This is a genomic window from Pseudomonas sp. CBS (assembly GCF_024734645.1).
Classification (GTDB): Bacteria; Pseudomonadota; Gammaproteobacteria; order Pseudomonadales; family Pseudomonadaceae; genus Aquipseudomonas.
In genome coordinates, this window is record NZ_CP102929.1 from 6,958,561 (window position 1) to 7,073,903 (window position 115,343).

The window sequence follows — 115,343 nt, forward strand, 5'->3', positions numbered from 1 at the left end:
CGACTGCCGCGTGCCGGCCTCAAAAGTCCTCGGCGAAGTCGGCAAAGGCTGGGAGGTCGCCAACGCCTGGCTGACCGCAGGCCGCGTAATGGTGGCCGCCAACTGCGTCGGCCAGGCCCAGCGTGCGTTGGACGTGTCCCTGCAATGGGCGGCGGATCGCAAGCAGTTCGGCCAGCCCATCGGCACCTATCAAGGCATCTCGTTCAAGCTCGCCGACATGGCCACGCAAATCCGCGCGGCCGAACTGCTGACCTTGAACACCGCCTGGAAAATGGACCAGGGCACCATGACCGACGGCGAGGCCGGCATGGCCAAGCTGTTTGCCAGCGAAGTGCTGGGCAAGGTCGCTGACGAGGCCGTGCAGATTTACGGCGGCATGGGCTTGATGGACGAAGGGCCGGTGGAGCGCATCTGGCGCAACGCGCGGATCGAACGGATCTGGGAAGGCACTTCGGAAATCCAGCGCCACATTATTGCCCGCGAACTGTTGCGGCCGCTGTTGCGCTGATCGGGTGGGAGAACGCTTATGTCCCAGGCTATTCGCGACAATCTCAAGCGCCTGCTGGCGCCCCGTCACCTGGCATTCGTCGGCGGGCGCAGCATGGCCCGCGCCCTCAAGCGCTGTGCCGAAGGTGGTTTTGCCGGCCAGATGTGGCTGGTCAATCCGCAGCATGACAGCCTCGATGGCATTCCCTGCGTACGCCGCGTGGCTGATTTGCCGTGCGGCCCGGACGCGGTGTTTATTGCCACCAACCGCGAGCTGACCCTGACCTGCGTTGCCGAACTGGCGGCCATCGGCACCGGTGGCGCCATCTGCTACGCCTCCGGGTTTGCCGAAACCGGCGCCGAGGGCCAGGCCTTGCAGCAACAACTGCTCGAGGCGGCGGGCGAGATGGCGCTGCTCGGCCCCAATTGCTATGGCCTGCTGGATTACTTGCACAGCTCGGCGCTCTGGCCGGTAGCCCATGGCGGCAAGCCGGTAGAGAAGGGCGTTGCGGTGCTGACCCAGAGCGGCAACTTCGCTTACAACCTGTCCATGAGCGACCGTTCGCTGCCGGTGGCCTATATGGCGTCGGTGGGCAACCAGGCGCAATTGGGGGTTGCCGAGTTGATGGATGTGTTGCTCGACGAGCCGCGCGTCACGGCCATCGGCCTGCACCTGGAAGGCTTGAAGAATGTGCCGGGGTTCGCCCGTGCGGCCCATAAGGCGCTGGAAAAAGGCATTCCGATCATCGCCCTGAAAACCGGCGTGTCGCAGATCGGTGCCGAGTTGGCCTTGAGTCATACCAGTTCGTTGTCGGGTTCAGACGCGTTGTACGACAGCCTGTTTGCGCGCCTGGGCGTGATCCGGGTCAGCGGCCCGGTGAGTTTTGTCGAGACCCTGAAAGCTGCGGCCTGCGGTAACTTGCCGGCGGGCAACAGCCTGATTGCCCTGGCCTGTTCCGGTGGCGATGCCGGGTTGATTGCCGACTACGCCGAGCGCAACGATTTAAGCCTGCCCAAACTCGATGAAGGCCAGCGTTCGGAACTGGCGCAGGTACTGCCGAGCTACGCCAACCTGGTCAACCCGCTGGATTTCACCACGGCCATCTGGGGCAACAGCGAAGCCCTCAATACCATGCTCGATACCGCACTGCGCACCGACGCGGATGCGGCGATGCTGGTGCTCGACTACCCGGCGGAATTTACCGGTGAGCGCAAGGAATGCGACCTGCTGCTGGCGCTGTTTTGCAGTGCGCTGACTCGCCACGGCAAGACCGGCTTTGTCACCTCGGCCTTCCCCGAATTGTTGCCGGCTCACGCTCGCGAGCGCCTGCATGCGCAAGGTGTTGCGGCGTTGCAGGGCGTAGAAGATGCGCTGGCGGCCTGGGGTCGGATTGCCGACTACCAAAACAATCGGCGGGCGCTGCTGGCGCGGGGTGAGTCGGTATTGGTGCCGCTGTGCCCGCAAGCGCTGGAAGCACTCGGACAGTCGCTTAACGAGTGGGACTCCAAGCAGGCGTTGCGGGCTTTCGGTCTGTCCACGCCGGCCGGTGTCTTGAGCACGCCAGCGCGGGCCATCGCCGATGCCAAAGTGCTGGGCTACCCGCTGGTGCTCAAGGCCGTCAGTGCCGATCTACCGCACAAAACCGAAGCCGGCGCCGTGGCGCTCAACCTGCGGGACGGCTTCGCCTTGACTGCGGCCCTGGCCCATATGCGTGAGCGGATTGCTGCCTATGCGCCGGGTGTACCGTTCGATCACCTGCTGTTGGAGTCCATGGCCACGCCGCCGTTGGCCGAGCTGATTGTGGGCATCAAGCGCGAAAATGACTTCGGCCTGGCACTGGTGATCGGTGCCGGTGGAATCCTCGTGGAGTTGCTCAAGGACAGTCGCAGCCTGCTGCTGCCGACCACCGACGATGCGATCCGCAATGCCTTGCTCAGCCTGCGCAGCGCGGCATTGCTGCAAGGCTTTCGCGGGCGGGAAGTGGCCGACATGGAGGCGCTGGTGGCGGCGATTCGTGCGGTGGCCGACTACGCCTGCGCCAACGCCGGGCAGTTGCTGGAACTCGATGTAAACCCATTGCTGGTCAATGCCCAGGGCGCCACGGCGGTCGATGCATTGATCCGTCTCGCCCAGGTGTGAAGGAGATGACGATGCAAAGCAAAACCTTGACGGGCGGCCAGGCCCTGGTGCGATTGCTGGCCAACTATGGCGTCGACACGGTGTTCGGGATTCCCGGCGTGCACACGCTGGAGCTGTATCGCGGTTTGCCCGGCAGTGGCATTCGGCATGTGTTGACCCGCCACGAGCAGGGCGCCGGCTTTATGGCCGACGGTTATGCGCGGGTCAGCGGCAAGCCAGGCGTGTGTTTCATCATCACCGGGCCGGGGGTGACCAACGCCGCCACGGCAATCGGCCAGGCATACGCTGACTCGATTCCGCTGCTGGTGATTTCCAGCGTCAACCACACCGCCAGCCTCGGTAAGGGCTGGGGCTGCCTGCATGAAACCCAGGACCAGCGCGCGATGACCGCGCCCATCACCGCGTTTTCAGCGGTGGCGTTGAGTGCCGAGGATTTGCCGGAATTGATCGCGCGGGCCTATGCGGTGTTCGACAGTGAGCGACCACGGCCGGTGCATATTTCGGTGCCGCTGGATGTGCTGTCGGCGCCGATCAAGCGCGACTGGAGCCATGAGGTGGTGCGCCGTCCCGGGCGAGGTCTGCCATCGGCTGAAAGCCTCGATCAGGCCGTGGCGAAACTGGCGGCGGCCAAGCGGCCAATGATCATTGCCGGTGGCGGCGCACTGTTGGCGGCCGAGGCCTTGCAGCGCTTGAGCACACAACTGGCGGCGCCGTTTTTCAGCAGTGTTGCCGGCAAGGGTTTATTGCCGGTGGAGCATCCGTTGAACGCCGGTTCGACCTTGTGCATCGAGCCCGGCTGGCAGCTTATCGCCGAGGCGGATGTGGTGTTGGCCATCGGCACCGAAATGGCCGATACGGATTTTTGGCGTGAACGCCTGCCGATTAACGGCGAGCTGCTGCGCGTGGATATCGACCCGCGCAAGTTCAACGATTTCTATCCTTGCGCCGTCGCGTTGCACGGTGATGCCCAGCAAACGACGCTGGCTTTGCTGGAACGCTTGCCAGCCACGCCGCGCAGCGCGGATGCCGCCACCGCTGCAGTCGCGACGTTACGCCGGGCAGTCAGCAGCGGCCACGGTCCGTTGCAACGGATTCACCAGGCGATTCTCGACCGCGTCGCCGCCGAGTTGCCCGCCAATGCCTTCATCAGCAGTGACATGACCCAACTGGCCTACACCGGCAACTACGCCTTCCCCAGCAATGCCACCCGCAGTTGGCTGCATCCCACCGGCTACGGCACCTTGGGCTATGGCCTGCCGGCCGGTATCGGCGCCAAGTTCGGTGCGCCTGAACGGCCTGGCCTGGTGCTGGTGGGCGACGGTGGCTTTCTCTACACCGCCCAGGAACTGGCCACGGCGGTGGAAGAGCTGGACAGCCCGCTGGTGGTGTTGCTGTGGAACAACGACGCCCTCGGGCAAATTCGCGACGACATGCTGAACCTGGACATCGAACCCATCGGCGTACTGCCGCGCAACCCGGACTTCGCCGCCCTGGCGCGGGCGTTCGGCTGCACGGTCAGCGAGCCACAGAACCTGGATGAGCTGCAGACGGATTTGCGTAACGGTTTCAAGCGCAACGGCGTGACCCTGATCGAGTTGAAGCATGCCTGTGTGAACCTTTAGAGGAGCAACACCATGAGCGAAAACAACAACAAAATGACTCAAGCGATGCACCGACGAGACTTCCTCAAACACAGCGCTGTAGCCGGTGCCGTGGCCGCCGCGTTTTCCATGGGCCTGCCGCTGCCGGCCTTCGCCGAAGAGGCCACGCCCAAGCCGGGCGGCGTGCTGCGCATGGGGCTGGCTGGCGGCAGCACCACCGACTCCCGCGATCCGGGTTCCTGGGTCGACACCTTTACCTTCGTCGGCTTTTCGGCGGTGTACAACACCCTCACGGAAATCGCGGTGGACGGCAGCGCCATTCCCGAACTGGCCGAAAGCTTTGAGTCGACGCCCGACGCGCGCATCTGGACCTTCAAACTGCGCCAGGGCGTGACCTTCCATAACGGCAAAAGCCTGACCGCCGACGATGTGGTGGCCTCGATCAACCATCACCTGGCAGCCAACTCCACCTCGGCGGCCAAGACGGTAATCGGTGATGTGGCCAGCGTCAGCGCCAAGGGTAATGACGCGGTAGTGTTCGAACTGCACTCGGGCAATGCCGATTTCGCCTATGTGGTCGCCGATTACCATCTGGTGATCATGCCCGCCAAGGACGGTGCCGCCGACTGGCAGGCCGGGATCGGCACCAGCGGCTATCGCCTGAAAAGTTTCGAGCCCGGCGTGCGCATGGACCTGGAGCGCAACCCGGATTACTGGAAGCCAGGCCGGGCGCACTTCGCCAGCGCCGAGCTGTTGGCGATTGCCGACGGCGCAGCGCGGGTCAATGCGCTGGTCACCGGGCAGGTGGATGTGATCAACAAGGTCGACCTGAAAACCGTGGCCCTGCTCAAGCGCAATCCCACGCTGGTCATCGAAGAAACCAAGGGCGCCCAGCACTACACCTTCCCGATGTTATGCGACAGCAACGAGTTCAAGAACAACGATATTCGCATGGCGATGAAGCATGCAATCAACCGCGAAACCCTGCTGGCCTCGGTGCTGCATGGCTATGGCCTGGTGGGCAACGACCATCCGATCCAGCCCGGCAGCCGCTTTATCAACGCGGCGCTGGAGCAGCGTACCTACGACCCGGACAAGTCGCGCTTCTACCTGCGCAAGGCCGGTGTCGAGTCGCTCAAGGTGCGCCTGCAAGCTTCCGATGCCGCCTACACCGGCGCGGTGGATGCTTCGGTGCTGTTCAAGGAGCAGGCACGCCAGGCCGGGATTGATATCGACGTGGTGCGCGAGCCGGCGGATGGGTATTTCTCCAATATCTGGATGAAGCAGCCGTTCACCACCTCGTTCTGGTACAGCAGCCTGACTGCCGACCGCATGTTCAGCATCGGCTACGCCAAGGGTGCGGCGTGGAACGAAACCCATTGGGATAACGACCGCTTCAACCAGTTGCTCAATGCAGCGCGGGGGGAGATGAACGCGCCGCTGCGCCAGGAAATGTACAACGAAATGCAGAGCCTGTGCCGGGACGATGGCGGGGCGATTGTGCCGTTGTTCGCCAGCTCCGTGGCGGCCCGTTCGAACCGCATCAGCCATGGACCGCTGACGGCGCCGTATGGGGAACTGGATGGGTTGCGGCTGATCGAGCGGTGGTGGCAGGCGTGAAGATTTCAGAAACGCCACCAATCAAATGTGGGAGCGGGCTTGCTCGCGAATGCGGTGGATCAGTCTCTATCTGTATTGGCTGATACACCGCTTTCGCGAGCAAGCCCGCTCCCACATCGGTCCTGTGTCGCCTTCGAGCACATGCCCAACTCATGAGAACCGAACATGAATAGCCTATTCAAACTGGTACTCCAACGCCTGGCCCTCGGCCTGCTGTCGTTGTTCGCCGTCTCGGTGATCATCTTCCTGGCCGTGGGCATGCTCCCCGGCGATATCGCCCAGGCCATGCTCGGCCAGTCCGCCACGCCGGAAACCATCGCCGCGTTTCGCGCCCAACTGGGCCTCGACCTGCCGCCCCTGAGCCGGTTCGTGCAATGGCTGCTGCGCCTGCTGCACGGCGACCTCGGCGCGTCCCTGGCCAACCAGCGGCCCATCGCCGAACTGATCGGCGCTCGCCTGGGCAACACCTTGCGCCTGGCGGCATTGGCCGCGCTGGTTTCGGTGCCCCTGGCGCTGGTGCTGGGCATGCTCGCCGCGCTGTACCGCAACAGCTGGTTCGACCGCCTGCTCAACACCTCGGCCCTGAGCGCGGTGTCATTCCCCGAGTTCTTCGTCGCCTACCTGCTGATTCTGGTGTTTTCGGTCAAGCTCGGCTGGTTTCCCAGCCTGTCCAACCTGGCGCCGGACGCGTCGTTCGGCACCATTCTCGAACGCTCGGTGCTGCCGGTGGCCACCCTGAGCCTGGTGGTGATTGCGCAGATGATGCGCATGACCCGCGCCTCGCTGATCAACCTGCTGGCCAGCCCGTATATCGAAATGGCCCGGCTCAAGGGCATCAGCCAGTCGCGGATTATCTGGCGCCATGCGCTGCCCAATGCCTTGGCGCCGATCGTCAACGTGATCGCGCTCAACCTCGCGTACCTGGTGGTGGGTGTGGTGGTGGTCGAGGTGGTGTTTGTCTACCCGGGTCTCGGCCAGTTGCTGGTGGACTCGGTGTCCAAGCGCGATATCCCGGTGGTGCAGGCGTGCAGCCTGATCTTTGCCGCCACCTACATCCTGCTCAACACCGGCGCCGATGTGCTGTCCATCGCCACTAACCCACGCCTGATGCATCCCAAGGGGTAGACCATGAGCCTTCTCACACAACTGGCCAGGGCGCCATTGAGCGCGAAGTTCGGCCTGCTGGTTATCGTGCTGTACGTGCTGGTGGCGTTATTTGCGCCGGTGCTCGCACCTTACGGGGAAACCCAGGTGGTGGGTGACGGGTTTGCGCCCTGGAGCGGCCAGTTCCTGCTGGGCACCGATAACCTTGGGCGGGACATGTTCAGCCGCCTGGTATATGGCGCGCGCAACACCCTGGGCATCGCTTTTTTGACGACGGTGCTGGCGTTTTTACTGGGTGGCTTGAGCGGCTTGATTGCGGCGATCAAGGGCGGCTGGGTCGATCAGGGGTTGTCGCGGGTGGTGGACATCCTGATGGCGATCCCGCAACTGATCTTCGCTTTGCTGATCCTCAGCGTGGTGGGCACCAATGCCACCTCGCTGGTGCTGGTGATTGCATTGCTGGACTCGACCCGGGTGTTTCGCCTGTCCCGGGCCGTGGCGATGACCGTGGTGGTGCAGGATTTTGTTGAAGCCGCGCGCTTGCGCGGGGAAGGGCTGTGGTGGCTGGTCACCCGCGAAGTGCTGCCCAATGCCGCGGCGCCATTGATTGCCGAGTTCGGCCTGCGGTTCTGTTTCGTGTTCCTGTTTATCAGCGCGCTGTCGTTCCTTGGCCTGGGCATTCAACCGCCCACCGCCGATTGGGGCAGCATGGTCCGCGACAATGCGGTGCTGATCACCTTCGGCGACATCAGCCCGTTGCTGCCGGCCCTGGCGGTGGCGTTGATCACCGTCAGCGTGAATTTTGTCGTCGACTGGATGCTGCATAAATCCAGCGGCCTGAAGGAGTGTTGAGGATGGACAAGCCATTGCTGGAAATCCGCAACCTGCAGATTGAAGGGCATTACGACGACGCCTGGCATCCGTTGATCAAGGGTATCGACCTGACGTTGCAACGGGGCGAGGTACTGGGGCTGATTGGTGAGTCTGGCGCGGGTAAATCAACCCTGGGCCTGGCGGCCATGGGCTTTGCCCGCGACGGTTGCCGCATCACCGGTGGCTCGGTGTGCTTTGACGGTACTCAGCTGTTGCAGGCCAAACCCGAAGCCTTGCGCAAGCTTCGAGGACTGCGGATCGCCTACGTAGCGCAATCCGCTGCCGCGTCGTTCAACCCGGCCCATCGGCTGATTGACCAGCATGTGGAAACCGCCGTGATCAACGGTGGCATCAGCCGCGCCCAGGCTGAACGCGAGGCGGTGGAGTTGTACCGCGTGCTGCGCCTGCCCAATCCGGAAACCATCGGCCAGCGTTATCCGCACCAGGTCTCCGGCGGGCAACTGCAACGGGTGATGACCGCCATGGCGATGGCCTGTCACCCGGACCTGATCATCTTCGACGAACCCACCACCGCCCTCGACGTCACCACCCAGATCGAAGTGTTGGCGGCGATTCGCGATGCGGTGAAAACCTTCGGCAGCGCCGCGCTCTATATCAGCCACGACCTGGCGGTGGTCGCACAGATGGCCGACCGCATCATGGTGCTGCGCCACGGCAAGCTGGTGGAGGAGGCCGAGACCCGCACCATGCTCAGCGCCCCGCAGCAGGACTACACCAAATCCCTGTGGGCGGTGCGCAGTTTTCGCACCGAGCCCAAGGCTTGCCCGCAGCAGCAGGTGCCGCTGCTGGAAGTGCGCCAGGTGTGTGCCAGCTACGGGCATCAGCCGGTGCTGCATGACGTGTCGATGAGCTTGCATCGCGGCCAGACGTTGGCGGTGATCGGTGAGTCCGGCAGCGGCAAAAGCTCCACCGCACGCTTGATTACCGGGTTGCTGCCGGCTACGGCGGGGCAGGTGCTGTATGACGGTGAAGCGTTGCCGGCGGACTTTCGTCGGCGCAGCAAGGAGCAGTTGCGACGGATCCAGATGATCTACCAGATCCCCGATACCGCGCTGAACCCGCGCCAGCGCATCGTCGACATCATCGGCCGGCCACTGACCTTCTACCTCGGCCTCAAGGGCAAGGCTATGCGCGCCCGAGTCGCTGAGTTGCTGGAGATGATCGAGCTGGACCCGGCCACCTTCATGGAGCGTCAGCCCCGAGAACTGTCCGGTGGCCAGAAGCAGCGGATTTGCATCGCTCGCGCGCTGGCGGCCGACCCACAACTGATCATTTGTGACGAAGTGACCTCGGCCCTGGACCAGTTAGTGGCCGAGGGTGTGCTGAAACTGCTCAACCGCATCCAGCAGCAGTTGGGCGTGGCCTACCTGTTTATCACCCATGACGTGGCCACGGTGCGCGCCATTGCCGACGAAGTGGTGGTGATGCAGCGGGGCAGGGTGGTGGACCAGGGCAGCCGCAGCGCAATCTTCACCCCGCCGTATCAGGACTACACCGGCCTGCTGTTTTCATCGGAGCCGGAAATGGACCCCGACTGGCTCGACCATTTGCTGGCCGAACGGGCCGCGCTTACTTCTTGAGGAGTTTTTATGAAGGTGTTGATTGTCCATGCCCATCCCGAGCCGCAGTCGTTTACCGCGGCCTTGCGTGACCAGGCCATCGCCACCCTGCAAGCGCAGGGGCACGAGGTGCAGGTCAGTGATTTGTACGCGATGCACTGGAATCCCGTAGCCAGCGCCTCGGACTTCACCTCGCGGGAGAACCCCGACTACCTGGTGTATGCCCTGGAGCAGCGCCTGGGGGTAAAAAGCCAATCCATCGCGGCGGATATCCGGCAGGAGTTGGACAAGCTGCTGTGGGCCGATCTGCTGATCCTCAACTTCCCGATCTTCTGGTTCTCGGCGCCCGCGATGCTTAAGGGCTGGATTGACCGGGTGCTGGTGTCGGGGGTGTGTTACGGCGGCAAGCGGTTTTACGATCAGGGCGGGCTCGCGGGCAAGAAAGCGCTGGTCACGGTGACCCTCGGCGGACGCGAGCATATGTTTGGCGAGGGGGCGATTCATGGGCCGTTGGAGGACATGCTGCGGCCGATTCTGCGTGGCACGCTGGCGTATGTCGGATTTGAAGTGCTCGAGCCGTTTGTGGCGTGGCATGTGCCGTATATCAGCGCCGAGGCTCGGCAGGATTTTCTGCACCGCTACCAGCAGCGATTGGAAGGGCTGGCGGATGACCAGCCGTTGGTATTTCCAAAGCTCGAGCAGTTTGATGAGGCGCTGTACCCACGTTAGTCAAGTAAGTGAAGATCCAGTGTGGGAGCGGGCTTGCTCGCGAAAGCGGTGTGCCAGTTGATGCATATGCTGGCTGAACCACCGCATTCGCGAGCAAGCCCGCTCCCACATTTGATCGTCATTATCAGGCGGGATTGTGTGCCCGCAGCCGCTCGGCAGCGCTGCGCAGCAACTGCTCCGTGCCATCCCAGCCCAGGCAGCCGTCGGTGATCGACACGCCGTATTTCATCGACGGGCTCAACGGCTGGCAGCCTTCGAACAGATGGCTCTCGATCATCATGCCGATCAGCGACGTGTCGCCCTGCAAGCGCTGCTCCAGCACGTCGTTGAACACTGCCGGTTGGCGCAGCGGGTCTTTGCCGCTATTGGCGTGGCTGCAGTCGACCATGATCCGCGGCGCGACTTTGCTCTTGGCCAGGTCGGCGTGTACCTGGGCCACGCTCTGACGATCGTAGTTCGGCCCACGGTGGCCGCCGCGCAATACCAGATGGGTATCGGGGTTGCCCGGGGTCTGGATGATCGCCGGATGGCCCTGGCTGTCGACGCCGAAGTGGCGGTGCGGGTGCGCGGCGGAGCGCATGGCGTCACAGGCGATGGCGACGCCGCCGTCGGTGCCGTTCTTGAAGCCCACGGGCATGCCGAGGCCGCTGGCCATTTCGCGGTGGATCTGCGATTCGGTGGTGCGCGCGCCAATGGCGACCCAGCTCAGCAGGTCATCGAAGTAGCCGGCAGCCATCGGTTGCAGTAGCTCGGTGGCCACCGGCAGGCCCAGGCGCAGCATTTCACGCATCAGTTCCCGGGACAGGGTCAGGCCTGCGGCCATGTCGTCGCTGCCATCCAGGCGTGGGTCGTAGGCCAGGCCTTTCCAACCGATGGTGGTGCGGGGTTTTTCGACGTAGGCACGGATCACCAGCAGCATCTGGTCACTGACTTCATGGGCCAGTTTTTTCAGGTTGCGTGCGTATTCCATGGCCGATTCCGGGTCGTGGATCGAGCACGGGCCGACGATCACCAGCAGGCGTGAGTCTTCGCCCTGGAGAATGGCGCGCACGGCTTGGCGATGGGCGTGGATCTGTTCGTTGAGGAATGGGCTCAGCGGCAGTTGGTGCTTGAGCTCAAGGGCACTGGGCAAACGCTGGGTCAGCGCTTCATTGGCGCAGGACAGGGTTGAAACAGGCAGAGCGGCGATCGAGGCGTTCATATTCGGGCTTCCTGGGCAAGCGGCGGGCTGTTCCCGCACGCTCTGCCCTACTGGGGTGTTCGACAATTGGCCGTATTGGCTACGTGTGTTGGCTTGCCACCAATAGGTGACCGATCGGAGGCGGCAGGCTGTCCCGAACGGAGCTTGCTAAATCGCCAGGCGGTGGAGGTGTCGTAGCGGTAATAGGTGGCGTAGTTCATGTCGTGAGTCCTTTAAGTGTTCGATGTGTGGCAAAAATAATGAAGGGCTGAAAAAACAAAACCCCCGGTCGGGGAGCCGACCGGGGGTTAGATTTCTCTGGTAGGCGACCCCTTGAGTAGTGGGCGCCGATTTCAGGTATCAGGCGCGCCAGTGGCTAAACCAATACCCAAAATAAAAGCTGACCAGTGCGCTCAAACCGCTCACACGGGCAGCCACGACCGAGCGCTGGACGCTGGCAGCAGGGCAAACCTGAATGTGGGTGAGTTGCAACATGGTGTGTCTCCAAATGATGGGGGGAGCTTAACTGAGGCGAGCGGGTGGATTCAATCAGTAATTTCTATTGAGTGTGGGTACTTACGGCTATGACCCAAGTGTCGATATGCTGCACGGACTTCACGATGATTGCCTGGATGCGACCATGACGGCCTTGACGATTGCTGCTGCCCAATCCATTTCCATTGCGGGCGACGTGCCCGGAAATATCGCGCGTCACTTGGCATTCATGCGCACGGCGGCAGAGCATGGTGTGCAATTGCTGGTGTTTCCGGAACTGTCCCTGACCGGCTATGAACCGTCACTGGCTGCCGGGCTGGCGATCGCGCCCGGGGATGATGTAGTGGCGCCGCTGCGGGAGATGGCCCGTGAATTGCGCATTACTGCGGTGGTGGGCATGCCGATTCGCTTGGGGGCCGCCGGTGAGGTGTTGATCGGCGCGCTGGTGCTGGGGCCGGATGGTTCGGTGTCGGTCTATACCAAGCAGCATCTGCATCCCGGTGAAGAAGCGGCCTTTGCTGCGGGGCAGGGCGGGGCCGCCCTTGAATGGGGTAACGACCGGATTGCCCTGGCGGTATGTGCAGACTTCTCCCACCCCAGCCACCCACGGCAGGCAGCCGAAGCCGGGGCGAACATCTACGCAGCGGGTGTGTTGATCAGCGAAGGCGGCTACGCTCCCGATACAACGTTGCTCCAAGGCTACGCCGCCGAACATCAAATGCTGGTGCTGATGGCCAATCACGGTGGCCCGACCGGTGGCTGGACGTGCGCCGGACGCAGTGCCATCTGGGGCGCTGACGGCACTTTGATCGCAGCCGCCCCAGGTGTGGGCGATTTGTTGGTGATTGCACGTCGCAGCAGCGCTGGCCACTGGCACGGGGAACAGGTGGCGATTTAGGAGGCGCAGGCACATGGCGTTTCAACTACAGGCTGCAACCAGTCAGCACCTGGCCTTCGCCCGAACCCTGACCCATCAGGCCATGGGCAACTATTATCGCCAATACGACTTGTCCTGGTCTGATGCGGGTTTCGATACCGCCTGGGCAGGTCGGGAAAATTGGTTGATCTGTCGCGATTCCCAGGTGCTGGGTTTCATCAGCCTTAGTCGTGACCCAAAGGCGTTGTATATCCGCGAATTGCACATCCTTGAGGCGTTTCGTCATCAAGGGGCTGGCGGCTGGGTTATCGAGCAGATGGTGTACAAGGCGCGCGCGGAAGGGCTGGGTCTTTTACGGTTGACCGTTTTCAAGACCAACCCGGCGCGAAGGCTCTATCAACGCAAGGGCCTGGAAATCGTAGATGCGGAGGATTGCTTCTGGCGCATGGAGCGCAATTGCCGGCCGTGATCAGGTGTGAGTACTGCCAATTTTGGGAAAACAGGCACTTGGTTTTAATAAGCGCATACTGGCTTCAAGAAATGACTTCCTGATCTTGCCTTACGGTTTCGTCCTCAACCGGGATGATCCCGTCCTTCATGCCCAATAGGACCGCGACCTTGTGGGCTTCTCCCCGTCGTCCCTTTTTGCGCCCAGCGAGCACTTGATAAGTGGTTGCCGGGTCCACGCCATGTTCCCGGGCGAACGCTTGAACAGACTTACCTTGATGTTCCAGCCAAGCCTTGGCTTGTGCAGCAGTGCGAATACCGGGCATAGTTCAAAACCGTTCAAGTTTGTGTAAAACGAGATGAGTGTGTCACCTCTTGGGGTGTGCCAAATAGGATCATACATCCAAATGAGTGGAATCGGTTTCCGGTTAAGGCAAGAAAGAGAGCGACTTGGCCTGTCGCAGAAAACTTTTGGTGAAATAGGAGGTGTAGAAGCTAACGCACAGGGGAAATACGAAAATGGCGGCCGCGCGCCCAAGGCCGATTACTTGTCCCGCGTGGCAGAAAGAGGTGTCGATATCCTGTACGTGTTGACCGGCACGCCGACGCCGACCCAACTGGAAAACCTGAGCCAAATCGAAGAAAAAGTGCTGGGCAACTACCGTGCGATGTTCAAGGAAGACCAGGATGCAATCCATCGCCTGACTTCTACCCTGGCCGAGCATTCACTCTCCACCAATGGAAAAAACCGGTCATCGGCCCCGGATTCCTGACCTTTTACCCAGGAAATTGAGCCGCCCGCCACTCGGCGGCGGCCCGTTGTGCATTGAAACTCTATATATATGACGCTTGCGGCTAGGTCTGCGCCGTGGTTTTTTGCTAAGGTGTTCAGCAACCTATAAGACCATATCGCGAGGTGTCTGCTTGATTAGGGTGCTAGTAGTCGATGACCATGATCTCGTTCGTACAGGCATTACACGAATGCTGGCTGACATCGATGGCCTGCAAGTAGTCGGCCAGGCCGAGTCAGGGGAGGAATCCCTGATCAAGGCCCGGGAGTTGAAGCCCGATGTGGTTTTGATGGACGTCAAGATGCCCGGGATCGGCGGTCTTGGCGCCACTACGAAGTTGTTGCGCAGCCATCCGGATATCAAAGTCGTGGTAGTGACCGTGTGTGAGGAAGATCCTTTTCCTACACGGTTGCTACAAGCGGGCGCGGCTGGCTATCTGACAAAAGGCGCGGGATTGGCCGAGATGGTCCAGGCTATCCGCCTGGTATTTGCCGGCCAACGCTACATCAGCCCGCAGATTGCCCAGCAATTGGCGATCAAGTCGTTCCAGCCCACCAGCGATTCGCCGTTCGATGCATTGTCGGAGCGGGAAATCCAGATCGCCTTGATGATTGTCGGCTGTCAGAAAGTCCAGTCGATCTCCGACAAGCTCTGCCTGTCGCCGAAAACCGTGAACACCTACCGTTATCGGATTTTCGAAAAGCTTTCCATCAGCAGTGATGTTGAATTGACCCTGCTGGCGGTACGCCACGGCATGGTAGATGCCAGCGCCTGAAATGACAGCTCCTGAAATAAAGGTCCAATTCGATCCGAGTGCGTTCCTTGCAACCTGCAGTGGCCGTCCCGGCGTGTATCGCATGTTCGACAGCGAAGCGCGCCTGCTCTACGTCGGTAAAGCCAAGAACCTGAAGAGCCGCCTGGCGAGTTACTTCCGCAAGACCGGCCTGGCAACGAAGACGGCGGCACTGGTGGCGCGTATCGCCCAGGTGGAAACCACCATCACCGCCAATGAAACCGAGGCGCTGCTGCTTGAGCAGACGCTGATCAAGGAATGGCGGCCGCCCTACAACATCCTGCTGCGTGACGATAAGTCCTACCCGTACGTATTTCTCTCGGACGGCGACTTCCCGCGGCTGAGCATCCATCGCGGTGCCAAGAAGCAGAAGGGCAAGTACTTCGGGCCTTACCCCAGCGCCGGCGCCATTCGCGAAAGCCTGAGCCTGCTGCAAAAGGCGTTTTTCGTTCGCCAGTGCGAAGACAGTTTCTACAAAAACCGCAACCGCCCATGCCTGCAGTACCAGATCAAGCGCTGCAAGGCGCCATGTGTCGGTCTGGTTGAGCCTGCGGAATACGCTGAGGACGTGCGTCACTCGGTGATGTTCCTCGAAGGCCGCAGCAATGCCCTGGCCGATGAGCTGTCCGGCGCCATGGAGCAAGCGGCGAGTACCCTGGATTTCGAGCGTGCCGCCGAACTGCGCGACCAGATCTCCCTGCTGCGCCGCGTGCAGGACCAGCAGAGCATGGAAGGCGGCACCGGCGACGTCGACGTCATCGCCGCCTTCGTCAACCCGGGCGGCGCCTGTGTGCACCTGATCAGCGTGCGCGGCGGCCGGGTGCTGGGCAGCAAGAACTTCTTCCCCCAGACCGGTATAGAAGAGGAGGTCGCCGAAGTCATGGCGGCGTTCCTTGGCCAGTACTACGTCAGCAGCCCCGAGCGCGACCTGCCGAGCGAGCTGATCGTCAACGTGGTGCACGAGGACTTCCCGGCGCTGATCGAGGCGATTCATGAATTGCGCGGTCGCGAGCTGGACATCAGTCACCGCGTACGCGGCACCCGTGCCCGCTGGCAGCAACTGGCCGTGACCAACGCCGAACAGGCCTTGGGTGCACGCTTGGCCAACCGGCAGCACGTCGCCGCGCGGTTTGACGCCTTGGCCGAAGTCCTCAATCTTGACGAGCCGCCCCAGCGCCTCGAGTGCTACGACATCAGCCATTCCAGCGGCGAAGCCACGGTGGCTTCCTGCGTGGTGTTCGGGCCAGAAGGACCGATCAAGTCCGACTACCGGCGCTACAACATCGAAGGCGTCACCCCGGGCGATGACTACGCCGCCATGCACCAGGCCCTGACCCGCCGCTTCAGCAAACTGAAGGAAGGCGAGGGCAAGCTGCCGGACATCCTCTTGGTGGACGGTGGCAAGGGCCAGCTGTCCATGGCCCGCGACGTGCTCAACGAACTGGCAGTGCCCGACCTGATCCTACTCGGCGTGGCCAAGGGGGCCACCCGCAAGGCCGGCTTTGAAACCTTGTACTTGAATGATGCCGCCCATGAGTTCACTTTGAAGGGCGACTCCCCGGCGCTGCATCTTATCCAGCAGATCCGCGACGAAGCCCACCGTTTCGCCATCACCGGCCACCGTGCCCGACGTGGCAAGACCCGGCGTACCTCAACCCTGGAAGGGGTGGCGGGGGTAGGGCCGACACGGCGGCGGGACTTGTTGAAACATTTTGGTGGCTTGCAGGAGCTGTCCCGTGCCAGCATCGAAGAAATAGCCAAAGCTCCCGGTATCAGTAAAAAGCTCGCAGAGTTGATTTATGCAAATCTGCACAGCGAGTAGAATGCCTTCTCACCTCGTAGCCAGTTGTGCCGATGAATATCCCTAATCTGATCACCGTACTACGCGTCCTGCTCATTCCGATTTTCATTTTGCTGTTTTACCTGCCGTACGAATGGAGTTACATGGCATCCAGTTCGGTCTTCGCCTTCGCGGCTGCCACCGACTGGCTGGACGGCTACCTGGCCCGCCGCCTGGAGCAGAGCACGCCGTTTGGCGCGTTCCTGGACCCGGTGGCTGACAAACTGATGGTAGCCGTCGCCCTGGTGCTGCTGGTGCAGGAACACGGCAACCTCTGGCTGACCTTGCCGGCGGCTGTGATCATCGGTCGCGAGATCGTCGTCTCGGCCCTGCGGGAATGGATGGCCGAAATCGGCGCCCGTGCCCATGTGGCCGTGTCCAACATGGGCAAATGGAAAACCGCGGCGCAGATGCTTGCCCTGGTGATCCTGCTGGCCAACCCGTCGGATTTCTCCTTCTGGGTATTGCTGGGCTACGCCTTGCTGCTGATCGCCGCGGGCCTGACCTTGTGGTCCATGCTGCAATATTTGCGCGCCGCCTGGCCGCATCTGCGCACCGAGGTTGAAAAGAAATAAAACTTTTTTGAATCAAGGGGTTGACGGGTGATGAGGATTCTATAGAATGCGCATCACCAAGACGCGGGAATAGCTCAGTTGGTAGAGCACGACCTTGCCAAGGTCGGGGTCGCGAGTTCGAGTCTCGTTTCCCGCTCCAAACACAAAGAAAAAGCCACTCAATAGAGTGGCTTTTTTTTGCCTGTAATTTAAGGAATAGACGCTTCGGCGTCTTTTTTCGTTTCTGCGAAAAACTACTGAAATCCAGGGCGATCCAGTACGTTTAAGTAGGGTTTTGGGTACCTTCTAATGAAGGGGCGCCAGAGCACACTCCTATCCAGGCTTCCAGATCCGCTGCGCTCATAGGTTTTGCTATCAGGTAGCCCTGCGCCTCGGAACACCCCCACTGTATTAAAAGATCCAGGATCTCTTCATTTTCTACGCCTTCGGCAACGACGCGGTAGCCGAGCCCCTTCGCCAGACCTATCAGGGTTTTAACCAGTTGCTTGTCATTTTGATTGGTGCCCAGTCCGCTGATCAGTGATTGATCAAGCTTGACGGTAGTGGCGGGCAGTTCCTTCAAATACGCCCAGTTACTGTAGCCCGTGCCGAAATCATCAACGGCAACCTCTACGCCAAACTTACGAACCCGTTCCAGCTGCCGAATGACTTCTTCAGGATTGGTCATCAGCATGCTTTCGGTAAACTCAAGTTCAAAGCTGGCCGGGTCCAGGCCGTGGGTTTGAATTTCATGAACCATCGCGTCTACGAACTCGGAACTTTCCAGATCGCTGACAGTGATATTCATCGCTATCCGCAGGCGCACACCTTGCGCTTTCCAGACAAGCGTTTGCCGGATGATTGCGTTGAGCACCCATAGTCCAACGGAGGGTATCAGGGCGGTTTTTTCAGCCAAGGGGATGAATTCAGCAGGGCTGATGGGGCCAAGCAACGGATGGGTCCATCGTAGCAATGCCTCTACCGAGTCACACTTTCCCGAGGGCAGTTTGATCTTGGGCTGATACACCAGGCTGAACTGTTGGTCGGAGCTGACCGCTTCCGGCAACGAACTCAACAACATGAACGCGCGTTGTTGAGCCGCATCAAACTGAGGTTCATAAAGAGACCATCCCAGCTTGCGGTCACGTGCCTCATCTGCCGCACTCACCAGCAGGCGCAGCCAGTCTTGCTGCCCTGCGCCTTGAATAGGCAGGACGCCAATTCCCACTTGCATGAGTATGGGGATGCCGTGGCATTCCACCGGTTTTTTGAAGTCCGTCAGAATACTTGCGCAGATGTGCTCGGTGGTTTGTTCCTCCTCAAGGAGGAAGCCAAACCGGGTCGGGCTTATTTTGTAAAGCAGGCACCGCGCGGGTAAGAGTGTTTGCAGGCGAGATTTGATCGCCAGGACCAGGTCTCCCGCAAAGCTATACCCCAGGGCCTTTACGATGTCGTTGAGGAACTTTGGCGAGATAATGTCAACGGCATACACCTGGCACCGGGTTTTAAGCTTCACCGCTTGACGGATATCTTCCTCAAGCCTGAGTCGATTAAATAGCCCCGTGGGTTGGTCTATAAAGTTTCGAGACCGCATGCCCTGTATGCGCATCATCACCAGCTCCGCAAAGCCGTTGAGCATGGCACTGTCACGCTCGTTCATGGGAGGGCGGGAGACGGTGTCAATGATGCAGAGACTTCCCAGTGTGAAACCATCCTCCGTGGTCAACGGCGCGCCCGCGTAATAACGAATATGCGGCGGCCCTGTTACCAGGGGGTTGTGTTTAAAACGGGCATCCAGCGTGGCGTCCAGCACCTCCAACAGGGAATTGTCCAGCGTGGAGTAGGCGCAAAAAGAGACTTCTCGCGGTGTCTGCGTTTCTGTAAGCCCCACGCGTGCCTTGAACCATTGCCGGTGTTTATCGACAATTGAAATCAGTGCGATCGGGGCGTTGAAGTAGGCAGACGCCATCTCGACGATTTTTTCAAAGACATCATCGTGGTCGCTGTCGGGTGGACAAAATTTCGCGACCTCTTTTAGCCGTTCAACTTCATTCGGCGGAATAGGAGCGCCTTCGCCCATGACAATCCTCGGAGTGGCTGTGTTCGTACAATAACGTATCAGACAGTGCCATCATTATGATGTTGTTTTTTCTATTCAACAAATAGCTCAAACGTATGCATCCGGGCGGCCTGTCCCGGAAAACCTGCTCCCGGGGCATCGTGGTGCCAGGCCTTTCCCCCGCGTCTAGTGCACCCGGGGGGCTGCCTTGATGGCCATGTACTCATCCTTGACCGCCTCAAACCCATATTTATCTTCAAGCCGTTTGACGATGAAGTGCCCCCGCGCCATGTCCTGATAGAAGTGGGTGAACAGCGTATTGATGGTCGCCCCGGTAAAGGCGCCCATCACGGGAACGGCCTGCGCCGCGAACTTGCTGGAAATGGTAAAGCCAAACTGGGTCGCGACCTTGTCGATCAGGATCGCCAGCCATTTGCCGGCTTGCCCCGGGGACAAGGTGCTGATGGCCTTGGAACCCTGCTTGGCGGCGATTCCCGCCAGTTCTTTCGACAGTTGCTGCATGGCCTGGGTGGTGAAGCTGCGGGTCATGTAGTAACCCGTTTCCGTTGCATCGTCGACCTGGCTGTTGCCGCCCATGGCAAACACTTCGATGCAGGCCTGCTTTGTCGCAAAGTCCCCCAGGTCAAAACCTTCGCTGCGCGCCACATCGGCGACCGCGCGCATCATGATGGTGGTGGAGATCGGCAGTTCGACAAACAGCGCCGCAAAACCGAAGGCTCCGCCGATAGCGCCCGAGGTCGCCGCGAAGGCCTTGTGCAGCCGGGTCGAGGCTGGCTTTTTCGGGCTGTTCTCCAGGCTCTTCAGCGCCGCGCCGGCGGAGGAGTGCAGCGCCGCCGCCACGGCGCCATTGATCCTTTTTGAAACCACCCCCGGCAATGCCTTCACCGCGCTTTCGATGGGTGAGCCGATCATGCCGGACAGCCTGGCGGTCAAGGAGGGTGACTCAAGCAGGCCGACGGCCCGCTTGAGTTCCTGGTAGTCCTCGGGGTGGTCTTTGATGTTCACAGGTGTCTCCATGGATTTTTTCCGGCTCTCATAAACCAAAGACCCTTGGGGCGGGCCATGGTGCCGTCAGGCTTTGCCCATTCTTTGCCTGCGTACGTGCTTCGTTCGCCAGCAGGTCGTTTAGCGGTCAGCCATCTTGAACTCGGCTTTTTTTGTCAGGCTCGCGCGGGCAGCGATGGATTCGCTACTATGGGGTTCACCCGAACCCCGTCCGCCGTACCCGTTGGAGCCTCGAATGCCAAGCCAGAAGGACATCACCGCCGAGAGCGGCGCACCGATGATTCCTGATCAGCGCCGTGAGCTGATACTGCGTCAATTGCGCAAGCATCAAGTGCTGAGTGTTCATCAGTTGATGGAGATGTTCGACTGCTCCCACATGACCGTGCGGCGCGACATTGCGTTGCTGGAGCAGGAAGGCCGGGCGTATTCGGTCACCGGTGGGGTGCGCATTGCCAGCCAGCTTCACAGCGAGCCGAGCCATCAGCTCAAGGCCGTGGTGGAGTTGCCGCAGAAGCAGGCCATGGCCAAGCTTGCCGCGCGCTTGCTGCGTGCGGACATGACGGTTTACCTGGACGCGGGCACCAGCACGCTGGAGATCGTGCCTTACATCAAGGCACTCGCCGGCATGACGGTGGTGACCAACGACTTCGGCGTTGTGCAGGCACTGATGGATGCCCCGCAAGTGACGGTGATTCACACGGGCGGGCAACTGGATCACTCTAACCATTCGTGTGTGGGCGGGCTTGCGGTGGCCACCCTGCGCCAAGTGGTCACCGACATCGCCTTTATCTCCACCAGCTCCTGGGACCTGCGACGCGGGATAACCACCCCCTCGGCGTTGAAGGTGGAGGTCAAGCAGGTGGCCATGCAGTCGGCGTCGCAAGTGGTGCTGGTGGCCAGCAGTTCCAAGTACGGCACCTTCAGCATGTACAAGATCGCCGGGTTGGAGCAGTTCGATATCGTCATCAGCGACGCCGCGCTGGCCCCCGCCGCGGCGGACGGCATACGCAAGCAAGGGGTCGAACTGATGTTGCCGTCCGACCTCACGCCTGACTAACGGGCCTTTTCGGTCTGCTGCATAAACTGCCCCAATTCTTTCGCATAGAACTTCGCCATGCCGGTGGTGCCATGGCCACGGGTTTCGGCGCTGGCCGGAATCAGCAGCAACCGCGCATCCTTGAGTTCCCGCATGGAGGCTTCCAGGCGCCCGGTTTCCGGTGGGTTGCGCTCGTCGTCAGCCGAGTTGATGACCAGCACCGGCGCCTGGATCTTGTGCAAGCCTGGCATTGCGTTGTAGTCGGCGGACGATTGCCACTGGTAGATAAAGTCATTGGCATCGGCGGTTTGCGGCGCGTTGAGGCGCTCATCCACCAGCTTGTCGGCCAGGGCCCGGGTAGGTGCCGCTGCCTGATAGGCCAGGGTGCCCCCGCTGGTGCCGACGCTGAACAGCGAGTTGGCCAGGCGCAAGGACGGCGGTTGCACGCTGTAGTTGCCGTGGTTCCAGGCCGGGTCCTGCTTGATCGACTCCACCAGCAGCCGGCGCATCATCCAGTTGCGTGACGACATCTCGCTGGGCTGCGAGGCCATGGGCACCAGGGCGTCCATCATCTGTGGCCAGGTCTGGCCCCACATCCAGGTCTGCATGCCGCCCATGGAATTGCCGATGACCAGCCGCAGGTGCTTGACCCCCAGGCCCTCGGTGACCAGCCGGTACTGGGCCTGGACCATGTCCGCGTAGTTGTACTCGGGAAATTTGGCACGCAGGCCGTCCGACGGCTTGCTCGATTGGCCGATACCTATCCCGTCGGTGGAGATGATGTAGTACTTGCTGGCGTCCAGCGGCTGGCCGGGCCCGAACAGTTCGCCACCGAAATCCTTGCTCAATACATCGCTGCCGGGCCGATAGGTGCCGTGCAGGTAGAGGATGGCTGGGTGCTTCGGGTTGCCGAGGGTGAGGTAGTGCAGTTTCAGGTTGGCGAGCTTTTCACCAGTGTGGAAGGTGAACTCGGGGGCGACCCAGTCGCCTTCGGTGGCGGCTGGCAAAGGTGCGGCAGTCACCGTGGAACCGATGACGACCAGGGAAAACAGCAGCCCGATAGCGGGCCGGGAAGCGAAGCGCTGCATGGGCAGTGTCCTGTTGTTTTTGTTCTGGGAGCCCCTGCGCAAACGGCGCGCAGGGGAGGGTAGCGTTGTTTAGCGTGCCTTCCAGTCCCGCAGCCATTGCAGGCCGGCCGAGGTATCGCCCCGCGGTCGGTATTCGCAGCCTATCCAGCCGTCATACCCCAGTTCATCGATCAGCTCGAACAGGTAAGGGTAATTCAGCTCCCCGAGGTCCGGTTCATGCCGATCAGGCACGCCGGCAATCTGGATATGGCCGATGCCGGCCATGTCACGATGCAGCTTGACGGCCAGGTCGCCCTCGACGATCTGGCAGTGATAACAGTCGAACTGGACCTTCAGGTTGCGGGCGCCGACCTCCTTGCAGATGGCCTGTGCCTGGTCCTGGCGGTTGAGGAAAAATCCTGGCATGTCTCGGGTGTTGATCGGCTCCAGCAACACCGTGACGCCGGCCTGCTGCGCCTGGGCGGCAGCGTAGGCGAGGTTTTCCAGGTACACCCCATGGTGCCGCGCGCGGTCGCTTTCCGACGCCAGCAAGCCGGCCATCACATGGATGCGGGTATTGCCCAGCACGGCGGCGTACTCCAGCGCCCGGTCGAAACCGGCGCGAAACTCGTCCTCGCGACCCGGCAAGGTCGCGATGCCGCGCTCGCCCGCCGCCCAATCACCGGGCGGCGCGTTAAACAGGGCTTGCACCAGGCCGTTGTCGTTCAGGCGTTGTCGCAGTTCCTGCGGGCTGTACTCATAGGGAAACAGATACTCCACCGCCTCGAATCCGTCGGCGGCGGCCGCGGCGAAGCGCTCCAGAAACGGGTGTTCGGGGTAGAGCATGCTCAGGTTGGCAGCAAAGCGAGGCATGGGAACTCCTTCAGACAAAAGGCCAGATCAACAGGGTGACAAGGAAACCCAGGGTACCCAGCAGGGTGGTGATCACCGTCCAGGTGCGCAGGCCGTCAGCCACGTTGAGGCCGGCCAGTTTAGTGAAAATCCAGTAGCCGGCATCGTTGATGTGCGACATCGCCAGCCCGCCACCGCCCATGGCCAGGCACAGCAGGGCCATATGGTTGGGCGTCAGGTTGAGCGTGGCAATCAACGGGCTGATGATACCCGCTGTGGTCACCAGCGCCACGGTGGTCGAACCCTGTACCGCGCGCAACAGCATGGTCAGCAAAAAGCCCAGCGCCAGCACTGGCAGCCCGGTGGTGCGCAGCAAGTCGGAGACCACCGCACCGATCCCGGTGTCCACCAGCACCTTGCCGAACACGCCGCCGGCACCGGCGATCAGGATCACCATGGCCACGCCGGGCAATGCCGAGCCGATCACATCGGACACCTGGGTACGGCTCCAGCCGCGACGGGAGCCCAGCAGCCAGGCACACAGCAAGGTGTCGAGCAGCAATGCCACCAACGGAGCGCCGAGGACCGTCATGATCGCCCGCAACGTCGATTCGATGGGCAGCAGCGACGTCGCCAGGGTGCCCAGCAGAATCAGGATGATGGGCAACAGGATCAGGCTGACGATCAGCCCGAAACCCGGTGCCGGCGCGGGCGGCAGCTTGGCAACGATGCTGCTGGTGGACGCTTCGAGGCCGATGTGCGCGACGGCGCCAGCCCCGTGTTCGACGTTCTGGGCGTTGCCGTTATGCCAGGCGCGCAGGTCATCGTTGGTCACGTGGGGGCCGTAGACCTCTGCACGGATATCATCGGACATCGGGTAAAAACGCCGGGTCATGCGTCCGGCCACGCGGTAGCCGATGTAGCACAGGAAGGCCGTGAGCGGCAGCCCGAACATCAGCACCCGGCCCAGGTCGGCGCCCAGTTGGCTGGCGGCCGCGACGGCACCGGGATGCGGAGGCAGGAAGGCGTGCACCGTGAGCAGCGCCGCGCACATTGGCAAGGCAAACATCAGCAGCGGTTTGCGCGCCCGGCGGGCAACGCCATAGGCCAGCGGCATCAGGATGATCACCCCGACTTCGAAGAACACCGGCACACCGATGATGAAGCCGGCCACCGTCAACGCCAGCGGCGTGCGTCGGTTACCGAAGCGTTCGATCAGGGTTTTCGCCAGCGCCTCGGCGCCACCGGACAACTCGATGATGCGACCGATCATGGCGCCCAGGGCGATGATGATTGCGATATGGCCGAGGGTCTTGCCCATCCCGCCTTCGATGGTGGCGACCAGGTCGGCCGGTTTCACCCCGGCGACCAACGCCACCAGGATGCTCACCAGCATCAGCGCCACAAACGGCTGGAATTTGTACTTGAGCACCAGAAACAGCAGGAGTGCGATCCCAAGGCCGGCGGTTGCCATCAGAATAAGCGGGCTCATAGCATCCACCCTGCGCATTGAGCGTGCGAAAGGTGAGTGCCGCTGTAAGGGTCAACACTGCAGTAGGGCTTGATCATGCTGGAATGTCCTGTTGTTTTTATTGTTCAGGCACGTGCTCGCGACAGCGTGGCTGCCTCGTCGCGAAGACGTGCATCAGAGGCGTTGCGGATAAAACCGGAGACCTACCACTGGGCGCCGAACGTCTCCCGCAGTTCGTCCAGTGCGGCCTGGTCCAGTGGCGCCGGGCGCGGGTTGCTCATCAGCCAAAGCCGTGCGGTTTCTTCGAGTTCTTCCAGGGCATAACTGGCCTTGGACACGGAGCTTTCCCAGACCACCGGCCCCAGGCGTTCGAGCATCACACCGCGTACGCGGTTGGCCAGTTGCGCCACTTGTTCGGCGACATTGGGGGCGCCAGGGCGTTGATAGTTGATCAATGGGATATGGCCAACTTTCATCACCTGATACGGCGTCAGCGGCGGCAGAATGTCGTCCTGGCTCCACACCCCGGCCAGGGTCAGAGCCACCAGGTGGGTGGAATGGGTATGCACCACGCCACCCACGCCAGGGTTGCGATCGTAGACCTGGCGATGCAGGGCCAGGGTCTTCGACGGCTTGTCGCCCGACACCCATTTGCCCGCCAGATCGACCTTGGCAATGGCTGTCGGGTCCAGGCGCCCAAGGCAGGCGTCGGTGGGGGTGATCAGCCAGCCATCATCGAGCCGGGCGCTGATGTTGCCGGCGCTGCCCACGGTAAACCCGCGCTGATAAAGGCTGTGACCAACCGTGCAAATTTCCTCGCGCAGTGCGTTTTCGCGGCTCATTGCGCACCTCCGGCCAATTGCTTCAGGGCCTTGTCGAAAAAGTCCCGGCCGCCGAAGTTGCCGGACTTGAGGGCCAGCGCCAGCGGTTCGGCGGTGTTGCTCACGGTGGCCGGCACCCCGGGGTCGATTTGCGCGCCAATCTGCAACAGCTGTACGCCGAGCGCCTTGACCACCGCGCCGGAGGTTTCACCACCGGCGACAACAAAGCGCCGCACGCCGCTGTCGCGAAGGGCCTGGGCGATGGCGCCCAAGGCGTTCTCCACCAGCTCGCCCGCATGCTCGACACCCAGTTGCTGCTGGACCGCCTTGACTTCGTCCGGGGTGCTGGTGGCGTAGATCAAGACGGTGTGTGGCTGGTCGCGTGCAAAAGCCAAAGCGTTTGCCACCACCGGTTCACCGGCTGCCAGGGCCAGTGGGTCGATACGCAGTGCTGGTCGCCCGGCCTCGATCCAGGCGGCAACCTGGCCGTTGGTGGCGATCGACGCGCTGCCGGCCAACACCACTTCGCCGCCTTCCACCGTTGGCAGCGAGGCCGGGTCGAAGTCGCGCAGCTTGCCGGCACGGCGGAAGTTTTCCGGAAGCCCCAGAGCCAGGCCCGAACCCCCCGTCAACAGCGGCAAGTCGGCGCAGGCGCCGCCGAGCGTATAAAGGTCCTGGTCGGACAGCGCATCGGCAATCGCCATGCCCACACCTTGGGCGCGCAGTTCAGCGATTTTCTCGCGAACCTGCGAAACGCCCTGGGCAATGCTGTCGTAGCGCAGCAGCCCAACCTTGCAGGAGGTTTGCGATTGCAGCACACGGACCAGGCTGGCATCGGTCATGGGTGTCAGCGGATGGTGCTGCATGCCCGACTCGTTGAGTAACTGGTCTTGCACGAACAAATGGCCACGGAAGATCGTCCGGCCGTTTTCCGGAAATGCCGGGCAGGCGAGGGTGAAGTCACTGCCCAGCGCCTTGAGCAGCGCTTCGCTGACTTGGCCGATATTGCCGGCAGACGTCGAGTCGAACGTGGAGCAGTACTTGAAGAAAATCTGCTCGCAACCCTGTGCGCGCAGCCATTCCAGGGCGGCAAGGGAGTCGGCGATGGCGTAGGCAACCGGCAGGGTGCGGGATTTCAGGGCAATAACGATTGCATCGGCGTCCAGCCCGGCCGCGACTTCGTCGCTCGGAATGCCAATGCTCTGCACCGTACGCATTCCGCCGCGCACCAGCATATTGGCGAGGTCGGTGGCCCCGGTGAAATCGTCAGCGATGCAGCCCAGCAATGGGCGTGCGGCAGGTCGGTTCATGGCGCGGTCCTTATACGGAGTCAGGCTTGGCGGTCGGCAGTTCGATGCCCGGGAAAATCTTGATCACCGCCGAATCGTCCTCACGCCCGAAACCGGCGCTGGAGGCCTGCATGAACATCTGGTGCGCGGTGGCCGACAGCGGCAGCGGAAACTTGCTGGCCCGTGCGGTATCCAGCACCAGGCCCAGGTCCTTGACGAAAATATCCACGGCGGACAACGGCGTGTAATCGGCCTTGAGAATGTGTGGCACGCGGTTCTCGAACATCCAGGAATTGCCGGCGCTGTGGGTGATCACCTCGTACAAGGCATCGGCGTCGACCCCTTCGCGCAGCCCCAGCGCCATCGCTTCGGCGGAGGCGGCGATGTGCACGCCCGCCAGCAACTGGTTGATGATCTTGACCTTGGAGCCCAGGCCATGCACGTCACCCAGTCGATAAACCTTGCCGGCCATACCCGCGAGCACCGCATCCGCCTTGGCATAGGCTTCGGCCGGGCCGGAAGTCATCATGGTCATTTCGCCAGCCGCGGCCTTGGCGGCACCGCCGGAGATCGGTGCATCCAGGTACAGCAACCCGGCGTCTGCCAGGCGCTTGCCCAGCTCCACGGCATAGGTTGGCGCCACCGTGGCACAGCCAATCACCAGGCTTCCCGGGCGCAATGCGGCGGCCGCCGAGTGTTCACCAAACAGGACGGTCTCGGTCTGTTCGGCATTCACCACCACGGTGATGATCACATCGCATTCACCCGCCATCTGTGCCGGTGAACTGCAGGCTACGCCGCCTTCGCTGGCGAACTGTTGTGTGACGGTTTCACGCACATCACAGGCATGCACATTGAAACCATTGCGCAGCAACGAGCGGGCAATGCCCAGGCCCATCGCGCCAAGTCCAATAACACCGACGTTCTTATTATTCATGGGGGTTCCTGTTTTGTGGTCAGGGGGTGAGACATGTTGGGCTGATAATCCACCAGTGATCGGATTATGTGAAGTTATTTTTTTAAATAACATATTTTAACATTGGCAGTGTAAGCGTCCCGCAGGCCTCGTGGTGCAAGGAAAAGAGCACTAAATTGACGTCAAATAAAAAGCCTGCCGGGCTGTGTTTAGTTCCGCAACTCACAGCCGATAGCGCCTTTAAGAGTCCATTGCTCTGAAGGGGTACGTCATGTTCAATAAAACGTTGAAAACAGAACTGGCAGCCAGGACGGCCGACGTTGCAGGGTACAAAGGATTGATGGCTGCGCTTGAGCGCTCGATGGCCGTGGTCGAGTTCGACTTGAACGGCAAGGTGCTTCGCGCCAACGATAACTTCTTGCAGGCGTTGGGATATCGCCCGGATGAATTGAGTGCAAAGTCACATCGGGACTTTTGCTTGCCTGCATTGACGAACAGCGCGGCATACGGCGAATTCTGGGCCGCGCTTCGGGCCGGCAAATTCGTTTCCGGCACCTTTCAGAGAGTCAATAAAGACGGGCAGACGGTCTGGCTGGAGGCCAGTTATAACCCGGTGCTGGACGAACGTGGCCAGGTGTTGAAGGTCGTCAAGTACGCGCTTGTCGTCACCGACAAAGTGGCCCAGGAGGCCGCCACCCGCAGCAAGCTTGCGGCGCTGGACCGGGCCATGGCGGTGATCGAGTTCGACCTGAGCGGCAATGTGCTGGTCGCCAACGAAAACTTTCTGAATGTCATGGGTTATGGGCTGGCGGAACTCAAGGGCAAACATCACCGGATGTTTTGCGAACCCGGCCTGGTGAACAGCGATGAGTACACCGACTTCTGGCGTCGGCTGAATGGGGGCGAGTTTTTCAGCGGGCAATTTAAACGCCTGGGCAAGCACGGCCGCGTCGTGTGGCTGGAGGCAAGCTATAACCCGGTGTATGACGCCGACGGCAAGTTGACCAAGATCGTCAAATTCGCCAGTGACATCACCGAGCGGGTCGAGAAATTCGAGGCCGACTCCCGTGGCGCTTCCCGGGCTTACCATATTTCTGCCGAGACCGAGAAGTTTGCCGAGCAGGGCACCCAGGTCATTCAAGAGACCGCCAGCGAGATGCGCCGCATTGCCGAAAACATCGGGGCGTCTGCGCGACTGGTGGGACAACTGGGCGATCGCTCCGAGCAGATCACCGCCATCGTCAATACCATTCGCGGGATTGCTGACCAGACCAACCTGCTGGCGCTCAATGCCGCCATCGAGGCTGCCCGCGCCGGGGATCAAGGGCGCGGGTTTGCCGTCGTTGCCGACGAGGTGAGGCAATTGGCGGGGCGCACCAGCCGCTCTACGGCGGAAATCGCCGAGATGATCAGCAAGATTCTCGCCGAGACACGGGACGCGGTCGTCAGCATGAACGCCACCCAGGAAGGGGCGCAGCGCGGCGTTACGTTGGCCGATCAAGCCGGTTCGGTGATTTTGCAGATTCGCACTGGCACCAGCGACGCGGTCGAGGCGGTGAGCATGTTCGCTTCCAAGCTCGATGAATCCGAAGTGATTCCAAAGACCGCGATCAGTTGGGTGGGGTAGAGGTTCAAGCTGCGCCCGGGTCTTGACGTCGAACAGGGAATAGAAAAAGCGCCACTCATTGAGTGGCGCTTTTTTTGCCCGCGCTGTAAGCGGTTCAGGCATTACCCTCAGCGAAATGCCTAGAACTTGAAGCGCCCCACCAGGCCCTTGAGCTGACCGGAAATATCCGTCAACCGTCCGGACCCGGTCTGTGCCGAATGCGCAAAGCCTTCCACCAACTGCGCATCGGCATGGATCTGCGCGATGTGCCGGTTGATCTCTTCGGCCACCTGGTGCTGCTCCTCGGCGGCTGTGGCGATCTGGGTGTTCTGGTCGCGAATCGAGTCCACCGAGCCACGGATCTTGTCGAAGCTGTCGCGGGCCTGCTGGATGCGTTCCACGCTGGTGTGGGACACCAGCAGGCTGCCCTGCATCTGCTGGGTGACTTCCTGGGTGCGGCGGGCGAGGTTGCCCAGCAGGCTGTCGATTTCGCCGGTGGAGTCGGCGGTGCGTCGCGCCAGGGCGCGCACCTCGTCGGCAACCACGGCGAACCCGCGGCCCTGGTCACCGGCACGTGCGGCTTCGATGGCGGCATTGAGCGCCAGCAGGTTGGTCTGTTCGGCAATCGAGCGGATGGTGTCGAGGATGGTGTTGATGTTTTTGCTGTCCTGCTCCAGTTGCTGCATCGTCTGGGTGGAGCGCTGCAGGTCTTCGCTAAGCTTGAGCACGCTGCCGGTGGCTTCGCCGATATGCTGCTGGCCATCGTGTACATCGCGGTAGCCTTCGTCGGCACTCGATGCGGCAGCGCTGCAGGAGCGGGCGACTTCGTTGGCGGTCGCCACCATTTCGTTGAAGGCGGTACTGACCAGCTCCACGGCTTCACGTTGGCGGCCTGCCGCCTGGTTCATGTTATGGGCGACGTCGCGGGTGTCGGCGGCGGCGGCTTGCAGGTCGGAAGAGGCATTGCCGATGCGCTGCACCAGCTGGGCGATCATGCTCAGGAACTGGTTGAACCAGCCTGCCAGGCTGGCGGTTTCGTCCTTGCCCTGCACTTTGAGTTGGCGGGTGAGGTCGCCTTCACCTTCGGCAATCTCTTGCAGGCCGTCGGCCACCCCGCGAATCGGGCGCACGATCACGCTGGCAAAGCTGGCGCCGACAATCGCGAACACCACGGCCAGTGCGGCGGCGATGGCGGCGATCAGCCAAGTCAGGCGAGTGGCGCCGGCCATTACTTCGTCGCGCTTGATCAGGCCGATAAAACGCCAGCCCAGGTCTTTGGAACTGACCACGTTGGCCATGTAGGTCACACCCTCGATGTTCACCTGGGTCACGCCGTCGCCGCGTTTGGCCAGCTCGGCATAATCAGGGCCCAGATCGGCCATCGGTTTGAAGTTGTGCTTGGCGTCGCTGGGGTCTACCAGCACGTTGCCGTTGGCTTCCACCAGCATCAGGTAGCCGCTTTCGCCGAGCTTGATGTTGCGCACCAGTTCGGTGAGTTGCTTGAGCGACACGTCCAGGCCGACGACGCCGAGGATCTTGCCCGTGTCGTCGGCGACGGTGTGCACGGTGCCGATCAGCGACACATCGTCTGGCGCCCAATAGTAGGCGCCGGTACGCACGGTCTTGCCGGGCGCAGCGATGGCCGCCTGGTACCAGGGGCGCACGCGCGGGTCGTAGTTGTTCAGTTTGGTGTCGTCAGGCCAACTGGCGTAACCGCCGTCGCTCAGTCCCAGGGACAGGTAGGCGGTGCTGGGATGGCTTTTGGCGAACTGGTCGAAAATCCCCAGAAGGTCCTTGTTGGTCGCAGTCAGCGGAATTTGCGCAGCATCGGCGCCGGCATAACTCTTGAGGTCCTTGGCCGCGACAACGCGCGGGTCCTTGGCCACGTATTCGACGTTCTGGCTGATGCCGTCGAAAAATTGCTTCATGCCGTTGTCGATCTGACGGATCTCGCGGCCGCTGCTGTCGAGGAAATTGGCCATGGCCCCCTCGCGCACATTCAGCACCACCAGAATGGCCACCAGGATGACCGGCAGGCACGCGATGGCCGCAAAGGCCCAGGTCAGCTTCTGCTTGATATTCATGACTTCACCTGCGGGTATTTATAGTTTTGGCAAGGAGAAAACAGTTGGGTCGAACGTCGCATGTGTTGTTTTGACGGCGGGTGTGGCCATGCGTACCCCTGTATATCGACTGCTGGGGCACGCACTTGAGGCCGAAGGTGCGGTTTAACGGTGGGGGCTGGTGGTCTCAGTCCTCGAACACCGCGCCATCAGACGTCGCTGCTAAACGTGATGTATAAGTTTCTCAAACGTCATCAACCATCTTTTTACGGCGTGATACGCTAGCCCTACTTTTGAATTGGCACTGGTCGTTCCCGCGTATACGGCGACAGTGAGGAGTGAACATGTCGAAAATTTCCCACCATGATCTGCGGCGCTCGTTTCGCGAGCTGCTGGCCTCCCAGCACTGCTTTCACACCGCCTCGGTGTTCGACCCGATGTCTGCCAGGATCGCGGCAGACCTGGGCTTTGAAGTCGGCATCCTGGGTGGTTCGGTGGCGTCGCTGCAAGTGTTGGCTGCGCCGGACTTCGCGCTGATTACCCTGAGTGAGTTCGTCGAGCAGGCCACCCGCATCGGCCGGGTGGCGCAACTTCCGGTGATCGCCGACGCTGACCATGGCTACGGCAATGCTCTGAACGTGATGCGCACGGTCCAGGAACTGGAGCGTGCGGGCGTTTCAGCGCTGACCATTGAAGATACCTTGCTGCCCGCGCAGTTCGGGCGTAAATCCACCGACCTCATCAGCACGGAAGAGGGCGTGGGCAAGGTCAAGGCAGCCCTGGAGGCGCGGGTCGATCCGCAGCTTTCGATCATCGCGCGGACCAACGCCGCCGTGCTGCCGGTGGAGGACGTTATCCATCGCACCAAGGCGTATCAAGAAGCCGGTGCAGACGGCATCTGCATGGTGGGTGTCCGTGACTTCGACCACCTTGAACAGATCGCCGAAGGCCTGACGGTCCCGTTGATGCTGGTGACCTACGCCAACCCGAACCTCAATGACAACGAGCGCCTGGCCAAGCTGGGTGTGCGGATTGTGGTGGCCGGCCACGGCGCCTACTTCGCTTCGATCAAGGCCACCTACGACAGCCTTCGTGAACAGCGCAATCTCACCCGCAGCACCTCAAACCTGACCGCCAGCGAACTGACCCATACCTACACCTTCCCCGACACCTACGTGAGCTGGGCCAAGGAGTTCATGGATGTTCAAGAGTAGAGCCCGCTAGGCGTCAGGCGTTACGCGACAGAAATTGAAAAAAGGACCTCTGAAAAGAGGTCCTTTTTTTTCGTCTGCACAAACGTGTTTCTTCGTGGGTTGCCACCGCCGACAACGTCCGAACCGCAGCGCTTAAGCTAATGCTAAAAAGGTATTTATTCCCGCTTTTTAAGATCGTTTAGCTTTATGCCTACGGAAGGTGTTGCGCTTCAAGCGCAGCGCTTTTTTTTGCGTTTGGCTACCTGGAGCTACTGTGACAATCATTCAATCCCCGTTGGCGACTGCCTGGGTCGAGCCTTCCCGACACCCTGAGGGGACCGGAGGCGATCACGCGAACGACGGTGATGTGGTGCTTGAGCTGCGAAACATCACCAAGGCTTATGCGCGAAAAGACGCGTCTGCGCTGCCAGCCGTCAGCAATATCAACTTGAAGGTACGCCGCGGAGAAGTCCTCTGTCTGATGGGCACCTCCGGCAGCGGCAAGTCGACGTTGCTACGACACATCAACCGCTTGATCGAGCCCACCAGCGGCGAGGTGTTGATTGAAGGCGAGGCCATCAGCGAGCTGAGCAGCAAGGCTTTGCGTGCATTGCGCTCGCGCCGTATTGGCATGGTGTTTCAACATTTCGGCCTGTTACCCCACCGCACGGTTCTGGACAACGTTGCGTTGCCGTTGGAGTTGCGCGGGGAACCCGAGCCGGCTCGTCATGCAGCGGCCATTACGCAGTTAAAGGCCGTAGGGCTGGACGGTTGGGGAGAGCATTATCCCCATGAGCTGTCCGGAGGCATGCAGCAACGCGTCGGGTTGGCCAGGGCGCTGGTGACGCAGCCCGATATCCTGCTGATGGACGAGCCATTCAGCGCACTCGACCCCACCATCCGACGCGATTTGCAGCGTCATTTCCTGGCCCTGGCACGGGAGCGCGGGATCAGCACCTTGCTGGTCACCCACGACCCGGCAGAAGCTATCCTGCTGGCCGACCGTATTGCCGTGCTACGCAAAGGCCGATTGGTGCAATTGGGCACTCCGGCACAGTTGCTTGAGCGTCCTGCCGATGCAGAAGTCGCCGATTTTTTCCGCGACTGCGCACCCACGCCATCCCCGGTGCAACAGGTTGCCAGCGTCCGTCTCCAGGCTCCCGATGCCGAGCCTCGTGAGCAACGCGCCAGCTCCGGTCTACGCGGTTGGCAAGCGCTGCTGCTGGGGCCGGCAGCGCTGGCGGCCCGTGGCAGGGGCGGCTTGTTCTGGCTGACATTCGCTGCCGAACTTGCCGCATTGACCTGCCTGGTCAAAGGCATTATCAGCGGCGCGTGGTTCGCGGTCCTGGCCGCCATGGCGGTGCTCGGCGCCAGTCGTTTCCTGGCTGTTTCCCTCAGCCGTCAGCCGGTGCGTCGCACCGTATCGAGTTGGGTGCTGCCGTTGTTGGTGCTGCTTGCCAGCGAGGCGCTGGTGGTCTGGCGAGTCATCACGCCGGACACCCATAGCGCGTTGCTTCAGTTTCCGGCAAACCGGCAAGCGTTGTTGTTTGCAGCAGACAGTATCGACCAGTTCATCGGTTGGTCTCAGGTCACCTTCGAAGGCGCATTTGTCGGGGTGATTGTCGCCGTCCGTACCGTCATCGAGGGCATCGAAAACCTGCTGGGATGGTTGCCATGGTCGGTTTCGGCATTGGCGCTGGTGTTGTTGGCCTGGCGTTCGGCCGGCCTGGCGCTGGCGCTGACAAGCAGCGCCGCATTGTTGTACATCGGCCTGTTCGGTTTCTGGGAGCGCACCATTGCGACGCTGGCGCTGGTGGGCTCGTCGGTACTGATCGCGCTGGTCATCGGCGTGCCCACCGGCATCCTCCTGGCGAAACGACCGCTGTTTCGCCGTGTGGTAACGCCATTGCTGGATGTGATGCAGACGCTGCCCACCTTTGTGTACCTGATTCCCGCCGTGGCGTTCTTCTCCGTGGGCAAGACCCCGGCGGTGATCGCGACGGTGATTTTTGCCTTGGCGCCGATGATTCGCCTGACATCGCTGGGCATCCAGGAAGTCCCCAAGGATGCCGTCGAAGCCGCTGTCGCCCATGGCGCCAGCCCCTGGCAAACCCTGATCAAGGTCCAGTTGCCGCTGGCCCGCCGTTCCTTGTTGCTGGGCATCAACCAAACCATCGTTATGAGCCTGTCGATGGTCGTGGTCGCGGCCCTGATCGGCGCCGGAGGCCTGGGTTATGACGTGATGACGGCGCTGCGCAATATCAAGGGAGGCGAGGGCATGCTGGCCGGCGTTGCGATTGTGCTGTGCGCGCTTATCCCGGACCGAATCATTCAATCGAGCTTGCGCAAGCAAGATCACCTGCACAACCCAGAGTGAGATTTATCGTGAACACACCCTTATCGCGCCGCTGGGGAGCCGCCGCACTGTTGGCTTCCCTGATTCTCTCCCCGACGGTTTTCGCCAAGGACAAGATTGTCATTGGCGAGCAAAACTGGACGGGCGCAATCGCCATTCAGCACATTCTTGGAGAAGTTATCGAAAGCCGCCTGAACGGTGATGTGTCTTACCTGGCCGGGGACGTGGCGGTGCTGTTCAGTGCCGCTGCCAAAGGCGACGGCGCGGTGGATGTGCTGACCGACATCTGGTTGCCCAACCAGTCGGCAGCATGGGCCCGATACGTGACAGGCGGCACCCGTTCACTGGTGCCGAACGCCCACCCTTATGCCGGCGAGCAGGGGTTTTACATCCCGGGGTATATCCAGGACAAGTACGGTGTGAAATCGGTCTACGACCTGAAAAAACCGGAAGTGGCCAAGCTCTTCGAGCCGCTGGGCGGTGGCGAGGCACAGCTGCTGGTCGGCCCGGCAGGCTGGGAGTCGACCTATATCGGCCAGATCAAGGCCAAGGATTATGGGTTCGCCGATAAATTCGAGGCGGTGTCCACCGAGGCTTCTGTGACCTACGCCAAGCTGGCGGCGGCGTACAAGGCGCAACGCGGCGTAGTGTTTTACGCCTATACCCCAGACTGGATCTTCTCGGCGTTTGACCTGCGACGTCTGGAAGAACCGGCGTTCGACGGATACGCTCAGGACAACAAAAAGGATGACCCGCTGTACAAGGCCAATGGCTGCTGGAAATTTATCAGCCCGACGGTCGACCCGGATTGGCTGAACAAGAGCCAGATCACCTGTGCCTTCCCCGACGCCAAAGTCTATGTGCTGGCTTCGACGGCCTTGCAGAAGCGCGCACCCAAAATCGCTGAATTCCTGCGTAATTTCTCGATTGAACCGGTGCAGTTGAATACCCTGATCCTGAAGATCGAAAAAGAGAAACTGCCGGCAGATGCAGCGGCCAAGGCGTGGGTCCAGGCGAACACGGCGACGGTTGATCAATGGTTGGCTCCGTCGGCGCAAAAAGTGAGTACAAACCCATGAGCCAGATTGCTTTGCGCCTGCTCGATGGCGGCATGGGTCGGGAGTTGAAACGCATCGGGGCGCCGTTCCGCCAGCCTGAATGGTCGGCACTGGCGTTGATCGAGGCACCGGAGTTTGTGCTCCAGGCTCACGGAGCGTTCATTGCTGCCGGTGCCCGGATCATCACCACCAACAGTTATGCCGTGGTGCCGTTTCATATCGGCGATGCACGTTTTGCCGAGCAGGGTCGTTTGCTGGCAGAGCGGGCAGGGTGCCTGGCGCGTCAGGCTGCCGCCGAGAGTGCCGAGCCAGTGGTGGTGGCGGGCTCGTTGCCACCGGCCCTGGGCTCCTATCGGCCCGACCTGTTTGATCATCAACGTTCGGTCGCGATCCATCGCGAGCTGATCGATGGGCTGCAAGCCCATGTGGATGTCTGGCTGGCGGAGACCCAGAGTTCGACCGCTGAAGTTCGAGCGGTCGTTGAGGCGTTGGGCGCGCAATCCAAGCCACTTTGGGTATCGTTTACGCTGCTGGATGAAACGGATGGGCCCGCGCGGCTGCGCTCCACCGAATCGGTGGGCGACGCCGTACGTGTGGCGGCACAATTGGGCGCGCAGGCGGTGCTCTTCAATTGCAGCCAGCCGGAAGTCATGGCAGCGGCACTCACCGAGGCCCGGCTTGTGATTCAAAGCCTTGGTCAAAGCATTGAGCTGGGGGTTTACGCCAACGCGTTTCCTCCCGTCAACACAGAGGCCAAGGCGAATAGTACGCTGTTGGAAATTCGTAGTGACCTGGGCCCCGAGTCTTACCTGGATTGGTCCAGAACCTGGGTTGAGGCGGGTGCGACCATCGTAGGCGGATGCTGCGGCATCGGGCCTGAGCACATCGCGCAGTTGCACCTGCACCTGAGACCGCAAAGAGAGGTTGCGCCATAGGAGTGAACCAAGACCATGGCGACCGTGATCAACCCGGATGACTATCTGGAAACCGAGTTCGGCCGGGAGTACACGCCTGAGCGCAATCGCAAGGCATGGCAGCTCGCGTATGCACGCTTGAGGGAAGTACTGTCACAAGCGGTCGAGGGCTCTCATGTCTACGTGGTCATGGGCGTGCAGGGCGCTGGCAAGTCTCGCTGGGTGGCGGAAAACCTTGAGCGATTGGGGCGCGGGGCGATCGTCTTCGATGCTGCCTTGCCGGCGCGGCGTCATCGGGAGGAGCTGCTTTCCATCGCGAGGGAATATGCAATCCCGGTGATCGGCATTCTGGTGAGTGCACCGCTGGCATTGGCGCTGTCGCGAAATGCCCAACGCAATGCTGACAAAAGGGTGCCAGAGGACGCGCTGAAAAGCGTGTTCAGCATGCTGGAGCCGCCCAGTGAAGACGAAGGATTTGTGTGGGTGCAAACCATAGAACAGCAGGCCAAGGGCACTCGTTAAAGGTACTCACACTCCGTCCGCAGCAGCGAAAGCTGAACCAGGTCTTGATGACTTCCGTTCCAGTAACCCGCCTGCCTCAACGTCCCTTCCCGCACGAACCCGGCTTTCTCAAGCAGGTTCAGTGAGCGGGCATTGTCGGGATGAACCAGCGCTTCGATTCTGTTGAGTTCCATGTGCTGGAACGCCCATCGAACGGTGGCGTAGACCGCCTCCTTCATCAGCCCGCGGCCTTGTGCTGACTGCGCCATCTCAAAGCTGATCGCACAGCTTCGCCACGCACGATTCCATTTGAAGAAACCACAGGTGCCGATCAGCTCTGCCGTGGCTGTGTTCTCAATCCCCCAGCGAATGCCTGGGTTGGGCGACGTACGCCAACTGGCAAATACCTCAATCAATTGCTCCGCTTGGTGAGGTTCGGTCAGCGGATCGGTGCCGAACCACCTCATTGCTTCTGCGTCGCTATGAATCGCAAACAACGCCGCCGCGTCCTGCTGTGTCAGCGCCCTGAGGGTCAGGCGTTCGGTTTTGACGATGGGGAATTCGGACACTGGCGGCGTCACCTTTAAGAAAAACGATTCTCTAAGGTGTGTCTTACACGGCAAAAAATCAATCAAGTGGGCCCATGATCGCACCCACGCACCGTGTGGGGAGTGAAAGCAGAGCGGCTTTTATGTGGGAGCGGGCTTGCTCGCGAAAAACCTGAGAGCGCCGCGTTCATCCAGAATGCCCGCGTCATCGTTAACGACCTTCGCGAGCAAGCCCGCTCCCACATTTGGACCGTGCCCGCTTTAGCTTTTGATTGTGCTCTTCAACACTCAAGCCGGCCGGTAGGCCGCTGTGCTCTTGATCTGCTTTTGATCTTAGGCGCCCCAATATCCGCCGTTACCGAAAAGCGGATAGGCACACATCACCCCACCCAGCCCCTCCACATTGCACCCACGCCCCAGAGCCGATAGTCTTGCAAACCATTACCAAAAACCCAATGCCCCCGGGGCCATTGGGTAAAAGGAGAGGTTTGTGAACATCGGACAGTTCGCCTTTCAACGCCAGGTTGAAACTCTATACGTCGACCACAACAGCTGGCTGCGCACCGTGCTGCGGCGCAAATTGGGCAACGCATTCGACGCCGCCGACCTGGCCCACGACGTCTACCTGCAACTCATGCGCAAGGGCCAACTCCCGCCCACCGGCGAATCCCGCCGCCACCTGACCCAAATCGCCAACGGCCTGGTCATCGACCTCTACCGCCGTCGCCAGATCGAATCCGCTTACCTGCAAGCCCTGACCCTCTTGCCCGAACCCTGCGCGGCCGATGAAGAAACCCGCGCCCTGGCCATCGAAGCCCTGATCGAAATCGACGCCGCCCTGCACAACCTGCCACCCAAGGCCCGCCAGGCCCTGTTGCTGTGCAAACTCGATGGCTTGAGCTACCGCGAGATCGCCGCCGAGCTGCACGTCTCCGTCTCCTCGGTGGAAAAATACATCGCCGCCGGCCTGCTGGCCTGCTACCAAACCCTGCACGGCTGACCCACGGCGATGTCGACCGAACAGCCAATCGCCCCCGATATCATCGAGCGCGCCACCGCCTGGATGGCTCGCCTGTGGGCCGATGACGTCAGCGCCGAAGACCACGCCAACTGCCTGCGCTGGCGCGCCGAACACCCCCATCACGAACTGGCCTGGACACGCCTGCTGGGCTTCGAGCAAAAACTCAACAGCGTCCCCGCCGCAGTAGCCAAGCACAGCTTGGCCGAACCCGAAGCACCCGAATCCCCCAATCGCCGCCGCACCCTGCGGCTGCTGGGCCTGTTGGTCGCAGCCGGTGGCCTCACCTACGGCGTGCGCCGCACCGACGCCTGGCAACTGGCAAGTGCCGGCCATAGCACCCGCACTGGCGAAATTCGCGAAGTCGTATTGCCCGACGGTACCCGCCTGGTGTTGGGCTCGGCCTCGGCGATTGACGTGCAACTCGACGACCACCAACGCCTGATACTGCTGCGGGCCGGTGAGGTCTTCATCGCCACTGCGCCTTCACCCCGGCCGTTTCGGGTGCAGAGTCGCCAAGGTGTGTTTCAGGCCCTGGGCACGCGCTTCAGCGTCCGCCAATGCGACGATGACAGCTGCCGGTTGGCAGTGCTTGAGGGCGCCGTACGCGTGCAGCCCGACCATGGTCCAGCGGCACGAGTGGAGGCGGGGCAAGGTGCCACGGTTTCCAGGGACAAGGTGCAACCGACTGCGGCGGTGACTGACCGCAGCATCGCCTGGGTCAAAGGGCTATTGATCGCCGATGGCACCCGGTTGGACGAACTGATCGCCGAGCTGGCGCGCTACCGCCCTGGTGTGCTGCGCTGTGCGCCGGAGGTGGCGATGCTGCGGGTCAGCGGCGTGTTGCACCTGGAAAATACCGACCTGGCCCTGAACAACCTGGCCGCCGCGTTGCCGATCCAAGTGGTGAGGCGCACCCGCTATTGGGTGACGGTCAGTGCCCCTGCCTGAAAAAACCTTGAGATTTTGATTGAGGGTTTTGGCCGCTCGTTCGGAAGATAAGGTAAGGGCGAGCAAAGGCTCATTCAGTCAGGGAGACTTCATGAGTAACAAGGATGTGGCTGCGGCCAAACCCAGGGGGCGGGGCGCGGTCTGGCAAGTGCTGCGGCCGGTGCGCGGGCGACTGATCGCTGCGGCACTGCTGGCCGGTGTGGGCAGCATGCTGACGTTGGTGCCGCTGGGGGGCATTGTGCACATTGCCAGGATTGCACTCGGCGGGCCGTCGATGGCCCAGGCATCGGGGGAGGTGTGGTTGACCATCAGTGTCAGCCTGGCGAGCCTGTTCGTGGGCCTGCTGTTGATGACGGTTGCGGAGACGGTCGCGCACCTGGCCGACAACCACCTCACTCGCCACCTGCGCCTGGCAATCGCCCAGCGGCTGAGCCAGGTGCCGCTGGGCTGGTTCACCGAGCGGGCGTCGGGCGAGGTCAAGCAGGCAATGCAGGACGACATCGGCACCCTGCACAGCCTGACTGCACATTTCTATACCACCGCCGGGCGTTGCGCCGGGGCAGTGCTGCTGTCGGCGGTGTATCTGTTCTCGGTCGACTGGCGCATGGCGCTGGTATCGCTGTTGCCGTTTCCTGGGTTCTTCCTGTTCTTCAATCGTGCGATGAAAGCCAGCGGCCGCACCAGGCAGGCCTTTGTCGAACGCATGACCCGGGTCAATAACGCAGTCGTCGAGTTCGTCAACGGCATTCCGGTGGTCAAGGCCTTCGGTGCCATCGGCAAGGCCCACGCAAGCTACCGCAAGGCGGTGGATGATTTCAGCAAAGCCTTCGTTGAATTCACCCGGCCGCGGGTGGGGACGATGGCCAACGCCAACGCAATGATCGCCCCGGTGACGATGCTGGCAACGGTGCTGACGTTCGGCCTGGTGTTTATCAGCCTGGGCTGGATCGGCGCCGTGGAGGTACTGCCGTTCGCCATTGTCGCGCCGGGTATTTGCGCGCCGCTGATGCTGCTGAGTTACATCACTCACGACCTGAACAACGCCGTTGGCGCCGCCGAGCGTGTACAGGCACTGCTGGCGACACCGGTGCTGGCGCAGGTGGAACCGGGTTCCGAGCGGCTGCCCAAGGACGCCGAAGTGCGCGTGGAAAACCTCGGGTACGCCTACGACCCGCAGAACCCCGTACTGTCGAACATCAGCTTCACCCTCAAGCCCGGTACCGTCACCGCCATCGTCGGCGCTTCGGGCTCGGGCAAGTCGACCCTGGCGCGCCTGCTGCTGCGCTTTTTTGACCCGACCGAAGGGCGTATCACCCTGGGCGGCGTCGACCTGCGGCAGATCGAGACTTCGCAGCTCTACAACCTTATCGGGTTTGTGCTGCAAGAGGTACGCCTGGTCCACGCCAGCGTTGCCGAAAACATCGCCCTCGGCCGGCCCAGCGCCAGTCGCAAGGAAATCGAGGTGGCCGCCCGGGCCGCGAATATCCACGAATGCATCATCGGCTTGCCACGGGGCTACGCCTCGGTGATCGGCGAGGACGCGCAGTTGTCCGGTGGTGAGCAGCAGCGCATCAGCATCGCTCGCGCGGTATTGCTGGCGCCGCCGGTGCTGGTGCTGGACGAGCCCACGGCCGCCGCCGATGCCGGGAACGAGGTGGCGATCCAGGACGCGCTGTCGCGCTTTGCCCAAGGGCGCACGCTGCTGGTGATCGCCCATCGCCTCGACACCGTGATGCACGCCGACCACATCATCGTGCTGGAAAACGGCCGCATCGTTGAGCAGGGCAACCATCCTCGACTGATCGCACAGGAGGGCCGCTATGCGCGCCTGTGGGCGTCGGGCGGCTACAAACAGACCCGCGAACAGGCGCTGCCGACATGCTGAAAACCTTTATCGAACTGTTGGGCGACGACGAGCCTGTCTTGCATCGCTATGTGAGAAAGGTGGTGTTCTACGGCGCGCTCTGTGGGCTGACCATCGCTGCGCTGGTGCCGGTACTGACCGATATGCTCAACGGTGATCTTGCCGAAGCAGCGCTGTGGCTGGTGGTATTCCTGGCGGCGGTGGCGACGTGTTGGGCGACGCGACGGGAAGTTGAAAAGGCCGGCGTCGCGGTGGGCGTGGCGGTGCTGCAAGGCGGTCGTCAGCGGATCGGCGACCACGTGGCCAGGCTGCCGGTCGGCTGGTTTACGCCGGATAACACCGCGCGGCTCAACCAGGTGGTCACTCAGGGCATGATGACCGTGGCCCAACTGCCGGCCCATGTATTTACCCCGGTGCTCAGCGGCATAGTGACTCCGTTGGTGCTGGTGCTGGCGTTGTTTGTGTTGAACTGGAAAATGGGCCTGATCGCCTTGTTGGCATTGCCGATTCTCGGTGCCGTGTTCTGGTTCAGCGCGCGGCTGGGCCGGCGTGCCGACCGGGCGTTCCAGCGCAGCTCGGCCGATACCAGCCAACGCATGCTGGAGTTCGCCCAATCGCAGTCGGTATTGCGTGCGTTCAGCGGCGGCGGTCGCTCGGTGTTCCTGCAACGGGCGATTGAGCAGCAGCACGCGACAGGGGCGCGTCTGATCCTGTTGTCCGCAACCTCGGTGCTGCTGAATATGTGGCTGGTGCAGATGGTGTTCGCCGCCCTGTTGATCGCCGCTGCAGTGTGGCTTGACGCGTACCTGGGGAGTGCCTTGCACGTGGGGTCGGTGATCGCGGTGATGGTCTCGCTGTTGCTGGTCAGCCGCTTCATTGACCCGCTGCTGGAGGTGGCCGGCTACGGCGAGACGTTGCGCGGCGCCGGGATGCAACTTGAGGCGGTGCGCGAGATACTGGCCGCGTCGCCGCTGAAGGAGCCGAGCGCGCCGCAATCCCCACGGGATGCCTCAGTGGAATTGTGCGACGTCAGCTTTCGTCACCCGGGTAGTCCTCGGGACGTGCTGCGCGGAATAAACCTGCGTATTGAGCCCGGCAGCATGACCGCACTCGTAGGGGATTCCGGCTCCGGCAAGACCACGCTCTTGCGGTTGGTCGCGCGATTTTTCGAGGTGAGCCAGGGCCAGGTGTGTATCGGTGGCGTGGATGTGCGCCAGATGTCCGTTGCGCAACTCAACGCGCAGATCAGCCAGATCTTCCAGGACACCTACCTGTTTCAGGGCAGCGTCGCCGACAACATTCGCCTCGGCAAGCCCGATGCCAGCGATGCACAAGTGCTGAAGGCCGCGAGACAGGCCGGCGTGCAAGACATCATCGAGCGTCTGCCCATGGGCCTGTCGACCACCGTGGGCGAGGGCGGGGCACGCCTGTCCGGTGGCGAGCGCCAGCGCGTCGCGATCGCCCGGGCGCTGGTCAAGGGCGCGCCGATCCTGTTGGTGGACGAAGCCACGGCCGCGCTGGATGCCGAGAACCAGGCGGTCATTGCCGAAACCCTGGCACGGTTGCGCGGCACGTGCACGTTGATCGTGATCGCGCATCAGCTGTCGACAGTGGTGATGGCCGACCAGATCGTGGCGCTTGAAGAGGGCCGGATCGTAGAGCACGGCACGCCTGAACAACTGGCGGCCCGCCAGGGGCGCTATGCCCGGTTCCTGGCGCAGCGGCGGGCGTCGAAGGGCTGGCGTATCGCTTAGCGTGCTGTGTAAGCGGCACTAAGCGACCAGTTCGACCTTCCCGCTGTCGAGTCTGTAGATGCCGCCGACGACGCTCAGTTTGCCGCTGGCCAACGCATCGGATAACAGGTTGGACTCGCTCTTAAGGCGGGCTACGGTGTCTTTGACGTTTTGCGCGATGGCGTTGTCCAGCAGGTCGCCGGGTTGTTTCACGACTTTCTCCACCGAGGGTTTGATCGCGTCTGCAAGGCCCTGGATCTGCCCTGGAAATTTCGTCCCATCTTTCAGTGTCTTGACGCCCGCCGAGACGGCACCGCAGCGGTCGTGGCCGAGCACCATGATCAGTGGCGTGCCAAGTACCGCTACGGCGTATTCCAGGCTGGCCAGGCCGTCGGTGGTCAGGAAGTTACCGGCCACCCGTACCGTGAAGAGGTCACCTCGGGCGGTGTCGAACGCGTACTCCGGGGCAATTCGCGAATCGGCGCAGCCCAGCACGGCGGCGTAGGGGTTCTGCCCGTCCACCAAGGCTCCACGCTCAGTCAGAAAATCATAGCGCCGGGTTACGCCGTCGGCATAGCGGGCATTGCCAGCCATCAGGCGAGCCAATGCATGTTTCGGATCCAGCGTGTTCTCGGGTTTGGGTGGTGGTGAGTCACTGGCGGCATGGGCCAGTGGCGGCGGCAGTGCGCCGGCCAGCATCAGCACGCCAGCACCGACGCCGGCCAGGCGCAGGAAATTGCGCCGTTGATTGACGGTGGGCGTTGATGAGGATTCGCAACGTTTGCACATCACTTGAGCACTCCTGGGGGAAGGTGACGGCTACCCCAATGAGACCGGCGGGGTAATTCCATCAGCGCAGTGTGCGAATACAAGTGTGCGGGGAATGTGGGACTTATCTTAAGCCTCGGCTGATTCGTCGCCGAGTCTGGACCCGCCAGGCAGGCGGGTCCGAAAGGTTCGTCAGAGCTTCGGCAGTTGCCCGATGCGGCCCATCATTTCAGTGACGATCTGCAGGTCCAGCAGGAACTGGTCGACGGTCTTGAACTCGTTGTCGGTATGGCCGGTGTACTTGACCTCTGGCCGTGCCAGGCCGAATTGCACGCCATTCGGTAACTCATGCACCGAGGTAGCGCCGGCCGACGTCCCGTACTTGTGCTCCATGCCCAGGTTCTCGCTGGCCACCGCCAACAGCGCCTTGACCCACTCGCCTTCAGGGTTGCGGTACATCGGCTCGGCGATCGAATAGTCGAAGCTCACGGCCACGTGGTTCTGTTTGGTCCAGGCTGCCAGTTTGTCGGCGATTTCAGCTTTGAGCGCTTCCGGCGACTTGCCCTTCGGCACCCGCAGGTTGACCGCCAGCTTGAAGGTACCGTCATCCTCACCCACATAGGTCAGCGAGGTGGTCAGCGGCCCCATGAACGCATCGGAGAAGCCCACGCCCAGTTTGCCGCCCAGGTAATCCAGGCCCCAGTTGGTGGCGGCATAATGCGCGGCGTCGGTGAACTGGTTGTGCTTGAGCGCCACCTTGCCGTCGAGGCTGTTGAGGAAGTCGAGCATCCGGGCCACCGGGTTGACCCCGGATTCCGGCTCGGAAGAGTGGGCGGACACGCCGGTGACGGTCAGCTGAACGTCTTTGCCGACGACCTTGGCTGCCACTTCGAAGTCACCGCCATTGTTTTTGGCGTATTCGCTACCGGCCTTTTGCAGGCTGGCGGCCAGTTCGGCGGGCTTGTCGCTCAACAGTGTCACCACCGACGCCGACGGGATCTGGTTGGTGGCCTTGCCGCCGGTCATCGAGATGATTTCTGCGCCTTTGCCTTCAGCCTTGCGCTTGGGGAACTTGGCCATGACCGTGCCGTAGCCTTTCTCGGCGATCACCACCGGGTAGCCGCCATCCAGCGCCAGGTTGTAGTTGGGCGTTGGGTTGTGTTCGAAGTAGTACGGGATCGCGTCGCCGGAGGTTTCCTCGGTGGTGTCCACCAGCAGCTTGAAATTGCGTGCCAGCGGCAGCTTCTCTTCCTTGATCACCTTCATCGCGTACATCGCCACCACGATGCCGTTCTTGTCATCCTCGGTACCGCGGCCATACATGCGGTCGCCAATCAGCGTGACCTTGAACGGATCGAGCTTGGTGCCGTCCTTGAGCACCCAGTTTTCCGGGGTTACCGGTACCACGTCGGCGTGAGCATGGATGCCGACGACTTCATCGCCGCTGCCTTCCAGGGAGATCTCATACACGCGGTTGTCGATGTTGCGGAAGTTCAGGTTGAACGACTCGGCCAGGCTCTTGATCTTGGCGGCGATCTTGATGAACTCGGGGTTGTCGTGCTGGGCTACGCCGGCCACCTGGAACGTCGGGATCTCCACCAGTTCGCGCAGGGTTTCAGTGGCGGCAGCGCCGTACTTCACTCGCGCATACAGGCCCAGCAGGCGATGGATTTCATTCTGCTGGTCGGCGGTCAGGTCCTTGTTGTCGAGGAACGCGCTGATGGCCGGGCCGAGGTTGTCGCTCTTGGCCACGTCACTCTTGGCCAGGCTATCGAGAAACTGCCTGAAATCCTTGACCGAAGCATCGCTGAAGGTCTTCAGGATGATCGCATTCTGTTGCGGGGTGAGGTTGGCTTGAGCTTGGGTGGTGAACACCGAAAGGCTGGCGGCCATCAGGGTGGCTACGGCCAGTTGCTTGAGGGAAAAATCCATTGCTGAGGGCATTCCTTTGCAGGGAGTGAGTGAGAAATGTCTGATCAGAAGGTCAGAAACAATTTCACACACTACCATCGGGAGGCCGTCGGAGGGGAGTCCCTGTTGTGGGGTTTGTCCGAAGGAAATGCGCAAGTGGCGCATAAACGAAAATCCAGTGTGGGAGCTGTCGAGCTTTAGCGAGGCTGCGATAGCGGTGGTTCAGGCAGCATCAATGTTGACACTGCTGCCGCCTTCGCAGCCTCGCTAAGGCTCGACAGCTCCCACAGGATTTGGTGGTCTGCTAATCTCCCGACGTTGAAATCTCGACCGCCACCCGTGGACCTCCCAATGACAACCCCAACCGATCCAAACCTCGAACCCCAATCCGTCTGCAGCCCGATCACCAGCAGCGCCATTTTCATGGTTGCCACCCTGGCTCCGGGCAGCGACTCGGCCGAGGCGGTACGCAGTTGGTGCGCCGATATTGCCGGCCTGGTGCGTTCAGTGGGCAAGCGTGTGCCGGCGGGCAACCTGTCCTGTGTCGCAGGCTTCGGCTCAAAGGCGTGGGACGCGCTGTTCGGCAGCCCGCGCCCGGCGGCATTGCATCCGTTCAAGGAGGTAGGCGTGGCAGGGCGCCTGGCACCCGCTACGCCGGGGGATATCCTGCTGCACATCCGTGCCGATCAGATGGACCTGTGTTTTGAGTTGGCCACGCAGTTGATGGCCGCGCTGGGCGATTCAGTGACAGTGGTGGACGAGGTCCAGGGGTTCCGCTACTTCGACATGCGCAGCATCATCGGTTTTGTCGACGGTACCGAGAACCCGGTCGGGCGCAAGGCGGTGGGCTTCACCATTGTCGGTGATGAGGACCCGGAATTCAGCGGCGGCAGCTATGTGTTGGTGCAGAAGTACCTGCACAACATGACGGCCTGGAACGCATTGTCGGTCGAGGCGCAGGAGCGGGTGATCGGGCGTACGAAACTGTCGGATATCGAACTCGACGACGCGGCCAAACCGACCAATTCCCACAGTGCGCTGACCACCATCACCAAGGACGGCGAGGAGGTGAAAATCCTGCGGGACAACATGCCCTTTGGCCGTCCGGGCGCCGGGGAGTTTGGTACGTACTTCATCGGCTACGCACGGTCGCCGGAGCCGTTGGAGTTGATGCTGGAGAACATGTTTGTCGGCCGGCCGGCCGGCAACTATGACCGCCTGCTGGACTTCAGCACGGCGGTCACCGGCGGCCTGTTCTTCATACCATCAGCGGATTTGCTCGAAGAACTGGCCGACCGCGTGCCTTAACTGTAGGAGCGAGCTTGCTCGCGAAAAACGCCCAGACACCGTGTTTATCCAGGCTGGGCGCGTCATCGTTAACGACCATCGCGAGCAAGCTCGCTCCTACAGGAACCCGGTGCTCACCGCCACAATCAGGAACACCCCCAGCACCGCACGATAGATCACGAATGGCCAGGTGGAGAACCGCTCCAGAAACTTCATCAGGCCCCAGATCGCGAAGAACGCCGAGACACTGGCGACCACCAGGCCAAAGATCAGGTGCGGCCAGGCATGGGCCGGAAGGTCGGCATGGAACAACACCCACAGCTCCTTCAAACCCGCCAGGGCGATCGCCGGCAAGCCCAGCAGGAACGAAAACCGTGCCGCTTCTTCACGCTTGAAGTTAAGAAACAGTGCGGCGGTCAGGGTCGAGCCCGAGCGGGAAACCCCGGGAATCAACGCGCCGATCTGCGCAATGCCGACAATCAGCGCATCCCGCAGGCGCATTTCGCCCACCGTGCGCTTGTGCCTTGCGCTGAGTTCTGCCGCCGCCAGCAGCACCGCCATCACCAGGCAGGAAATCCCGATCACCATCAGCCCGCGCAACGGCGAGTTGCACGAGTTGAGCGTCGACGACAAGGCAATCCCGGCAATACCAATCGGAATCGTCGCCAGCACAATGGCCACCGCCAACTTGAACCACTGGTTGTTGTAGTCGCCCTGGCGCACCGCGCTGATGCTGCCCACGGTGACCTGGCGCACATCCTTCCAGAAGTAACTGACCACCGCTGCCAGTGCGGCCAACTGCATGGCCGCGGAAAACGCCGAGCCGGGATCCGGCCAGCCGAGCAGGGCGGGCACGATGCGCATGTGGGCGGTGGAAGACACGGGCAGCAATTCGGTAATGCCCTGAATGATGCCCAGGATGCCGATTTGCAGGTAATCCAGGGACGCAAAGCCGACATCGAGGCCGCTGGTGCAGACGTTTGTCAAAGTACTTATCCTGAAAACGAGGGGAGGGAAGTGGCGCGGAGTTTAGTCTAACTTTGTAATGATTTTGTCGTTGACAAGAGAAAAGTGCGATCGGTTCAGCAAGTAGAAAGCTTGGCCGATGTATTGGCATTGCCGGTGGCTTTTGTTGACAATGGTGCCCTGTTTTTTTGCCGAGATGCCCATGCCTGCAATCCCCGATACCACCGTCGAATTGATCGAAACCGGCCCGGAACATGCCGCGCTGATCGCCAACCTTTACCAGTTCTACGCCTACGAGTCCTCGGACTGGGAACAGGAAGACGTCGAGGTGGACGGCCGTTTCTACATCCATGAGGAGCACCTGGCCCGCTACTGGCAAGACCCGCAGTGGAGCGCCAACCTGCTATTGGTCGATGGCTTTATCGCAGGTTTCCTGCTGATCGAAGGCAGCGAACTCCCGGGGATCGACGCGCTGGAGCTGGCAGACCTGTTCATCTTGAAGCGCTATCGCCGCAAAGGCATTGGCCGCGCCATCGCCACCCAGGTCTTGAGCAGTGGCGAGGCGAACTGGCTGGTGCGTTTCTATGATCAGGATGAAGTGAGCCAGGCGTTCTGGCGCACGGTATTGGATAACCTGCCCCGTCCGGTGCAGGCCATTGAGCTGGATGATGAGCCGAACCTGCTGAGCTTCCTCGTGACCCGCGCGGCGCTGCACTGAGGCATCAGCTAAACGCTGCGCCAGCCCCTGCACTGAACAGCGCCGCCTGCATCGCCTGAGGCGGCTGCCCGAATGCGCGCAGGAACGCCTGGCGCATGCGCTCGCGATCACCGAACCCGGTCTCGCGGGCGACCACTTCCACCGGATGGCGACTGGTCTCCATCATCGCTCGCGCAGCTTCTACTCGCAGGGATTCGATGGCCTTGGCCGGGGTTTGCCCGGTCTCTTCGCGAAACACCCGGCTGAACTGGCGCGGGCTGAGGCGCGCCACGGCCGCCAGCGCTTCGACTGAAAGGTCGTGAGTCAGATTCTCCCGAGCGTAAGCCAGTGCCAGTTGCACACGGTCGGATTTGGGGTCCAGTTCCAGCAGCGCCGACAGTTGCGACTGTTCGCTGCCACGCCGCTGGGCAATCACCAGCTTGCGCGCGATGCGGCGGGCGAGGTCGCTGCCCAGATCGTTCTCCACCATCGCCAGCGCCAGGTCCACCCCGGCGCTCATGCCGGCGCCGGTCCAGATCTGGCCGTCGACGACGAACAGTTTGTCTTCCTCCAGGCGAATCTGCGGGTAACGCTTGGCGAACGCCGGTGCGTGCAGCCAGTGGGTGGTGGCGCGCTTGCCCTCGAGCAACCCGGCTTCGGCCAGCACGAAGATGCCCATGCACAGCGAAGCAATGCGCCGGGACTGCTTGGAGGCCGCCTGGACCAGCCGCAGCAGGTTGGCATCAGGCAGTTGGAACTCCAGGTAGCCGCTGACGATCAATGTGTCATAACCCTCGGGCCGGATCGGTGTGCTGTTCACCGAGAACCCCTGGGACGTCATGATCGGGCCGCCACTCTCCGACACCAGGTGAAACTCATACGCCTGCTCGCCCCGCAGCAGATTCGCGCACTCGAACACCGAGCCCAGGCTAAGGCTGAGGGATTGAAAGTTCGGGTAAACCATCAGCGCAATGCTGTGCATCTCATCTCTCCAAGGGGCGCGGAGCGGTGATTGTCGGCGTGTAACCGGTAAACGGCAACCGGCTTGGCACAATGTCCGGAATCCTTGCGGACATGACATTGTGCGGTGTTGGCCCGGCTCCTAAGCTTCACTCCATTCCACCCCACATCACCCCGAGGCACTGGCACATGAAAGTATTGATGGTTTTGACTTCTCACGACCAGCTTGGCAACACCGGCCGCAAGACCGGGTTCTGGCTCGAAGAATTTGCTGCTCCCTACTACGCGTTCAAGGACGCCGGGGCCGACGTGACCCTGGCCTCGCCAGCCGGTGGTCAGCCGCCGCTGGATCCGGTCAGCGACCTGCCGGATTCGCAAACCGACCAGACCCGCCGCTTCGCCACCGACCCGGCGGCACAGCAGGCCCTGGCCACCACGCTGAAGCTGGACTCGGTCAACGCCGATGACTTCGACACCGTTTTCTACCCAGGCGGCCACGGCCCGCTGTGGGACCTGGCAGAGTCGAAAACCTCCATCGCCCTGATCGAAGCCTTCGAGCGTGCCGGCAAGCCGATTGGCTTTGTGTGCCACGCCCCGGGTGCCTTGCGTCACGTCAAGGCCGTCAACGGCGAACCGCTGGTCAAGGGGCGACGCGTCACCGGCTTCTCCAACTCCGAAGAAGCCGCGGTTGGCCTGACCGACGTGGTGCCGTTCCTGATCGAAGATGATTTCAAGGCGCTGGGCGGCAAATACGAGAAGGGTGCCGACTGGCAGTCCTTTGTGATTGAAGATGGCCTGTTGGTCACCGGGCAGAATCCTGCCAGTTCCAGCGACGTGGCCAAAGCGCTGTTGAAGCTGACCGCGTAACCCGCTAAATCCCCCAAAAGTAAGTGGTTGGCGGCTCCCCTGAGCGGGAGCCGGCCACTTCTGCACGCCCGAAATTCGCTTCTGGAACCCCCATCATGAGTAACAGCGCTTTAGGTACCCCGATCAAACTGGGGCACCACACCCTGAAAAACCGCATCGTCCTGCCGCCACTGACCCGCCAGCGAAGTGCCCAGCCCGGTGATATCGCCACGGACTTGATGGCGCTCTATTACCGCCAGCGCGCCACCGCCGGCTTCATGGTCAGCGAAGGCACGCAGATCGAGCCTCGCGGCCAGGGTTATGCCTGGACTCCGGGCATCTACACGCCGGAGCAGATCGACGGCTGGCGTACCGTGACCGATGCCGTGCATGCCGAAGGCGGCGTGATCTTCGCCCAGCTTTGGCATGTGGGCCGCGTGTCCCATCACGATCTGCAACCCGACGGCGCAGCCCCCGTCGCGCCGTCGGCGATTCAGCCGCAGCAAGCCAAGGCATTCGTTGCAACCGGGCCCGGCACCGGTGAGTTGGTGCAGCCGCCAGAGCCCCGCGCCTTGACTACCGCAGAGGTCAAGGAACTGGTGGCGCTTTACGCCCAGGCTGCAAAAAACGCACTGGCCGCCGGGTTCGATGGCGTGGAGATTCATTCGGCCAACGGCTACCTGGTCAACCAGTTCATCTCGGCGCATTCCAACCAGCGCGACGATGAATACGGTGGCTCGCTGCACAATCGCCTGCGTTTTTTGCGGGAAATCGTCGAGGCGGTGGCTGAAGTGGTCGGCCCGGAACGCCTGGGTGTGCGTTTTGCGCCGTTGTTCAGCGGCACTGACCAGGATCGGGTTTACATCGGCCTGGTCGAGGAAGATCCGCATCACACCTACATTGAGGCGATCAAGGTGCTTGAGGCTTCCGGCATCGCCTACGTGTCCATCGCCGAGGCTGACTGGGACAACGCGCCGGAATTGCCCGAATCGTTCCGCCGGGCTGTGCGCGACACCTTCACCGGTCGCATCATCTACGCCGGCCGCTACACCGCAGAGCGTGGCGTACGACTGGTAGAGGCGGGGCTGGCGGACCTGATTGCATTTGGCCGGCCATACATTGCCAACCCCGACTTGCCCCAGCGCCTGCTCAACGGTTGGCCGCTGAACCCGTTGAACGCTGCCGGCTTGTATGGCGGCACGGAAGTGGGCTTCACCGATTACCCGGTGTACGCCGGGTAAACGCGGCTACTCGGTCGGGTACTTGCGGAACGCCGAATGCTGTTCCGCACGTGCCGCATGGCGCTGCAAGTGCGGGAACGCATCGGCCTTCACGGCGTCGCCTATCTTGAGCTGGGTGAAGGACCAGGCGACCGCCACCGTCAGGCTCGCCTGGGTCAGCGGCGCGTTGCTGTCGCGCTCGGCCACCAGCGTCTCCAATAACGAATAAGCGGCCAGCAGTTGCCCGGTCACACGGTCGATCCACGGCTGGTGAAGTTTCTCGGCAGGCCGCAGGTGGTGTTCGTAGACGATCTGCACGGTCTTTTCGCACGCGGCCAGCGCCAGGCCGATCACTTGCAGATCCCGGGCAAGTGCCACTGTTTGCTGGGGCAACAGCTTTTTATCAGCCGGCACCAGGGCTTCCAGGTATTCGAGGATCAGGCCGGAATCCATCAGCACCGTCCCGTCGTCGAGCACCAATGTCGGGGCCTTGACCACCGGGTTGATCCTGGAGAACTCATCGAAGGTACTGAACACCGACAGTGCCTGGTGTTCAAACGCGACACCGTAGAGCTCCAGGGAAATTGCCACGCGGCGCACGTAGGGCGAGTCCAGCATTCCGACCAGTTTCATGTAGCCTCCATTTACCGCAGTGTTAAATTCAGATTACTTTATCGGGGGATCCACCCCTGCAATATCGATCTTTTTTATCACGAAAGGTTAGCCGTGCTTACATGAACGCTTTCCCGCCCTTGACCGCACTGCGCAGTTTCGAAGCCACCTCCAGGCTTGGGAGCGTGACCCTGGCCGCCAAGGAATTGCACGTCACCCACTCGGCAATCAGCCAGCAGATCAAGGCGCTGGAGGAGATGGTCGGCCTTACCTTGTTTGTGCGTGAAGGTCGCGGTCTGCGTGTCAGCGAGGATGGCCGTTTGTACGCGCTGCAAATCCGCCAGGCGCTGGCGGACATTGAGCACGCTACCCGGACGATCCAGGCCCAGCCGAAAATGGGCGAACTGGTGGTGGCCGTCATCCCCTCGTTTGCCCGCGCGTGGTTGATCCCTAGGCTGCCGGCGTTTCAGCAGCGTTACCCGGACATCAACATCCGCCTGCAAGCCAGCCTGACGGTTTCCAACCTGCATCAGGAGTCGGTGGATATCGGCATTCGCATGGGCAAGGGCGACTGGGAGGGCGTGGAGCGGACGTTACTGTTCCATGACGAACTGGTGGTGGTCGCGGCGCCACACTTTAACGGTGGGCAACTGCCGTGCACGCCTGCGCAGATCATCGAGAGCCGCATAATTCACAGCACCGAATCCTGGCTGCCCTGGTGCCAGGCGGCCGGTGTGGACGTGGCGGTTGAGCGTCAGGGCCTGTGCAGCAACGATTCGAACTTGGTGCTGGAGGCGGTGCGGCTGGGGCAGGGCATCGCGCTGGATCGGCGCAGCCTGGTGCAGGACGCCATTGGGCGAGGTGAGTTGGTGCAGTTGAGTGAGATCACCGCACCGTACCCTTATCCGTATTGGCTGGTGTGGCCGCCACGGGAGCGTGCGGCGAACAAGCGGCGGGAGTTTTCCGAGTGGTTGTTCGCCGAGGCGCAAGCGTATCAGGCCCTGTTGAAACGCCAGGCCTGACCCGCAGCGTTTTTTCAGTCCACCCGCAACACAATCTTGCCGATATGGTCACCACCTTCCATTCGCGCATGGGCCTTCGCGGCGTCGGTGTAGGCATACACCTCATCGATCATCGGCAGGCAACGCCCGGCCGACAGCACCGGCCACACGTGTTCGCGCAGTTGTGCGGCAATCGCGGCTTTTTCTTCTCGGGTGCGTGAGCGCAACAACGAGCCGGTGACGATCGCACGTTTGCCGAGAATTGCCAGCAGGTCGATGTCCTTGGCGCGTGCGCCGCCCAGGAAGCCCAGCATCACCAGTCGACCTTCCATGGCCAGGGCGCTGATGTTGTCGTTCAGGTAGGAACCACCCATGATGTCGAGGATCACATTGACGCCCTTGCCAGCGGTTTTGTCAGCGATGACCTCGGCGAAATTCTGTTCCCGGTAGTTGATCGGCTCGGCTCCCAGCTCGCGGATGGCGGCGCATTTTTCCGCGCTGCCGGCGGTGGCGAACGCTTCGATACCGAACTCGCGGCAGAGCATCAGCGCGGTGGTGCCGATGCCGCTGGTGCCGCCGTGGATCAGCACGCGCTGGCCTTTGTGCGCGCCGCCGATGCCGAACAGGTTGGCCCACACGGTGAAGAAGGTTTCCGGGATCGCTGCCGCCTGAATCCAGTCCAGGCCATCGGGAATCGGCAAGGTCTGGCTGGCGGGTACCGCGCAGTACTGCGCATACCCACCGCCATTGGTCAGGGCGCAGACCTTGTCGCCCAACGCGTATTCGCTGACGCCTTCGCCCAGCGCGACCACCACACCGGCCACTTCCAGCCCGGGAATCGGGCTCATGCCGGGCTTCATCGGGTACGTGCCGGCGCGCTGCAGGGCGTCCGGGCGATTGACGCCGGCGGCGTGCACGCGGATCAGCACTTCGCCGGGGCCGGCGACAGGTACCGGCTCCTGGCGTGGTTGCAGGACTTCGGGGCCGCCGGGGCTGGTGATTTCGATCAGGGTCATTTCGTGGGGCAGAGTCATTTGAGTGCACCTGTAGCAATGAACGTATGGGGTGGGACCGCGCCCGTTACCGAGCGGTTCAGCCTGCTGGCGATCCTGGGTATTTTTTCTGGTGCCCAGCATAGCCGTGATGAGTGATGCAATAATGCTGCGATTACACGTCACAACGATGCAAAACCGCATCGCAGGGAGAAGCCATGAACTGGGACGATGCCCGGGTATTTCTCGCGGTGTGCCGCGAGTCCACTTCGCGCGGTGCCGCGCGGGTGCTGGGGGTGGATCAGGCCACCGTAGGGCGGCGGGTCAATGCCCTGGAAAAATCCTTGAACGCGACGTTGTTTCTGCGCACCTCCGAAGGCTATGCGCTGACGGCCGTGGGTGAGGCCGCCTTGCAATCCGTGGAGAAAATGGAGCGTTCGGCCATTGAACTGGAACGTCAGGTCCAGGGCCTGGACGACCGCCTGACCGGCACCGTACGGGTGACCACCACCGACTCCCTGGCCATCGACTTCCTGATCCCGGCCATCGCCCGGCTGCACGACACGCACCCTGACGTGCGTGTGCAGATGGACGCTTCGACCCAGATCCTGAGCCTGGCCAAGCGTGAAGCTGACATCGCCGTGCGCAACACCCGCCCGGACAACCCCGACCTGATCGCCCGGCGCATCGCCCGCTGGCCGGTGGGGCTATTTGCCTCGCAGGCGTATTTCGACCGCCACGGCGCACCGCAGCCGGGCAGCCTGTTCGAAGGACACGACCTGGTGGTGTACCAGCCACACCTGCAAAGCCAGAAAGACCTGACCCTGGTCTCCGAGCCGCTGGGGCGCGGGCGCATCGTTGCGGCCATGAGTTCCAGCCTGCTGGTGCGCCGGTCCATTGCCGCGGGCCTGGGCATCGGTGAAATTCCGCTGATTACCGGCGAACGGGACGGTCTGGTGCGGCTGTGGCCGGAGCGTACGCGGCCATTGCCCTACGATGTGTGGCTGGTGACCCACGCCGACCTGCGGCACACCGCGCGGGTGCGGGTGGTGATCGATGAGATCGTCGCCGGGTTTGCCGACACGGGTGAGTAAGGTCCCAGGTCAGCACAACGCTGCAATTTCCGAGGCGTCCGTGGCCGCACAATCGGCTCCGGTTCCGGCGTAAAAACGTCGGTAAACGTCACGGGAACAGGTCGCTTATGAACGCATTGCTACGGGATGACGGGGCACGGGATTTAGGGCTGCTGTTTTTGCGGGTCAGCGGGGGATTGTTCCTGCTGTGGGTCCATGGTTTGCCCAAGCTGCTGGACTATGGCGAACAGTTGAAGGTGATCGAGGATCCTTTTCACCTGGGGGCGAGCGTGACACTGTTGCTGGCGATTTTCGCCGAAGTGCTGTGCCCGCTGTTGATCATCGCCGGGGTGCTGGTGCGCCTGGCCTGCTTGCCGATCCTGAGTGTGCTGCTGATCGCCATGCTGGTGGTGCATCCGCAATGGACACTGCTCGAAGGGCAGTTTGGCTGGCTGCTGTTGATCATTTTCACCAGCATCCTGATTGCCGGGCCCGGGCGAATAGCGTTCAACCAGCGGTGGGGCGGCGCCCTGCGTTACGCCTGAATAAAAAAGGCCGGGGGCAAACCCGGCCAAAAAGGAGTGGAGCAGGGTGCTGCAATCGCTTCAGCGCTCCAGGAACGCCAGCAGGTCGGCGTTCAAGGCTTCGGCATGGGTGACCGCGAAGCCGTGTGGCGCATCCTTGTACACCTTCAATTCGGCGCCCTTGATCATCTCGGCAGCCACCTTGCCGGTGGTCTCGAACGGTACGATCTGATCGCCATCTCCGTGGATCACCAGCGTCGGCACGTCGATCTTGGCCATGTCTGGACGGAAGTCGGTTTCCGAGAACGCAGTGACGCAATCTACGGTGGACTTGAGTGAGGCGAGCAGGGCGATCTGCAAGGTCTGGGTCAGTACGCCCTCGGAGACTTTCTGGCCCTTGTTGATGCCGAAGAACGGTGTGTTGAAGTCGGAAATGAACTGCGCGCGGTCCTTCAGCAGGCCGGCCTTGATGCCGTCGAACACATCCTTGGGAACACCTTGCGGGTAGTCGGGTTTCTGGCCGAACAGCGGCGTCACCGCCCCCAGCAACACCAGACCGGCGACGCGCGCGCTGCCATGGCGCGCGATATAGCGGGCGACGTCGCCACCGCCCATGGAGAAGCCCACCAACGTCACGTCCTGCAGGTCCAGGTGGTTGATCAGTTCGGCGATATCGTCGGCGAAGGTGTCGTAGTCGTTACCGGTCCAGGGTTGATCCGAACGGCCAAAGCCACGACGGTCAAACGCGATGGTGCGGTAGCCGCGGCTGCTCAGGTACTCCATCTGGTATTCCCACATGTCGGCGTCCAGCGGCCAGCCATGGCTGAACAGCACGGGTTTACCGCTGCCCCAGTCCTTGAAGTAGATTTCGGTGCCGTCTTTGGTGAGTAAAGTGCTCATGGAAACTCCTTGGGTGAGTACGAAGGCAAAGGCTGACTATTGTCGAACAGGCGCTGGCAGCGCTTGTACGGGTGTGCTTGGTTGGGTTTACCAACTGAACTTGAGCTCGACCCCCAGGTAATTGCTGTCATGCCCGCCGGCATCCCGCAGCGTCTGGCCGACCGCGTAGTGCACGGCCTCGACGGCGCCGGTGAGGTTGGGGGTAAACCCGTAGTCGGTACGAACTTGAGCATAGGCGCCGGTCCAGCGTTCACCCTGACCTGCGGTTCCGGCCACCGGCAGGTTGGGCTGAGTGTAGACCGCGTCTGCGGTGGTTTGCCGCCAGAGCAGGCCCACGGCGGTCTGAACGCTGAGCTTGGCGATGGGCTTGACGGTGATCGACGGCTTGACGTGAATCAGGTTGCTGTAGCCCGTATAACCCGCCAGGGAAAAGTAGTAGCCATTGGGGAACAGCGGGTTGAAGGTACCCACCGTGCCGTCACCGGCATGGCGGTCGCCCGAGGCAATATCCATTTGCAGTCCCAGGCGCGGGGTCCAGGCCAGGCTGTCGAAGGTGTAGCCCACGCGGCTGCCGCCACCCCAGGCACGGATATCCTTGTGCCCCACCGAGCCACCTTGCAGCATGGCTTCAATATCCCAATCGAACCCCAGGGCCGCGCCCCCCAGCCGGGCGTCGAACAGCTGGCGCTTCTCATCGCCGTCGCCATCCAGGTAGTGGGCATCGCTGCGTTCATACAGCCCGTAATAGGCCGACAGCTCATTCTTGCCACCCACCAGCCGCTCGACCCGCAGCATGTGAAACTGCGCGTCAGCGTTGGATTTATCGTCGAAGTGCCGCTCGTCCTGGTACTGCACCGGGTGGCTGGCGATCCCGATAAAACGCCAGTTCGAGGTTTCCCAGTCAGCCCATAACGCATCAAAGGACTGGCGCACATTCGGCCCATCCCGTGACGAGATGAAGCGCTGCAAGTCGAAGGCAAAGTCCTGCCGGCCGATGCGGCCCTTGAACGTGCCGGCACTGAAGGTGTTGATGTATTCCGCAAAGGCCAGGCGCAGGTCGACACGATTCTGGTCGGCGCCGCCGATTGAGGTTTTGTCATAGGCCCGGGCGTCTTCCAGCTGGGTGAACACCCGCCAGTTTTCATTCAGGTGCAGGTCGGCATGCACCTGGAAACGCTGGATCAGGTAACGGTCACGGGCCACGTTATTCACGCCGAAACCGCCCGCGTCATTCATCTCGAAGCGCTCACGCAAGGTTGCGCCCAGGGACAGGTAAGTGAACGGGTTGGCACTGGACAGCGGGATGTACTTCAGGCTGTCCAGGGGTTGGGTGCGCAGCGTCGGGTCCTTGAGCACGGACCAGTCTTCCTGCCAGCGGTTGGCCTTGATCGCCGGGCGCGTCGGTTGATCGTCAGCGTGGGCGCTGGCTGCCAGCAGCGGCCACAACACCGCCAGGCCCCAGCCTGTGCTGCGGATCATTTTGCGCGGCTGAGCTGGTGAATCTCCGCGACGTAACCGCCCGGGAACTCCACCAGCGCGCTGCGCCGGCCCTTACTCTCAAACGCCGGAACCAGCACCTTGGCCCCGGAGCCAGTGGCTTTGCCCAACGTCTCGGTCAGGTCGGCCACCTGATAGCCAGTGGTTTCATGGCCGAAGGGGTAGGGCAGTTGGCCGTTGGTGACCAGTACGGCCATGCGTCCGAACGGCGACTCGATGTCGACGCGCCGATAGCTGCCGCTGGCCTGGCCGATCTCCACCGCCGGGGCATGCTTGTGATCGGCCAGGACCTTGCCGTGGGAAAACCCGACAAAGGACTTGATGAACGTGTCGGCGCGGTCGCTGGAGACATACACGCGGTTCTCTGGAACGGTCTGGAACGCCGCGTAATCCGGGGCCTTGGTGTGCCAGTAGAGCTGCATGTTCACACCGCCCGGCCACTGGATCACCGCATCACGGCCGATGGGGTCGGGAAAGTCACTGACAATCACCGCCGCGCCGTTTTCCCGGGCAGCCTTGAGTGCAACGTCCATGTCCTTGACCAGGTAGCCGTTGCGCTCCTGGCCGAACGGGTGCGGGACAGGTGTGGTGAAGCCGAACAGCGACACCGTGCCCGCCGGTGTCTGCAGGAGTTGCGAGGTGGTGCTGCTGGGCACCGGCAGGACATTCACCACCACCTGGGGCGTGCTTTTTCCGCCGAATGTGGCGAGGAAACTCTGGGCAAAGCGGTCCACGTCAGCCGGGGCGACGTAGACGTGACTGGTGTCATATTGCGGCGCCACGGCCACATTCGGTGTTGCCGCCAACGCGCTGCCCACCAACTGCGCGCCCAATAGCGTCAAGGCCAGCGATATCGTCGTCACTTTCTTGCACATACCCATTCTCCAGCACTTTTCAGCGTGATCGAAAAGTCGCCAGCTTAGGGGCCGGGTTGCCGTGCGGATTGTACGGGCGTGCTCGGTTGAACGGTTCAGCGTCTATGCTGGTCAACTGACTTCAACCGTCTGAACAAACAGGTGAACGAAATGGCCAAGACTTACAGCTACGCCGCTCGTGACTCCAAGGATTCACTCAAGCCCTTCACGTTTGAACGACGCGCCCCCGGGGCCGATGACGTGCAGATCGACATCCTTTACTGCGGCGTCTGCCACTCGGACCTGCACACCGTACGCAATGAATGGCACAACACCTTGTACCCGTCGGTGCCGGGCCATGAAATCGTGGGCCGAGTGAACGCCGTGGGCGCCAATGTCAGCAAGTTCAAGGTAGGCGACCTGGCCGGTGTCGGCTGCATGGTCGACAGCTGCCAGCAGTGCGAATCCTGCGCCGAGGGCGAAGAGCAGTACTGCGAAAACGGCTTCACCGGCACCTACAACGGCCCGGTGTTTGGTGGCGAAAACACCTTCGGCGGCTACTCGGACACTATCGTGGTCAAGGAGAAGTTCGTCCTGCGCATCTCCCACGACGAGAGCAACCTGGCGGCGGTCGCGCCGCTGCTGTGTGCAGGCATCACCACCTACTCACCGCTGCACCACTGGAAGGTCGGGCCGGGTAAGCGCGTTGGCGTCGTCGGCCTGGGTGGCCTGGGGCATATGGCGGTGAAAATCGCCCACGCCATGGGCGCCTACGTCGTGTTGTTCACCACCTCGCCGAACAAGCGCGAAGACGGCCTGCGCCTGGGCGCCGATGAGGTGGTGGTGTCGAAGAACCAGGATGAAATGGCCAAGGTTGCCAACTCCCTGGACTTCATCCTCAACACCGTGGCCGCGTCTCACAACCTCGATGCCTTCCTCAACCTGCTCAAGCGCGACGGCACCATGACCCTGGTAGGCGCGCCGGACAGCCCACATCCGTCACCGACTGTGTTCAACCTGATCTTCAAGCGCCGCAGCCTGGCCGGATCGTTGATCGGCGGCATCCAGGAAACCCAGGACATGCTGGATTTCTGCGCCAGGCACGGGATCGTCTCGGACATCGAGATGATCGACATCCAGAGCATCAATGAAGCCTACGAGCGCATGCTCAAGGGCGATGTGAAGTATCGGTTTGTGATCGACATCGAGAGCCTGAAGAAAGAAAAACACGCGGCCTGATTGATCGCCGCAGATCCCCTGTGGGGGCGGGCTTGTGTGGGAGCGGGCTTGCTCGCGAAAGCGGTGGTTCAGCTGGCATATTCAGCGACTGACACACCGCCTTCGCGAGCAAGCCCGCTCCCACATTTTGATCTTCGCAAGTGTCTAGACCGACAGGTGCTCATACAAGATCGTCGCACCCACCAGCATCAACACCACGCCGCCAACCATCTCGGCGCGCTTGCCCACCACAGTGCCCAACACCCGGCCGAGCATCATGCCGATGGTTACCATGGTCATCGTCGCCAAGCCGATCGCCGCAGCGGCCACCAGGATATTCACGTCAACAAACGCCAGGCCCACGCCGACCGCCAGGGCATCGATGCTGGTGGCAAACGCCGTTACGGCAAGAATCATGAACGAGTGCTGGCTCGGTTTCTCTTCCTCTGGATCATCGGCCTTCAAGCCGTTGTAGATCATGTGCAGACCCAGGGCTACCAGCAGGGTAAAGGCGATCCAGTGGTCCCACTGTTCCACCCAGCGAGTGGCAGCCTGGCCAATAGCCCAGCCAATAATCGGCGTGATGGCTTCAATCACACCAAAGATCAGACCGGCCCGCAGGGCTTCGGTCAAACGCGGTTTGTGCAGGCTGGAACCTTTGCCGATGGCCGCCGCAAAGGCGTCCGTGGACATGGCAAGGGCGAGAAGAATGAGGGAAATGGGGTTCACGGTAAGGCTTCCAGTCGGGCTATATGAGTCAACGACACAACCACACGCCCGACTTCAGGCATGGATGTGTCGCTGGTCTCACCAACCAAAATGGTGTTCGCACCACGGCATGTTGCCGAGAATGTTGATACGAACGCTTCGAGAATCCGAAGCAGGCTACTCCCCAACGAGGTGGCGGATCATAGCCTTGGCTACATGAAAATTTTGTTAACCGTGCCTCACGGATGTTCCAGATGACACCGCACCTGCTGACTCATCCCACCGGTCAACCGCTGCGGCCGTTCGCAGCCTTGGGTGCGGCGCGGGCAGCGATCAAGGAAAAAGCACCCGCCCGGCAACACCCGGTTCCCCGGCAGCTCTGTCGGTGCACTGACATAGGCATCGTCCAGCGCCACCCCCAGCTTGGGCACCGCCTCCAGCAGCAGCTGGGTGTAGGGATGCTTCGGCTGCTCCAGCACTTGCTCGGCACACCCCAGTTCCACAATTTGCCCCAGGTACATCACCGCCACCCGGTCGGCCATGTGCCGCACCACGGATACGTTGTGGGAGATCAGGATGTAGGTCAGCCCCAGTCGGCGTTGCAGCTCGGCCAGCAGGTTGAGGATTTGCGCCTGGACCGAGATGTCCAGGGCCGAGGTCGGTTCGTCCAGCACCAGGATGCTCGGGTTGGAGGCCAGTGCTCGGGCGATGGCAATGCGTTGGCGCTGGCCACCGGAGAACTGGTGCGGGTAGCGGTCCAGGTATTCGGCACGGATGCCTACTTGGGCGGCGACCTTGGCGGCGATGGTGCGCATTTCACCCTTGGGCGTGTCGCCAAGGGCGAACAGCGGCTCGGTGATGATTTTCCAGATGGGCAGGCGTGGGTCGAGGGACGATTGCGGGTCCTGGAACACGATCTGTACATGACGGTGACGTTCCCGGGCGCTTTCGTAGACCCAGTCGACTTCGCCGTCGCTGGGCTTGACCAGGCCCATCAGCAATTGGGCGAGGGTGCTTTTGCCGCAGCCGGATTCGCCGACGATCCCTAGGGTTTCCCCACGGCGCACCTGCAAGTCGATGCCATTGAGGGCGTGGGCATAACCGCGCGGGCGGCCCAGCCAGTCGGTTTTTACCGGGAACTTGACCCGTACATCCCGCAGGGCCAGCAGTGAATCTTGAGGCACTGTCATTACACCGACTCCCCGGCAGTCAGCCAGCACGCGCTTTTGCGAGTGCCGACAGGGTTGATCAGGTTCAGGCGCGGGCGCTCGATGCATTGGCTCATGGCCTGGGGGCAGCGTTCGCGGAAGGTGCAGCCTGAGGGCAGGGCGGCGAGGTTGGGCACCTGGCCTGGGATGGTCAGCAGGTCATCGCCGGGCTTTACCTGTTCCGGCAAACCGCTGAGCAGGCCTTGGGTGTAGGGATGGCGCGGATCGCTCATCACCTGGGCGGTCGGGCCTTCTTCCACCACCGCGCCGGTGTACATCACGTAGACCCGGTCGCAGAACTGCGAGACCACGGCCATGTCGTGGGTGATCAGCAAGATCGCGGTGCCGCGTTCCCGGGCTTTTTCTCGCAGCAGCAACAGCACCTGGCGTTGCACGGTGACGTCGAGGGCAGTGGTGGGTTCATCGGCGATCAGCAACTGCGGGTCGCAGGAAAACGCCAGGGCGATCATCACCCGCTGGCGCATGCCGCCGGAGAGTTCGAAAGGGTAACTGTCGAGCACTTGCTCGGGGTCGGCGATGTGCATGTCCCGCAGCAGGGCGATGGCCTTGGCGCGTGCGGCAGCCTTGCTCAGGCGCTGGTGATGGATGATCACGTCGAGCATCTGCCGGCCAATGCGCCGGGTCGGGTTCAGCGCGGTCATCGGCTCCTGGAAGATCATCGCCGCGTCACGCCCGCGAATCTGCAACAGCTCTTTTTCGCTGGCGCCGAGCATGTCGCGGCCAAGCATCTGCAAGCTGCCGGCGGTGATCCGGTAACTGCGCTCCGGCAGCAGGCGCAGGCTGAGCATGGCGGTCACGGATTTGCCGGAGCCAGATTCTCCCACCACGCCGACCACTTCGCCGGGGTTGACGTGCAACGACACGCCGTTGAGTGCCTGGACGTTGTTGCGGTAAGCCGGGAATTCCAGGCTCAGGTTATCGATGGCAAGGACTGCCGGACTGGACATGGTCATTTCCCCTGTTGCCGTGGGTCGAGCAGGTCACGAACACCGTCACCCAGCAGGTTGAAACCGGTCGCGGTGACCAGGATCGCCAGCCCCGGAAAGGTCGAGTACCACCAGTTGTCGAGAATGAAATTGCGCCCGGTGGCAACCATCGCGCCCCATTCGGCGGTGGGCTGTTGTGCACCCAGGCCGATGAAACCCAAGGCCGAAGCCATCAGGATCGCGCTGCCGATGTCCAGGCTCAGCTGCACCAGCAACGGCGGCATGGCATTACGGCCCACGTGCCACGACACGATGTGCCAGCGCCCGGCGCCGAAGGTCTGGGACGCCTTGACGTAGCCCATCTGGCGAATGCTCAAGGCTTGCCCGCGGGCCAGGCGCACGTAGAACGGAATGCGCACCACGGTGATCGCCAGCATCGCGTTGAACAGGCTCGGGCCCAGGGCTGCGGCCAGGGCCATGATCAGCACCAGGGACGGCACCGACAGCATGATGTCCATCAAGCGCATGATCAGGCTGTCGAAACGCCCGCCGATAATCCCCGACAGGCAACCCAGCAAGCCGCCCACCAGGCAGGATGAAAACGCCACGAACAAGCCGACGCCCACCGACTGGCGGCTGCCGTACAGCACCCGGCTGAACAGGTCGCGGCCGACCTCATCAGTGCCGAACCAATGTTCGGCGGAGGGCTCGGCCAGGCGTTGGGCCAGGTTCAAAGCGTTGGGATCATGGCTGGCCAGCCACGGAGCGAAGGCCATGCAGATCAGCACGATCAAGGTGATGGTCAGGCCGGCGATGGTCAGCGGGCTGCGGCGTATTTGATAACCCAGGTACTCCATTCGCGCACGCCAGGTGGGGCGTTGCTCGAGGGGCACCGGTACGGGCATGGTCACGGGTGCGGTCATCTCAATTCACCTCGCCGATGCGTGGGTCGACCACCCGGTACAGCAGGTCGATCAGCATGTTAAGCAGCACATAAATAAACGACACCATGATCGCGAAGCCCATCACCGCCGGGAAATCCAGGGACTGGATCGACTTCACCACATACGCGCCCATGCCCGGCCAGGCGAACACGGTTTCCGTGAGCACGGCGCCGTACAGCAGGTCACCGAGGGTCAGGCCGAGCACGGTGATCGACGGGATCAGCGCATTGGGCAGGGCGTGGCGCAGGATCACCGCCCAGCGCGACAGGCCGTAGGCGCGGGCGGTACGTATGTAGTCCTCGCCCAACTGGTCGAGCATCGCCGAACGGATCTGCCGGGCGACCACGCCGAGGTTGACGAAACCCAGGGTGACGGCGGGCAGGATCAGGTGTTCCAGGGCATTCAGGAACAGCGGGATATCGCCGGCCAGCAGCGAGTCGATCAGGTAGAACCCGGTAAGGGTGCGGGGTGGTTCGAGGCCTTCATCCAGCCGACCGCTGCCGGGCAGCCAGCCGAGCTGGCCGTAAAACAATACGATCAGGCCCAGCCCGAGCCAGAAGGCCGGCGTGGAAATACCGGTGACTGCCAGCGTCCGGGCGATCTGGTCGATGGCGCGGTTGTGATACACCGCTGACAACACGCCAAGCGGCACGCCTACCAATACGGAGAGCAACAGGGCGGCAACCGCCAGTTCCAGGGTCGCGGGGAAGAAGGCTTTCAGGTCTTCAAGCACCGGGCGGCTGGTGCGGATCGACGTGCCGAGGTCGCCGTGCAGCAGGTCACTCATGTAGCGGCCGTATTGCTGGTACAGCGGCAGGTCGAGGCCCAGTTGATGACGGATGTTCTCGACAATGGCGTCGCTGGCCCGGTCGCCGGCAATCAGGCGCGCCGGGTCACCCGGGATCAGGTGAGAGATGCAAAAGGTAATCAGCGAAACGCCGACGACGACCAAAATCAGGCCGAACAGGCGTTTGCGCAACATATTCAGGAAGGCCATGAGGCACCTCGGGTGGAGAGCAGGCTTGTCGTGGCGAGGGAGCTTGCTCCCGCTGGGGCGCGAAGCGGCCCTGGCTTTTTTTGGGGCCGCTTCGCAGCCCAGCGGGAGCAAGCTCCCTCGCCACATAGAAAGGGCCAGGCGCAACAACCGTTGCGCCTCAGCAGTTTCTATTTACTGATCTCAGCCACGTTGAACACCTGCTCCAGCATCGGATGGAACACATAACCCTTCACCGAATCACGCATCGGCAAGGTGTAGTTCTTCTGATACAGGTAGGCGTACACGCTGTCCTTGAGCACGATCTTCTGGGCTTCCTGGTACAGCTCGGTGCGCTTGGCCGTGTCGTTGTTGGCCGCCGCGTCGCGAATCAGCTTGTCCACCACCGGGTTGCTGTAGAACGAGCGGTTGCCCGGCAGCCCTTGCAGGGACGAGTCGAACCAGAAGTTCATGTACATGTAGGGATCGGAGAAGTCCGGCGCCCACGAGCCGATGGACACGTCGAAGTCACCCTTGCCCAGGCGCTCGCGCATGGTGGCGTTGGCCAGCTTTTCCATCTTCAGGTTGATCCCCAGCGGCGCCAGGCTGGCTTGCAGGGTCAGGCCGATGGATTCCCAGTCCGGGTCCTTGTCGGAGTACATGTAGTTCAGGTTGGTGATTTTTGTCGGGAGCTTCTTCAGGTTGGCGCCGGCGCTGTCCAGGTCCTGTTTCATCAATGGCAGGCTCGGGTCATTGGCCCACATGCCGGCGGGAATCGGCCCGTTCATCAACTTGGCCTGGCCCTTGAGGATGCCGTCGACAATGCCTTTGTAGTCCACCGCATCAACGATTGCCTGGCGGGCGTTCTGGTTGTTCAGCGGGGCTTTCTGGTTGTTCAGGTACAGGTAGGTCACCCGCAGCGACGGGAATTCCTTGATCACCACGTCTTTCTTTTTGGCCAGGTTGGTGAGCTGGTCCTGGGGCATGTCTTCGGCAATGTCCAGGTCACCGCGTTCCAGTTGCAGGCGGCGTACCGAGGCTTCGCTGATGATCTTGATCACCACCTTGTTCAGCGCAGGTTTGGCGCCGGCGTAGTAGGTGTTGGGTTCCAGGGTCAGGCTCTGGCCCTTTTGCCAGTTGGTCAGGCGGAACGCGCCGGAACCGGCGGTGTGGGTGGACAGGTAGGCGTTGACGTCGCCCTGTTTCACCACGTCCGGGTTGATGATGCCGGCGCCGTTGTGGGCGAGGGTGTAGAGGAAGGGCGCGTAGGGTTTGGTCAGGGTGAAGCGCACGGTCAGCGGGTCGACCACGGTGACTTTCATGTCATCCGGGAACGCGCCCGACGGGCCTTGCTTGAGCTGCATCACGCGGTCGAAGGAGAACTTCACTGCGTTGGCGTCGACCTCGGCGCCGTCATCGAACTTGTTGCCGGGCTTGAGTTTGAAGTCCCACACCAGGCCGTCGGCCGAGGTGGTCCAGCTGTCGGCCAGGTCGCCCTTGACCTCGGTGCTGCCCTTGCCGTTTTCGACTTTGTAGGCCACCAGTTTCTGGTACGCCGGGTACGTCACCGCCCAATCGTTATTGTCGATGGTCACGGCCGGGTCGAGGGTTTGCGGGTCGGCGGCCTTGCCGATCATCAGGGTGTCTTTGGGGGCGGCGGCACTTGCCGATTGCCACGCGCCCAGGCTCAGGGCGGCGCACAGCAGGGAGAGTGCGAGGGGCTTGCGGTTGCTTGGGGTCATGCCGGTTTCCTTGATTATTTAGAGGAAAAAGCGGGTTGGTTTATTTTTATGAAATCTATAACCGGGCAGTTGGAGCTAAAGGGTGCTGCTAATTATTGTGATGGTACGGTCCTTGTGATCAGTGTGACTCCTCAATTAATGGGAAAAGTTCGGCATCCGGCAATTCGTAATGCCACCACTCGGTGGCAATCGCCTTGAAGCCGGCGCCGAGCATGATGCCCAACAACAGCAGGCGGTTGCGCTGCACCTGCGGCGGCAGGTCGGGGTAAAACTGGTGGGACTTGGGCTCCATGGCATCAAACGCCGTGCCCATGTCCAGGGGGGTGCCGTGTTCATCAATCAGCGTCAGGTCGACGGCCACGCCACGGGTGTGATGCGAGCCCAGGCGCGGGTCGCGCACGTAGTCCGGGTTGGGCAGGGCTTGCCACAGCAGTTGCTGGGCGTAGGCCGGCCGATAGGCGTCGTAGATCAGCAGGGTCATGCCGGCCTGGCGTGCCAACAGGCTCGCCTTGCGCAGGCAGGCCGCCGCTTCGGTGTGCAGCAGGCAGCGGGTGTTGCGGTAGATCACGGTGCCTGCGAGGTTGTCGGCACTGGCGTAGATCAGGTCGACCTGTACCGGGTATTCCGGTGGGGCGATTTCTACCAATGGGCTGGTATTCACTCAAAGATTTCCTTTCCAGGGTCAGGATTCGAACTGGCCGAAGGCCTGTTGCAGGGCGCGGTTTTTCGCCAGGCGTGCGTCCAGGCGTTCGCCGTAGCGGTCAGCGACGGCAGACACCATCAGGTTGAACAGGCACGTCAGGGGCGCCATGGAGTCCCAGAACTGGCCAACATCGGTTTTCAGTTGCAGCAGGTCCAGGTCGTAGTCCCGGGCCCAGGGGCATTGCAAATCGGTGATCAGCGCCAAGGGTAGACCCTGGGCATTCGCGGTCTCGCAGAACGTGGGCGTGATGCTCGAATACGCGCGGAAGTCCGCCGTGATGGCGTAGGGTTTTTCAAAGCCGGAGTTCAGGGTCTCGGCGTAGATCCCCGACAGGCCGTCGACGTAATAGACCTTGGGGCGAATGTATTCCAGGTGACTGTGGAACGCATTGAGGATGCCGCGGGTGGACTGGATGCCGAGGATGAACACGGCGTCGGCGTCCACGATGTGCTGCACGATATCGGCGAAACCCTGGCTGCGGGCCAGGCCGTAGACGTGCTGGATGGCTTCGATCTCGCGGTTGAGGGAGCGGTCGAGGGCGTCTTCCTGATCGTTCTCCTGGCGAAAAGCGCCCAGGCGGTCAGTGATCAACCAGGATGCTTGCGGGTCGCCGCGCAGGCCTTGCTTGACGTCATCAAGGTTGCGATAACCCAGGGTTCGCAAAAAACGTCCCACTGAAATTCCAGTGGTGCCGGCTTGCTGAGCGATGCTGTCGGCGGTTTCGAACGGCAGCTGTTGCAGGTTGCCCAGCAGGTAGGTGGCGATGCGTTTGCCGGTGGGCGTCAGCGTCGGGAACTGCTGTTCCAGCGTGCGCTGGAAGCTGTTTTTATCCATGACGTTTTCGCGGAGACCGGTCATTGATGTTACTCAGATGTCGTATTTTGATTGGCTGTTAGAAACATAACATCGGCAATCGCGATAACACAATGGCTTTTTTTCGAGTGGATATGCAGGGGGGACAAGCGGCGATCAAGGCCGCTGAGGTTTCACCGAGGTCCCGAACGTATTGCCCATGCGCACGCTGGTCGCCGCCGGGGTAGAGAGCCCGATCTGGTTCGGCTTGCGTTTTTCGATGGGCACCTGTTGCGCTTCCTGGTTCTTTTGCGTGGCCTTGGCGGCGTCCGGGTTATTGCCCATTTGCTGGCTCAGGCAGCCATAGTCCGGCGCCTTGTAGCCATCCACATTGACCTCGGCGCAGCCACCGGGAGCGCCTTCGGCGTGGGCCACCAGCGGCAGGGTTGCACACAGCAACAGGCTGGCGAAGGTCGGGAACAGGTTCATCAGTGCCTCCTGGCGCGCCCTGGGAAATGGGCGGGTATGGCGCAAAAGTGTAGTGCAGCGAGCTGGCCGTCACCGTGATGTTTTTTTTGCTGGCCCCGTAACATCAGATTCATAAACGGGCCTCAGGATGACGGTTTTGTAGGCTATGTCGGACGTGTTGCGATGCTGAGCAGGGGGGCTTGGAGGCGCGCGGGCTGCTGCCTGGCTCTGCTGTTGGGGCTGGCGCAAAGCGTGCGCGCCGAAGTGATCCTGGACCTGCCTGCCCAGAACCTGGACAACGCCCTCCAAGCGTTCAGTCGTGCCACCGGCATGGCGGTGCTGGTGGACCGTGAATTGACCCGGGGCCGGCGTTCCATCGGTGTACATGGCCGCTACAGTGCGCAGCAAGCCCTGAGCCTGCTGCTGACAGGGAGTGGCTTGATGGCGCGATATGCCCGCAGCGATGCGTTCACCCTGCAAGTCCCCGAGGTCAGCCAGCCGGCCACGACGCGGGGACTGAAGGCCGGTCATGGGGCACGGATCAACAGCAGCTACGCCACGGCCTTGCAGCAGGCGATCGAACGCAGTCTGTGCCGTTCGCCCCTGACCCGGCCCGGCAGTTACCGCGCGCTGGTGCAGGTGTGGGTCAACGGCGACGGGGTGATCGAACACAGCCGCCTGGTCAGTTCCACCGGTGACCTGCAGCGTGACGAAGCGCTGGTACGCGGCCTGGGCACCACCCGTGTCGAACGCCCGGCGCCCAGTTCACTGCGCTTGCCGGTGACCTTACTTTTGATGCCCGATTCAACAGGAACACGCATGGAATGCACAGCAGGGGAAGGAGTTTCCGGGGCATGAAAGACACCGGCCACAGCACGATGGTCAGCCTGTTCCTGGCGTCCTACGAGGACTTCAAGGTACGCCTGCGCAAGCGCCTCGGGTCCGAGGACCTGGCCAACGACGTGCTGCACGAAACCTACCTGCGGGTCGACCGCATGGACATGCCGCCGAACCTGGCGCAACCCAATGCCTACCTGTACCGCATGGCCCTGAACATCGCCGCCGACCGACGCCAGGCAGATGCGCGGCTGTTGACCGGCAGCGAAGTCGAAGAGCTGCTGCAGACCGTCGATGAAGCCCAGGACCCGTCGCGGGTGGTGGGTGGCCAGCGGGAAATCCAGTCCTTGCTCAAGGCCCTTTACGAACTGCCGGCGCGGCGGCGCCAGATCCTCATCGCTGCGCGCCTGGAAGAGGCGCCGCACCTGGAAATCTCCAAGCGTTTCGGGATTTCCACGCGCATGGTCGAAAAGGAAATCAAGGCCGGGCTGGGCCACTGCGCGCAGCGCCTTGAAAGAAAAGTGATCCAGCGGTTCGGTCCCGGGGCCGGAAAACCGTCTTAGTGATTGAGTCCCTGATAATCCGTTGAGTACCTGCGCGCTTGAACATTTTTAACTTCTCCGCTGCCCGGAATACGCCAGACAACCCCCTGCACGATGAAGCGCGTGACTGGCTGGTGCTGCTGACTTCGGGCCGGGCCACCGTTGCGGATGCCAAAGCGTTGCGCCAGTGGTGCGCCCAGAGTCCGGAGCATGCCCGGGCGTTCGAGCAGGCCAAGGTGTTGTGGCAGCAATTGGCTCCCGCCGCCGAGCAGTTTTCCCGCCCGCGGCATTTGGGGCGGCGGGCGTTTTTGGGTGGGGCGATTGCGGCGTCGGCGGCGGTGTTTATGGTGCGGTTTACCGTGCCGGGTGGGTTTGCCGGGTTGACGGCGGATTACCGCACCGAGGTCGGGGAGCAGCGGCGGGTGGAGTTGAGTGAGGGGGTTCGGCTGGAGCTCAATACCCAGACGCGGATCAGTCGGCGCGAGGGTGGGATTGAGTTGGTGGAGGGGGAGGTTGAGGTGGTTGCCAATGCTGTGATGCCGCTCCAGGTTCAGGCTGGTGGAGGGTGGTTGAGTGCGGCTCGGGCGCGGTTCAATGTGCGCAATACGGATCACAGTGTGTGTGTGACGTGCATTGATGGGGCGCTATTGGTGGCTGTGGGTGGGCGTTCGGTTCGGCTTGAGGGTGGGCGGCAACTGACATATGACGCTGGTGGTGTGGGTGAGCCGGTGGCGGTGGATGTGCAGGCGGTGGTGGCCTGGCGGGAGCAGGTGTTGGTGTTTGATAACGCGACGTTGGCGACGGTGGTGGATGAGATTAATCGCTATCGGCCGGGGATGTTGCTGCTGATGAATGCGCAGTTGGGCAAGCGGCGGGTGCAGGCGCGGTTTAGTTTGCATCAGTTGGCGGGGGTGGCGCTTTTGATTCGCGATGCGTATGGGGCTAAGTGTACGGAGTTGCCGGGGGGGGTGGTTTTGTTGAGTTGAGCGGTGGTGTGAATATCCGTTATTTAGGTAACGGCGGCTTATGGTTTCGCTCTTACAGCGACTCACTTTGGAAAAGCCCCAAAGTAAGCAAAGGGCTCTGCCCCGCCTGTCGGCACCTCGCCTAGGCTCGGTGTTCCCTCACTCCGGCATTGCTCCGCGGGCCGCCGCGACGGGCCATCCATGGCCCGGCGCGGCTAAACCGGCGTCCTGCCGGTTTACCCGCTCCGCAATACCTGCGTTCGGCCTCGGGCTTATTGGGGCAGTCAGATCAAAATCAAAAGCAGATCAAGAGCACAGCGGCCTCCCGGCCGGCTTGAGTGTTAAAAGCAAAAGCAAAAACCAGAGCGAAAACAAATCTGCTTTTCTGTGGGAGCGGGCTTGCTCGCGAAAAACCTGAGAGCGCCGCGTTCATCCAGAATGCCCGCGTCATCGTTAACGACCTTCGCGAGCAAGCCCGCTCCCACATTTTTTGGACCGTGCCCGCTTTAGATTTTGATTTGGCTTTTGCTCTTCAACACTCAAGCCGGCCGGTAGGCCGCTGTGCTCTTGCTTTTGATCTTGATCTTAGGCGCCCCGTTAAACCACGCTGGCCGAACGCAGGCTTTGGAGCGTGGGTAACCTGGCAGGACGCCAGGTTAGCCGTCCTGGGCCAGGGATGGCCCATGACGGCGGCCCACGGTCCAAAGCCGGAGTGAGGGCACACCGAGCCTAAGCGAGGTGCCGAGTGGTGGGGCAAGAGCGTTTTGCTTACTTTTGCGCTCTTCAAAAGTGAGCCGCTGTAAGAGCGGAACCCATATCAGCCATAACAAAAATAACGGATATGTACACCACCCCCAAAAATCCCTACCGCAAGGGCCCAAAAACCTGCCGATACCGCTCCACCCCCTGACCCGTCTCCCGCACCAGAACCACCTCAACCCCCAGCGGTTCATCCTGCCGATTTCCACTCAACTGCCGCCACCCCTTGTCCCAAACCCGCACCTGCAAATCCCTGACCTGCCCAAGCACCGCCACCGCGTCCCTGGGCGCCGGCAGCGGATACCGATCCCGCGCCGGTGCCGCCGCGCGATACAGCGTGTCCCCCTTGAGCCACCACCGCACCCGCTGCAACCCATCCCCAGGAACCGGCGCACTCCGGATCACCTCCAACCGAAACCCTTTGCTATCCGAACTCCTCACCGACACCGCCGCCAACCCCCCAGGCTTCGGCGCCTCATCCCCAATCGGCGGGCCCAACTCAACCCCCGCACGCAAACTCAGATCCAGCTGCATCTGGTTCAACGCCCGCAACAAGGCCTCAGTCTCCTCACTGCTGGCCTGCAAGTGCTGATCAGCCCGGGTCACACTGTCCAGCCCGCGCCAGGCAATCACACTGACCACCGCCATCAACATGATCGCCACCATCACCTCAATCAGCGTAAAACCCTTCTGATCACTCATGACTCACCACCCGCAACAACCCCGCCGCATCCCGTTGCAGACTCAGGCTGTGCTGCCCATCCGACAGCACTACCCGCATCGGCGGATTCACCCATTCAGCATCCAGCACCAGGTTCTTGCCAGGCTCGATGCGCACCTGCATCGGCGTGCTGTCCCAGGCCCGCGGACGCAGTTGCTGATCGCCACTGAAGTCCTCCAACCCCAGCCCATCATCGGTAACGCGGCTGAAGCGAAACCCCTTGGCATCCGCCTTCCAGGTAATCGCCCGGCCATCCGCCCGTGCCTCGGCCTGGGCCACCTGCAGCAATTGGCTCAGGCGTTCCGCGTCCTTGCGCAGCAGGTGCAGCGGATCAGGCTTGATGCTCAGGCTGATGGCCGCACTGGCGATGCCGATGATCACCAACACCACCATCAACTCGATCAACGTGAAGCCCTGCTGTTTCATTTTTTGCTCCCTGATCAACCGCTGAAATAAAAAGGTGCGAATTGCCCTGTAGCCTGAGGCAACGGACAAACAGGAGGTCCCGCCCATGGCATTCGCCCATCGTTTTTCACCCGCCCACGGCGTCCAGGCTTTGGCGTTGTTGGCAGCGCTGGCGGGGGTGGCGACCTGGACGCCGTTGCTGCTCACGTCGGCCGAGTCCCACACCCCGCAAGCCGCGCCCCAGGCACTGGCCGCCCGCAGTGACAACCCTGCCGTGCAGTGGTTTTCGAATACCCCGGCGGTGATGCAGATCAAGGTCTCCGGGGTGCTCGCCGGGGCCCGTGGCGCGGTGGCGATTCTCAGCCTCAACGATGGCCCGCCCCGCAGCTTTTTGTTGGGTGAGCGGCTAAGCCCCGGCGTGCGGTTGACGGCCATTGAAGGCAATAGCGTGGAGATCGAACGTGGTACTGAAAAAATCCGCGTGCCCCTCGACAAGCTGCCCGACGGCCCGGCCTTGCCCAGCCTCACTCGGCAGTAACCGGGCGCTTCACCGGCGGGCGCCCCATCAAGGTTTCCAGGCGCGCCAGGGGTGGCGCTTCACGGGTCGCGTCCAGTACCAGCACGCTGACCTGGAACAAGCGCCCATCCGGGCCGTTGCTGATGGTCTGTTCGCAACGCAGTTTCAGCCGGCCCTGGTCGCAGTCAAAGGTCTTTCGCCCGGGGTTCACCCGACCTTCCAGGCGCAGTTCCGCCAGGCGACTCTGGGCCGCCAGCAGCGCCATCGACTTGTCCCGCAGCAGGCCGTTGCTGGTGGTCATCAGCCCGGCCACGCGCACGGCCGCCGCCATGGCCACGGCGATGATCGCCAGTGCCACCAACACTTCAATCAGGGTGAAACCTTGCTCGTTGCGGGGGCCGCCCATGGCGTACTCAAAACCGGGAATCAGGCCCGCAGACTAGCCCCCGCAGTTGACCGATTAGCGACCAAAGCTCCCGAGGATTTTCAACATGACTGACATGTGTTCTTGCAACACTGCGCCACGAAATGCACTCAAGCCAAGGAATGTCGAGATGGATATCGCACACTTCACCTCCCCACGCAGGCAGCGTGGTTTCACCTTGATCGAGATCATGGTGGTCGTGGTGATCCTGGGGATTCTGGCGGCGCTGGTGGTGCCCAAGGTGCTCGACCGCCCGGACCAGGCGCGGGCCACGGCCGCCAAACAGGACATTGGCGGGCTGATGCAGGCCCTGAAACTCTACCGCCTCGACCACGGCTCGTATCCCAGCATGAACCAGGGCTTGAAGGTGCTGGTGGAGCGCCCGGCCGACGCGAAAAACAGCAACTGGCGCGCCTACCTTGAACGCCTGCCCAACGACCCGTGGGGCAACCCTTATCACTACCTCAACCCAGGGGCCAACGGCGAAGTGGATGTGTTCTCCCTCGGCGCCGACGGGAAACCCGATGGTGACGGCGTGAATGCCGATATCGGCTCCTGGCAGTTATAAGGCCGGCGATGAACAGCCATTCGCCCCCAGCGGCGAAGCAGCGCGGCATGGCGATTATCAGTGCCTTGCTGATCGCGGCCGTGGTTGCGGTGATTGCCGGTGCCATGCTCACCCGGCAGACCGTGTTCACCCGCAGCCTGGAAGCCGAACAACTGCGTATCCAGGGGCAATGGTTGTTGAATGGCGGCCTGGAAACCAGTCGCCAACTCCTGTGGGATGCGCGCCGTCAGGATGTATTGACCCGGCTCGATCAACCGTGGGCACGCCCCCTCGGCGGTGCTTTCGAGGGGCGGATTGAGGATGAGCAGGGCAAGTTCAACCTGCGCAATCTGGTGACCCAACAACACCCGGACGCCGGGCAATTGCAGAGCTTCGAGCGCTTGTGCCAATTGATCGGCATCGACCCGGCCGTGAGCCGCCGCATCAGCCGGCGGGTGATCGACTCATACGACCAGCGCGAGGTCACCGCCTCACTCACCGGCGGTTTCAACAGCAGCCGGGATACCTCGCCCGGTGCAGCGGCGCCATTGATTCCAGCCAAGTACCCGATGCTGCGCAGCCTCACCGACCTCAGTGGCATCGAAGGCCTCGACCCGCGCCAACTGCGGCGCATGGCGAGCTACGTCAGCGTGCTGCCCGGCAATACCTGGGTCAACGGCAATACCGCCAGCCCCGAGGTGCTCAGTAGCGTGGTGCCGGGCCTCAGCCTGTCGCAGGCCAAGGCGCTGGTGGCCGAGCGCGACGGCGGGCGCTGGTTTATCAATCGCGGGGATTTCGTCAACCGGTTGCGCATGCCACAGGTCGCGGTGGACACGGTGCAGGTGGGAATCACCAGTGAGTGGTTTCGCCTGCAGGGCCAGGTCCGTCGCGAACAGCGTCGGGTCACGCTGGAGGCGTTGCTGTATCGCCCCGAAGACCGTCAGCCCCAGGTTATCTGGTCGCGGGTGGGCGTATGAAGCGTTTACGAATCGGCTTGCCGCCATTGGATGAACTCACCCCCGAGAGCCAGGTGCAGTTCGCCTGGCTGGACCGGGTGGGGCAGGTCAGCCAGCAAGGCCAGGGCAGCCTGACGCAACTGGCGAATAACCCGGCGGCGTTTTTTCTGCACCCGCGGGACAGCCTGCTGACCAGCCTGGAGCTGCCGCAATTGCCCTCCGCCAAGGTCGACGATGCAGTGATCTGCGCGGCTCAGGCATTGATCCTTGGCCCGTTGGAATCGATGCATGTGGCCCACGGCCCGCGGGAAAGCAGCGGGCTGGTGCAGGTCGGCTGGTTGCCCAAAAGCAGCCTTGAACACCTGGGCCGGATAACCACCCAGCTGAAAATCAAAGTGCGCGGGCTGTACCCGGCGCCGTATGCGTTGCCAGTCAGCGAGCAACCGAGCGCGGCATTCAGCGACGGGCATTTGCTGCTGCGCCTCAGTGTCCAGCAGGGTGCGGTGCATCCTTTGGGACAGCCCGCGCTGGATGATCTGCTCGCCACCGGCGTCGATGTCCATCAAGTGACTGGCGAGGTTCGTTGGAGTGGGCCATTGCCGGGCTGGGGTTTGCACGGTCGGCTTCAGCAGGCGGCCACCGGTGGCTGGGGCAGGGCGGCGGCGTGCACGGCGCTGGCGGTCGCCATCTGGACCTTGGGCCTGAACCTCTACGCCGCCCGCCAGGTCGACGAAGGCCAGCGCCTCAAGGCGCAGATGAGCCAGCAAGTGCGCCAGGCCTTTCCCGAGCTGCCGGTGATTCTCAACCCGCTGCAACAAGCCCGTCAGCAATTGGCCGCACGCCAGAGTGGCGCGGCGGCTGAGCCGGGCCAGCGCTTTACTGGCTTGCTGGCGCTGGCGGGTAGCAGCTTGCCGTCCATGGCGGGCGCTGTCGAGCGCCTGAGCTACGAGCAAGGTCGTTTGCAGGTGAGCCTGCTGCCCGACACCCGCAGTCCGGCGCTGGCGGCTGACGGGCAGGCGCTGCTGGCCCAGGCCGGGTTCAGCGCCACCCGCGACGACCAGGGCTGGACAGTCGGCCCGCTCGCCGAGCGCGTTGAAGCCGATGCCGATGCCGATGCAGATGATGAGGCCGAAGATGAATAAGCGCTGGCAGCTTCTGCGTAGCCGGGCCCAGGTGTTCTGGAACGGTCTGGCCGTGCGTGAAAAACGTCTGCTGGTGGGCGCCGGCCTGGTGCTGGCGGGGCTGCTGACCTGGTTGCTGTTGATCCAGCCACCGCTGAAGAAGATCGATTACTGGCAAGCCGAAACCCCGAAACTGCGCAGTCAGGCCGAGGCCTTGCAGGTGCTGCTGCAAGGCGTCGCGGCAACCCCGCGCAGCAATGACCTGGAAACCGCCTTGCACCTGTCCCTCGACAACGCCGGGCTACAGGGCCGCTATCAATTGCAGGCGCAGGACACCGGCAGTTGGAGCCTGACCTTCGAGGAGGCCCCGGCGGATGCCGTGATCGACTGGCTGCTGGCCAACCCCCGGCCGTTCTCCCTGGAAGTCTCCGAGGCCCGCCTGCAACGCGCAGGCGCTGCCACCCCTTCAAACTCGGCCGGCACTTTGTCCGGGACCGTTCGCATGGATCAGGCGCCTGGCGCTAAGGAAGCTTCATGAAGTGGTCATTGCCCAACGCTGCGCCTTATCGCAAGGTCGCCCCTTTGCTCTTGCTGGCGCTGGGAGCCTGCAGCAATCCCCAATCGCCCACGCCGCTGCTGGTGGACAGCGAACTCGGCCAGCCCCTGGCCGACACCCGGCGCAGCGGCGACACCCCGCTGGATCGCCAGCGCGAACCGGTGCCGCCAGCCCGAGTGCAACACCCGGTGACCAACAGTGCCCGCAGCCACTCCACCGCCCCGGCCAAGGCGCGCAACCCGTTGGGCGATCAGCCGGTGCAACTGAACTTCGTCGACGCTGATATTCAGGCCGTGGTGCGCGCCTTGTCCCGCGCCACCGGCCAGCAGTTCCTGGTGGACCCACGGGTGAAAGGCAACCTGACCCTGGTCAGCGAAGGCCAGGTACCGGCGCACCAAGCCTACGACATGCTGCTGGCGGCGCTGCGCATGCAAGGCTTCAGCGTGGTCGACGTGGGCGGCGTGGCCCAGGTGGTGCCGGAGGCAGACGCGAAGCTGTTGGGCGGGCCGATCTACAGTGGCGCCAACCCGGGCGGGCAGGGCATGCAAACCCGCACCTTCCGCCTGCAATACGAAAACGCGGTAAACCTGATCCCGGTGCTGCGCCCCATCGTGTCGCCGAACAACCCGATCAACGCCTACCCCGGCAACAACAGCATCGTCATCACCGACTACGCAGAAAACCTTGCACGGGTGGCACAGATCATCGACGGCATCGACACCCCGAGCGCCATCGACACCGACGTGGTGAAAGTGCAGAACGGCATCGCCGTGGACATCGCCGCCATGGTCTCGGAACTCCTCGAAACCCAGGGCGCCGACCAGACCCAGAAAATCAGCGTGATCGGCGACCCGCGTTCCAACTCCATCATCATCCGCGCCGGCAGCCCGGAGCGCACGGAGCTGGCGCGCAACCTGATCTACAAGCTGGACAATGCCCAGAGCAACCCGAGCAATATGCACGTGGTGTACCTGCGCAACGCCCAGGCCGGCAAGTTGGCGCAGTCGCTACGGGGCTTGCTCACTGGCGAGAGCGACACCGGTACCAGTGACAATGCCCGCGGCAAGTTGAGCAGCATGGGCGGCAACACCCAGACCGGCCAGGGCAGCACCCAGAACAGCAGCGGCACTCCCACCGGCAGCGGCACTGCCCAGCCCAGCGGTTACGGGCAAGACACCAGTGCCGCCGGTGCTTCGTCCTCCAGCGACCAGAACACCGCGTTCAGCGCCGGTGGTGTGACCATCCAGGCGGACGCCACCACCAACACCTTGCTGATCTCCGCGCCGGACCCGCTGTATCGCAACCTGCGGGAGGTGATCGACATGCTCGACCAGCGTCGCGCCCAGGTGGTGATCGAGAGCCTGATCGTCGAAGTGGGCGAGGACGATGCCAGCGAGTTCGGGGTGCAGTGGCAAGCGGGGAACTTGGGCGGGAAGGGGGGCTTTGGCGGGGTGAACCTGGGGGGCAGCGGCTTGAATGGAACCCCCACCAGCAAGACCAGCATTGATGTGTTGCCCAAGGGTTTGAACATCGGGCTGGTGGACGGCACGGTGGATATTCCGGGGATCGGCAAGGTGCTGGACCTCAAGGTGCTGGCCCGGGCGTTGAAGAGCAAGGGCGGAACGAATGTGTTGTCGACGCCGAACCTGCTGACCCTGGATAACGAGGCGGCGAGTATTTTTGTGGGGCAGACGATTCCTTTCGTCACGGGCAGTTATGTGACCGGTGGCGGGGGGACCAGCAATAACCCGTTCCAGACGGTACAGCGGGAGGAGGTGGGGCTGAAGCTGAACGTGCGGCCGCAGATTTCCGAGGGGGGGACGGTGAAGCTGGATATTTATCAGGAGGTCAGCAGTGTCGACACGCGGGCTTCGGTGGATGCCGGGACGGTGACGAACAAGCGGGCGATTGATACGAGTATTTTGCTGGATGACGGGCAGATCATGGTGCTCGGGGGGCTGTTGCAGGATGGGTATAGCCAGAGTAATGACGCGGTGCCTTGGTTGTCGGATATTCCCGGGTTGGGGGCGTTGTTCAGGAATGAAAAACGCAGTGTGACGAAGACGAATTTGATGGTGTTTTTGCGGCCTTACATTATTCGCGACAGTGGGGCGGGGCGCAGTATTACGCTGAATCGCTATGAGTTTATGCGCAGGGCTCAGGGTGGGTTGCAGCCGGAGCGCAGTTGGGCGCTGCCGGATGTGCAGGCGCCGCAGTTGCCTTCGGTGGATAAGGCGATTCCCGAGGCGCAGGGGGTTAGGGCGGTGATTCGGGCGGTGCCGGTTTCTGGGGGGCGGCGGTGAGGGTTATGGCGTACGCCTGTGGGAGCTGTCGAGCTTTAGCGAGGCTGCGATGGGGGGCTGGCAGACGATTTTTATTTTTGGGCGGAGTACATATCCGTTGCTGCGGTAACGGCTACTTAGGGTTCCGCTCTTACAGCGGGTCACTTTTGGCAAACGCCCCAAAAGTAACCAAAAGGTCTTTGCCCCACCACTCGGTGCCTCGCTTAGGCTCGGCATGCCCGCACTCCGGCTCGGCTCCGCGGGCCGCCGCGACGGGCCATCCATGGCCCGGCGCGGCTAAATCGGCTTCCCTGCCGATTTACCCGCTCCAGGCCAAGGATGGCCCATCGCGGCGGCCCACGGTCCAAAGCCGGAGTGAGGGCACACCGAGCCCAAGCGAGGTGCCGAGTGGTGGGGCAAGAGCGTTTTGCTTACTTTTGCGCTCTTCAAAAGTGAGCCGCTGTAAGAGCGGAACCAATCGAAGCCGTTACCGAAGGAATGGATATGTACTCAACCAAACGAAGCCCAAAAGCATGAGCCTCCTGCCTTACGCCTGGGCCAAATCCCAACGCATCCTTCTTCACCCGGGAACCCAGGGCCCGACGCTGACCATTTGCCCCTCAACCCCCGGCTGGTCCATCAGCGAGGTCTACCGCCAGTTCGGCCAAACCCACCTCATCCAGGTGCGCGACGACGAACTCGACGGCCTCCTGGCCAGCGCCTACGCCGACACCGGCAGCGCCGCCGCCGTGGTGGGCGCCGCCGAAAACGAAGTCGACCTCGACCGCCTCATGCAAGACATCCCCGAAATCACCGACCTGCTCGACACCCAGGACGGCGCTCCGGTGATCCGCATGATCAACGCCTTACTCACCCAGGCCGCCCGCGACGAGGCCAGCGACATCCACATCGAACCCTACGAAACCCACTCCGTGGTGCGCTACCGCGTCGACGGCACCCTGCGTGACGTCGTGTCCCCGCGCAAAGCCCTGCACGGCGCCCTGGTCTCACGCATCAAGATCATGGCCCAACTCGACATCGCCGAAAAACGCCTGCCCCAGGACGGCCGCATCGCCCTGCGCGTCGCCGGTCGTCCCATCGACATCCGCGTCTCCACCGTGCCCACCGGCCATGGCGAACGTGTGGTGATGCGCCTGCTGGACAAACAAGCCGGCCGCCTGCAACTGGAAACCCTCGGCATGGACCCTGCCGTGCTGGGCAAACTCGACAGCCTGATCCGCCAACCCCACGGCATCGTGCTGGTCACCGGCCCCACCGGCAGCGGCAAGACCACCAGCCTCTACGCCGCCCTGGCCCGGCTGGATGCGAGCACCAGCAATATCCTGACCGTCGAAGACCCGGTGGAATACGACCTGCCGGGCATCAGCCAGATCCAGGTCAACGCCAAGATCGACATGACCTTCGCCCTGGCCCTGCGGGCGATTCTGCGCCAGGACCCGGACATCATCATGATCGGCGAAATCCGCGACCTGGAGACCGCACAAATCGCGGTCCAGGCCTCGCTCACCGGCCACCTGGTACTCGCCACCCTGCACACCAATGATGCCGTCTCGGCGGTCAACCGCCTGATCGACATGGGCGTCGAGCCGTTCCTGCTGGCCTCATCCCTGCTCGGTGTATTGGCCCAGCGCCTGGTGCGCCGCCTGTGCCCGCACTGCAAGCAGGAAGACCCGGCGGCGCCCGGCACCTGGCGGCCGGTCGGGTGTGCGCAGTGCAACCAGATCGGCTACAGCGGGCGTACCGGTATTCATGAATTGTTCTGCATCGATGATGAGCTGCGCGGGCTGATCCACCAGGGCGCCGGCGAGCAGGACCTGAGAGCCTCCGCACGCCGGGCCGGCATGTTCAGCATGCGCGAAGACGGCGAACGCTGGGTGCGCAGCGGCGCCACCGCCCCCGAAGAAATTCTGCGCGTAACACGGGACGCCTGATGAACCGATACCGCTACGAAGCCGCCGACGCCACCGGCAAGCTGGAGTCCGGGCACCTTGAGGCCGACAGCCAGAGCGGCGCCTTTGCCCACCTGCGCAGCCGAGGCCTGACGGCCTTGCGGGTGCAGATCGAGAACAACAACCCGCAAGCCGGTGGCGGCAGCCGGTTCGGTGCCAAGCTCTCGGACAATGACCTGGCCTGGGCCACGCGGCAACTGGCGAGCCTGCTCGGTGCGAGCTTGCCACTGGAGGCGGCGTTAAGCGCCACGGTGGAGCAAGCCGAGAAAAAACACATTGCCCAGACCTTGAGCGCGGTGCGCGCCGATGTGCGCAGCGGCATGCGCCTGGCCGATGCATTGGCCGCGCGGCCCCGGGATTTTCCCTCGATCTACCGGGCGCTGATTGCCGCAGGGGAGGAGTCCGGCGACCTGGCGCAAGTCATGGAGCGCCTGGCCGATTACATCGAGGAGCGCAACAACCTGCGAGGCAAGATCCTCACGGCGTTTATCTACCCGGGCGTGGTGGGGCTGGTGTCCATCGGCATCGTGATTTTCCTGCTCAGCTATGTGGTGCCGCAGGTGGTCAGCGCGTTTTCCCAGGCTCGCCAGGACCTGCCGGGGCTGACGTTGGCGATGCTTAACGCCAGTGATTTTATCCGCGCCTGGGGCTGGCTGTGTTTTGCCGGGATCGTGGGTAGCTTCTGGGGCTGGCGCCTGTACCTGCGCAATCCCGTGGCGCGTTTGAACTGGCACAGCCGGGTGCTGCGCCTGCCGCTGATCGGGCGCTTTGTGCTGGGGCTCAACACGGCGCGTTTTGCCTCGACCCTGGCGATTCTCGGTGGGGCGGGTGTGCCGTTGTTGCGTGCCCTGGAAGCGGCGCGCCAGACGCTGTCCAACGACCGTCTGAGCCAGTGCGTCAGCGACGCCACCGCCAAGGTGCGCGAGGGCGTCAATCTGGCGCCGGCGCTGGCGGTGGAAAAGGTCTTCCCGCCGGTGCTGATCCACCTGATCGCCAGCGGCGAAAAAACCGGCTCCCTGCCGCCGATGCTTGAGCGTGCGGCGCAAACATTGTCCCGGGATATCGAGCGTCGGGCGATGGGCATGACGGCCTTGCTTGAACCCTTGATGATCGTGGTGATGGGCGCCGTTGTGCTGGTCATCGTCATGGCCGTCCTGCTGCCCATTATCGAAATCAACCAACTGGTGACCTGACTGCTGACGAAACACGGTCAAAAATGTGGGAGCGGGCTTGCTCGCGAAAGCGGTGGATCAGGCGCGACATGCATTGACTGACACACCGCTTTCGCGAGCAAGCCCGCTCCCACATTTGAACTGCGTTTCTTCAACACTCTTTTCGTGCGCCCGACACGCGGGTCCCAACCTCGGGTTCCTCATTCTGTCATCTGCCCAACCCCGCCACACGGCCCGTAACGCCTCCAGCCCGGAACTCGAAATCCGCGCTGAAACCCCGCTGTCATCTCACCTCCAAACCGTCCAGAAGCATGACCAAAACACCCGAGAATCTTTTTAGAAATCAAGCCGTTCCTCCCGAGGTTTTTTCCTTTTGCTGTCATCGGATACTGCGAAATTTCATACCCATGGCCTCACCCCTCGCTACCCCCGAACCACGGCCTGGGACCGAAGCCATAGCGTCATCTACCCCAACGTACAAACACGACGAAAGGAGCTTCTTCATGTTTAAGCGCAACGTTCTCGCGGTATCCATGACCCTCGCTGCACTGTGCTCGGCCCAGGCTGCCATGGCAGACATCAACGGCGGCGGCGCCACCCTGCCACAACCGCTGTACCAGACCTCCGGCGTATTGACTGCCGGTTTCGCCCCGTACATCGGTGTGGGCAGCGGCAAAGGCAAACTGGCGTTCCTGAACAACGACTACAGCCAGTTCGGGACCGGCACCAAGAACGTGCACTGGGCCGGCAGCGACTCGAAGCTGACCCAGACTGAGCTGGATGGCTACGTGGCGGCCCACAACACTGCCTGGGGTCCGTTGATCCAGGTACCGTCGGTGGCTACTTCGGTTGCCATTCCGTTCAACAAGGCCGGTGCCAACGCCGTCAACCTGAGCGTCAGTGACCTGTGTGGCGTGTTCTCCGGCCGTGTGAGTGACTGGGGTCAGATCAGCGGTTCCGGCCGTACCGGCGCTATCACCGTGGTGTACCGCAGCGAGTCCAGCGGCACTACTGAACTCTTCACGCGCTTCCTCAACGCCAAGTGCTCTGAAGCACTGCCTTTCGCCGTGACCACTACCTTCTCGTCCAGCTATGGTACTGGCGCACCGGCAGGCGCTGTAGCTGCTACCGGCAGCCAGGGCGTCATGACCGCGCTGAGTGGCCAGGATGGCGGCATCACCTACATGAGCCCGGATTACGCTGCGCCAACCCTGGCCGGTCTGGATGACGCCACCAAAGTCGCCAAGGTTGCCGGTGTTTCCCCTGCGCCTGCCAACGTGTCGGCCGCCATCGCTGCCGTGCCGGTTCCAGCTGTCGCCAACCGCAGCAATCCAAACGCCTGGGTGCCGGTGTTTGCTGCTGCTACCAACCCTTCTGATCCAAGCGTAGTGGTTTACCCAACCACCGGTTACCCAATCCTGGGCTTCACCAACCTGGTGTTCAGCCAGTGCTACGTCGACGCCACTCAAACCTCGCAGGTCCGTGCGTTCTTCACTCGCCACTACGGTTCCAGCACGTTGACCAACAACGACAACGCCATCAACAACAACCGCTTCGTGCCACTGCCAGCAGCCTGGAAAACCGCGATTCGTGACACCTTCGTCACCGCTACCAACGACCTGAGCATCGGCAAGTCCAACATCTGCAACGCCATCGGTCGTCCGCTGTAACCCCAAGCTTTCAGCGACCTGCAACACCTGATCAGCAACGGCCTGTGCCGTTGCTGATTTTTTGCGTTTGCACCCGGGCTAGCAGCCTTACATGAACTTTCCATGACAGAAGTTCAGTCGCGCCCCTCGCCAACCGCCTAACTCCCATACGTGACACACGTCGCCAGTTCCCCATGGGCAATAACAAAGAAGGAAGCTTCCTGATGGTCCGCTGCAAACCACCGGTCAACCTGAATGCCCAAGGCCCTGGCGGCCAGACGATCCTGCGCCTCAAGCCAGTGGCCCAAGCGATTGCCTTGTTCATGGTGGCAGGCAGCGCCCACGCGGCGACAGCGTTCAGCTCCGGCTGGTTTTCCGATAAGGGCGCCTCCCAGGCGGCGACGGCGGCCCGCCTCAACGGGGCGCAGGTGCCGGGGGTTCCGTCGTTGAATCAGCAGGCGCGGGTAAACCAGCAACTGGCGCGTTCCATCAGCACGCTCAACAACAGTGTCGCGGCGATTGCGGCCCAGCAGGCGGCGCAGGCCGCTGGCCGGCAAGCGGCGCTCGGCCAGGTCTCGACGATTCCTGACGGCCTCGGCAAGGGCGGCTTGCAGGTGGACAACAGCCTGACCCAGGGCTGGACCAACGCCAAGGGCCCGACCCAGAGCCAGTCCGGTGGCAAGACCACTGTCAGCATCGAGCAGACCGCCGACAAGGCCATCCTCAACTGGGAAACCTTCAACGTCGGACGCAACACCACCGTCGATTTCCAACAGCAATCGAATTGGGCCGTGCTCAACCGCGTCAACGATCCCGGCGCACGCCCCAGCGAAATCCAGGGCCAGATCAACGCCCCCGGCACGGTGATGATCATGAACCGTAACGGGGTGATCTTCAGCGGCAGCAGCCAGGTCAATGTGCGCAACCTGGTGGCGGCGGCTGCCACCCTCACCGATGAGCAGTTCACTCAGCGCGGGATTTATGTGGATGCCAACGGCACCCAGCCGACCTTCACCGACGCGGCGGGCAAGGTCGAGGTGCAGCGCGGCGCGTTGATCCAGACTCACAACCCGGCCACCTCCACCGACGCCGGGGGCTATGCCTTGCTGTTGGGCTCTGAAGTCGAGAACGCCGGCAGCATCATCACCGCCAAGGGCCAGGCCACCCTGGCCGCCGGCGACAGTTTTTATATCCGCAAAGGCGTCGGCACCACCGGCAACGACCGCTCCACCACCCGTGGCAATGAAGTGGCCACCAGCCTCAAGGCCGGCAGCACGTCAGGCAAGGTCAGCAACAGCGGCCTGATCATGGCCTCGACCGGCGACATCACCCTCACCGGGCACCAGGTGCAGCAGAACGGCGTGGCCCTGGCCAGCACCTCGGTGGATACCCGTGGCACGATTCACTTGCTCAACGCCGCCAGCGATGCCACCGGCAGCGTGACCCTGGGCGAGGGCAGCACCACGGCGATCCTGCTGGACGCCAGCGGCAGCACCGCCCTCAACAGCCAGAAGGACAATGGCCTGAGCAAGCTCGACGGCCTTCCCGCCAACCTGATCACCGGCCAGTTCAACAACCTCAGTACGGTGGCCGACCGCACCGACCAGTCGCGGATCGAGATCGTCAGCGGCGGCACCGTGGATTTCCAGAACGGCTCGATCACCCTGGCCACCGGCGGCCAAGTGGCCGTCAGCGCCAGCCAACGTAGCCTGGTGCGCGACGGCGCGATGATGGATGTGTCCGGCGCGATTGGCGTCAAGGTGGCGATGGAAGCCAACAACATCAAGATCAACGTGCAGGGCAACGAGCAGCGCGATGCGCCGGTCAACCGTGACGGCGGGCAATTGATCAACAACGACGTGTGGGTCGACCTGCGGGACCTGGTGTTCGTCCCGGCCGGCACCAACGGCTACGCGACGGACCGCTGGTACACCGCTGGCGGGCTGCTGGAAGTTGGCGGTTACCTGGGCACCCAGGGCCACTCGATCGGCGAGTGGATGGCCCAGGGCGGCACCGTGACGTTCACCGGCAAGGACGTGGTGACCCAGCAGGGGGCCCAGATCAATCTGTCGGGCGGTACCGTCGATGTGCAGGCCGGCTACATCCGCCAGACCTGGCTCAAGGGGCCGGATGGCCAGCTCTACGAGCTGTCGAAAGCCCCGGGAGACATTCTCTACTCAGGGATCTACAAGGGGTTTGAAGACACCAGCACCCGCTGGGGGCGCACCGATTATTACTACAACCCGCTTGTGGCCCAGCAGAGCCGCTTTGAAGCGGGCTATACCGTGGGCCGCGACGCCGGCAAGCTGGTGGTGGGTACCAGAAATGCAGTGCTGGAAGGCCAATTGGTCAGCGATGTGTTCCAGGGTGATCGCCAGACCCAGGCGCCGACTATCAACCTCGACGGTTATCAGCAGTCGCAGAAGGCGATGGCCCAGCGGGCGCAACTGATCATTGGCCAGTACACGCCGATCTACAACAAAAGCACCGGTACGCTGCGCTATGCCCTGGCCCCGACCATCGATCAGGTGTCGATCGAAAGCGCCACGCAGAAAATCGCCGATGGCCTGGACCTGACCACGGCGCTGCCGGCCGGGCGCCAGGGCAAGCTGGTCCTCGACAGCGAGCAACTCAATGGCTATCGGTTGGGCGCGATCAAGGTCGGCGCGAAGCAGCAGATTGACGTCAATGGCGCACTCAGCGTGGCCGATGGCGGCGACATCACCCTGTTCGGGCCGCGGGTTTCGGTCAATGCCAACCTGACGGCCCACGGCGGCAGCATCAACGCGGGCAACCTACTCAATCAGGTCGACCTCGATCGCTCCAACGTGGTTGGCGATGTGATTCTGGCCGGTAACGGACGGCTTGATGTGGCCACCGGGGTCAAGCTGGACAGCTCCGGACGCTGGAACAATCTGGCGTTGAACCCATCAGCCAATGACGGTGTGGCCTCTATCAACGGCGGCAAGGTGTCGCTGCGCAGTACCGGCGATGTGCGCCTGGCGGCCGGAAGCGTGGTGGACGTATCGTCCGGCGCCACGGTTGGCCTGGATGGCAAGGTCAGCGGCGGCAAGGGCGGTAACCTCACCTTGGGTGGGCTGGGGGCGCTGGCGCTGGGCGGTGAAATTCGTGGCTATGGCGTGAATGGCGGCGGCACCCTGGCCTTGCAGGCGAATAACGTCCTGATCGGCGACCGTAGCGGTGCACCCCGGGCCGATACGTTGCAACTCGCCGGGGATTTCTTTAACAAAGGGTTCTCGGCCTACGACATCACTGGCAATGAAGGGCTGATCGTCGCCGACGGCACCCAGGTGGATGTCACGGTACCGGTTTACCGTTTGGATGAAGACGCTGCGACCTTACCCGGCAGCCGTGATGCCTATAGCGTCATGAAACGCTGGACCCCCGAGTTGTATCAGCAGGATGCGGCCAAGGGCGTGTTGACCCAACGCCGTGGCGCAAGCCTGGCCCTGACGGCTGGCGAGTTAAACGCCACCGCCGCGCAATTGGCAACCACCGCCCTGACCGTGGGGCAGGGCGCAGTGATCACTGTTGACCCAGGCCAGGCCATCAACCTGCGCAGCATTGGTCAGCTGACCATGGACGGTACGCTGAATGCGTGGGGTGGCAGCGTCAGCCTGGAGGGCCTGGCCATACAGTCGTCGGAGCAGGGCAATGCCGCCGGCCATGGCCGTTCTATCTGGGTGGGCGAGCACGCGGTGATCGACGTGGCAGCCCGCGCGGCGACCGCCGTCGACAACCGTGGTCGCAACTATGGCCAGGTGCGTGATGGCGGCAAGATCAGTATCGGTGGCGACATCGACCTGTCCACCGGCATTGCCAAGGCCGGTGACGTATTCGTGGTGGTGCGCGAGGGCGCGCGGTTGGACGCCTCCGGTACCCAGGCATTGCTGAATGTCCCAGGGCAAGGCGTGGTGCCGGTCGCCAGTAACGGCGGCGGCATCAGCCTGGCCTCCAACAACGGCCTGTACCTGGACGGCAGTTTCAATGCCAGGGCCGGTGGCGCTGGGGCGGCGGGCGGTACGCTGTCGGTGGCCCTGGAGAGCCCGTACTACAACAAGAGCTTCGCCAGCGCCCGGGTGCTGAAGGCCCGGGAACTGATGCTCGGCCAGACCCATCAGGCCGGCGTCTTGCCGGGTACTGCGGAACTCGCCGCCGACAGCCTGGAATATGGCCATGGGCGCCTTGGCGTTGATCAAGTCACGGCCGGCGGCTTCGATAATCTGGCGCTGCTGAGTAACGGCCTGCTGAGTTTTGATGGCGACGTTTCGTTGAACATGGGCCAGAGCCTGCGTTTGTACAGCGGCGCCTATGGGCTCAGTGAGCGGGCTGCCGCCAACTCAAGGATCAACCTGTCGGCACCCTATGTGTTGTTGGCCGGCATGCTCGCCCCGATAGACGTCAAGGAAGGCTATGTGCGTGCGGTGTCGGTTTTGCCCAAGCCATCGTTGCGGGCTACCGAAGCACAGTTCAATGCCAGCGCCAACCTGCTGGATGTTCGCGGCAGTGTGATGTTTGGCAGCAAGGGTAATGTGCCTCAGGCCAATAACCAGCTGGTGGGCCTTGAGCGTCGAGGCTTCGACCAGGTGCAACTGACCAGCCAGGGCGATTTGCGCTTTCTCGCCGGGGCCGACAAGGACGCGATTACCCCAGGCATCAGCACCCAGTTGCTGACCCAGGGCGACATGACCCTGCGCGCCGCGCAGTTGTACCCGGGCACTGAAGTCAGTGCGCGGGTGATCGCCGGCTACCTGGGGGAACTCAATAGCAACAACATTACCTTCGACCCGTCCCGTACGTTGAGCATCGGCCGTAGCGGTCTGGCTGACGCGGCCATCCCGTATTCTGCATTCGGACGCCTGCAACTGGGTGCGGCCACCGTGCGTCAGGGCGGTGTGGTGCGGGCGCCCCTCGGGCTGATCGACATCGGCAGCCTGGGCAGCAACCAGGTGCAGTTGTTGCCCGGCAGCGTGACCTCGGTGAGCGGCAAGGGGCTGGTGCTGCCCTATGGCGGCACGCTCGATGGGCAGGTCTACAAATACAACGGCAAGACCCTGAGCTTTATCGGTCAGGGCGGTATCGCGCCGGGGGGCAACGACCTCAGCGTGGGGGTGATTCTGGGGGGCAAGTCGGTGGCGGTGTTGCCCGATGCCACCCTGGACCTGTCCGGTGGCGGCGAGCTGTTGGGAGCCGGGTTCGTTTCAGGCCGCGGTGGCTCTACGGATGCGCGCTATAGCCCGCTGGTGCAGTTTGGAGCCAATGGCAGTTTTGTCTTGCCGGGCCTGGGGACCAACCCGATCTACGCGATCGTACCCGGTGTGCAGCCCGGGGCCGCGCCGATCGCGGCGGAAGGCGGTGCGGTTACTCCGTTGATCGGCCAGCAAGTGACCATCGGCGCCGGCGTGCCAGGGCTGCCGGCGGGTACCTATACCCTGATGCCCTCCACCTACGCGTTGATGCCAGGGGCGTTTCGCGTCGAGATCAACGGCTTGGCCGGGCAGGGCAGCGATACGGCCACCCAGTTGATGCGCAATGGCTCCTGGTCCACCGCCGGGCGGCTGTCGATCGCCACTACATCCATCAGTGACAGCGTGGCCAGCCAGTTGATCCTGACCTCGGCCGACACCCTGCGCCGCTACTCCCAGTACAACGAAACCGGTTACGCGAAGTTCGCCATGGCCGATGCGGTCAAGCAAGGCGTGCCGCGCCCCATGCTTGAGGTGGATGCCCGGACCTTGAAACTGGCGCTTCGCCCAGGCAACGGCGCAGACGCGTTCTCGTTCGCCGGCACCGGTCGTTTTGACGCCGCTGCCGGTGGCTATGGCGGCACCGTGTCGGTGATCGCGCCAACCGGCGTCGGTATCGAAGTGGTGGCGGCCGACAAGGCGGCCACGGCAGGCTTCAACGGCATTACCTACAAGGCCGACAGCCTCAATGCACTGGGGGCCTCGCGCCTGATCGTAGGCGGCATGACCCAGGTGCAATACGGGCAGTCCGGCAACTATATCGTCTTGGCGGGCGGCCTCAATTACCCCACCAGCAGCATCACCCTGCGGGAAGGCGCCACACTCGCCGCGCCGGAGGTGTTGCTGGTCAGTAACACCGGGGCGATCGTCCTGGAGCAGGGCGCGTCGATCAATGCCATTGGCCGTGGCAAGGCCAGTTACGACGCGCGTGACGGGTTTATCTATCAGGTTGCCAACCTGCTGGCGGTGTCCAACGGCCTGCTCAACGCGATCAGCGCGCCGAAGACCCAAGGCGAGATCAGCGGCGGGATCAAGATCGGCGTGTGCGCCAGCGGCACGTGCAACGGGCAAACCGGGTTGTACTCCGAAGGCAGCATCGTGGCATTGACCGACAACACCTTCCAGCTGGGTGATCAGGTGCGTTATGGCACCCGTCACCTCAACCTCGGGGTGAACACCATCAACGTCGGCAGCGTCGAGGCCCTGGCCGCGGCGGCAGCCGGCAATCGCCTGCCCGCCGGCCTGACGCTGAGCCAGTCCCTGCTCAATCGGCTACTGCGCGGCGATACCCAGTTCGGCGCGCCGGCCCTGGAAACCCTGCAACTCTCGGCCCGCGATGGCTTCAATTTCTACGGCAGCACCTCGCTGGACACCTACGACCCGCTGACGGGCAAGTCGCTGCTGAGCAACCTGATGCTGTCGACGCCGGCGATCTATGGCGCCGGAGGTGCCGGGGATGTGGCAAGCATCCACACCGCCAACCTGATCTGGCAGGGCGCGAATACACCGCCGGGCGCGGTGGTGGCGGGCGGTGCGGGCACCGGCAGCGGGCGCCTGGATATCATCGCCGAGCGCATCGAGTTGGGGTATGGCGATTTCGCCCAGCCGAGCAGCACCAAGAGCTTCGACCGCCTGGCGCTGGGCTTTGCCAACGTCAACCTGAATGCCAGCGAACGCATCACCGCCAACCACAAAGGCAGCCTGTCGGTGTATCAGAGCCAGGGCGGCTATGACCCGGTGAAAGGCTTCCAGTACAGCGGCGGAAATCTCACTATCCTCACGCCGTTGATGACCGGTGAAGGCGGCTCGCTCAACCGTATCACCGCAGGCGGGGCGATTGATGTGGCTGCCTCGGCGGGCCCGCGTGGCACCGCTGACGGCTATGGCGCGGAGCTGTCCCTGCAAGGCGAGAGCATTCGCCTGGCCGGTGCGGTCGTGTTGCCCAGCGGCAAAGTCAGCCTCGGTGCTCGTGGCGATGTGGTACTGACCGACGCGGCGTTGATCGACGTCGCCGGTCGCGCCATGGCGTTCAACGATGTGACCCAGTACGGCTGGGGCGGTGATGTGCTGCTGGACAGCGTCAGCGGCAATATTTTCCAGGCGGCGGGCTCCACTATTGACCTGTCTGCCACCCACAACCGGGCCGGCAAGCTGCGGGCCGTGGCCACGGATGTGGCGGGCGGGATCGTTGACCTGCAAGGCAAGGTCCTCGCCAGCAGCAGCGGCAATTACGACGCCGGCGGCACCTCCATGCCCTACGAGGCCGGTACCGTGGAAATCCAGGCCCAGCGCCTGGGCAACAGCGGGTCTCTGGACCAGCAGTTCGCCGACCTCAACCAGCGCCTCAACCAGGGCCAGGTATTCGGTACCCGCAGCTTCCAGCTCAAGCAGGGCGACCTGACCATCGGCAATGGCTTGAAGGCCGGCATCATCAACGTCTCCGTGGACAATGGCAGCCTGCGGGTCACCGGCCTGGTGGACGCCAGTGGCGAGCGGGTCGGCAGTATCAACCTGGCGGGCAAGAACGGCCTGACCCTGGACGGCAGCGCCGTGCTGGACGCCCATGGCAGCGCGCTGCGGGTGGACAGCTACGGCAAGATCATCGACTCGCCGAACCGCGCGATGGTGGTGCTGGGTTCCGGCAACGGCCTGTTGACGCTGGCGGACGGCGTGCGTATCGATCTGCGCCACGGCACGGGTGCGGTGAAGGGCAACGACGGTCGCAACCGCGGCACCCTGGAGCTGAGCGCCCCCCGGCTGGTAAATGCCGACGGCAGCAGCAATGATATCGCTATTGATGCGCGAGGCCATCTGGCTATCCAGGGCGCACGCTCGATCACCCTCAACGGCATGGCCCGCTACGACGATGCCCCGGTCAATACCGAGCCTGCCGCCAGCGGGCGGCCGTACCAGGTGATCGACCAGGCTTACCTGGACAGCAAGCACGTCCTGAGCACGGCGTTTATCAACGCTGCGCTGCTTAACAATGACCTGCTGCAGAACAAGCTCGCCGGGTTGAATAACGCCACCTACGCCGATGCGTTCCACCTGCGGCCCGGGGTGGAAATCGTCAGCAATACGCCGGACGGCGACCTGGTGGTGCAGGGCGACCTGGACCTCTCCGGCTACCGCTATGCCAGCCTGAACCCCAGCAGCCGGAAAACTTCGGTGTATGGCTCGGGTGAATCCGGCAGCCTGATTTTGCGTGCCGGTGGCGACCTGAATATCTATGGCAGCATCAACGACGGCTTCGCCCCGCCGCCCGAGACAGTCGACGACAAAGGTTGGGTGCTCTTGCCAGGCGTTGACTTCACCGGTGGCGATATCGTGGTGCCGGGGCACGGTGTGACGCTGGCCGACGGCACAGCCTTCCCGGCGGGCACGGTGCTCAATTACGACCTGCCCATCAAGGCGGTCGGTGTGGCGGGCGGCACCCGTTTGCCGGTGCGAGCCACGCTGGACCAGAATCTGCAGTTACCCGCCGGCACCGTGTTGGCAGCCGCTGTGCTCGACAGCAGCGGCAAACTGCTGTTCGCCGCCGGGACCCTGCTCGATCAGGCGCAGACCCTGGTGGCAGGCACGCAATTGGAGGCCGGCACGCTGCTGACTCAGAACACCCTGTTAAAGGCGATGACATGGCCCAAGGGCGTGCCGTTGCCGACGAATTTCCAGGCGGCGAATCCTAACGGGAATGTGGTGACCCTCGATGGCAACGTCGTGCTGCCACGGGGTGCCCTGATTCCTTCCGGGACCAACGTCAAGTTGATGGACGGCGTCACCTCCGTGCAACTGCGTCCGGAGGAAGCGGGGCGCCAAGGCAAGCAGTGGGCCATTTCGCCGATGCTCGCCGAGGGTTCGCAATCCTGGTCCCTGCGCCTGGTGGCGGGGGCAGACACCGAGGCTTCCGACAGCCGCCTGTTGCAAGCCCATCCGCACAGCGGCGACTTGCGCCTGGCCGACAGTCACTACGGCATGTTCGCCAAGGAACTGCCCTTCAAGGGCGTACAGACCTGGACGGCGGCCTCGGTGGAAGTGCTGGCGAGCCTGGGCGTGGAGGTCAAGGAGGGCGACCCGATCGACCAGGCCGTGCTCGACGCGCTGGGTGGCGGTACGATCGAGTCCTTCTGCTCCGATACCCCGGAATTCTGCGCGATCAAAACCAACTACGTCTGGACCAAGGCGGCCGAGGAAGAACTTGCCTTGAGCGGCATCTTCGTCAAGGCGGGAACCCCCATCGAGCAGAAGTTCCTGGACCAATACGAGATACCTTCCGTCGACGGTTTCTGTACCGATACGCCGAGTTACTGCCTGGCACAGAATGCCAAGGAGTATGGGGCGACGCCTTCCAGCACGCGCTTCAGCGTGATCCGTACCGGTACCGGGGACCTGCAACTGCTGAGCGCCGGCGACTTGAGCATGGACTCGCTGTACGGGGTCTACACCGCCGGTACCTCTTCCACGGCGACCCGGCCCGGGGACCCCTACAACCAGCCCCGGGCCCTGGCTACAGGCAGCACCGTACTGAATGACACCAACAGCTATTTCGAACAGTTCGTCAACGGCGGCACCGACAGCCTGTACCGTGCCTGGTACCCGGAGGGCGGCGGCAATCTGAGCCTGAACGTCGGCGGCAACCTCACCGGGAACATTGTCGGGTCACTGGCCAGCGGTGTGTTCCGGCCTGACCCGTTGGACGCAGGCACCGATACCGCGGACATCGGCAATTGGCTCTGGCGCCAGGGCAGTGGCGCAGTTAACACCGGTGGCCAGGCTCAGCCGACCGCGTGGTGGATCAACTTCGGCACCTTCGTCGCCGACAGTGAGGCCGGTGGTGCCGACCGGGCTGACAAACTGATCGGGTTCACCGGCTTTGGGACCCTGGGTGGCGGTGATGTGAACGTGCAGGTTGCAGGCGCTGCCGGGCTGCTCGCGCCTATGGCCGGCAACGCCATGTTGTCCAGTGCCAACCCGCGCAGCCAGGGGCTGGTACTGGCGGTCGGCGGTACCGGACGGGTTGCTGCAGACGGCAGCCTGCAGTTGACCGGTGGCGGTGATTTGCGCGTGCATATAGGTGGCGCACTTAACGCCGGAAGTGACCTGACCAGCTCGGCGCAGAACGGCGTGCTGGTGGACTTGCGCGGCAATGCCCAGTTGCAGAGCGGCGCACTGGGCAAGATCAACCTGGGCTACGGCAGCAATGCCGGCAACCAAAGCCCCGGTGAAACCCGGGCATTCGATCCGTTCCAGTCCACCCGCGGGTTAGCTGCCGCAGGCATGACCCTGGCGCCAGGCGACGCCACCTTCAGCCTCGCGACCCTGGGCGACCTGGTGCTGCAAAACGTGGTCGATCCGGGCCGTGTGGTGTTGCTGAACAACGCGTCTTTCACCCGTGGCGACGAGCACGGAACAGGCACCAGCTGGTTCTCGTTATGGACCGACCGTACCGCCGTCGACCTGTTTTCCGCCGGGGGCAATCTGACTCCGGTCACGGCGGGCGCCGCGTCCGACCTGGCAGTGGTCTACCCCTCGATTCTTCGTGCCACGGCCGCGAGCGGCAGTTTCTACTATGGCAAGGCAGCCACTGACCAGACCTCGGATTTGTTCTACCGTGCGCCGTTGTTACTCGCCCCCGGCGCGAATGGGCAATTGCAGTTCCTGGCCCAGGACTCGATCTATGCCGGCGGCCTGTTTGTCTCACCTTCGACAGCCAGCCCAGGTACCCTGGCGACCCCCTGGAACCCTGCCTTTGTCGGGCAGATTGGCGGCCAGGTACTGGCGGATGGCAGCAACCTGTCGGCCGGCGGAAACCCGGTGAGGGCGGGTATGCCGTTGCCACTGTTTGCGTTTGGTTCTGCCAGTGCCTCGGCTGGCGCTCATACCTCTTCTGAACCTTCGCGTTTCTATGCGTTGACCGGGGATATGGTGGGTGTCAGCAGTGGTCGGGTCATTACCTTTAACGACGCGCCTACAGCGCTTCATTCGGGGCAGACCTGGTACGAAGGCGGCGGGGCGGTATGGATGATGGCGGGCCGGGACATTGTCAGCAGTGGCAGCGGCTTTGATCGCATCGTCAGTGCCGACAGCGTCCAATCCACCGGCAACCTGTTCATCCACAACAACCCCAATGACATTTCCATCGTCTCCGCCGGGCGCGACATTCTGTACAGCAACTTCCAGGTGGCTGGCCCCGGTCTGTTGGAGGTGACGGCGGGCGGCAATATCCTGATGTCCGGGCGTGATCCGGCGAAGGGGGGCGAAGTCAGCATCACCAGCCTGGGGCCCGTGGTCCCGGGCGACAATCGCCCCGGCGCGGGCATCGTCATGCAAGCAGGCGTGGGTCCCAACGGCCCGGATTACCGGCGCTTTGTCGAGGCGTACCTTGATCCGGCCAACCTTGTTCAGCCAGGCGAAGCCCTGTCGATCCAGGGCGGCAAGGTCGCCAAGACCTATGAGAACGAACTGGTCACCTGGCTCGCCGAGCGCTTCGGTTTCGTCGGCACTCGCGAGCAGGCCCGTGTGGTTTACGCCGCGCTGCCTGCTGAACAACAACGGGTGTTCGCCCGTGAGGTTTACTTCGCTGAACTCAAGGCCGCAGGCCGTGAGTACAACGCAGTGGGCGGCGTGCGCCAGGGCAGTTATGTACGGGGGCGGGCGGCGATTGCCGCGCTGTTCCCGGACAAGGACGTGGCCGGCAATCCGATTGCCTACAAGGGCGATATCACGCTGTTCGGCGGCTCCGGTGTGCATACCCGTTTCGGTGGTTCGATCCAGATGCTGACCCCGGGTGGCGGGCAGACCTTCGGCATCGAAGGCGCGGCACCGCCGTCCACGGCGGGTGTGATCACCCAGGGCGCCGGGGATATCCAGTTGTATTCCATGGGCAGCATCCTGCTGGGCCAGAGCCGCATCATGACCACCTTCGGCGGCTCGATCATGGGCTGGTCCGGCGAGGGCGACATCAACGCCGGTCGCGGTTCCAAGACCACCGTGGTGTACACGCCGCCCAAGCGTGTCTATGACAACTGGGGCAACGTGACCCTGTCGCCGGCGGTGCCGAGTACCGGGGCGGGGATTGCGACGTTGAATCCGATTCCTGAAGTGCCTGCGGGGGACATCGACCTGATCGCGCCGCTGGGCACCATCGATGCGGGCGAGGCGGGGATTCGGGTTTCGGGCAACATCAACATCGCCGCGTTGCGGGTGGTGAACGCGGCGAACATTCAGACCCAGGGCAAGTCGTCCGGGGTGCCGGTGTCGGCGGCGGTGAATACTGGGGCGATGAGTTCGGCCAGTGCGGCCGGTGCAGCGGCGTCCCAGGCGGCGGAAGATGCCGCGCGTAGCCAGCAGGCGGCGGCCAGGCAGGGCCGGGCGTCGATTGTCACGGTGGAGGTGTTGAGTTTTGGCAGTGAGCCGGTGCAGCGCGGGCATGAGGACGCGAGCCGGGCGCCGGGCTACAACCCCAACAGCCCGGTGCAGGTGCTGGGGGCTGGGCCATTGAGTGACCAGGCGCGGGCGCGGTTGACCGATGACGAGCGCCAGCAGATCAGTTTGTAGGTTTAGAAAAGGACCTCTCGTTGTATTTGGGGTGATCATTGATCGCCCCTTTTTTTGTCTCGGTTACGGTGGGGCCTTGAGGGGCTCGAACGTCTTGCCGGTTTTGGTGAGCGGGGGGATTACTGTGTACATATCCGTTTCTTCGATAACGGCTACTTATGGTTCCGCTCTTACAGCGGGTCACTTTTGGCAAACGCCCCAAAAGTAACCAAAAGGTCTTTGCCCCACCACTCGGTGCCTCGCCTAGGCTCGGCATGCCCGCACTCCGGCCCGATTCCGCGGGCCGCCGCGACGGGCCATCCATGGCCCGGCGCGGCTAAATCGGCATCCCTGCCGATTTACCCGCTCCACCGTGCCTGCTTGCGGCCATCGTGGTTGACGGGGCCCGCAGATCAAAATCAAAAGCAGATCAAAAGCAGAGCACAGCGGCCTCCCGGCCGGCTTGAGTGTTAAAAGCAAAAGCAAAGACCAGAGCGAAAACAGATCTGCTTTTCTGTGGGAGCGGGCTTGCTCGCGAAAAACCTGAGAGCGCCGCGTTCATCCAGAATGCCAACGTCATCGTTAACGACCTTCGCGAGCAAGCCCGCTCCCACATTTTTGATCGTGCCCGCTTTAGATTTTGATTTGGCTTTTGCTCTTCAACAGGCCATCGCGGTTGACGGGGCCCGCAGATCAAAATCAAAATCAAAAGCAGAGCACAGCGGCCTCCCGGCCGGCCTGAGTGTTAAAAGCAGAGGCAAGATCCAGAGCGAAAACAGATCTGCTTTTCTGTGGGAGCGGGCTTGCTCGCGAAAAACCTGAGAGCGCCGCGTTCATTCAGAATGCCCGCGTCATCGTTAACGACCTTCGCGAGCAAGCCCGCTCCCACATTTTTGACCGTGCCCGCTTTAGCTTTTGATTTTGCTCTTCAACACTCAAGCCGGCCGGTAGGCCGCTGTGCTCTTGCTTTTGCTTTTGATTTTGATCTTAGGCGCCCCGTTAAACCACGCTGGCCGAACGCAGGCTTTGGAGCGTGGGTAACCTGGCAGGACGCCAGGTTAGCCGTCCTGGGCCAAGGATGGCCCATGACGGCGGCCCACGGTCCAAAGCCGGAGTGAGGGCACACCGAGCCTAGGCGAGGTGCCGAGTGGTGGGGCAAGAGCGTTTTGCTTACTTTTGCGCTCTTCAAAAGTGAGCCGCTGTAAGAGCGGAACCCTAAGCCGCCGTTACCTAAATAACGGATATACACACACCACCATCCCCCGCCCAAAAAAAGAAGCTTTTATGACAAAAGTTCGGTAGCCCCCGGTGCCCCCAGTCTTGGCTATGTAACGCGCTCAACACCGCCAAACAGGCGATGCCAGAAGCGCAAGCAGGATGCCAGGAGTGGGGCGAATGGGAACTATGGAACGTTACTCGAAAGTCGGCATGCAGGAGCTCGACCAGCGCCTGTCAAAGATCGTCGAAGCCGCGCGCAAAAAGCCGGTCTCGGTCTACCGCTATGGCGCACCGTGGGTATGGATCGTCTCCCAGGACGACTGGCAAGGCGCGCTCAAGGAAGTCTCCAGCTACATCCCCGCAGGCCATTCATTGGTCCTGCTGCGCCCGCAGATCGACGAAATCCTCGACCACCACCGCGACCTGCTCCAGCCCGAACCCGGCACCCAGATCGCCCCACAAACCATCTTGCAGATCCTGCTGCTGCAACTCCTGTACGCGGTCCCCAACGAACAGCAACTGCACGAACAACTCAACTACAACCTGCTGTTCCGCTGGTTCGTCGGCCTCGACCTCAACCAGAAAGTCTGGGGCATCAACCTGCTGCAACGCGACATCGCCACGTTCCTGAATAACCCGCAGGCGGTGCAGTTGATCCAGAAAATCATCGGTGAAGTGTTCTGTGGCGCCTTGCTGCACATGCCGGAGTTCTCCCTGAACTTCGCCCTGCTGCACACCTGGCTCGCCCGGCACGGCAACACCTCGATATCCAGCAATTGAACAGGCCAAACGCCGGGCAAACGGCGACGGCACTCATTCTTAGTAGACCAGGGGGCGGTGTGGAGCATCTGTTCAAATCAACGCTGGCGCTGTGCTGGCTGACGCTGGGTGCACTGGCGCAACCCGTGCAGGCCGAAGAGCAGGGCGCACAGCCCGAAACTCCGGCACGGCGGGTGGACGTCAACGAGTACTTCGTGCGCGGCAATACCGTGCTCGATGCCCGCGCCATCGAAGAGGCGGTGTACCCGTTTCTCGGCCCGCAAAAGACCCTCGCCGATATCGAAGGCGCCCGGGATGCCTTGCAGAAGATCTATCAGGAGCGCGGCTACCAGTCGGTGTTCGTCGAGCTGCCGGAGCAGAAGGTCGATGACGGTATCGTCTACCTGCAAGTCAGCGAAACCAAGGTCGGCCGCGTCCGCGTGGTAGGCGCCAAGCACTATTCACCAGTGGAAATTCGCGAGGAAGTGCCAAGCCTGAAGGAGGGCGCAGTCCCGGATTTCGCCAGCGTGCAAACCCAACTCGCCGGCCTCAATCGCAGCGCCGGGCGCCAGGTCACACCGTTGGTACGCGAAGGCCAGCGCCCCGGCACCATGGACGTCGACCTGCAAGTGGAAGACCAGAACCCGTGGCACGCCAGTCTCGGCCTGAACAACGACTACAGCGCTGACACCAAGGAGCTGCGCAGCGTCGCGACCCTGGGTTACGACAACCTCTGGCAACTGGGCCACAGCATTTCCCTGACCTACTTCACGGCGCCCCAGGACAGCGAGAACGCCAAGGTGTGGTCGGGTGCCTACACCGCGCCGCTGAGTGATCGCTGGAGCCTGCAATTCTCCGGTTATCAGTCCGACAGCAACATCGCCACCATCGGCGGCAGCAACGTATTGGGCAAGGGCCACTCCTACGGCGTGGCGGCGATCTACAGCCTGCCGGCCAGCGGCAACTGGGCCAACTCGTTCTCGGCGGGTGTGGACTTCAAGGACTTCAAGGAACAGATGAAGTTTGGCGGCAGCACGGACGATATCCCGCTCAAGTACGCACCCTTGACCTTTGGCTACAACGGCTACCGCTACACCGAGCAGTCGCAGCTGGGCCTGGGCTTGAACCTGATTGTCGGGACTCGCGCGTTTTTCGGCTACGGCAGCGACGCCGAAGAGTTCCAGTACAAGCGGGACAAGGCCAGCCCGAGTTTTGCGGTGCTCAAGGGCGACCTGAATTACACCTACACCTTCGGCAGCGACTGGCAGGCGGCGTCCAAGGCCGGTTTCCAGTTGGCCTCGGGGCCGCTGGTGTCCAACGAGCAATATTCCGCCGGCGGCGCTACCTCGGTACGCGGTTATCTCGCCGCCGAGCGCACCGGCGATGAAGGCTACCTGCTCTCCCAGGAGCTGCGTACGCCTTCGCTGGCCAAGTTCCTCGGCAGTTACGTGCAGGAGTGGCGCTTCTACGCGTTTGCCGAAGGCGCGCGTCTGCGCCTGCATGACCCGCTGCCCGAGCAGGAAGACGAATACAGCCTGGCCAGTGTCGGCCTGGGCACCCGCGCCAGTTTGAGCAAGTGGTTGTCCGGCAGCCTGGATTGGGGCTACCCGCTGCTCGACGGCCCAAACACCCAGAAACAGGACTCGCGACTGCACTTCAGTGTGCAGGCGACTTTCTGACCCCTTTTTTCGGAGACTCCTGACATGCAACGCCTATTTCTGAGCCTGTTGATCTGCCTGGGCTTCGCGCTCCCGGCCACCGCCCACGCCTGGTGGCAGGACGATTGGCACTACCGTAAACAGATCACGGTGGACACCACCTCCCAGGGCGCGGCCATCAGCCAGGCCCTGGGCCGCACCGCGTTGCTGGTGCGCCTGCACACCGGCAACTTCACCTTTGACGGGGTCAAGGACGACGGCGCCGACCTGCGCTTTGTCAGCGCCGATGACAAGACCGTGTTCAACCACCAGATCGAAAGCTTCGACCCGCTGATGGGCATGGCGCTGATCTGGGTCGATGTGCCCAAGGTCGAAGGCGGCCAGCGCCAGGACCTGTGGATGTACTACGGCAATCAGAAGGCTCCGGCTACTGCCAACGGCCAACTGACCTTCGACCCGAACTACACCGCGCTCTACCACTTCGACGGCGCCAACGGCACGCCGCCCCGGGACACCACGGCCTATGGCAACACCGCCTTGAACGCCACCGGTGCGAGCATCGACGGGGTGATCGGCCGTGCGCTGCAGTTCAGTGGCCAGCCGTTGCTGTTGCCGGCCAGCCCGTCGCTGCAACACGCCGCGGGCGCTGCGTTTACCTTCAGTGCCTGGCTGCGCCTGGACCAGGCCGGCGGCGAGCAACTGATCATGGCCCGTCGCGAGGGCGCTCACGGCCTGTTGCTGGGCTTGAACCAGGGCATGCCGTTTATTGAAATCGACGGCCAGCGCGCCGTCTCGATCCAGCCGCTGAACCCGGGCCAATGGCAGCACCTGGCCTTCACCGCCGAGGGCGACAAGGTCTCGCTGTACGTCAACGGCCGTGAGACCGCGACCCTCGCAGTGGCGATGCCGGCGTTCAATTCGCAATTGGCGATCGGTGCCGATTTGCCGGAAGCCGCCAGCGGTCATCTGCCGTTTACCGGGGCCATGGACGAGCTGCGCCTGTCCAAGGTTGCGCGCCCGGCAGCACTGTTGCTGGCCGATGCTACCGCCCAGGGCGCCGAGTCGAAACTGGTGACTTATGGCGTGGATGAAGAACAGTCGGGCTTCGGTTTTGGCAGCCTGGGCTTCCTGCTCAAGGCGGTGCCGGTGGACGCCTGGGTGATCATCCTGGTACTGGTGGGGATGATGTTCCAGTCGTGGTTCATCATGATCCGCAAGAACCGCCAGGTCAGCCGTGTGAGTGCCGCCAACGATCTCTTCCGCGAGGAATTCGCGCAGATCGGCACGCGCCTGGAGATGTACTACGACGACGCGTTGCTGGCCGAGCGCCTGACCCATTCCTCGCTGTGGCGCCTGTACCGGGTGGCGGTCAAGGAAATCCGTACCCGCCGCGCCCAGGGCGCCGACACCTCGTCGGTCTCGGCAGCCACCATCGAAGCCATCCGCTGCTCCATGGACGGCGTGCGCACCCGGGAAAACCAGCAGCTCGGCGCCAAGCTGTCGACCCTGTCCAACGCCATCGCCGGTGGCCCGTATATCGGCCTGCTCGGCACCGTGCTGGGGATCATGGTGGTGTTCCTCGGCACGGCGATGGCCGGTGACGTGAACATCAACGCCATCGCCCCGGGCATGGCGGCGGCCTTGCTGGCCACGGCCATGGGCCTGTTTGTCGCGATCCCGGCGCTGTTTGGCTACAACCGCCTGATTACCCGTAACAAGGAAGTCAGCGCCGACATGCGCGTGTTCGTCGACGAGTTCATCACCCGCCTGGCGGAGATGCACGGCGAGGGCCAGCACAGCGAAGCGGCGCACCGTCGCGACCACCACGCCCACGTCCCGGCCTGAGGAGAATCAGCATGGCTTCCGTGAATGCCTCCCACGACGATGACGATGACGCACCCGTCGACAGCATCAACATCACGCCCCTGGTGGACGTGCTGATGGTGGTGTTGGTGATGTTTATCCTCACCGCCACCGCCCAGGTCTCGGGGATCCAGATCCACCTGCCCAAGGCCAGCGCTTCGGTGTCGCTGTCCGAGGCCAAGACCAAGGCCATCTCGGTGAACGATGGCGGCCAGGTATTTCTCGACGCTTACCCGGTGACCTTGCCGGAGCTGGAGGAACGCCTGCGCATCGAGAAAGCGTTGAACCCGGACTTCCCGGTGATCGTGCGCGGCGACGCCATGGTGCAGTACCAGAAGGTTATCGAAGTGCTCGACTTGCTGCGTCGCCTGGAGCTGTCCCAAGTCGGGCTGGTCACCGGCAAACCGAGCCAGGGCTGAGTCATGACCGCACAGATGCCGATCACGCCGACGCCCCTCAAGAACACGCCGCCGTTGCGCCCGCTGAAGTGGGGCATTGGCCTGCTGCTGGGGGCCGTGGCTGCCTGGTTTCTCTGGCAGTGGGCCAATGATATGAGTGGCGTGCGCCGCGAAGCGCCCAAGGTGCCGACGATTATTCCGCTGCCGCCACCGCCACCACCGCCGCCGGAAAAACCCAAGGAACCGGAGCCCGAGGTGCAGGAGAAAGTCCCCGAGCCGGAGCCCACCCCAGCCCCCGACGAGGTCAAGCCCGAGGAAGAAGCACCGCCTTCGCCGGCGGACGACCTGGCCAACCCGATGCAGATCGACGGCGACGCGCAGTCCGGCAATGACGGTTTCAACATCGGTGCCGGCAAGGGCGGCGGCATGGCCGGTTCTGGCGGTGGCGGCCTGGGTACCGGGACGTTCAAGCAGTACCTGGCCGGGGTGTTCCAGCGCCTGCTGCGGGAGGACCCGGAGTTACGCAAGAAGGCCTACACGGTGCAGGCCGACCTGTGGCTGAGCGCAGACGGCGAGGTGACCCGCGTGGAGCTGGCCAAGTCCAGCGGCGACCCCGAGACCGACGCTCAGGTGCTGGCCGCGTTGCGCGCCACACCGCGCCTGAAGGAACGCGCACCCGCGTCATTGACCCTGCCGGTACGCCTGTCCCTCAAGGGCCGGCGTCCGGATTGATCGAACCCTTTTTTGCAGTTTTCTACAGGAGTTGTGTGCAGATGATTTCCCACGTGAATCGATTGACCCTGGCGGTCGGCATGGTCATCGCGACCCTGGTCGGCCAGGCGACGGCCGCTACGACAGCGCCTTCGGAAAACGCCACGATCAACCTGATCCGCCTGCTGGTGCAGCAAGGTGTGCTCAAGCAGGAGCAGGCCGACGGGCTGATCGCCCAGGCTGAAAAAGAAGCTCAGCAGGCTCGCCAGGCGAGCACCGCCACGGCGATAGCGGCTGGCCCTGCGACTGCCCCTGGCGATGTGCGGGTGCAGTACGTGCCGGCAGCGGTGCGCGACCAGATTCGCGACCAGGTCAAGGCCGAAGTCATGGCCACCGCCAAACAGGAAAACTGGGCCCAGCCCAACACCTTTCCGGACTGGGTCTCGCGCATCAGCTTCGACGGCGACATTCGCCTGCGGGATGAGTCGCGCTATTTCTCGGGCAACAACAGCAACGAAATCGTCGACTACGCCAAGCTCAATCAAAACGGGCCCTACGACGTCAACAAGAACACCAATACCCAACTGCCGCCGTTGCTCAACACCCGCGAAGACCGCGAAAACCTGTTCCGTCTGCGCGCCCGCCTGGGCATGAAAGCGGTGATCTCGCCGGAATGGACCGCGGGCATTCGCCTCGGCACCGGCAACGACAACAATCCCGTGTCCACCACCCAAACGTTGGGCGGCGGTTTTGGCAAGAAAGACATCTGGCTCGACCAGGGTTACCTCACCTGGAAAACCACCGACTACATGACCCTGACCGCCGGGCGATTTGCCAACCCGTTCTATTCCACCGACATGATGTATTCCGGCGACCTCAACTTCGATGGCGTGGCGGCGATCTTCAACCACAAGCTCAACAGCGACTGGGGCCTGTTCGGCATCCTCGGCGCGTTCCCGGTGGAGTACAGCCCCGACACGGCCACCACCAACGGTTTCGACAAGGACGAGAGTGAAAACAAATGGATGTTCGGCGGGCAGATCGGCGCCGACTGGAAGATCACCCGCAGCAACAGCCTGAAAGGCTCGATGGCCTACTACCACTTCGGTGACATCCAGGGCGAACGCTCCAGCCCTTGCTCACCGTGGGCTGGCCAGCCGGCGTGCGACACCGACGGCACGCGCCTGGCCTTCATGCAGAAGGGCAACAGCGTGTTCCTGCTGCGGGACATCGCCCCCAACCCGGCGACACCGGGCCTGACCCCGCAACCGCAATTCGTCGGCCTGGCGTCCAAGTTCAATGTGCTGGACCTGAACCTGGCGTGGGACAGCGAGCTGCCGGAAGACCTCAAGCTGCGCAGCCAGACCAACTTCATCCACAACCTGGCCTACGACAAGGGCGAGATGCTCAAACGCAGCGAAGGCCAGATCGTCAACAACCTCAACAGCGACGGCCAGTTTGAAAGCGGCGGCAATGCATTGCTGGTGCAGTTCACCCTCGGCAGTGCGCTGGAGATGCGCCGCAAGGGCGACTGGAACGTGCTGGCCGGCTACAAATACATCCAGCCGGATGCCTTGCCGGACGGTTTCAACGACTCCTCCTTCCACCTCGGCGGCACCAATGCCAAGGGCTATTTCATCGGCGCCAACTACGGCCTCGACAAGAACATCTACGCCAGCGCCCGTTGGCTCAGTGCCTCCGAAGTGTATGGCGCGCCGTTTGAAGTGGATGTCATGCAACTGGAACTCAACACGCGCTTCTGATGCGCCGGAGAAAGCTCATGAACACGCGAATTTGCGGCCTGCTTTTGCTGCTCGTCACCACCGGCGCTTCGGCTGAAGGCATGGAGGAGCGCCTGCGCACCCAACTGCGCAGTACTACCCAGCAGTTGCAGGCGCTGCAAAGCGAGCAGGCCCAGGCCAGTGCCGCGCGTATCGCCGCCGAAACCCAGGCCAAGCAGGCTCAGGCACAGATCAAGCAACTGACCGCCGAGCTGGAAAAGACCCGGGGCGTGGCTGAGCAACTGGTCGGCCAGCAGCAGAACCTGCACAGCCAGGCCCAGGCTCAGGTGGCCGCCAGTAATGAACAGGTGGGCAAGTTCAAGAAAGCCTATGAAGACTTGCTGGTGATCGCCCGGGGCAAAGAAACCGAGCGGGCGCGCTTGCAGGCGCAACTCACGGAACGTGACACACAAGTGCAGCAATGTTCAGTCAAGAATCAACAGATGTACGGCGTGGCCCAGCAATTGCTGACGGCCTACGAAAAAATTGACGTGGCCGACGTGATGAGTATCCGCCAACCGTTCGCCAGCAGCACCCGGGTCAAGTTCGAGGAACTCGCCCAGGGTTTTGGTGATGGTCTATACCTTAATCGGTTCGATGCTCCACAGACCGTCACTAATCATTGATCAACAAGGAAGAGACCACTATGAGCGACGTACAACTGATCACCAGCGTGACCCCGCAATCCCTGACCGAGCTGCTGCAGGAAGCCGGCTACCGGGTCAACCAGACCGAGCAGAACGGCATCGTGCAGTTGCTCAGCGCCAGCCAGGGCATCGGCTTTGCCGTGCGTTTCGGCAACCGGTCGACAGAGCAGGGCAGCTACGTGGACTTCACCTACAGCTGCGCGCTGCGGGTGCAGGGCGAGTTGCCCGAGGGTTTGGCCCAGGTCTGGAACGCTTCCCGGCGTTTTGCCCGCTTGTCGTTGCAGGGTGAGTTCCTGCTGATGGAGATGGACGTGTTGGCCGCCGGCGTGGGCGCCCCGTACCTGCGCAACCAGCTGGAATTGTGGGACCGCCTGCTGCAGGAATTCATCGTCTACCTGCGTGAATACAGCCAGCAGGCCGCCCAGCTTCAGGCCCAGGCCGACGCCGCGCCTGCCGTCGATGCCCGTGAAGAGGCGCCTGCCCTGTGAAGAAACCAACCCTGGTGATCGGCGCCGGCGCCCTGGTGGTGCTGGCGGTCGCGGTGGGGTTGAGCCTGCGACCGGGCAGTGACCCGGTCGCAGCCCAGCAGCCGGCGCCGGTGGCCGTGAAGGACGGGCCGGCGGTGGCGCGCCTGGGCAACCAGCAGATTGACTTGGTTGAACTCAAGTCGGTGCTGGCCGCCTTGCCAGTGGAAACCCGCGAGCAACTGCGTGGCAACCGCGGCGCCCTGGAAACCTGGCTGCGTTCGCGTCTGGCGCAAAAGGCCGTGCTTGAACAGGCCGATGCCCAGGGCTGGCGCCAGCGCCCGGAAGTGGAACAGCAAACCCGCGCGGCCACCGAGCAGATCGTGTTTCGCGACTACATGTTATCGGTCAGCCAGGTGCCGGCGGATTACCCCAGCGCCGCCGAATTGCAGCAAGCCTATGACAGCGGCAAGGCGCAATGGGTGACACCGCCGTTGTACCAGGTCAGCCAGATTTTCCTGGCCGTGACCGACCCGCAAGCCGTCGACACCGTACGCCGTCAAGCGCAGGAATTGAGCCGCAAGGCGCAAGCCTCGCCGGGCGAGTTTGCCGCGTTGGCCAGCCAATATTCCCAGGACCCCGACAGCGCCCGGCGCGGTGGCGATTCCGGGATGCAGCCATTGCAGCAACTGGTGCCTGAAATGCGCGGTGTCGTGGCGCGGCTCAAGACGGGCGCGGTGTCGGAGCCGGTGCAAAGTGCCGCGGGCTTTCACGTGCTCAAACTCACCGGGCAACAACCGGCGCGCACCGCCACGCTGGATGAACTGCGTGGCCGCCTGACCGAGGCCCTGCGTGCGCAACGCCAGGAGCAAATCGCCAAGGCCTACCTGGAAGGCATGCTGAATACCGCCACCTTGAGTATCGACGGCGCCGAGCTGAACAAGGTGCTGGAGTAAAAACGTTTCACTGCATTGGATGCACAGTACCCACAAGACAGGGAGTCTCCCATGGTATTTCTTGACCCGGCTGTACCCCACGGCACCACGCCCTATCGCGGGCTGACAGAGTCCCGCGAGGCCTGGCTGGCCGTGGCAGCCACCATCGAACCCGAGGTGGCGCAGTATTTTTTGATCAGCGCCCGGTGTGGGTGTTTCATGCAGGCGGCCCGCAGCCTGAATATCAAGGCCACACAATTGCGTAAACGCCTGGCGCAGCTGGAAGAGCAACTGCGGCGTTCGCTGTTCAGCTATCAGGGCAATGTCCTGGCCCTGAGTCGTGATGGGCAGCAGTTGCAGGCCCAACTGATTGCCTTGGCCCATGAACGACGGGTGCCGGTGCTGGAGCAACCGTTGATTCGGCTGGCGGTTGCCGAGTCGGTCCTGCATGACATTTTGGGGCGCGACTTGATTGCGTTGCTGCGGCGCAATGCGAGTGTGCGGTTGGAGATTATTTCCATCGACAGCGATTTGGGGTTGCAGGCGCTGGATGCGGATGTGGTGGTGTGGTTATCGGGGATGGAGTCGCCGGGGGCTGGGCCGAGCTTTGCCATTGGTGCGCCTGAGGTGTTGGCGCGGCTGGATTATTCGCCGCATATTGCCAAGCGGTATTCGCGGTTGGCGGTGCGGCCTGACAGTATTGAAGACCTGGCGGATTATATGTTGGTGCAGTGGCAGCCGGACCGGCAGGTGGAGGCGTTGCGGCCGTGGAACAGTCTGGTGGAGCAGCGGTTGGCGGGGGTGGTGCAGGTGCAGGCGTATCCGTTGATGCTGGAGATGATTCGCTGCAGTGCGTGTATTGGGTTGTTGCCGCGGTATATGAGTTGTTTTGATCGTGGGTTGACGGCGTTGGATGGGGTGTTTTTGGAGGGGATGCAGCGGCAGGTTTGGATGGGGGTGAATGCTGAGGTGCGGCATCCGCAGGAGGTGGGGTGGGTGGTGGAGATGATTCGGAATACGTTTCTTGAGAGGGGGGAGTGGTTTGATTGATTGAGTACATATCCGTTTCTTCGGTAACGGCCACTTAGGGTTCCGCTCTTACAGCGGGTCACTTTTGGCAAACGCCCGGAATGCCGGCCCAGCCAAAAGTAACCAAAAGGTCTTTGCCCCACCACTCGGTGCCTCGCCTAGGCTCGGCATGCCCGCACTCCGGCCCGGTTCCGCGGGCCGCCGCGACGGGCCATCCATGGCCCGGCGCGGCTAAATCGGCTTCCCTGCCGATTTACCCGCTCCACCGTGCCTGCTTGCGGCCATCGTGGTTAACGGGGCCCGCAGATCAAGATCAAAGGCACGCAGCCTCGCTGGCGCTCGACAGCTGCTACGGTCGGGGTGGCTCTGCTTTTCTGTGGGAGCGGGCTTGCTCGCGAAAAACCTGAGAGCGCCGTGTTCATTCAGAATGCCCGCGTCATCGTTAACGACCTTCGCGAGCAAGCCCGCTCCCACATTTGGACTGTGCCCGCTTTAGATTTTGATTTTGCTTTTAACACTCAAGCCGGCCGGTAGGCCGCTGTGCTCTTGATCTGCTTTTGATCTTGATCTTAGGCGCCCCGTTAAACCACGCTGGCCGAACGCAGGCTTTGGAGCGTGGGTAACCTGGCAGGACGCCAGGTTAGCCGTCCTGGGCCAAGGATGGCCCATGACGGCGGCCCACGGTCCAAAGCCGGAGTGAGGGCACACCGAGCCTAGGCGAGGTGCCGAGTGGTGGGGCAAGAGCGTTTTGCTTACTTTTGCGCTGTTCAAAAGTGAGCCGCTGTAAGAGCGGAACCATAAGCGGCCATCACCTAAATAACGGATATTCACCCACCACCGGCCGCAATAAACCGCCGCGCCAAAAACCCATACAACAGATACCCAAACGCCAACACCAGCGTCGCACCAAACACCGCCTCCTCACCACACGCATATATCGCATACAGCGAATACCCCACGGCAATCAGCAACACCATGGTATTGCGCGCATACACCACCGTAGCCACCCGCGCCTTGTGCATCATCACCAGCAGCCCAGTCAGCGCAGTGACGTAAGGAATCAAATTAGTCACCACCGCCAGGTTCACCAACTTGCCAAACTGCGCACTGGCCGTGGGCGAGATGGTCGACAAGGCAATCAAGCTCTGCAACGCCGCACAGGCAATCAGCCCCCACACGGGTGCCTGGTCACGGCTCACCCGGCTGAAGAACCGCGGAAACAGGCGCTGGTCCGCCGACATCTTGGCCGTTTGCGCCAAGGTGAATTGCCATCCCAACAGCGAACCAATACACGCCACCACCGCCAGCGCCATGATGATGTCGCCCACCAGCGGCGTGAAAATCTGCGCGTACACCAGGGCAAACGGCGCAGAAGACTCGGCCAGTTCAGCATTGGGCACGATGCCCTGAATCACCGTGGTCGATAGCACATACACCAGCGCCGCGCCGAGGGTGCCCAACAGGCAGGCCAGCGGCACGGTACGCTTGGGATCTTCCACCGCGTCATAGCCCTGGGCCGCAGACTCCATGCCGAGGAACGCCCAGAGGGTCAGCGGAATACTCGCGCCAATCGCATCCCACAGTTGCAACTGGTTGGGGTTCCAGGCGTCGCTGAACACCTCGGCTTTGAAATAGAACCAGCCAAACACGCTCAAGCCCGCCACGGGAATGATCACGCCCCATACGGTGACCACGCCGATCCGGCCAGTCAGGCGCGGGCCGCCGAAGTTGGCCACGGTGGTCAGCCAGATCAGTCCGAGGGTGCCGATAAACAACGGGATCGGCCCACTGCCTAGCCACGGGATGAAGGACGACAGATAGCCCACCGCCGAAATCGCAATCGCCACATTGGCAATGATCAGCGACAGGAAATACAGAAACGAACAGAGGAAGAACCCTGACTTGCCGTGAGCCTCCTCGGTGTAGGCCGACATGCCGCCGGTGCGGGTACAGAACAGGCCGCACTGGGCAAAGCAGTACGCAATCGCCATCGAGCCCACGGCGGTGATCAGCCACGACAGCAGCGAGATCGCGCCCAACTGCGCCATGCTGGCGGGGAGCATGATGATGCCCGAGCCCATCATGTTGATCGCCACCAGGGTGGTCAGGCCCATCAGGCTCATCTTTTTGCTTGGCTCGGCCATCGGCAACTCCTTGTCGTGGGGGCGTGCGAAGGCAGGCTAGCACGTTGTTGTCAGTTCGCCTTCGGGCCCCGGTTTTCCCCCAGGATTCGCGCCGCATCCCGTGCCGGTGGCAGGCCGAACACCCGGGCGTAATCGCGGCTGAACTGGGTGGCGCTCTCATAGCCGACTTCGAAGGCGGCACTGGTGACGTTTTTGGCGCTGGCCACCATCAGTGTGCGGGCCTGCAGCAAGCGCACGCGTTTTTGATACTGCAACGGGCTCAGGTTGGTGACGGCCTTGAAGTGGCGGTGGAAGGCCGACACGCTCATCGCGGCTTTCTGCGCCAGGGCTTCTACCCGGATCGGTTCGGCGAAGTCCCGGCGAATCCACTGGATGGCCTGGCTCACCCGGGCCATGGCGGTGTCCGGCGCGGCGATTTCACGCAGCATCCAGCCGTGGGGGCCTTGCAGTACACGGTAGAGAATCTCGCGCTCGTAAACCGGCGCGAGGGCGGCGATCGCCTCGGGGTTGCCCATCAGCCGCAGCATGCGCAGCCAGGCGTCCATCAGTTCGGGGGTGACGGCGGCCACGGAAAAACCCGCATCGTGGTCGTAGCGCACGGCAGGTTTGGGCAAGTCGCTCAGCAGCGTCGCGAGCACCGTCGGGTCCAGTGTCAGGCTGACCGCCAGGTAGGGTTCGCCGGTCGCCGCCGGGTGCACGGTGCCCACCGCGGGCAGCTCGATGGACATCACGAAATACGTCGCCGGGTCGTACCGCAGGGTGCGGTCGCCCACGGTCATGGATTTGCTGCCCTGCAGGATCAGGTTGATCATCGGGTCATACACGGCGGCCAGCATGTGCTCGGGAATCGCGCCCTGGACCATGGCCACCCGCGGGATACCCGTTTCAGTGCGGCGGTTTTCGGCCTTGGCGGCCAAGGCACGCAGTTCGATCAGTTGTGTGTTCATGCCGGGCATGCTGAGCGCCCAGGTGGGCCCTGTGCAAGCAAAAAGCAGAAACAGGCAGGTTTCGAGCAGGAACCGCTGCGCCGGCGCCGGCGCGCAGGCCTACTGTGGTGACTCATTTGAGCAAGCAGTGGAGCCACACATGGGCGTTATCCTTATCACCGGCGGCAGCCGTGGCATTGGTGCCAGCACTGCAGAGTTGTGTGCCCGGCAAGGCATGGGCGTGATCCTGACCTACAACAGCCATCCAGAGGCTGCACACGCCGTAGTGCAGAAGATTGAGGTTGCAGGCGGCAAGGCGGTCGCGCTGCCATTGGATGTAGCTGACGTCGGCGCCTTCGAGGGTTTTGCCGAGGCGGTAAAACGGGCGCTATCGGCGACCTGGGGCGTAAGTGGCTTGAGTGGCCTGGTGAATAATGCCGGTTATGGCCTGTTCAATCCCCTGGAATCGGTCACCGAGACCCAGTTCGACGGCCTGCTGAATGTGCACCTCAAAGGGCCGTTTTTCCTGACTCAAACCCTGTTGCCGCTGCTGCAAGCCCACGCCTGCATCGTCAACCTCACCAGCGCCACGACCCGTGTGGCCACCGCCGGGGTTGCGCCTTATGCAGCCTTCAAGGGCGCGCTGGATGTACTGACCCGTTACATGGCCAAGGAGTTTGGCGAGCGGCAGATCCGTGCGAATGCCGTCTCTCCGGGAGCCATCCGCACCGAACTGGGCGGCGGGCTCAATGACGAGTTCGAAGCGCTGCTGGCTTCCCAAACGGCCCTCGGCCGAGTGGGCGAGCCTGAGGACGTGGCGCGCGTGATCGCCATGTTGCTGTCTGAAGAAGGCCGCTGGATCAATGCCCAGACGATCGAGGTCGCGGGCGGTTACATCATCTGAAGAGCGAGGCTACAGCATGCTGGATCATGTCTTTTTGTCGGTCAGCGACGTTCAACGCTCTATCGATTTCTACCAGGCGGCACTCACACCGCTGGGCATCACCACGCGCCACGACTACGACGGCAAGGACGGCCCACCCGGCCATCCGGACCTCAAAGGGTTTGGCGCCAATGGGCGGATCTTCTTCTGGTTGCGCGAGGGCGTGGTTGAGGGCAGGTCGGTGCACGTGGGGTTTGTCGCCGGCAGCCGGGTCGAGGTCGATGCGGCCTACTTGGCGGCCATCAATGCAGGGGCTGTCGACAACGGCGCACCGGGTGCACGTTTGCACTATGACCCGAACTACTACGCCGCCAATGTGCTGGACCCCGACGGCTACAGCCTGGAATTTGTCTACAAGAACTGGCAGCACGTCCAATGAAAACCTTAATGATCTACGGCGCCACGGGCTACACCGGGCGCATGGCGGCCGAAAACGCTCAGGCACAAGGGCTGGACCTGGTGATTGCCGGGCGCAATCGCCAACGCCTGGACCCGCTGGCTGCGCAACTGGATGTGCCGTATCGAGTATTCACCCCGGACACCCTGGGAACGGACGCCCTGGAGGGTATCGACGTGCTGTTGAACTTCGCGGGGCCGTTTGCGCAGACGGCGGGCGCGCTGATGCAGGCATGTATCGCAGCAGGGGTCGACTACCTGGACATCACCGCCGAAATCAACGTTTACCGCTTGGCAGAGCAACTGGGCGCGCGGGCAACTGAGGCGGGCGTCATGCTGTTGCCCGGGGTGGGCTGGGACGTGGTGCCGACGGATTGCCTGGCGATGCAGGTGGCGAGTCGTGTGCAGAACCCGCAGTCGCTCAAAGTAGCCTTGCAGGTGCCTGGCTCCATGTCCCGGGGCTCGGCCTTGAGCGTGGGTGAAATCATCGGCGCGGGGATCCTGGCGCGGGTGGACGGGCAGCTCATCGCCACCCCGGATGCACAACCGTATTCCATGGATTTTGGCGATGGCCCGGTACTGTGTGCGCCGCTGTCCTTTGGTGATTTGGTGACGGCGTGGCATTCCACGGGCATCCCGAATATCGCCATGTTCGTGCACATCAGCGGTGATGCGTTTCCCGAAGGTGACCTGTCACAACTGCCCGACGGCCCCAGCCTTCAACAGCGTGAGGCCCATCGTGCCCGGGCAGTGGCAGAGGTTACAGGCGCCGATGGCCAAGTGATGCGTTCGGTGATCGAGACGGTTAACGGTTACTCCTACACTCCCTTGGCGGCGGTGGAAGCGGCTCGCCGGGTGTTGGCCGGTGAACGCCAACCGGGGTTTGCAACGCCGGGGCAACTGTTGGGTAGGGAGTTTGCCGAATCCATCGCGGGCACCACGATTATTGACGTGTAAGCCAATCACCGGACCCTCGTCACCCGCCAGGCACCTTGAACCTGGCGGCATCACGCCCCGGCGGCAAGCCGAATAGCCGGGCATATTCGCGGCTGAACTGTGAGGCGCTTTCATACCCGACGCTGAATGCAATCGACGCCGCATCCTGGGTGTCGAACAGCAGCAACCAGCGTGCTCTTAGCAGGCGCAGGCGTTTCTGGTACTGAATCGGGGTCATGGCGGTAATGGCTTTGAAGTGCCGATAGAACGCCGCGACGCTCATGTCGGACATGGCTGCCAATGGCTCAACGCGAAAGGGTTGATTGAAGTGCTGGCGAATCCACTCGGTCGCGCGGCGGATCTGCGCCAGGCGGCCATCGGGGCGGGCCATGTCCAGTAACGTTGCCCGTAGCGGGCCCTGCAAGACCCGAAACAGAATCTCCCGCTCGATCATCGGCGCCAATACGGCAACTTCGTTGGGCCTATCCATCAGCCGCAGCATGCGCAGCCAGGCATCAATCAGCTCGGCGGGTGCAGGCACGGCGGCAAAGCAACTGTTGGTGGTGCGCTCGCCGGTCGCGATCTCGTCGGCCAGTAGCGTGGCGATCACGTTGTGGTCCAGGGTCAGGCTCAGAGCCAGATAAGGCAGCCCCGGGGCACAAGGGTGAATCTGGCCGGTGGCGGGTACCTCGACGGGCACCACGAAATAGCTGGCGGGCCCGTAGGTTTGCTCCTGGTCGCCAATCCACAAGGTCTTCGAACCTTGCAGCACCAGGTGCAACATCGGCTGGTACACCTGATCGGCACAGGCTTCGGCCCGCACCATCGTCACGCGCGGCAAGCCGGTGTCGGTCCATTGGTTGCCAGCACGCATGAGGAGGCTGCGCAGTTCATCGAGTTGATTGTTCATGGCGTTGAACATGAGGCACGCCGGCGGGCAACGCAAGCCAGGCGAGAAGAATAGGCAAGCACGGGAGAAGAACCGGCAACCGCTGCACCCGCTGCGGCCTGAATACTGTCGGCAAGCGGTATCACTTAACCTTTGGAAG

Annotated in this window: 94 protein-coding genes, 1 tRNA gene, 4 pseudogenes and 1 riboswitch (1 of these 100 running past the window's edge); of the genes and pseudogenes, 61 read left to right on the forward strand and 38 right to left on the reverse strand. The window is 62.6% G+C overall.

Annotated features, from left to right (window positions below):
• The 8 genes from NVB75_RS31830 to NVB75_RS31865 form a co-directional block, all read left to right on the forward strand.
• A protein-coding gene (locus tag NVB75_RS31830; RefSeq protein WP_010173712.1) for an acyl-CoA dehydrogenase family protein crosses the window boundary here: on the forward strand, positions 1–508 show its final stretch. Its footprint begins 653 nt before the window's first position; 508 of the gene's 1,161 nt are visible here — the last part of the coding sequence; the start codon falls outside the window, past its left edge; its stop codon occupies positions 506–508.
• A gap of 18 nt (positions 509–526) precedes the next feature.
• Positions 527–2,626, forward strand: coding sequence for an acetate--CoA ligase family protein (locus NVB75_RS31835; RefSeq protein WP_258344908.1), 2,100 nt, complete (start codon positions 527–529; stop codon positions 2,624–2,626).
• Between the two features lie 11 nt (positions 2,627–2,637).
• Positions 2,638–4,248, forward strand: coding sequence for a 5-guanidino-2-oxopentanoate decarboxylase (locus NVB75_RS31840; protein ID WP_258344909.1), 1,611 nt, complete (start codon positions 2,638–2,640; stop codon positions 4,246–4,248).
• A 12-nt stretch (positions 4,249–4,260) separates the two neighbouring features.
• Positions 4,261–5,847, forward strand: coding sequence for an ABC transporter substrate-binding protein (locus NVB75_RS31845; RefSeq protein WP_258344911.1), 1,587 nt, complete (start codon positions 4,261–4,263; stop codon positions 5,845–5,847).
• A gap of 165 nt (positions 5,848–6,012) precedes the next feature.
• Complete coding sequence (locus NVB75_RS31850) at positions 6,013–6,972, forward strand: ABC transporter permease (protein ID WP_017475430.1); 960 nt, start codon at positions 6,013–6,015, stop codon at positions 6,970–6,972.
• A 3-nt stretch (positions 6,973–6,975) separates the two neighbouring features.
• A complete protein-coding gene (locus NVB75_RS31855) occupies positions 6,976–7,803 on the forward strand; it encodes an ABC transporter permease (protein WP_003208948.1) in 828 nt (275 codons plus the stop codon).
• Positions 7,804–7,805: 2 nt separating this feature from the next.
• Positions 7,806–9,425: an ABC transporter ATP-binding protein gene (locus NVB75_RS31860; protein ID WP_258344916.1), complete on the forward strand. Its 1,620-nt coding sequence runs from the start codon at positions 7,806–7,808 to the stop codon at positions 9,423–9,425.
• 9 nt (positions 9,426–9,434) lie between these two features.
• Positions 9,435–10,133 (forward strand): NAD(P)H-dependent oxidoreductase, encoded by a 699-nt coding sequence (locus tag NVB75_RS31865; RefSeq protein WP_258344918.1) that lies wholly within the window; start codon positions 9,435–9,437, stop codon positions 10,131–10,133.
• Between the two features lie 124 nt (positions 10,134–10,257).
• Here NVB75_RS31865 and NVB75_RS31870 read toward each other — a convergent pair whose 3' ends face one another.
• Both NVB75_RS31870 and NVB75_RS31875 read right to left on the reverse strand, forming a co-directional pair.
• Entirely contained in the window at positions 10,258–11,334 is a 1,077-nt protein-coding gene (locus tag NVB75_RS31870) for a 3-deoxy-7-phosphoheptulonate synthase (protein WP_258344920.1), read from the reverse strand.
• 339 nt (positions 11,335–11,673) lie between these two features.
• Complete coding sequence (locus NVB75_RS31875) at positions 11,674–11,808, reverse strand: hypothetical protein (protein WP_256344006.1); 135 nt, start codon at positions 11,806–11,808, stop codon at positions 11,674–11,676.
• A 145-nt stretch (positions 11,809–11,953) separates the two neighbouring features.
• On the opposite strand from NVB75_RS31875, the gene NVB75_RS31880 reads away from it, so the two are divergent.
• Together NVB75_RS31880 and NVB75_RS31885 are read left to right on the forward strand one after the other, a co-directional pair.
• Entirely contained in the window at positions 11,954–12,706 is a 753-nt protein-coding gene (locus tag NVB75_RS31880) for a carbon-nitrogen hydrolase family protein (protein ID WP_258344923.1), read from the forward strand.
• 13 nt (positions 12,707–12,719) lie between these two features.
• A complete protein-coding gene (locus NVB75_RS31885; RefSeq protein WP_258344924.1) occupies positions 12,720–13,154 on the forward strand; it encodes a GNAT family N-acetyltransferase in 435 nt (144 codons plus the stop codon).
• 64 nt (positions 13,155–13,218) lie between these two features.
• Here NVB75_RS31885 and NVB75_RS31890 read toward each other — a convergent pair whose 3' ends face one another.
• The gene (locus NVB75_RS31890; RefSeq protein WP_003208935.1) at positions 13,219–13,458 is read right to left on the reverse strand and encodes a DNA-binding protein; all 240 of its coding nucleotides are present in this window, start codon (positions 13,456–13,458) and stop codon (positions 13,219–13,221) included.
• An 81-nt stretch (positions 13,459–13,539) separates the two neighbouring features.
• On the opposite strand from NVB75_RS31890, the gene NVB75_RS31895 reads away from it, so the two are divergent.
• The 5 genes from NVB75_RS31895 to NVB75_RS31915 all read left to right on the forward strand — a co-directional run bounded on the left by NVB75_RS31895 (position 13,540) and on the right by NVB75_RS31915 (position 17,270).
• Positions 13,540–13,905 carry a helix-turn-helix domain-containing protein gene (locus NVB75_RS31895; protein WP_258344926.1) on the forward strand — a complete coding sequence of 122 codons (366 nt, stop codon included), beginning with the start codon at positions 13,540–13,542 and terminating at the stop codon, positions 13,903–13,905.
• Positions 13,906–14,056: 151 nt separating this feature from the next.
• Complete coding sequence (gene uvrY / locus NVB75_RS31900; protein ID WP_008436066.1) at positions 14,057–14,698, forward strand: UvrY/SirA/GacA family response regulator transcription factor; 642 nt, start codon at positions 14,057–14,059, stop codon at positions 14,696–14,698.
• 1 nt (position 14,699) lies between these two features.
• Entirely contained in the window at positions 14,700–16,538 is a 1,839-nt protein-coding gene (uvrC, locus tag NVB75_RS31905) for an excinuclease ABC subunit UvrC (RefSeq protein ID WP_375378898.1), read from the forward strand.
• 32 nt (positions 16,539–16,570) lie between these two features.
• Positions 16,571–17,131, forward strand: a complete 561-nt coding sequence (gene pgsA, locus NVB75_RS31910) for a CDP-diacylglycerol--glycerol-3-phosphate 3-phosphatidyltransferase (protein WP_003208929.1) — start codon at positions 16,571–16,573, stop codon at positions 17,129–17,131.
• Between the two features lie 63 nt (positions 17,132–17,194).
• Positions 17,195–17,270: transfer RNA gene (locus NVB75_RS31915), tRNA-Gly, on the forward strand.
• A gap of 123 nt (positions 17,271–17,393) precedes the next feature.
• Here the strand turns inward: NVB75_RS31915 and NVB75_RS31920 are convergent.
• Positions 17,394–19,190: an EAL domain-containing protein gene (locus NVB75_RS31920; RefSeq protein WP_258344927.1), complete on the reverse strand. Its 1,797-nt coding sequence runs from the start codon at positions 19,188–19,190 to the stop codon at positions 17,394–17,396.
• A 165-nt stretch (positions 19,191–19,355) separates the two neighbouring features.
• Positions 19,356–20,207, reverse strand: a complete 852-nt coding sequence (locus tag NVB75_RS31925) for an EcsC family protein (protein ID WP_258344928.1) — start codon at positions 20,205–20,207, stop codon at positions 19,356–19,358.
• A gap of 223 nt (positions 20,208–20,430) precedes the next feature.
• Between NVB75_RS31925 and NVB75_RS31930 the strand changes: the two genes are divergently transcribed.
• Positions 20,431–21,252 carry a DeoR/GlpR family DNA-binding transcription regulator gene (locus NVB75_RS31930; protein WP_258344929.1) on the forward strand — a complete coding sequence of 274 codons (822 nt, stop codon included), beginning with the start codon at positions 20,431–20,433 and terminating at the stop codon, positions 21,250–21,252.
• Here NVB75_RS31930 and NVB75_RS31935 read toward each other — a convergent pair.
• The 6 genes from NVB75_RS31935 to ltnD form a co-directional block, all read right to left on the reverse strand.
• On the reverse strand, positions 21,249–22,319 hold the full coding sequence (locus NVB75_RS31935) for an alpha/beta fold hydrolase (RefSeq protein WP_258344934.1): 1,071 nt from the start codon (positions 22,317–22,319) through the stop codon (positions 21,249–21,251). The genes NVB75_RS31930 and NVB75_RS31935 overlap by 4 nt on opposite strands.
• A gap of 69 nt (positions 22,320–22,388) precedes the next feature.
• Entirely contained in the window at positions 22,389–23,171 is a 783-nt protein-coding gene (gene otnI, locus NVB75_RS31940; protein WP_258344935.1) for a 2-oxo-tetronate isomerase, read from the reverse strand.
• A 10-nt stretch (positions 23,172–23,181) separates the two neighbouring features.
• A complete protein-coding gene (locus tag NVB75_RS31945) occupies positions 23,182–24,642 on the reverse strand; it encodes an SLC13 family permease (protein ID WP_258344936.1) in 1,461 nt (486 codons plus the stop codon).
• 182 nt (positions 24,643–24,824) lie between these two features.
• The gene (locus tag NVB75_RS31950; protein WP_258344937.1) at positions 24,825–25,463 is read right to left on the reverse strand and encodes an aldolase; all 639 of its coding nucleotides are present in this window, start codon (positions 25,461–25,463) and stop codon (positions 24,825–24,827) included.
• The gene (otnK, locus tag NVB75_RS31955) at positions 25,460–26,752 is read right to left on the reverse strand and encodes a 3-oxo-tetronate kinase (RefSeq protein WP_258344938.1); all 1,293 of its coding nucleotides are present in this window, start codon (positions 26,750–26,752) and stop codon (positions 25,460–25,462) included. The genes NVB75_RS31950 and otnK overlap by 4 nt, the downstream gene beginning before the upstream one ends.
• A 10-nt stretch (positions 26,753–26,762) precedes the next feature.
• The gene (gene ltnD, locus NVB75_RS31960; protein ID WP_275713056.1) at positions 26,763–27,761 is read right to left on the reverse strand and encodes an L-threonate dehydrogenase; all 999 of its coding nucleotides are present in this window, start codon (positions 27,759–27,761) and stop codon (positions 26,763–26,765) included.
• Between the two features lie 226 nt (positions 27,762–27,987).
• Here ltnD and NVB75_RS33510 point away from each other — a divergent pair.
• Positions 27,988–28,683: pseudogene (locus tag NVB75_RS33510) on the forward strand (PAS domain-containing protein); the annotation flags it as partial.
• A gap of 117 nt (positions 28,684–28,800) precedes the next feature.
• Positions 28,801–29,274, forward strand: a pseudogene (locus NVB75_RS33515) (methyl-accepting chemotaxis protein); the annotation flags it as partial.
• Positions 29,275–29,393: 119 nt separating this feature from the next.
• Here the strand turns inward: NVB75_RS33515 and NVB75_RS33520 are convergent.
• Positions 29,394–29,936: pseudogene (locus tag NVB75_RS33520) on the reverse strand (methyl-accepting chemotaxis protein); the annotation flags it as partial.
• Positions 29,937–30,257: 321 nt separating this feature from the next.
• A pseudogene (locus NVB75_RS33525) lies at positions 30,258–31,337 on the reverse strand (cache domain-containing protein); the annotation flags it as partial.
• Between the two features lie 323 nt (positions 31,338–31,660).
• Between NVB75_RS33525 and NVB75_RS31975 the strand changes: the two are divergent.
• The 5 genes from NVB75_RS31975 to NVB75_RS31995 all read left to right on the forward strand — a co-directional run bounded on the left by NVB75_RS31975 (position 31,661) and on the right by NVB75_RS31995 (position 37,359).
• Complete coding sequence (locus NVB75_RS31975; RefSeq protein ID WP_017475386.1) at positions 31,661–32,530, forward strand: oxaloacetate decarboxylase; 870 nt, start codon at positions 31,661–31,663, stop codon at positions 32,528–32,530.
• Between the two features lie 346 nt (positions 32,531–32,876).
• Positions 32,877–34,886: an ATP-binding cassette domain-containing protein gene (locus NVB75_RS31980; RefSeq protein WP_309149024.1), complete on the forward strand. Its 2,010-nt coding sequence runs from the start codon at positions 32,877–32,879 to the stop codon at positions 34,884–34,886.
• 8 nt (positions 34,887–34,894) lie between these two features.
• Positions 34,895–35,944: a glycine betaine ABC transporter substrate-binding protein gene (locus NVB75_RS31985; protein WP_375378899.1), complete on the forward strand. Its 1,050-nt coding sequence runs from the start codon at positions 34,895–34,897 to the stop codon at positions 35,942–35,944.
• The gene (locus NVB75_RS31990; protein ID WP_258344943.1) at positions 35,941–36,858 is read left to right on the forward strand and encodes a homocysteine S-methyltransferase family protein; all 918 of its coding nucleotides are present in this window, start codon (positions 35,941–35,943) and stop codon (positions 36,856–36,858) included. The genes NVB75_RS31985 and NVB75_RS31990 overlap by 4 nt, the downstream gene beginning before the upstream one ends.
• Positions 36,859–36,873: 15 nt before the next feature.
• Positions 36,874–37,359, forward strand: a complete 486-nt coding sequence (locus NVB75_RS31995; RefSeq protein ID WP_258344949.1) for an ATP-binding protein — start codon at positions 36,874–36,876, stop codon at positions 37,357–37,359.
• Here NVB75_RS31995 and NVB75_RS32000 read toward each other — a convergent pair.
• Complete coding sequence (locus tag NVB75_RS32000; protein WP_258344950.1) at positions 37,356–37,907, reverse strand: GNAT family N-acetyltransferase; 552 nt, start codon at positions 37,905–37,907, stop codon at positions 37,356–37,358. The two genes, NVB75_RS31995 and NVB75_RS32000, sit on opposite strands and share 4 nt — an antisense overlap.
• A 469-nt stretch (positions 37,908–38,376) precedes the next feature.
• On the opposite strand from NVB75_RS32000, the gene NVB75_RS32005 reads away from it, so the two are divergent.
• The 4 genes from NVB75_RS32005 to NVB75_RS32020 all read left to right on the forward strand — a co-directional run bounded on the left by NVB75_RS32005 (position 38,377) and on the right by NVB75_RS32020 (position 43,473).
• Positions 38,377–38,886 carry a sigma-70 family RNA polymerase sigma factor gene (locus NVB75_RS32005; RefSeq protein ID WP_258344951.1) on the forward strand — a complete coding sequence of 170 codons (510 nt, stop codon included), beginning with the start codon at positions 38,377–38,379 and terminating at the stop codon, positions 38,884–38,886.
• A 9-nt stretch (positions 38,887–38,895) separates the two neighbouring features.
• Positions 38,896–39,855, forward strand: coding sequence for a FecR domain-containing protein (locus NVB75_RS32010; protein ID WP_258344952.1), 960 nt, complete (start codon positions 38,896–38,898; stop codon positions 39,853–39,855).
• Between the two features lie 91 nt (positions 39,856–39,946).
• The gene (locus NVB75_RS32015) at positions 39,947–41,740 is read left to right on the forward strand and encodes an ABC transporter ATP-binding protein (RefSeq protein ID WP_258344953.1); all 1,794 of its coding nucleotides are present in this window, start codon (positions 39,947–39,949) and stop codon (positions 41,738–41,740) included.
• Entirely contained in the window at positions 41,734–43,473 is a 1,740-nt protein-coding gene (locus tag NVB75_RS32020; RefSeq protein WP_258344954.1) for an ABC transporter ATP-binding protein, read from the forward strand. Before NVB75_RS32015 ends, NVB75_RS32020 begins: the two co-directional genes overlap by 7 nt.
• Before the next feature lie 18 nt (positions 43,474–43,491).
• Here NVB75_RS32020 and NVB75_RS32025 read toward each other — a convergent pair whose 3' ends face one another.
• Together NVB75_RS32025 and NVB75_RS32030 are read right to left on the reverse strand one after the other, a co-directional pair.
• On the reverse strand, positions 43,492–44,241 hold the full coding sequence (locus NVB75_RS32025; protein WP_258344956.1) for a carbonic anhydrase: 750 nt from the start codon (positions 44,239–44,241) through the stop codon (positions 43,492–43,494).
• 171 nt (positions 44,242–44,412) lie between these two features.
• The gene (locus NVB75_RS32030) at positions 44,413–46,152 is read right to left on the reverse strand and encodes a dipeptidase (RefSeq protein ID WP_258344958.1); all 1,740 of its coding nucleotides are present in this window, start codon (positions 46,150–46,152) and stop codon (positions 44,413–44,415) included.
• A 330-nt stretch (positions 46,153–46,482) separates the two neighbouring features.
• On the opposite strand from NVB75_RS32030, the gene NVB75_RS32035 reads away from it, so the two are divergent.
• On the forward strand, positions 46,483–47,439 hold the full coding sequence (locus tag NVB75_RS32035; RefSeq protein ID WP_258344960.1) for a Dyp-type peroxidase: 957 nt from the start codon (positions 46,483–46,485) through the stop codon (positions 47,437–47,439).
• Positions 47,440–47,535: 96 nt separating this feature from the next.
• Here the strand turns inward: NVB75_RS32035 and NVB75_RS32040 are convergent, their stop codons facing one another.
• Positions 47,536–48,405 carry an undecaprenyl-diphosphate phosphatase gene (locus tag NVB75_RS32040; RefSeq protein ID WP_017475366.1) on the reverse strand — a complete coding sequence of 290 codons (870 nt, stop codon included), beginning with the start codon at positions 48,403–48,405 and terminating at the stop codon, positions 47,536–47,538.
• A gap of 190 nt (positions 48,406–48,595) precedes the next feature.
• Between NVB75_RS32040 and NVB75_RS32045 the strand changes: the two genes are divergently transcribed.
• The gene (locus tag NVB75_RS32045; protein WP_309149025.1) at positions 48,596–49,102 is read left to right on the forward strand and encodes a GNAT family N-acetyltransferase; all 507 of its coding nucleotides are present in this window, start codon (positions 48,596–48,598) and stop codon (positions 49,100–49,102) included.
• Between the two features lie 4 nt (positions 49,103–49,106).
• On the opposite strand, the gene NVB75_RS32050 is transcribed toward NVB75_RS32045, so the two are convergent.
• Positions 49,107–50,063 carry a GlxA family transcriptional regulator gene (locus tag NVB75_RS32050; RefSeq protein ID WP_063029087.1) on the reverse strand — a complete coding sequence of 319 codons (957 nt, stop codon included), beginning with the start codon at positions 50,061–50,063 and terminating at the stop codon, positions 49,107–49,109.
• Positions 50,064–50,230: 167 nt separating this feature from the next.
• Here NVB75_RS32050 and NVB75_RS32055 point away from each other — a divergent pair, with 167 nt between their 5' ends.
• Entirely contained in the window at positions 50,231–50,908 is a 678-nt protein-coding gene (locus NVB75_RS32055; protein WP_026077713.1) for a type 1 glutamine amidotransferase domain-containing protein, read from the forward strand.
• A gap of 95 nt (positions 50,909–51,003) precedes the next feature.
• On the forward strand, positions 51,004–52,128 hold the full coding sequence (locus NVB75_RS32060) for an alkene reductase (protein ID WP_258344969.1): 1,125 nt from the start codon (positions 51,004–51,006) through the stop codon (positions 52,126–52,128).
• 6 nt (positions 52,129–52,134) lie between these two features.
• Here the strand turns inward: NVB75_RS32060 and NVB75_RS32065 are convergent, their stop codons facing one another.
• On the reverse strand, positions 52,135–52,740 hold the full coding sequence (locus NVB75_RS32065) for a glutathione S-transferase family protein (protein WP_258344970.1): 606 nt from the start codon (positions 52,738–52,740) through the stop codon (positions 52,135–52,137).
• A gap of 101 nt (positions 52,741–52,841) precedes the next feature.
• Here NVB75_RS32065 and NVB75_RS32070 point away from each other — a divergent pair, with 101 nt between their 5' ends.
• Positions 52,842–53,741, forward strand: a complete 900-nt coding sequence (locus tag NVB75_RS32070; protein ID WP_258344971.1) for a LysR substrate-binding domain-containing protein — start codon at positions 52,842–52,844, stop codon at positions 53,739–53,741.
• 14 nt (positions 53,742–53,755) lie between these two features.
• Here the strand turns inward: NVB75_RS32070 and NVB75_RS32075 are convergent, their stop codons facing one another.
• Positions 53,756–54,754: an NAD(P)H-quinone oxidoreductase gene (locus NVB75_RS32075; protein ID WP_258344972.1), complete on the reverse strand. Its 999-nt coding sequence runs from the start codon at positions 54,752–54,754 to the stop codon at positions 53,756–53,758.
• Positions 54,755–54,930: 176 nt separating this feature from the next.
• Here NVB75_RS32075 and NVB75_RS32080 point away from each other — a divergent pair, with 176 nt between their 5' ends.
• A complete protein-coding gene (locus NVB75_RS32080) occupies positions 54,931–55,806 on the forward strand; it encodes a LysR family transcriptional regulator (RefSeq protein ID WP_258344973.1) in 876 nt (291 codons plus the stop codon).
• A 107-nt stretch (positions 55,807–55,913) separates the two neighbouring features.
• Positions 55,914–56,330, forward strand: a complete 417-nt coding sequence (locus tag NVB75_RS32085) for a DoxX family protein (protein ID WP_258344978.1) — start codon at positions 55,914–55,916, stop codon at positions 56,328–56,330.
• A 60-nt stretch (positions 56,331–56,390) separates the two neighbouring features.
• Here the strand turns inward: NVB75_RS32085 and NVB75_RS32090 are convergent, their stop codons facing one another.
• The 3 genes from NVB75_RS32090 to NVB75_RS32100 all read right to left on the reverse strand — a co-directional run bounded on the left by NVB75_RS32090 (position 56,391) and on the right by NVB75_RS32100 (position 59,581).
• Entirely contained in the window at positions 56,391–57,209 is an 819-nt protein-coding gene (locus tag NVB75_RS32090; RefSeq protein WP_258344980.1) for an alpha/beta fold hydrolase, read from the reverse strand.
• Between the two features lie 87 nt (positions 57,210–57,296).
• Positions 57,297–58,688 carry an alginate export family protein gene (locus tag NVB75_RS32095; protein WP_258344982.1) on the reverse strand — a complete coding sequence of 464 codons (1,392 nt, stop codon included), beginning with the start codon at positions 58,686–58,688 and terminating at the stop codon, positions 57,297–57,299.
• Complete coding sequence (locus NVB75_RS32100) at positions 58,685–59,581, reverse strand: glyoxalase (protein ID WP_258344983.1); 897 nt, start codon at positions 59,579–59,581, stop codon at positions 58,685–58,687. The genes NVB75_RS32095 and NVB75_RS32100 overlap by 4 nt, the downstream gene beginning before the upstream one ends.
• 150 nt (positions 59,582–59,731) lie before the next feature.
• Between NVB75_RS32100 and NVB75_RS32105 the strand changes: the two genes are divergently transcribed.
• Complete coding sequence (locus NVB75_RS32105; RefSeq protein WP_258344984.1) at positions 59,732–60,799, forward strand: NAD(P)-dependent alcohol dehydrogenase; 1,068 nt, start codon at positions 59,732–59,734, stop codon at positions 60,797–60,799.
• Between the two features lie 144 nt (positions 60,800–60,943).
• On the opposite strand, the gene mntP is transcribed toward NVB75_RS32105, so the two are convergent.
• The 9 genes from mntP to NVB75_RS32150 all read right to left on the reverse strand — a co-directional run bounded on the left by mntP (position 60,944) and on the right by NVB75_RS32150 (position 69,284).
• The gene (mntP, locus tag NVB75_RS32110) at positions 60,944–61,507 is read right to left on the reverse strand and encodes a manganese efflux pump MntP (protein ID WP_063029108.1); all 564 of its coding nucleotides are present in this window, start codon (positions 61,505–61,507) and stop codon (positions 60,944–60,946) included.
• A gap of 10 nt (positions 61,508–61,517) precedes the next feature.
• A riboswitch (yybP-ykoY riboswitch) is annotated at positions 61,518–61,684 on the reverse strand.
• A gap of 41 nt (positions 61,685–61,725) precedes the next feature.
• Entirely contained in the window at positions 61,726–62,676 is a 951-nt protein-coding gene (locus tag NVB75_RS32115; protein WP_017475343.1) for an oligopeptide/dipeptide ABC transporter ATP-binding protein, read from the reverse strand.
• Positions 62,676–63,668, reverse strand: coding sequence for an ABC transporter ATP-binding protein (locus NVB75_RS32120; RefSeq protein ID WP_093208668.1), 993 nt, complete (start codon positions 63,666–63,668; stop codon positions 62,676–62,678). The genes NVB75_RS32115 and NVB75_RS32120 overlap by 1 nt, the downstream gene beginning before the upstream one ends.
• Positions 63,665–64,546 carry a D,D-dipeptide ABC transporter permease gene (gene ddpC, locus NVB75_RS32125; protein ID WP_032868129.1) on the reverse strand — a complete coding sequence of 294 codons (882 nt, stop codon included), beginning with the start codon at positions 64,544–64,546 and terminating at the stop codon, positions 63,665–63,667. Before ddpC ends, NVB75_RS32120 begins: the two co-directional genes overlap by 4 nt.
• A 19-nt stretch (positions 64,547–64,565) precedes the next feature.
• Complete coding sequence (locus NVB75_RS32130; protein ID WP_258344985.1) at positions 64,566–65,582, reverse strand: ABC transporter permease; 1,017 nt, start codon at positions 65,580–65,582, stop codon at positions 64,566–64,568.
• Positions 65,583–65,749: 167 nt separating this feature from the next.
• Positions 65,750–67,300 (reverse strand): ABC transporter substrate-binding protein, encoded by a 1,551-nt coding sequence (locus NVB75_RS32135; RefSeq protein WP_258344986.1) that lies wholly within the window; start codon positions 67,298–67,300, stop codon positions 65,750–65,752.
• A gap of 118 nt (positions 67,301–67,418) precedes the next feature.
• A complete protein-coding gene (gene ddpX / locus NVB75_RS32140) occupies positions 67,419–67,961 on the reverse strand; it encodes a D-alanyl-D-alanine dipeptidase (RefSeq protein WP_177045484.1) in 543 nt (180 codons plus the stop codon).
• 21 nt (positions 67,962–67,982) lie between these two features.
• On the reverse strand, positions 67,983–68,837 hold the full coding sequence (locus NVB75_RS32145) for a MurR/RpiR family transcriptional regulator (protein WP_032898755.1): 855 nt from the start codon (positions 68,835–68,837) through the stop codon (positions 67,983–67,985).
• Between the two features lie 135 nt (positions 68,838–68,972).
• Positions 68,973–69,284, reverse strand: a complete 312-nt coding sequence (locus tag NVB75_RS32150) for a hypothetical protein (RefSeq protein WP_258344987.1) — start codon at positions 69,282–69,284, stop codon at positions 68,973–68,975.
• A gap of 162 nt (positions 69,285–69,446) precedes the next feature.
• On the opposite strand from NVB75_RS32150, the gene NVB75_RS32155 reads away from it, so the two are divergent.
• From NVB75_RS32155 to NVB75_RS32165, 3 genes are read left to right on the forward strand one after another with little or no spacing between them, the layout of a single operon-like run.
• Complete coding sequence (locus NVB75_RS32155) at positions 69,447–70,121, forward strand: TonB C-terminal domain-containing protein (protein WP_258344989.1); 675 nt, start codon at positions 69,447–69,449, stop codon at positions 70,119–70,121.
• A complete protein-coding gene (locus NVB75_RS32160) occupies positions 70,118–70,663 on the forward strand; it encodes an RNA polymerase sigma factor (protein WP_258344990.1) in 546 nt (181 codons plus the stop codon). Before NVB75_RS32155 ends, NVB75_RS32160 begins: the two co-directional genes overlap by 4 nt.
• A 38-nt stretch (positions 70,664–70,701) precedes the next feature.
• The gene (locus NVB75_RS32165; protein WP_258344992.1) at positions 70,702–71,628 is read left to right on the forward strand and encodes a DUF4880 domain-containing protein; all 927 of its coding nucleotides are present in this window, start codon (positions 70,702–70,704) and stop codon (positions 71,626–71,628) included.
• A gap of 843 nt (positions 71,629–72,471) precedes the next feature.
• Here the strand turns inward: NVB75_RS32165 and NVB75_RS32170 are convergent.
• Positions 72,472–73,068, reverse strand: a complete 597-nt coding sequence (locus NVB75_RS32170; protein WP_258344996.1) for a type II secretion system protein GspJ — start codon at positions 73,066–73,068, stop codon at positions 72,472–72,474.
• The gene (gspH, locus tag NVB75_RS32175; RefSeq protein WP_063029136.1) at positions 73,061–73,513 is read right to left on the reverse strand and encodes a type II secretion system minor pseudopilin GspH; all 453 of its coding nucleotides are present in this window, start codon (positions 73,511–73,513) and stop codon (positions 73,061–73,063) included. Before gspH ends, NVB75_RS32170 begins: the two co-directional genes overlap by 8 nt.
• Before the next feature lie 85 nt (positions 73,514–73,598).
• Here gspH and NVB75_RS32180 point away from each other — a divergent pair, with 85 nt between their 5' ends.
• Positions 73,599–74,030, forward strand: coding sequence for a type II secretion system protein N (locus NVB75_RS32180; protein WP_258344997.1), 432 nt, complete (start codon positions 73,599–73,601; stop codon positions 74,028–74,030).
• Here NVB75_RS32180 and gspI read toward each other — a convergent pair.
• Positions 74,017–74,415, reverse strand: a complete 399-nt coding sequence (gspI, locus tag NVB75_RS32185; RefSeq protein WP_258344998.1) for a type II secretion system minor pseudopilin GspI — start codon at positions 74,413–74,415, stop codon at positions 74,017–74,019. The two genes, NVB75_RS32180 and gspI, sit on opposite strands and share 14 nt — an antisense overlap.
• Before the next feature lie 148 nt (positions 74,416–74,563).
• Here gspI and gspG point away from each other — a divergent pair, with 148 nt between their 5' ends.
• From gspG to NVB75_RS32280, 19 genes are all read left to right on the forward strand, one after another.
• Positions 74,564–75,001 carry a type II secretion system major pseudopilin GspG gene (gene gspG, locus NVB75_RS32190; RefSeq protein WP_010173458.1) on the forward strand — a complete coding sequence of 146 codons (438 nt, stop codon included), beginning with the start codon at positions 74,564–74,566 and terminating at the stop codon, positions 74,999–75,001.
• 8 nt (positions 75,002–75,009) lie between these two features.
• Positions 75,010–75,957 (forward strand): type II secretion system minor pseudopilin GspK, encoded by a 948-nt coding sequence (gene gspK, locus NVB75_RS32195; RefSeq protein ID WP_258345001.1) that lies wholly within the window; start codon positions 75,010–75,012, stop codon positions 75,955–75,957.
• Positions 75,954–77,078, forward strand: a complete 1,125-nt coding sequence (gene gspL, locus NVB75_RS32200; RefSeq protein WP_258345002.1) for a type II secretion system protein GspL — start codon at positions 75,954–75,956, stop codon at positions 77,076–77,078. The genes gspK and gspL overlap by 4 nt, the downstream gene beginning before the upstream one ends.
• A complete protein-coding gene (locus NVB75_RS32205; protein WP_258345003.1) occupies positions 77,071–77,595 on the forward strand; it encodes a type II secretion system protein M in 525 nt (174 codons plus the stop codon). Before gspL ends, NVB75_RS32205 begins: the two co-directional genes overlap by 8 nt.
• Positions 77,592–79,916: a type II secretion system secretin GspD gene (gspD, locus tag NVB75_RS32210; RefSeq protein WP_258345005.1), complete on the forward strand. Its 2,325-nt coding sequence runs from the start codon at positions 77,592–77,594 to the stop codon at positions 79,914–79,916. Before NVB75_RS32205 ends, gspD begins: the two co-directional genes overlap by 4 nt.
• A gap of 512 nt (positions 79,917–80,428) precedes the next feature.
• Positions 80,429–81,847 (forward strand): type II secretion system ATPase GspE, encoded by a 1,419-nt coding sequence (gene gspE / locus NVB75_RS32215; protein WP_258345006.1) that lies wholly within the window; start codon positions 80,429–80,431, stop codon positions 81,845–81,847.
• Positions 81,847–83,058, forward strand: a complete 1,212-nt coding sequence (gspF, locus tag NVB75_RS32220) for a type II secretion system inner membrane protein GspF (RefSeq protein WP_258345007.1) — start codon at positions 81,847–81,849, stop codon at positions 83,056–83,058. The genes gspE and gspF overlap by 1 nt, the downstream gene beginning before the upstream one ends.
• 482 nt (positions 83,059–83,540) lie before the next feature.
• The gene (locus tag NVB75_RS32225; RefSeq protein ID WP_258345009.1) at positions 83,541–84,707 is read left to right on the forward strand and encodes a substrate-binding domain-containing protein; all 1,167 of its coding nucleotides are present in this window, start codon (positions 83,541–83,543) and stop codon (positions 84,705–84,707) included.
• A 203-nt stretch (positions 84,708–84,910) separates the two neighbouring features.
• The gene (locus tag NVB75_RS32230; protein WP_258345010.1) at positions 84,911–97,507 is read left to right on the forward strand and encodes a filamentous hemagglutinin family protein; all 12,597 of its coding nucleotides are present in this window, start codon (positions 84,911–84,913) and stop codon (positions 97,505–97,507) included.
• A 1,383-nt stretch (positions 97,508–98,890) separates the two neighbouring features.
• Positions 98,891–99,484, forward strand: a complete 594-nt coding sequence (locus tag NVB75_RS32235; RefSeq protein WP_258348819.1) for a transposase — start codon at positions 98,891–98,893, stop codon at positions 99,482–99,484.
• 59 nt (positions 99,485–99,543) lie between these two features.
• Positions 99,544–101,142, forward strand: a complete 1,599-nt coding sequence (locus NVB75_RS32240; protein ID WP_258345012.1) for a ShlB/FhaC/HecB family hemolysin secretion/activation protein — start codon at positions 99,544–99,546, stop codon at positions 101,140–101,142.
• A gap of 24 nt (positions 101,143–101,166) precedes the next feature.
• Complete coding sequence (locus NVB75_RS32245; protein WP_258345013.1) at positions 101,167–102,966, forward strand: DUF2341 domain-containing protein; 1,800 nt, start codon at positions 101,167–101,169, stop codon at positions 102,964–102,966.
• An 11-nt stretch (positions 102,967–102,977) separates the two neighbouring features.
• On the forward strand, positions 102,978–103,403 hold the full coding sequence (locus NVB75_RS32250; protein ID WP_003211540.1) for a biopolymer transporter ExbD: 426 nt from the start codon (positions 102,978–102,980) through the stop codon (positions 103,401–103,403).
• 3 nt (positions 103,404–103,406) lie between these two features.
• Positions 103,407–104,114 carry an energy transducer TonB gene (locus NVB75_RS32255; RefSeq protein ID WP_258345014.1) on the forward strand — a complete coding sequence of 236 codons (708 nt, stop codon included), beginning with the start codon at positions 103,407–103,409 and terminating at the stop codon, positions 104,112–104,114.
• A 41-nt stretch (positions 104,115–104,155) separates the two neighbouring features.
• Entirely contained in the window at positions 104,156–105,856 is a 1,701-nt protein-coding gene (locus NVB75_RS32260; RefSeq protein ID WP_258345015.1) for a putative porin, read from the forward strand.
• Positions 105,857–105,873: 17 nt separating this feature from the next.
• On the forward strand, positions 105,874–106,500 hold the full coding sequence (locus tag NVB75_RS32265; RefSeq protein WP_177078431.1) for a DNA repair protein: 627 nt from the start codon (positions 105,874–105,876) through the stop codon (positions 106,498–106,500).
• Between the two features lie 20 nt (positions 106,501–106,520).
• A complete protein-coding gene (locus tag NVB75_RS32270) occupies positions 106,521–107,009 on the forward strand; it encodes a YbjN domain-containing protein (RefSeq protein ID WP_258345020.1) in 489 nt (162 codons plus the stop codon).
• On the forward strand, positions 107,006–107,941 hold the full coding sequence (locus NVB75_RS32275; protein WP_258345021.1) for a peptidylprolyl isomerase: 936 nt from the start codon (positions 107,006–107,008) through the stop codon (positions 107,939–107,941). The genes NVB75_RS32270 and NVB75_RS32275 overlap by 4 nt, the downstream gene beginning before the upstream one ends.
• A 51-nt stretch (positions 107,942–107,992) precedes the next feature.
• Complete coding sequence (locus tag NVB75_RS32280) at positions 107,993–108,970, forward strand: LysR family transcriptional regulator (protein WP_258345022.1); 978 nt, start codon at positions 107,993–107,995, stop codon at positions 108,968–108,970.
• 806 nt (positions 108,971–109,776) lie between these two features.
• On the opposite strand, the gene potE is transcribed toward NVB75_RS32280, so the two are convergent.
• Positions 109,777–111,093 carry a putrescine-ornithine antiporter gene (potE, locus tag NVB75_RS32285; RefSeq protein WP_258345025.1) on the reverse strand — a complete coding sequence of 439 codons (1,317 nt, stop codon included), beginning with the start codon at positions 111,091–111,093 and terminating at the stop codon, positions 109,777–109,779.
• A 50-nt stretch (positions 111,094–111,143) separates the two neighbouring features.
• Entirely contained in the window at positions 111,144–112,040 is an 897-nt protein-coding gene (locus tag NVB75_RS32290) for an AraC family transcriptional regulator (protein ID WP_258345026.1), read from the reverse strand.
• Between the two features lie 139 nt (positions 112,041–112,179).
• Here NVB75_RS32290 and NVB75_RS32295 point away from each other — a divergent pair, with 139 nt between their 5' ends.
• From NVB75_RS32295 to NVB75_RS32305, 3 genes are read left to right on the forward strand one after another with little or no spacing between them, the layout of a single operon-like run.
• Positions 112,180–112,923 (forward strand): SDR family NAD(P)-dependent oxidoreductase, encoded by a 744-nt coding sequence (locus tag NVB75_RS32295; protein WP_258345027.1) that lies wholly within the window; start codon positions 112,180–112,182, stop codon positions 112,921–112,923.
• Between the two features lie 16 nt (positions 112,924–112,939).
• The gene (locus tag NVB75_RS32300; protein WP_258345028.1) at positions 112,940–113,341 is read left to right on the forward strand and encodes a VOC family protein; all 402 of its coding nucleotides are present in this window, start codon (positions 112,940–112,942) and stop codon (positions 113,339–113,341) included.
• Positions 113,338–114,315 (forward strand): trans-acting enoyl reductase family protein, encoded by a 978-nt coding sequence (locus NVB75_RS32305; RefSeq protein WP_258345033.1) that lies wholly within the window; start codon positions 113,338–113,340, stop codon positions 114,313–114,315. The genes NVB75_RS32300 and NVB75_RS32305 overlap by 4 nt, the downstream gene beginning before the upstream one ends.
• Positions 114,316–114,334: 19 nt before the next feature.
• Here the strand turns inward: NVB75_RS32305 and NVB75_RS32310 are convergent, their stop codons facing one another.
• On the reverse strand, positions 114,335–115,204 hold the full coding sequence (locus NVB75_RS32310) for an AraC family transcriptional regulator (protein WP_258345034.1): 870 nt from the start codon (positions 115,202–115,204) through the stop codon (positions 114,335–114,337).
• Between the last annotated feature and the right edge of the window lie 139 nt (positions 115,205–115,343).

What these genes read in the sequence shown, in the direction of transcription:
- NVB75_RS31835 (WP_258344908.1), top strand. Translation starts at nt 527, where the DNA reads ATGTCCCAGGCTATTCGCGACAATCTCAAGCGCCTGCTGGCGCCCCGT.
- NVB75_RS31840 (WP_258344909.1), top strand. Translation starts at nt 2,638, where the DNA reads ATGCAAAGCAAAACCTTGACGGGCGGCCAGGCCCTGGTGCGATTGCTG.
- NVB75_RS31845 (WP_258344911.1), top strand. Translation starts at nt 4,261, where the DNA reads ATGAGCGAAAACAACAACAAAATGACTCAAGCGATGCACCGACGAGAC.
- NVB75_RS31850 (WP_017475430.1), top strand. Translation starts at nt 6,013, where the DNA reads ATGAATAGCCTATTCAAACTGGTACTCCAACGCCTGGCCCTCGGCCTG.
- NVB75_RS31855 (WP_003208948.1), top strand. Translation starts at nt 6,976, where the DNA reads ATGAGCCTTCTCACACAACTGGCCAGGGCGCCATTGAGCGCGAAGTTC.
- NVB75_RS31860 (WP_258344916.1), top strand. Translation starts at nt 7,806, where the DNA reads ATGGACAAGCCATTGCTGGAAATCCGCAACCTGCAGATTGAAGGGCAT.
- NVB75_RS31865 (WP_258344918.1), top strand. Translation starts at nt 9,435, where the DNA reads ATGAAGGTGTTGATTGTCCATGCCCATCCCGAGCCGCAGTCGTTTACC.
- NVB75_RS31870 (WP_258344920.1), bottom strand. Translation starts at nt 11,334, where the DNA reads ATGAACGCCTCGATCGCCGCTCTGCCTGTTTCAACCCTGTCCTGCGCC.
- NVB75_RS31875 (WP_256344006.1), bottom strand. Translation starts at nt 11,808, where the DNA reads ATGTTGCAACTCACCCACATTCAGGTTTGCCCTGCTGCCAGCGTCCAG.
- NVB75_RS31880 (WP_258344923.1), top strand. Translation starts at nt 11,954, where the DNA reads ATGACGGCCTTGACGATTGCTGCTGCCCAATCCATTTCCATTGCGGGC.
- NVB75_RS31885 (WP_258344924.1), top strand. Translation starts at nt 12,720, where the DNA reads ATGGCGTTTCAACTACAGGCTGCAACCAGTCAGCACCTGGCCTTCGCC.
- NVB75_RS31890 (WP_003208935.1), bottom strand. Translation starts at nt 13,458, where the DNA reads ATGCCCGGTATTCGCACTGCTGCACAAGCCAAGGCTTGGCTGGAACAT.
- NVB75_RS31895 (WP_258344926.1), top strand. Translation starts at nt 13,540, where the DNA reads ATGAGTGGAATCGGTTTCCGGTTAAGGCAAGAAAGAGAGCGACTTGGC.
- uvrC (WP_375378898.1), top strand. Translation starts at nt 14,700, where the DNA reads ATGACAGCTCCTGAAATAAAGGTCCAATTCGATCCGAGTGCGTTCCTT.
- pgsA (WP_003208929.1), top strand. Translation starts at nt 16,571, where the DNA reads ATGAATATCCCTAATCTGATCACCGTACTACGCGTCCTGCTCATTCCG.
- NVB75_RS31920 (WP_258344927.1), bottom strand. Translation starts at nt 19,190, where the DNA reads ATGGGCGAAGGCGCTCCTATTCCGCCGAATGAAGTTGAACGGCTAAAA.
- NVB75_RS31925 (WP_258344928.1), bottom strand. Translation starts at nt 20,207, where the DNA reads ATGGAGACACCTGTGAACATCAAAGACCACCCCGAGGACTACCAGGAA.
- NVB75_RS31930 (WP_258344929.1), top strand. Translation starts at nt 20,431, where the DNA reads ATGCCAAGCCAGAAGGACATCACCGCCGAGAGCGGCGCACCGATGATT.
- NVB75_RS31935 (WP_258344934.1), bottom strand. Translation starts at nt 22,319, where the DNA reads ATGCAGCGCTTCGCTTCCCGGCCCGCTATCGGGCTGCTGTTTTCCCTG.
- otnI (WP_258344935.1), bottom strand. Translation starts at nt 23,171, where the DNA reads ATGCCTCGCTTTGCTGCCAACCTGAGCATGCTCTACCCCGAACACCCG.
- NVB75_RS31945 (WP_258344936.1), bottom strand. Translation starts at nt 24,642, where the DNA reads ATGAGCCCGCTTATTCTGATGGCAACCGCCGGCCTTGGGATCGCACTC.
- NVB75_RS31950 (WP_258344937.1), bottom strand. Translation starts at nt 25,463, where the DNA reads ATGAGCCGCGAAAACGCACTGCGCGAGGAAATTTGCACGGTTGGTCAC.
- otnK (WP_258344938.1), bottom strand. Translation starts at nt 26,752, where the DNA reads ATGAACCGACCTGCCGCACGCCCATTGCTGGGCTGCATCGCTGACGAT.
- ltnD (WP_275713056.1), bottom strand. Translation starts at nt 27,761, where the DNA reads ATGTTATTTAAAAAAATAACTTCACATAATCCGATCACTGGTGGATTA.
- NVB75_RS31975 (WP_017475386.1), top strand. Translation starts at nt 31,661, where the DNA reads ATGTCGAAAATTTCCCACCATGATCTGCGGCGCTCGTTTCGCGAGCTG.
- NVB75_RS31990 (WP_258344943.1), top strand. Translation starts at nt 35,941, where the DNA reads ATGAGCCAGATTGCTTTGCGCCTGCTCGATGGCGGCATGGGTCGGGAG.
- NVB75_RS31995 (WP_258344949.1), top strand. Translation starts at nt 36,874, where the DNA reads ATGGCGACCGTGATCAACCCGGATGACTATCTGGAAACCGAGTTCGGC.
- NVB75_RS32010 (WP_258344952.1), top strand. Translation starts at nt 38,896, where the DNA reads ATGTCGACCGAACAGCCAATCGCCCCCGATATCATCGAGCGCGCCACC.
- NVB75_RS32015 (WP_258344953.1), top strand. Translation starts at nt 39,947, where the DNA reads ATGAGTAACAAGGATGTGGCTGCGGCCAAACCCAGGGGGCGGGGCGCG.
- NVB75_RS32020 (WP_258344954.1), top strand. Translation starts at nt 41,734, where the DNA reads ATGCTGAAAACCTTTATCGAACTGTTGGGCGACGACGAGCCTGTCTTG.
- NVB75_RS32025 (WP_258344956.1), bottom strand. Translation starts at nt 44,241, where the DNA reads ATGTGCAAACGTTGCGAATCCTCATCAACGCCCACCGTCAATCAACGG.
- NVB75_RS32030 (WP_258344958.1), bottom strand. Translation starts at nt 46,152, where the DNA reads ATGGATTTTTCCCTCAAGCAACTGGCCGTAGCCACCCTGATGGCCGCC.
- NVB75_RS32035 (WP_258344960.1), top strand. Translation starts at nt 46,483, where the DNA reads ATGACAACCCCAACCGATCCAAACCTCGAACCCCAATCCGTCTGCAGC.
- NVB75_RS32050 (WP_063029087.1), bottom strand. Translation starts at nt 50,063, where the DNA reads ATGCACAGCATTGCGCTGATGGTTTACCCGAACTTTCAATCCCTCAGC.
- NVB75_RS32055 (WP_026077713.1), top strand. Translation starts at nt 50,231, where the DNA reads ATGAAAGTATTGATGGTTTTGACTTCTCACGACCAGCTTGGCAACACC.
- NVB75_RS32060 (WP_258344969.1), top strand. Translation starts at nt 51,004, where the DNA reads ATGAGTAACAGCGCTTTAGGTACCCCGATCAAACTGGGGCACCACACC.
- NVB75_RS32065 (WP_258344970.1), bottom strand. Translation starts at nt 52,740, where the DNA reads ATGAAACTGGTCGGAATGCTGGACTCGCCCTACGTGCGCCGCGTGGCA.
- NVB75_RS32070 (WP_258344971.1), top strand. Translation starts at nt 52,842, where the DNA reads ATGAACGCTTTCCCGCCCTTGACCGCACTGCGCAGTTTCGAAGCCACC.
- NVB75_RS32075 (WP_258344972.1), bottom strand. Translation starts at nt 54,754, where the DNA reads ATGACTCTGCCCCACGAAATGACCCTGATCGAAATCACCAGCCCCGGC.
- NVB75_RS32080 (WP_258344973.1), top strand. Translation starts at nt 54,931, where the DNA reads ATGAACTGGGACGATGCCCGGGTATTTCTCGCGGTGTGCCGCGAGTCC.
- NVB75_RS32085 (WP_258344978.1), top strand. Translation starts at nt 55,914, where the DNA reads ATGAACGCATTGCTACGGGATGACGGGGCACGGGATTTAGGGCTGCTG.
- NVB75_RS32090 (WP_258344980.1), bottom strand. Translation starts at nt 57,209, where the DNA reads ATGAGCACTTTACTCACCAAAGACGGCACCGAAATCTACTTCAAGGAC.
- NVB75_RS32095 (WP_258344982.1), bottom strand. Translation starts at nt 58,688, where the DNA reads ATGATCCGCAGCACAGGCTGGGGCCTGGCGGTGTTGTGGCCGCTGCTG.
- NVB75_RS32100 (WP_258344983.1), bottom strand. Translation starts at nt 59,581, where the DNA reads ATGTGCAAGAAAGTGACGACGATATCGCTGGCCTTGACGCTATTGGGC.
- NVB75_RS32105 (WP_258344984.1), top strand. Translation starts at nt 59,732, where the DNA reads ATGGCCAAGACTTACAGCTACGCCGCTCGTGACTCCAAGGATTCACTC.
- NVB75_RS32115 (WP_017475343.1), bottom strand. Translation starts at nt 62,676, where the DNA reads ATGACAGTGCCTCAAGATTCACTGCTGGCCCTGCGGGATGTACGGGTC.
- NVB75_RS32120 (WP_093208668.1), bottom strand. Translation starts at nt 63,668, where the DNA reads ATGACCATGTCCAGTCCGGCAGTCCTTGCCATCGATAACCTGAGCCTG.
- ddpC (WP_032868129.1), bottom strand. Translation starts at nt 64,546, where the DNA reads ATGCCCGTACCGGTGCCCCTCGAGCAACGCCCCACCTGGCGTGCGCGA.
- NVB75_RS32130 (WP_258344985.1), bottom strand. Translation starts at nt 65,582, where the DNA reads ATGGCCTTCCTGAATATGTTGCGCAAACGCCTGTTCGGCCTGATTTTG.
- NVB75_RS32135 (WP_258344986.1), bottom strand. Translation starts at nt 67,300, where the DNA reads ATGACCCCAAGCAACCGCAAGCCCCTCGCACTCTCCCTGCTGTGCGCC.
- NVB75_RS32145 (WP_032898755.1), bottom strand. Translation starts at nt 68,837, where the DNA reads ATGGATAAAAACAGCTTCCAGCGCACGCTGGAACAGCAGTTCCCGACG.
- NVB75_RS32150 (WP_258344987.1), bottom strand. Translation starts at nt 69,284, where the DNA reads ATGAACCTGTTCCCGACCTTCGCCAGCCTGTTGCTGTGTGCAACCCTG.
- NVB75_RS32155 (WP_258344989.1), top strand. Translation starts at nt 69,447, where the DNA reads ATGCTGAGCAGGGGGGCTTGGAGGCGCGCGGGCTGCTGCCTGGCTCTG.
- NVB75_RS32160 (WP_258344990.1), top strand. Translation starts at nt 70,118, where the DNA reads ATGAAAGACACCGGCCACAGCACGATGGTCAGCCTGTTCCTGGCGTCC.
- NVB75_RS32170 (WP_258344996.1), bottom strand. Translation starts at nt 73,068, where the DNA reads ATGAGTGATCAGAAGGGTTTTACGCTGATTGAGGTGATGGTGGCGATC.
- gspH (WP_063029136.1), bottom strand. Translation starts at nt 73,513, where the DNA reads ATGAAACAGCAGGGCTTCACGTTGATCGAGTTGATGGTGGTGTTGGTG.
- NVB75_RS32180 (WP_258344997.1), top strand. Translation starts at nt 73,599, where the DNA reads ATGGCATTCGCCCATCGTTTTTCACCCGCCCACGGCGTCCAGGCTTTG.
- gspI (WP_258344998.1), bottom strand. Translation starts at nt 74,415, where the DNA reads ATGGGCGGCCCCCGCAACGAGCAAGGTTTCACCCTGATTGAAGTGTTG.
- gspG (WP_010173458.1), top strand. Translation starts at nt 74,564, where the DNA reads ATGGATATCGCACACTTCACCTCCCCACGCAGGCAGCGTGGTTTCACC.
- gspK (WP_258345001.1), top strand. Translation starts at nt 75,010, where the DNA reads ATGAACAGCCATTCGCCCCCAGCGGCGAAGCAGCGCGGCATGGCGATT.
- gspL (WP_258345002.1), top strand. Translation starts at nt 75,954, where the DNA reads ATGAAGCGTTTACGAATCGGCTTGCCGCCATTGGATGAACTCACCCCC.
- NVB75_RS32205 (WP_258345003.1), top strand. Translation starts at nt 77,071, where the DNA reads ATGAATAAGCGCTGGCAGCTTCTGCGTAGCCGGGCCCAGGTGTTCTGG.
- gspD (WP_258345005.1), top strand. Translation starts at nt 77,592, where the DNA reads ATGAAGTGGTCATTGCCCAACGCTGCGCCTTATCGCAAGGTCGCCCCT.
- gspE (WP_258345006.1), top strand. Translation starts at nt 80,429, where the DNA reads ATGAGCCTCCTGCCTTACGCCTGGGCCAAATCCCAACGCATCCTTCTT.
- gspF (WP_258345007.1), top strand. Translation starts at nt 81,847, where the DNA reads ATGAACCGATACCGCTACGAAGCCGCCGACGCCACCGGCAAGCTGGAG.
- NVB75_RS32225 (WP_258345009.1), top strand. Translation starts at nt 83,541, where the DNA reads ATGTTTAAGCGCAACGTTCTCGCGGTATCCATGACCCTCGCTGCACTG.
- NVB75_RS32230 (WP_258345010.1), top strand. Translation starts at nt 84,911, where the DNA reads ATGGTCCGCTGCAAACCACCGGTCAACCTGAATGCCCAAGGCCCTGGC.
- NVB75_RS32235 (WP_258348819.1), top strand. Translation starts at nt 98,891, where the DNA reads ATGGAACGTTACTCGAAAGTCGGCATGCAGGAGCTCGACCAGCGCCTG.
- NVB75_RS32245 (WP_258345013.1), top strand. Translation starts at nt 101,167, where the DNA reads ATGCAACGCCTATTTCTGAGCCTGTTGATCTGCCTGGGCTTCGCGCTC.
- NVB75_RS32250 (WP_003211540.1), top strand. Translation starts at nt 102,978, where the DNA reads ATGGCTTCCGTGAATGCCTCCCACGACGATGACGATGACGCACCCGTC.
- NVB75_RS32255 (WP_258345014.1), top strand. Translation starts at nt 103,407, where the DNA reads ATGACCGCACAGATGCCGATCACGCCGACGCCCCTCAAGAACACGCCG.
- NVB75_RS32260 (WP_258345015.1), top strand. Translation starts at nt 104,156, where the DNA reads ATGATTTCCCACGTGAATCGATTGACCCTGGCGGTCGGCATGGTCATC.
- NVB75_RS32265 (WP_177078431.1), top strand. Translation starts at nt 105,874, where the DNA reads ATGAACACGCGAATTTGCGGCCTGCTTTTGCTGCTCGTCACCACCGGC.
- NVB75_RS32270 (WP_258345020.1), top strand. Translation starts at nt 106,521, where the DNA reads ATGAGCGACGTACAACTGATCACCAGCGTGACCCCGCAATCCCTGACC.
- NVB75_RS32280 (WP_258345022.1), top strand. Translation starts at nt 107,993, where the DNA reads ATGGTATTTCTTGACCCGGCTGTACCCCACGGCACCACGCCCTATCGC.
- potE (WP_258345025.1), bottom strand. Translation starts at nt 111,093, where the DNA reads ATGGCCGAGCCAAGCAAAAAGATGAGCCTGATGGGCCTGACCACCCTG.
- NVB75_RS32290 (WP_258345026.1), bottom strand. Translation starts at nt 112,040, where the DNA reads ATGAACACACAACTGATCGAACTGCGTGCCTTGGCCGCCAAGGCCGAA.
- NVB75_RS32295 (WP_258345027.1), top strand. Translation starts at nt 112,180, where the DNA reads ATGGGCGTTATCCTTATCACCGGCGGCAGCCGTGGCATTGGTGCCAGC.
- NVB75_RS32300 (WP_258345028.1), top strand. Translation starts at nt 112,940, where the DNA reads ATGCTGGATCATGTCTTTTTGTCGGTCAGCGACGTTCAACGCTCTATC.
- NVB75_RS32305 (WP_258345033.1), top strand. Translation starts at nt 113,338, where the DNA reads ATGAAAACCTTAATGATCTACGGCGCCACGGGCTACACCGGGCGCATG.
- NVB75_RS32310 (WP_258345034.1), bottom strand. Translation starts at nt 115,204, where the DNA reads ATGAACAATCAACTCGATGAACTGCGCAGCCTCCTCATGCGTGCTGGC.